This window comes from Mesorhizobium sp. M8A.F.Ca.ET.057.01.1.1 (assembly GCF_003952565.1).
In the GTDB taxonomy this organism is placed as follows: domain Bacteria; phylum Pseudomonadota; class Alphaproteobacteria; order Rhizobiales; family Rhizobiaceae; genus Mesorhizobium.
The window spans coordinates 5,576,391-5,691,733 of record NZ_CP034454.1; the positions used below are offsets into that span (position 1 = coordinate 5,576,391).

The 115,343-nt window shown below is 63.7% G+C and carries 95 protein-coding genes, 1 tRNA gene, 1 other RNA gene and 11 pseudogenes (2 of these 108 cut by a window edge); 63 read left to right on the top strand and 45 right to left on the bottom strand.

Features of this window, described 5'->3' with window-relative positions; all coding sequences use genetic code 11:
* The 7 genes and pseudogenes from EJ077_RS26535 to ffs form a co-directional block, all read right to left on the bottom strand.
* Window positions 1–1,178: the 5' portion of a lytic murein transglycosylase gene (locus EJ077_RS26535; RefSeq protein WP_208697525.1), read on the bottom strand. It extends 112 nt beyond the left edge of the window; only the first 1,178 of its 1,290 coding nucleotides appear in the window; it begins with the start codon at window positions 1,176–1,178; the stop codon falls past the left edge of the window.
* A gap of 25 nt (window positions 1,179–1,203) precedes the next feature.
* The gene (recR, locus tag EJ077_RS26540) at window positions 1,204–1,809 is read right to left on the bottom strand and encodes a recombination mediator RecR (RefSeq protein ID WP_208697527.1); all 606 of its coding nucleotides are present in this window, start codon (window positions 1,807–1,809) and stop codon (window positions 1,204–1,206) included.
* 190 nt (window positions 1,810–1,999) lie between these two features.
* Window positions 2,000–3,019: a cell wall hydrolase gene (locus EJ077_RS26545; protein WP_208697529.1), complete on the bottom strand. Its 1,020-nt coding sequence runs from the start codon at window positions 3,017–3,019 to the stop codon at window positions 2,000–2,002.
* Between the two features lie 226 nt (window positions 3,020–3,245).
* On the bottom strand, window positions 3,246–3,653 hold the full coding sequence (locus EJ077_RS26550; RefSeq protein WP_208697531.1) for a hypothetical protein: 408 nt from the start codon (window positions 3,651–3,653) through the stop codon (window positions 3,246–3,248).
* A 14-nt stretch (window positions 3,654–3,667) separates the two neighbouring features.
* On the bottom strand, window positions 3,668–3,991 hold the full coding sequence (locus tag EJ077_RS26555) for a YbaB/EbfC family nucleoid-associated protein (RefSeq protein ID WP_127280300.1): 324 nt from the start codon (window positions 3,989–3,991) through the stop codon (window positions 3,668–3,670).
* A gap of 31 nt (window positions 3,992–4,022) precedes the next feature.
* Window positions 4,023–5,851 (bottom strand): annotated as a pseudogene (locus EJ077_RS26560) (DNA polymerase III subunit gamma/tau).
* A gap of 104 nt (window positions 5,852–5,955) precedes the next feature.
* An RNA gene (gene ffs / locus EJ077_RS26565) (signal recognition particle sRNA small type) lies at window positions 5,956–6,052 on the bottom strand.
* A 144-nt stretch (window positions 6,053–6,196) separates the two neighbouring features.
* On the opposite strand from ffs, the gene EJ077_RS26570 reads away from it, so the two are divergent.
* Genes EJ077_RS26570 through EJ077_RS26580 form a run of 3 tightly spaced genes read left to right on the top strand, consistent with a single transcriptional unit; the run spans window position 6,197 to window position 7,938 of the window.
* On the top strand, window positions 6,197–6,616 hold the full coding sequence (locus tag EJ077_RS26570) for an HIT family protein (protein WP_127280298.1): 420 nt from the start codon (window positions 6,197–6,199) through the stop codon (window positions 6,614–6,616).
* A gap of 53 nt (window positions 6,617–6,669) precedes the next feature.
* Entirely contained in the window at window positions 6,670–7,611 is a 942-nt protein-coding gene (gene nudC / locus EJ077_RS26575) for an NAD(+) diphosphatase (RefSeq protein ID WP_208697533.1), read from the top strand.
* A 27-nt stretch (window positions 7,612–7,638) separates the two neighbouring features.
* On the top strand, window positions 7,639–7,938 hold the full coding sequence (locus tag EJ077_RS26580; RefSeq protein WP_015314049.1) for a Dabb family protein: 300 nt from the start codon (window positions 7,639–7,641) through the stop codon (window positions 7,936–7,938).
* Between the two features lies 1 nt (window position 7,939).
* On the opposite strand, the gene EJ077_RS26585 is transcribed toward EJ077_RS26580, so the two are convergent.
* A complete protein-coding gene (locus tag EJ077_RS26585; RefSeq protein ID WP_208697535.1) occupies window positions 7,940–8,803 on the bottom strand; it encodes a prephenate dehydratase in 864 nt (287 codons plus the stop codon).
* 9 nt (window positions 8,804–8,812) lie between these two features.
* Complete coding sequence (locus tag EJ077_RS26590; RefSeq protein ID WP_208697537.1) at window positions 8,813–9,541, bottom strand: 3-deoxy-manno-octulosonate cytidylyltransferase; 729 nt, start codon at window positions 9,539–9,541, stop codon at window positions 8,813–8,815.
* Window positions 9,542–9,735: 194 nt separating this feature from the next.
* Between EJ077_RS26590 and EJ077_RS26595 the strand changes: the two genes are divergently transcribed.
* The 7 genes and pseudogenes from EJ077_RS26595 to EJ077_RS26625 all read left to right on the top strand — a co-directional run bounded on the left by EJ077_RS26595 (window position 9,736) and on the right by EJ077_RS26625 (window position 19,172).
* Window positions 9,736–10,374: a c-type cytochrome gene (locus tag EJ077_RS26595; RefSeq protein ID WP_208697539.1), complete on the top strand. Its 639-nt coding sequence runs from the start codon at window positions 9,736–9,738 to the stop codon at window positions 10,372–10,374.
* A 169-nt stretch (window positions 10,375–10,543) separates the two neighbouring features.
* Window positions 10,544–12,420: pseudogene (locus EJ077_RS26600) on the top strand (extracellular solute-binding protein).
* 14 nt (window positions 12,421–12,434) lie between these two features.
* Window positions 12,435–14,303, top strand: a complete 1,869-nt coding sequence (locus EJ077_RS26605) for an extracellular solute-binding protein (RefSeq protein WP_208697541.1) — start codon at window positions 12,435–12,437, stop codon at window positions 14,301–14,303.
* A gap of 30 nt (window positions 14,304–14,333) precedes the next feature.
* Entirely contained in the window at window positions 14,334–15,428 is a 1,095-nt protein-coding gene (locus EJ077_RS26610; protein WP_208697543.1) for a microcin C ABC transporter permease YejB, read from the top strand.
* Window positions 15,428–16,573, top strand: a complete 1,146-nt coding sequence (locus EJ077_RS26615) for an ABC transporter permease (RefSeq protein ID WP_208697545.1) — start codon at window positions 15,428–15,430, stop codon at window positions 16,571–16,573. The genes EJ077_RS26610 and EJ077_RS26615 overlap by 1 nt, the downstream gene beginning before the upstream one ends.
* Window positions 16,570–18,201: an ABC transporter ATP-binding protein gene (locus EJ077_RS26620; RefSeq protein WP_208697547.1), complete on the top strand. Its 1,632-nt coding sequence runs from the start codon at window positions 16,570–16,572 to the stop codon at window positions 18,199–18,201. Before EJ077_RS26615 ends, EJ077_RS26620 begins: the two co-directional genes overlap by 4 nt.
* A 30-nt stretch (window positions 18,202–18,231) precedes the next feature.
* A pseudogene (locus EJ077_RS26625) lies at window positions 18,232–19,172 on the top strand (2-hydroxyacid dehydrogenase).
* Window positions 19,173–19,287: 115 nt separating this feature from the next.
* On the opposite strand, the pseudogene EJ077_RS26630 reads toward EJ077_RS26625, so the two are convergent.
* The 3 genes and pseudogenes from EJ077_RS26630 to EJ077_RS26640 all read right to left on the bottom strand — a co-directional run bounded on the left by EJ077_RS26630 (window position 19,288) and on the right by EJ077_RS26640 (window position 21,348).
* A pseudogene (locus EJ077_RS26630) lies at window positions 19,288–19,814 on the bottom strand (AAA family ATPase).
* A 159-nt stretch (window positions 19,815–19,973) separates the two neighbouring features.
* Window positions 19,974–20,333, bottom strand: coding sequence for a hypothetical protein (locus EJ077_RS26635; RefSeq protein WP_127278432.1), 360 nt, complete (start codon window positions 20,331–20,333; stop codon window positions 19,974–19,976).
* A 100-nt stretch (window positions 20,334–20,433) separates the two neighbouring features.
* Window positions 20,434–21,348, bottom strand: a pseudogene (locus EJ077_RS26640) (methyltransferase domain-containing protein).
* A gap of 151 nt (window positions 21,349–21,499) precedes the next feature.
* Here EJ077_RS26640 and EJ077_RS26645 point away from each other — a divergent pair.
* Both EJ077_RS26645 and EJ077_RS26650 read left to right on the top strand, forming a co-directional pair.
* Window positions 21,500–22,510, top strand: coding sequence for a ligase-associated DNA damage response exonuclease (locus tag EJ077_RS26645; RefSeq protein WP_208703140.1), 1,011 nt, complete (start codon window positions 21,500–21,502; stop codon window positions 22,508–22,510).
* A 240-nt stretch (window positions 22,511–22,750) separates the two neighbouring features.
* Window positions 22,751–24,351, top strand: a pseudogene (locus EJ077_RS26650) (cisplatin damage response ATP-dependent DNA ligase).
* A 96-nt stretch (window positions 24,352–24,447) separates the two neighbouring features.
* On the opposite strand, the gene EJ077_RS26655 reads toward EJ077_RS26650, so the two are convergent.
* Window positions 24,448–25,593, bottom strand: a complete 1,146-nt coding sequence (locus EJ077_RS26655; protein ID WP_208697549.1) for a hypothetical protein — start codon at window positions 25,591–25,593, stop codon at window positions 24,448–24,450.
* 288 nt (window positions 25,594–25,881) lie between these two features.
* Between EJ077_RS26655 and EJ077_RS26660 the strand changes: the two genes are divergently transcribed.
* The 8 genes from EJ077_RS26660 to EJ077_RS26695 all read left to right on the top strand — a co-directional run bounded on the left by EJ077_RS26660 (window position 25,882) and on the right by EJ077_RS26695 (window position 29,785).
* Window positions 25,882–25,957 (top strand) — tRNA-Thr (locus EJ077_RS26660).
* Between the two features lie 541 nt (window positions 25,958–26,498).
* On the top strand, window positions 26,499–26,816 hold the full coding sequence (locus EJ077_RS26665) for a hypothetical protein (RefSeq protein WP_208697551.1): 318 nt from the start codon (window positions 26,499–26,501) through the stop codon (window positions 26,814–26,816).
* A 147-nt stretch (window positions 26,817–26,963) separates the two neighbouring features.
* Window positions 26,964–27,152: a YodC family protein gene (locus EJ077_RS26670; protein ID WP_208697553.1), complete on the top strand. Its 189-nt coding sequence runs from the start codon at window positions 26,964–26,966 to the stop codon at window positions 27,150–27,152.
* 176 nt (window positions 27,153–27,328) lie between these two features.
* The gene (locus EJ077_RS26675; RefSeq protein ID WP_208697555.1) at window positions 27,329–27,796 is read left to right on the top strand and encodes an EF-hand domain-containing protein; all 468 of its coding nucleotides are present in this window, start codon (window positions 27,329–27,331) and stop codon (window positions 27,794–27,796) included.
* Between the two features lie 45 nt (window positions 27,797–27,841).
* Entirely contained in the window at window positions 27,842–28,378 is a 537-nt protein-coding gene (locus EJ077_RS26680) for an RNA polymerase sigma factor (RefSeq protein ID WP_208697557.1), read from the top strand.
* Window positions 28,379–28,491: 113 nt separating this feature from the next.
* Entirely contained in the window at window positions 28,492–28,944 is a 453-nt protein-coding gene (locus EJ077_RS26685) for a hypothetical protein (protein ID WP_208697559.1), read from the top strand.
* Window positions 28,941–29,507: a periplasmic heavy metal sensor gene (locus tag EJ077_RS26690; protein WP_208697561.1), complete on the top strand. Its 567-nt coding sequence runs from the start codon at window positions 28,941–28,943 to the stop codon at window positions 29,505–29,507. Before EJ077_RS26685 ends, EJ077_RS26690 begins: the two co-directional genes overlap by 4 nt.
* The gene (locus EJ077_RS26695) at window positions 29,504–29,785 is read left to right on the top strand and encodes a GCG_CRPN prefix-to-repeats domain-containing protein (RefSeq protein ID WP_208697563.1); all 282 of its coding nucleotides are present in this window, start codon (window positions 29,504–29,506) and stop codon (window positions 29,783–29,785) included. Before EJ077_RS26690 ends, EJ077_RS26695 begins: the two co-directional genes overlap by 4 nt.
* Before the next feature lie 91 nt (window positions 29,786–29,876).
* Here the strand turns inward: EJ077_RS26695 and EJ077_RS26700 are convergent, their stop codons facing one another.
* From EJ077_RS26700 to EJ077_RS26725, 6 genes and pseudogenes are all read right to left on the bottom strand, one after another.
* Window positions 29,877–33,287, bottom strand: coding sequence for an acyl-[ACP]--phospholipid O-acyltransferase (locus EJ077_RS26700; protein ID WP_208697565.1), 3,411 nt, complete (start codon window positions 33,285–33,287; stop codon window positions 29,877–29,879).
* A 382-nt stretch (window positions 33,288–33,669) separates the two neighbouring features.
* On the bottom strand, window positions 33,670–35,241 hold the full coding sequence (locus tag EJ077_RS26705) for an indolepyruvate oxidoreductase subunit beta family protein (RefSeq protein ID WP_208697567.1): 1,572 nt from the start codon (window positions 35,239–35,241) through the stop codon (window positions 33,670–33,672).
* Window positions 35,234–37,387, bottom strand: coding sequence for an indolepyruvate ferredoxin oxidoreductase subunit alpha (locus EJ077_RS26710; protein WP_208697569.1), 2,154 nt, complete (start codon window positions 37,385–37,387; stop codon window positions 35,234–35,236). Before EJ077_RS26710 ends, EJ077_RS26705 begins: the two co-directional genes overlap by 8 nt.
* Window positions 37,388–37,431: 44 nt before the next feature.
* The gene (locus EJ077_RS26715) at window positions 37,432–37,914 is read right to left on the bottom strand and encodes a MarR family winged helix-turn-helix transcriptional regulator (RefSeq protein ID WP_208697571.1); all 483 of its coding nucleotides are present in this window, start codon (window positions 37,912–37,914) and stop codon (window positions 37,432–37,434) included.
* Window positions 37,914–39,484 (bottom strand): annotated as a pseudogene (locus EJ077_RS26720) (phytoene desaturase family protein). The gene EJ077_RS26715 and the pseudogene EJ077_RS26720 overlap by 1 nt, the downstream one beginning before the upstream one ends.
* Window positions 39,485–39,624: 140 nt before the next feature.
* Window positions 39,625–40,416 (bottom strand): cyclase family protein, encoded by a 792-nt coding sequence (locus EJ077_RS26725; protein WP_127275955.1) that lies wholly within the window; start codon window positions 40,414–40,416, stop codon window positions 39,625–39,627.
* Between the two features lie 118 nt (window positions 40,417–40,534).
* On the opposite strand from EJ077_RS26725, the gene EJ077_RS26730 reads away from it, so the two are divergent.
* The 13 genes from EJ077_RS26730 (at window position 40,535) to EJ077_RS26790 (ending at window position 54,395) form a co-directional block, all read left to right on the top strand.
* Entirely contained in the window at window positions 40,535–42,109 is a 1,575-nt protein-coding gene (locus EJ077_RS26730; RefSeq protein ID WP_208697573.1) for a phytoene desaturase family protein, read from the top strand.
* Between the two features lie 112 nt (window positions 42,110–42,221).
* On the top strand, window positions 42,222–43,751 hold the full coding sequence (locus tag EJ077_RS26735) for an ABC transporter substrate-binding protein (protein WP_208697575.1): 1,530 nt from the start codon (window positions 42,222–42,224) through the stop codon (window positions 43,749–43,751).
* A 91-nt stretch (window positions 43,752–43,842) separates the two neighbouring features.
* Complete coding sequence (locus EJ077_RS26740) at window positions 43,843–44,850, top strand: ABC transporter permease (protein WP_208697577.1); 1,008 nt, start codon at window positions 43,843–43,845, stop codon at window positions 44,848–44,850.
* Complete coding sequence (locus EJ077_RS26745; protein ID WP_208697579.1) at window positions 44,843–45,691, top strand: ABC transporter permease; 849 nt, start codon at window positions 44,843–44,845, stop codon at window positions 45,689–45,691. The genes EJ077_RS26740 and EJ077_RS26745 overlap by 8 nt, the downstream gene beginning before the upstream one ends.
* On the top strand, window positions 45,688–46,566 hold the full coding sequence (locus EJ077_RS26750; protein ID WP_208697581.1) for an ABC transporter ATP-binding protein: 879 nt from the start codon (window positions 45,688–45,690) through the stop codon (window positions 46,564–46,566). The genes EJ077_RS26745 and EJ077_RS26750 overlap by 4 nt, the downstream gene beginning before the upstream one ends.
* Entirely contained in the window at window positions 46,559–47,389 is an 831-nt protein-coding gene (locus EJ077_RS26755; RefSeq protein WP_208697583.1) for an ATP-binding cassette domain-containing protein, read from the top strand. Before EJ077_RS26750 ends, EJ077_RS26755 begins: the two co-directional genes overlap by 8 nt.
* Window positions 47,390–47,466: 77 nt before the next feature.
* On the top strand, window positions 47,467–48,066 hold the full coding sequence (locus EJ077_RS26760) for a VOC family protein (protein ID WP_208697585.1): 600 nt from the start codon (window positions 47,467–47,469) through the stop codon (window positions 48,064–48,066).
* Window positions 48,067–48,209: 143 nt separating this feature from the next.
* Complete coding sequence (locus EJ077_RS26765) at window positions 48,210–50,504, top strand: bifunctional salicylyl-CoA 5-hydroxylase/oxidoreductase (RefSeq protein WP_208697587.1); 2,295 nt, start codon at window positions 48,210–48,212, stop codon at window positions 50,502–50,504.
* Window positions 50,501–51,274 (top strand): SDR family NAD(P)-dependent oxidoreductase, encoded by a 774-nt coding sequence (locus tag EJ077_RS26770; RefSeq protein WP_208697589.1) that lies wholly within the window; start codon window positions 50,501–50,503, stop codon window positions 51,272–51,274. Before EJ077_RS26765 ends, EJ077_RS26770 begins: the two co-directional genes overlap by 4 nt.
* The gene (locus tag EJ077_RS26775) at window positions 51,268–51,738 is read left to right on the top strand and encodes a MarR family winged helix-turn-helix transcriptional regulator (RefSeq protein WP_056569752.1); all 471 of its coding nucleotides are present in this window, start codon (window positions 51,268–51,270) and stop codon (window positions 51,736–51,738) included. Before EJ077_RS26770 ends, EJ077_RS26775 begins: the two co-directional genes overlap by 7 nt.
* The gene (locus tag EJ077_RS26780) at window positions 51,735–52,547 is read left to right on the top strand and encodes an enoyl-CoA hydratase family protein (protein ID WP_208697591.1); all 813 of its coding nucleotides are present in this window, start codon (window positions 51,735–51,737) and stop codon (window positions 52,545–52,547) included. The genes EJ077_RS26775 and EJ077_RS26780 overlap by 4 nt, the downstream gene beginning before the upstream one ends.
* Window positions 52,548–52,774: 227 nt before the next feature.
* Complete coding sequence (locus tag EJ077_RS26785) at window positions 52,775–53,923, top strand: acyl-CoA dehydrogenase family protein (protein ID WP_208697593.1); 1,149 nt, start codon at window positions 52,775–52,777, stop codon at window positions 53,921–53,923.
* Window positions 53,924–53,999: 76 nt separating this feature from the next.
* The gene (locus EJ077_RS26790) at window positions 54,000–54,395 is read left to right on the top strand and encodes a RidA family protein (protein ID WP_135916832.1); all 396 of its coding nucleotides are present in this window, start codon (window positions 54,000–54,002) and stop codon (window positions 54,393–54,395) included.
* A 235-nt stretch (window positions 54,396–54,630) separates the two neighbouring features.
* Here EJ077_RS26790 and EJ077_RS26795 read toward each other — a convergent pair whose 3' ends face one another.
* Window positions 54,631–55,722, bottom strand: coding sequence for an LLM class flavin-dependent oxidoreductase (locus EJ077_RS26795; RefSeq protein WP_208697595.1), 1,092 nt, complete (start codon window positions 55,720–55,722; stop codon window positions 54,631–54,633).
* Between the two features lie 125 nt (window positions 55,723–55,847).
* Between EJ077_RS26795 and EJ077_RS26800 the strand changes: the two genes are divergently transcribed.
* The 5 genes from EJ077_RS26800 (at window position 55,848) to EJ077_RS26820 (ending at window position 59,975) form a co-directional block, all read left to right on the top strand.
* Entirely contained in the window at window positions 55,848–56,660 is an 813-nt protein-coding gene (locus EJ077_RS26800) for an HpcH/HpaI aldolase family protein (RefSeq protein WP_208697598.1), read from the top strand.
* A gap of 126 nt (window positions 56,661–56,786) precedes the next feature.
* Window positions 56,787–56,945: a hypothetical protein gene (locus EJ077_RS26805; RefSeq protein WP_208697600.1), complete on the top strand. Its 159-nt coding sequence runs from the start codon at window positions 56,787–56,789 to the stop codon at window positions 56,943–56,945.
* A 93-nt stretch (window positions 56,946–57,038) separates the two neighbouring features.
* Window positions 57,039–57,836 (top strand): ABC transporter substrate-binding protein, encoded by a 798-nt coding sequence (locus EJ077_RS26810; protein WP_127870696.1) that lies wholly within the window; start codon window positions 57,039–57,041, stop codon window positions 57,834–57,836.
* Between the two features lie 164 nt (window positions 57,837–58,000).
* Window positions 58,001–58,675, top strand: coding sequence for an amino acid ABC transporter permease (locus EJ077_RS26815; protein ID WP_127870695.1), 675 nt, complete (start codon window positions 58,001–58,003; stop codon window positions 58,673–58,675).
* A gap of 88 nt (window positions 58,676–58,763) precedes the next feature.
* Window positions 58,764–59,975, top strand: a complete 1,212-nt coding sequence (locus tag EJ077_RS26820) for a cysteine desulfurase-like protein (protein WP_245458807.1) — start codon at window positions 58,764–58,766, stop codon at window positions 59,973–59,975.
* Window positions 59,976–60,001: 26 nt separating this feature from the next.
* Here the strand turns inward: EJ077_RS26820 and EJ077_RS26825 are convergent.
* From EJ077_RS26825 to EJ077_RS26845, 5 genes and pseudogenes are all read right to left on the bottom strand, one after another.
* Window positions 60,002–60,831, bottom strand: a pseudogene (locus tag EJ077_RS26825) (dipeptide ABC transporter ATP-binding protein).
* Window positions 60,828–61,685: an ABC transporter ATP-binding protein gene (locus EJ077_RS26830; protein ID WP_013891360.1), complete on the bottom strand. Its 858-nt coding sequence runs from the start codon at window positions 61,683–61,685 to the stop codon at window positions 60,828–60,830. Before EJ077_RS26830 ends, EJ077_RS26825 begins: the two are co-directional and overlap by 4 nt.
* A 2-nt stretch (window positions 61,686–61,687) precedes the next feature.
* Window positions 61,688–62,542 carry an ABC transporter permease subunit gene (locus EJ077_RS26835; protein ID WP_174361976.1) on the bottom strand — a complete coding sequence of 285 codons (855 nt, stop codon included), beginning with the start codon at window positions 62,540–62,542 and terminating at the stop codon, window positions 61,688–61,690.
* A 70-nt stretch (window positions 62,543–62,612) separates the two neighbouring features.
* A complete protein-coding gene (locus EJ077_RS26840) occupies window positions 62,613–63,620 on the bottom strand; it encodes an ABC transporter permease subunit (RefSeq protein WP_208697603.1) in 1,008 nt (335 codons plus the stop codon).
* A gap of 50 nt (window positions 63,621–63,670) precedes the next feature.
* The gene (locus EJ077_RS26845; protein WP_208697606.1) at window positions 63,671–65,263 is read right to left on the bottom strand and encodes an ABC transporter substrate-binding protein; all 1,593 of its coding nucleotides are present in this window, start codon (window positions 65,261–65,263) and stop codon (window positions 63,671–63,673) included.
* A 466-nt stretch (window positions 65,264–65,729) separates the two neighbouring features.
* On the opposite strand from EJ077_RS26845, the gene EJ077_RS26850 reads away from it, so the two are divergent.
* The gene (locus EJ077_RS26850; RefSeq protein ID WP_208697608.1) at window positions 65,730–67,745 is read left to right on the top strand and encodes a long-chain fatty acid--CoA ligase; all 2,016 of its coding nucleotides are present in this window, start codon (window positions 65,730–65,732) and stop codon (window positions 67,743–67,745) included.
* Window positions 67,745–68,515 carry a class I SAM-dependent methyltransferase gene (locus tag EJ077_RS26855; protein ID WP_208697610.1) on the top strand — a complete coding sequence of 257 codons (771 nt, stop codon included), beginning with the start codon at window positions 67,745–67,747 and terminating at the stop codon, window positions 68,513–68,515. Before EJ077_RS26850 ends, EJ077_RS26855 begins: the two co-directional genes overlap by 1 nt.
* A gap of 136 nt (window positions 68,516–68,651) precedes the next feature.
* Here the strand turns inward: EJ077_RS26855 and EJ077_RS26860 are convergent.
* Window positions 68,652–71,506, bottom strand: a pseudogene (locus EJ077_RS26860) (winged helix-turn-helix domain-containing protein).
* A 175-nt stretch (window positions 71,507–71,681) separates the two neighbouring features.
* Between EJ077_RS26860 and EJ077_RS26865 the strand changes: the two are divergent.
* The 3 genes and pseudogenes from EJ077_RS26865 (at window position 71,682) to EJ077_RS26875 (ending at window position 74,773) form a co-directional block, all read left to right on the top strand.
* Entirely contained in the window at window positions 71,682–73,043 is a 1,362-nt protein-coding gene (locus EJ077_RS26865) for an epoxide hydrolase family protein (protein WP_208697612.1), read from the top strand.
* A gap of 231 nt (window positions 73,044–73,274) precedes the next feature.
* Window positions 73,275–74,296: pseudogene (locus tag EJ077_RS26870) on the top strand (alpha/beta fold hydrolase).
* Between the two features lie 57 nt (window positions 74,297–74,353).
* Window positions 74,354–74,773 carry an Ohr family peroxiredoxin gene (locus tag EJ077_RS26875; RefSeq protein WP_208697614.1) on the top strand — a complete coding sequence of 140 codons (420 nt, stop codon included), beginning with the start codon at window positions 74,354–74,356 and terminating at the stop codon, window positions 74,771–74,773.
* A gap of 133 nt (window positions 74,774–74,906) precedes the next feature.
* Here EJ077_RS26875 and EJ077_RS26880 read toward each other — a convergent pair whose 3' ends face one another.
* Window positions 74,907–75,629, bottom strand: coding sequence for an HAD family hydrolase (locus tag EJ077_RS26880; protein ID WP_208697616.1), 723 nt, complete (start codon window positions 75,627–75,629; stop codon window positions 74,907–74,909).
* A 5-nt stretch (window positions 75,630–75,634) separates the two neighbouring features.
* Entirely contained in the window at window positions 75,635–77,278 is a 1,644-nt protein-coding gene (pgi, locus tag EJ077_RS26885) for a glucose-6-phosphate isomerase (protein ID WP_245458560.1), read from the bottom strand.
* A gap of 302 nt (window positions 77,279–77,580) precedes the next feature.
* Here pgi and EJ077_RS26890 point away from each other — a divergent pair, with 302 nt between their 5' ends.
* Complete coding sequence (locus EJ077_RS26890; RefSeq protein WP_208697620.1) at window positions 77,581–79,074, top strand: PLP-dependent aminotransferase family protein; 1,494 nt, start codon at window positions 77,581–77,583, stop codon at window positions 79,072–79,074.
* Between the two features lie 191 nt (window positions 79,075–79,265).
* Entirely contained in the window at window positions 79,266–80,852 is a 1,587-nt protein-coding gene (locus tag EJ077_RS26895) for a trimethylamine methyltransferase family protein (protein ID WP_208697622.1), read from the top strand.
* Window positions 80,853–80,999: 147 nt separating this feature from the next.
* Here the strand turns inward: EJ077_RS26895 and EJ077_RS26900 are convergent, their stop codons facing one another.
* The 4 genes from EJ077_RS26900 to EJ077_RS26915 form a co-directional block, all read right to left on the bottom strand.
* Entirely contained in the window at window positions 81,000–81,398 is a 399-nt protein-coding gene (locus tag EJ077_RS26900) for a hypothetical protein (protein ID WP_208697624.1), read from the bottom strand.
* Window positions 81,399–81,465: 67 nt separating this feature from the next.
* A complete protein-coding gene (gene chrA, locus EJ077_RS26905; RefSeq protein ID WP_208697625.1) occupies window positions 81,466–82,857 on the bottom strand; it encodes a chromate efflux transporter in 1,392 nt (463 codons plus the stop codon).
* The gene (locus EJ077_RS26910; RefSeq protein WP_208697626.1) at window positions 82,854–83,672 is read right to left on the bottom strand and encodes a chromate resistance protein ChrB domain-containing protein; all 819 of its coding nucleotides are present in this window, start codon (window positions 83,670–83,672) and stop codon (window positions 82,854–82,856) included. Before EJ077_RS26910 ends, chrA begins: the two co-directional genes overlap by 4 nt.
* Window positions 83,673–83,904: 232 nt before the next feature.
* On the bottom strand, window positions 83,905–85,710 hold the full coding sequence (locus EJ077_RS26915) for an IlvD/Edd family dehydratase (protein WP_208697627.1): 1,806 nt from the start codon (window positions 85,708–85,710) through the stop codon (window positions 83,905–83,907).
* Window positions 85,711–85,861: 151 nt separating this feature from the next.
* Here EJ077_RS26915 and EJ077_RS26920 point away from each other — a divergent pair, with 151 nt between their 5' ends.
* Entirely contained in the window at window positions 85,862–86,311 is a 450-nt protein-coding gene (locus EJ077_RS26920; RefSeq protein WP_208697628.1) for an SRPBCC family protein, read from the top strand.
* A gap of 16 nt (window positions 86,312–86,327) precedes the next feature.
* Here EJ077_RS26920 and EJ077_RS26925 read toward each other — a convergent pair whose 3' ends face one another.
* Complete coding sequence (locus tag EJ077_RS26925; protein WP_208697629.1) at window positions 86,328–87,500, bottom strand: Mrp/NBP35 family ATP-binding protein; 1,173 nt, start codon at window positions 87,498–87,500, stop codon at window positions 86,328–86,330.
* Window positions 87,501–87,694: 194 nt separating this feature from the next.
* Between EJ077_RS26925 and EJ077_RS26930 the strand changes: the two genes are divergently transcribed.
* A complete protein-coding gene (locus EJ077_RS26930; RefSeq protein ID WP_208697630.1) occupies window positions 87,695–88,072 on the top strand; it encodes a VOC family protein in 378 nt (125 codons plus the stop codon).
* Between the two features lie 3 nt (window positions 88,073–88,075).
* Here the strand turns inward: EJ077_RS26930 and EJ077_RS26935 are convergent, their stop codons facing one another.
* The 3 genes from EJ077_RS26935 to EJ077_RS26945 form a co-directional block, all read right to left on the bottom strand.
* A complete protein-coding gene (locus tag EJ077_RS26935) occupies window positions 88,076–89,080 on the bottom strand; it encodes an inorganic phosphate transporter (protein ID WP_208697632.1) in 1,005 nt (334 codons plus the stop codon).
* 3 nt (window positions 89,081–89,083) lie between these two features.
* Window positions 89,084–89,725 carry a DUF47 domain-containing protein gene (locus EJ077_RS26940; protein ID WP_208697634.1) on the bottom strand — a complete coding sequence of 214 codons (642 nt, stop codon included), beginning with the start codon at window positions 89,723–89,725 and terminating at the stop codon, window positions 89,084–89,086.
* Window positions 89,726–89,821: 96 nt separating this feature from the next.
* Complete coding sequence (locus EJ077_RS26945; RefSeq protein WP_208697636.1) at window positions 89,822–91,072, bottom strand: sensor domain-containing diguanylate cyclase; 1,251 nt, start codon at window positions 91,070–91,072, stop codon at window positions 89,822–89,824.
* Window positions 91,073–91,243: 171 nt separating this feature from the next.
* Between EJ077_RS26945 and EJ077_RS26950 the strand changes: the two genes are divergently transcribed.
* From EJ077_RS26950 to EJ077_RS27005, 12 genes and pseudogenes are all read left to right on the top strand, one after another.
* Entirely contained in the window at window positions 91,244–92,143 is a 900-nt protein-coding gene (locus EJ077_RS26950) for a LysR family transcriptional regulator (protein WP_127276421.1), read from the top strand.
* Between the two features lie 135 nt (window positions 92,144–92,278).
* Window positions 92,279–92,758 carry a formate dehydrogenase subunit gamma gene (locus EJ077_RS26955; RefSeq protein ID WP_127276423.1) on the top strand — a complete coding sequence of 160 codons (480 nt, stop codon included), beginning with the start codon at window positions 92,279–92,281 and terminating at the stop codon, window positions 92,756–92,758.
* Window positions 92,755–94,311: a formate dehydrogenase beta subunit gene (locus EJ077_RS26960; protein WP_208697638.1), complete on the top strand. Its 1,557-nt coding sequence runs from the start codon at window positions 92,755–92,757 to the stop codon at window positions 94,309–94,311. Before EJ077_RS26955 ends, EJ077_RS26960 begins: the two co-directional genes overlap by 4 nt.
* A 4-nt stretch (window positions 94,312–94,315) precedes the next feature.
* A complete protein-coding gene (locus EJ077_RS26965; RefSeq protein ID WP_208697640.1) occupies window positions 94,316–94,567 on the top strand; it encodes a hypothetical protein in 252 nt (83 codons plus the stop codon).
* A 10-nt stretch (window positions 94,568–94,577) separates the two neighbouring features.
* On the top strand, window positions 94,578–97,490 hold the full coding sequence (fdhF, locus tag EJ077_RS26970; protein WP_208697642.1) for a formate dehydrogenase subunit alpha: 2,913 nt from the start codon (window positions 94,578–94,580) through the stop codon (window positions 97,488–97,490).
* A gap of 83 nt (window positions 97,491–97,573) precedes the next feature.
* Window positions 97,574–97,774: a hypothetical protein gene (locus EJ077_RS26975; protein WP_136092261.1), complete on the top strand. Its 201-nt coding sequence runs from the start codon at window positions 97,574–97,576 to the stop codon at window positions 97,772–97,774.
* Window positions 97,774–98,601: a formate dehydrogenase accessory sulfurtransferase FdhD gene (gene fdhD / locus EJ077_RS26980; protein ID WP_208697646.1), complete on the top strand. Its 828-nt coding sequence runs from the start codon at window positions 97,774–97,776 to the stop codon at window positions 98,599–98,601. The genes EJ077_RS26975 and fdhD overlap by 1 nt, the downstream gene beginning before the upstream one ends.
* Window positions 98,591–98,901: pseudogene (locus EJ077_RS26985) on the top strand (formate dehydrogenase subunit delta). The gene fdhD and the pseudogene EJ077_RS26985 overlap by 11 nt, the downstream one beginning before the upstream one ends.
* 111 nt (window positions 98,902–99,012) lie before the next feature.
* On the top strand, window positions 99,013–100,566 hold the full coding sequence (locus EJ077_RS26990; protein WP_208697648.1) for an alpha/beta fold hydrolase: 1,554 nt from the start codon (window positions 99,013–99,015) through the stop codon (window positions 100,564–100,566).
* A gap of 109 nt (window positions 100,567–100,675) precedes the next feature.
* Window positions 100,676–101,155 (top strand): carboxymuconolactone decarboxylase family protein, encoded by a 480-nt coding sequence (locus tag EJ077_RS26995; RefSeq protein WP_208697649.1) that lies wholly within the window; start codon window positions 100,676–100,678, stop codon window positions 101,153–101,155.
* Window positions 101,156–101,238: 83 nt separating this feature from the next.
* The gene (locus EJ077_RS27000) at window positions 101,239–101,601 is read left to right on the top strand and encodes a nuclear transport factor 2 family protein (RefSeq protein WP_208697650.1); all 363 of its coding nucleotides are present in this window, start codon (window positions 101,239–101,241) and stop codon (window positions 101,599–101,601) included.
* Window positions 101,602–101,642: 41 nt separating this feature from the next.
* Window positions 101,643–101,957: a hypothetical protein gene (locus EJ077_RS27005; protein WP_208697651.1), complete on the top strand. Its 315-nt coding sequence runs from the start codon at window positions 101,643–101,645 to the stop codon at window positions 101,955–101,957.
* Between the two features lie 259 nt (window positions 101,958–102,216).
* On the opposite strand, the gene EJ077_RS27010 is transcribed toward EJ077_RS27005, so the two are convergent.
* The 8 genes from EJ077_RS27010 to EJ077_RS27045 all read right to left on the bottom strand — a co-directional run bounded on the left by EJ077_RS27010 (window position 102,217) and on the right by EJ077_RS27045 (window position 110,568).
* On the bottom strand, window positions 102,217–103,644 hold the full coding sequence (locus tag EJ077_RS27010; protein WP_208697652.1) for a gamma-aminobutyraldehyde dehydrogenase: 1,428 nt from the start codon (window positions 103,642–103,644) through the stop codon (window positions 102,217–102,219).
* Between the two features lie 99 nt (window positions 103,645–103,743).
* Window positions 103,744–104,559, bottom strand: coding sequence for an ABC transporter permease (locus EJ077_RS27015; RefSeq protein ID WP_208697654.1), 816 nt, complete (start codon window positions 104,557–104,559; stop codon window positions 103,744–103,746).
* The gene (locus EJ077_RS27020; protein WP_208697655.1) at window positions 104,549–105,514 is read right to left on the bottom strand and encodes an ABC transporter permease; all 966 of its coding nucleotides are present in this window, start codon (window positions 105,512–105,514) and stop codon (window positions 104,549–104,551) included. Before EJ077_RS27020 ends, EJ077_RS27015 begins: the two co-directional genes overlap by 11 nt.
* 249 nt (window positions 105,515–105,763) lie before the next feature.
* Window positions 105,764–106,762: an ABC transporter ATP-binding protein gene (locus EJ077_RS27025; RefSeq protein WP_208697657.1), complete on the bottom strand. Its 999-nt coding sequence runs from the start codon at window positions 106,760–106,762 to the stop codon at window positions 105,764–105,766.
* A gap of 241 nt (window positions 106,763–107,003) precedes the next feature.
* Window positions 107,004–108,158, bottom strand: coding sequence for an ABC transporter substrate-binding protein (locus EJ077_RS27030; protein ID WP_208697659.1), 1,155 nt, complete (start codon window positions 108,156–108,158; stop codon window positions 107,004–107,006).
* Between the two features lie 210 nt (window positions 108,159–108,368).
* Window positions 108,369–109,280 (bottom strand): LysR substrate-binding domain-containing protein, encoded by a 912-nt coding sequence (locus EJ077_RS27035; protein ID WP_208697661.1) that lies wholly within the window; start codon window positions 109,278–109,280, stop codon window positions 108,369–108,371.
* A gap of 74 nt (window positions 109,281–109,354) precedes the next feature.
* On the bottom strand, window positions 109,355–109,972 hold the full coding sequence (locus EJ077_RS27040) for a DedA family protein (RefSeq protein WP_208697663.1): 618 nt from the start codon (window positions 109,970–109,972) through the stop codon (window positions 109,355–109,357).
* Window positions 109,969–110,568 carry a class I SAM-dependent methyltransferase gene (locus EJ077_RS27045; protein WP_208697665.1) on the bottom strand — a complete coding sequence of 200 codons (600 nt, stop codon included), beginning with the start codon at window positions 110,566–110,568 and terminating at the stop codon, window positions 109,969–109,971. The genes EJ077_RS27040 and EJ077_RS27045 overlap by 4 nt, the downstream gene beginning before the upstream one ends.
* Window positions 110,569–110,887: 319 nt before the next feature.
* On the opposite strand from EJ077_RS27045, the gene EJ077_RS27050 reads away from it, so the two are divergent.
* Together EJ077_RS27050 and EJ077_RS27055 are read left to right on the top strand one after the other, a co-directional pair.
* Entirely contained in the window at window positions 110,888–111,562 is a 675-nt protein-coding gene (locus EJ077_RS27050; RefSeq protein ID WP_208697667.1) for a response regulator transcription factor, read from the top strand.
* Window positions 111,563–111,572: 10 nt separating this feature from the next.
* Complete coding sequence (locus tag EJ077_RS27055; RefSeq protein ID WP_208697669.1) at window positions 111,573–112,928, top strand: sensor histidine kinase; 1,356 nt, start codon at window positions 111,573–111,575, stop codon at window positions 112,926–112,928.
* A 52-nt stretch (window positions 112,929–112,980) separates the two neighbouring features.
* Here EJ077_RS27055 and EJ077_RS27060 read toward each other — a convergent pair whose 3' ends face one another.
* Complete coding sequence (locus EJ077_RS27060) at window positions 112,981–113,757, bottom strand: DeoR/GlpR family DNA-binding transcription regulator (RefSeq protein ID WP_208697671.1); 777 nt, start codon at window positions 113,755–113,757, stop codon at window positions 112,981–112,983.
* Between the two features lie 418 nt (window positions 113,758–114,175).
* Between EJ077_RS27060 and EJ077_RS27065 the strand changes: the two genes are divergently transcribed.
* Together EJ077_RS27065 and EJ077_RS27070 are read left to right on the top strand one after the other, a co-directional pair.
* Complete coding sequence (locus EJ077_RS27065) at window positions 114,176–115,063, top strand: phosphotransferase family protein (RefSeq protein ID WP_127280249.1); 888 nt, start codon at window positions 114,176–114,178, stop codon at window positions 115,061–115,063.
* Window positions 115,060–115,343, top strand: the 5' portion of a protein-coding gene (locus EJ077_RS27070) for a GcvT family protein (protein ID WP_208697673.1). Its footprint extends 2,158 nt past the window's final position; only the first 284 of its 2,442 coding nucleotides appear in the window; it begins with the start codon at window positions 115,060–115,062; the stop codon falls past the right edge of the window. Before EJ077_RS27065 ends, EJ077_RS27070 begins: the two co-directional genes overlap by 4 nt.

The following is a 115,343-nucleotide window of genomic DNA, read 5'->3' on the forward strand; positions in this document are numbered from 1 at the left end:
GCGCTGCCAACATCATAGCCCTTGGCTTCCAGGGCCCGTTGCAAGGCTGCGATGTCGGAGCGGTGGAGATCGCCGACCGGACCCCAGCTCCCGGAAAAATTCTGATCGCCATGGGCGATGCGGTCGGCGCCATGGCCGATGAACAGCGCGTAGAGGTCGCTGGTGTTGTATTGCTTCAGCACGTAGAAATTGGGGGTCGCGATGAAGGCAGGGCCGCTGCGTCCGGCCGGCATCAGCAGGAAACCTTCCGCCTTCAGCTCGCTAGCCGGGAAACCTTTGCCGCCGACACGCTCGATGCCCATGGCGGCCCATTGCGAAATTTTTTTGCCCTGGTCCGGGCCCTCCAGCGAACAGGAGACGCTCTGAGGCACGGTCACCTCGAAACCCCAGCCGCGTCCCCTCACCCAGCCATAATGGACAAGATAATTGGCGATCGAGGCCAGCACGTCGGGCGTCGAATTCCAGATGTCGACGCGGCCGTCGCCGTCGAAATCGACGGCGTGCTTGAGGAAAGAGGTCGGCATGAATTGCGGCTGGCCGAGCGCCCCGGCCCAGGACGATTTCATCGCGCCCACCGGGGCCAACCCGCGCTGGACGATTTCCAGCGCTGCCAGCAGTTCGGTGCGGAAGAAATCCTTTTTCGTCGACATGAACGCCTTGGTGCCCAGCACCTCGAAGGCGTCGTAGGGCATCTTCGCCGCGCCGAAGCCGGTCTCGCGGCCCCAGATCGCCAGAAGGATTTCGCCCGGCACGCCATAGCGCTTTTCGATCGCGGCAAGCGTGCGGGCATTGGCGGCTTCGCGGGTGCGTCCGCCCGATGTCACCGCCCGAACCGTCTTCTCGGCAAAATAGGCGCCGGGCGAACCGAATTCGGCCTGGTGCTGCTTCTGCGGCGTCTTCGGCTTCTCGCCTGGCATGACAAGGTCGGGGAGATTGAGGTTCGGCTTCACCCCGTTGAACGCAGCGTCGAACGTTTGTTTGGAAATGCCTTTCGCATTGACCTCAGGCCAGAGGTCGGTTTGGAGCCAGGCGCTGAACTGGTCGTCGATCTTGGCGGCGGAGGCGGGAGCGGCGATGAGCAGCGCGGACAGAGCCACCAGCAAGAACACAAAACAGAATTTGCGAAAGCCACGCTCCGTGGCGTGCAGCACCAGCTTCGAAAGATGCGTGACAATCATCGTGCGCATCCTCCCCGCAATCGTGTCAAAACGCCGTCCGCGAGCGCAGCGCCGCGGCCAGCGTGCCTTCGTCGAGATAGTCGAGTTCACCGCCGACCGGTACGCCGTGCGCCAGCCGCGTTATCTTGACCTCGAAGCCGGAGAGTTGATCGGTGAGGTAGTGCGCGGTGGTCTGGCCCTCGACCGTCGCGTTGACGGCGAGGATGAGTTCCTTGACCTCGCCGCCGGCTATGCGGTCGATCAGCGAGCGGATGTTGAGCTGATCGGGGCCGATGCCGTCGAGAGGCGACAGCGTGCCGCCAAGCACGTGGTAACGCACATTCATCGCCGCCGCCCGCTCCAGGGCCCAGAGATCCGCGACGTCCTCGACGACGATCAAGGTGGCGGCATCGCGGCGTGGATCGGTGCAGATCATGCAAGGGTCCGAGGTGTCGACATTGCCGCAGGTGGAGCAGATGCGCACCTTGTCGGCGGCCTCGCCCATAGCGGCGGCGAGCGGCGACAGCAACTGTTCCTTCTTCTTGATCAGATGCAGCGCCGCGCGCCTGGCCGAACGGGGGCCAAGCCCCGGCACCTTGGCCAGGAGTTGGATCAGGCGTTCGATCTCGGGACCGGCGATTCGCTTCGACATCGCCCTGATCTAGAGCAATTCCAGGAAAAGTGCGAAGCGGTTTTCCGTCCGGAATTGCGTCCAAGAAAAGTTGGACCGGTTCACCGTTTCCGTGAAATGGCGAACCGGTCCAGGATTTTTCAGAGCGCTTTGAAACATCTCGCGTCCGCGAATAACCCGCCATCCTGCCATTGCGGGTTTGCGACACACATCAGTTGGTTTCGAGCGGGCGGCCCTGGCTGACGATCATCGCGCCGATCGCGTCGGTGTTTTCAGGCGTCGACTGGAAGCCCATCGCCGCTTCCTGTGGCTCGCCCTCAACCGAGGAGATGACCCTCTTGTTCGAGGTTCCGCCGGTCAAGGTTCCGCCGAAACGGGCAACATCCGGCTCCTCCATCGGCTCCTGCATGGCGACCAGTGTCGGCTTCGCGGAGACGCGTGCCGACTTTGCCGTCGGCGCCGCGGATGCCGTGACATAGGTCTCCTGGACCGGAGCGGGGCGCGCGGTTGCCGTCTTGCTGGAGCGTGCCGGCTCCGCCGCGGCGGTCATATAGACCTGCTGGGCCGGAGCGGTGCGAGCGGATGTCTTGGCCGCGGGTACGGGCTCGGCGGAAGCGACGCGCTCCGCAGGCACGCCCGGCAAGGCGGCAGGCGGCTCGGCCGAGGCAACGGCAACCATCGGCTCATCCGGCAGCGGCTGCCAGTTGCGGCCGCGCTTTTCGTAGAAGGCATTGCCGCCGGCAACCATGGTGTAGTGCATGTTCTTGTAGGGGAAGCGCAGCCCGGCGGTGTGGAAATACATCGTGTTCTTGAGCTTGGCCTTGCGCTCGCCCTTGAGCACGGCGTCGGCAGCCTCCTCGACATCGGGCATTGCGCGCGAATTCATCGGCCTGGTCATGACGCCCGGCGCGAACTGCCCGGGTTCACCCACCACTTCGCAGATGGTGCTGCCGTGGTTGCCCGAGCGCAGCCGGTTCATCACCACCGTGCCGACGGCGATCATGCCGTCGCGGCTCGACCGGTTGGATTCGAAGAACATCGCCCGTTCCAGGCATTCCCTGTCCTTCGGCGTGTGGCTGTAGGCGCGCGAACTCAGGAAACTCGGCGTGATGGCGTCGGTCAGGCTGGCAACCGACATGCCGTGCGAGGTGGTCTGGCTGCAAGCGGCCAAGAAAAGGGGAGACGTGACGACGCCGAGCAACAGCGGCGTCTTCCATCGCGTGGCGATCAACAGGTAACCCTCTCACTTCAATGCCCGCCCCCAGGCTGCGGCAAGAATGAGACACTTTCGGGCAAAATGATGGCCAAAACGTTATTAACGCCAGACTGTTGCCGAATTGACACAAATTGAGGCTTTCCAGATAGATCGAGCCGTCGTTTCACACAGACGATGACCGCTCTCTCTTCGTTTCGCCGCAATTCCCTTGGGGAAACAGTATGCGCTTTTCCGGGAAAGCCTATCGCCCGGCAGCGATTGCTGCCGGACGACCGGGTTCGACCTCTTCGACCTTCTCTGAAAACAGACCCCGCCTGAGAAACAGCGCCCGCGCCTCCCTGGCCGCCGGCGCGATCTTGCCCGGCCAGTCGCTGTCGATGAACTCGGCCTTGGTGAAATCAGGATTCGTTTCCGAGGCCGCCTCCAGGAATTCGGCGATTTCCAGCACGATCGCGCGTTCGTCCTTCGAAAGCGCCGACGTGCCGGCCTCGATCGACGGGCGGTGCACGAAATCCTCGAAGAGATTGAAGTAGCCCTTGATGCCGACGAGATCGACGCCCGCATCGCAATCGGCGAGGATTTCCAGAATCTCGTAGATCCTGTTGCGGACACGCTGCTCGATAAGTCTTTCGGACGGCTCGTCGATCATGGGCGCACCGAACGCTAGAAAGGCAGTTTCATTCCTGGCGGGATGGGCAGGCCGGCGGTCAGCGCCTTGGTCTTTTCCTGCATGATCTGCTCGACCTTGGCCTTGGCGTCATTGTGCGCGGCAAGAATCAAATCCTCGAGGATTTCGACCTCGTCTTCCTTGAACAAAGACGGGTCGATCTTCAGCGACTTGATGTCGAACTTTCCGCTCAAAATGATGCTGACCAGGCCGCCGCCAGCCTGGCCGACGGCTTCGACCGTGGCGATTTCGTCCTGCATGGCCTGGAACTTGGCCTGCATTTCCTTCGCCTTGCCCATCAGGCCGAGAAGATCTTTCATGGTCCGATCCTTTGCGGATTAGTGCTGGATATCAGGGTTCGTCGTCATCGGCTGGCGGCTCGACGGGCATTTCGGCCTCGCTCGCTTCGGCATCCGGCGCGTCGGGAATGCGCACATCGATGATCTTGGCGCCGGGAAAGCGGGTCAGGAAGGCGGCGACAGTCGGGTCGTTCCTGGCATCGAGGAAAGCGTTTTCACGCTTCGTCGATTCCATTTCGGCCAGCGTCTGGCCGCCCTCCTCCTTAGAAAGCGACACCAGCCAGCTGCGGCCGGTCCACGCACGCAGTTTCGTCGTCAGCTCGTTGAGCAGCATCTTAGGCGCATCGTCGGTCAGGCCGACGTCGATGCGGCCAGGTTCGATGCGCACCAGACGGATGCAGCGCTTGACCAGCACCTTGAAGGCGACGTCGCGCTGCGCGTCGGCAAGGGCAACGATGTCGGCCAGCGATTTCAGCGGAACCGCGTGCGTCTCCGGCGCCGGCTGGGGGGGGCGACGAAGGCGGCCGGAGCGGGCGTGGCCTCGACCAGCCGCATGGTCTGCGCGCCGCCCGAACCGCCAGGCATGCGCGCCTGCGCCACGGCGCTGGCGCCATTGCCGCCAGCACCGCCATTGCCGGGGTTCCCGGGCGCGCCGTTCGGGCGCGGCGCGGCACCAGTAGCCGAGGCGCCGCTCTCCAGCGATCTCAGCGCCTCGTCCAATGTCGGCAGATCGGCTGCGTGCGCCAGCCGGATCAGCACCATTTCGGCGGCACTCACCGGCCGGTTGGAGGACTGTACCTCGGGAATGCCCTTGAGCAGCATCTGCCAGGTCCGCGACAGCACGCGAACCGACAGCGCCCTGGCGAAATCGGCGCCGCGCTGGCGCTCGTCCTGCGACAGCGAGGCATCGTCCATCGCGGTCGGCACGAAACGCAGCCGTGTGACGAGATGGTTGAACTCGGCCAGATCGGTGAGCACGGCGGCCGGATCGGCGCCGGTGTCGTATTGCGCACGGAATTCGCCGAGTGCCGCCGCCACATCGCCCTTCATCACATGTTCGAACAGATCGACGATGCGGGCGCGGTCGGCCAGGCCCAGCATGGCGCGCACGGCCTCGGCGCTGACCGAGCCGGCGCCATGGGCGATCGCCTGGTCGAGGATGGAGAGCGAATCGCGGGCGGAACCTTCCGCGGCGCGCGCGATCATCGCAAGAGCGTCGTCGTCGACCGAAATGCCTTCCTTGCCGGCGATCGAAGAGAGATGCGCGACCAGCGCGCCGGCGTCGATGCGCCTCAGGTCGAAACGCTGGCAGCGCGACAGGACGGTGATCGGAACCTTGCGGATTTCAGTGGTGGCGAAGATGAATTTGACGTGCGGCGGCGGTTCTTCCAGCGTCTTCAGCAGGCCGTTGAAGGCCTGCGTGGACAGCATGTGCACTTCGTCGATGATGTAGACCTTGTAGCGGGCCGAGACGGGCGCATAGCGCACGCGCTCGATGATGTCCCTGATGTCATCGATGCCGGTGTGCGAGGCGGCGTCCATCTCGATGACGTCGACATGGCGGCCTTCCATGATCGCCTGGCAATGCTCGCCAAGCACGGCGAGGTCGACCGAGGGCTGGTCAACGGTGGCGGTTTTATAGTTCAGGGCACGCGCCAAAATGCGTGCCGTGGTGGTCTTGCCGACGCCGCGCACGCCGGTCAGCATCCAGGCTTGGGCAATGCGGCCGGTGGCAAAGGCGTTGGTGAGGGTGCGCACCATCGGCTCCTGGCCGACCAGCTCGGAGAAATTCGACGGACGGTATTTGCGCGCCAGCACGCGGTAGGCAGCGGCCTTGCCTGTCGCCAGACTATCGGGCCCCGAATTTCCGGCTTCGCTCATTCGCCCGTTAAGCTCCAAAAGGCCACGCCCAAAGGCGCCGATTCCTGCGCATAGTCTCGCCCGCGCTGCAATGCGTCGTCAATGTCGCGAGGAGGGCCGATGAGGTGGGAGGCTGGAACAATGACCCGTTCCGGGCTCGTTAGGGCTGCTTCCTTCCGGACCTGACCCGGTTGGCGAGTGGATCGTCCACCACCAACCTCCCGCTGTCCATATCGGCAATTGCGCGACGAAATGCAAGTGCGCAGGCAAATCGGTACCGCGAACCGCGAGATTCGCTTGCAGCCCCGATGCAGCCGCTTTAGCGTTCAGGGTTTGAGGAAGCCAAGAAAAGCAAGGGAAACGCCGATGCTGCCGGGCCTGAAGGCCGGATTCACGCTGGATGCCCGGCTGGAGGCTGACAGCGAGCAGTTGATGTGGCTTGGGCTGTGCGAATTGCGGGTGATGAACGACCGCCGCTGGCCGTGGCTGCTCCTGGTGCCGCAGCGGCCGGGCGCGGAGGAGATCCACGACATGACGCCGCTCGACCAGGCGATGCTGACCTTCGAGACCAATATGGTGGCGCAGGCGCTGAAGAAGGTGAGCGGCTGCACCAAAATCAACACCGGCGCGCTCGGCAACATCGTGCGCCAACTGCATATCCATATCGTCGCACGGTCCGAGGGCGATCCCGGCTGGCCCGGCCCGGTGTGGGGGCATGGCCTGCGCGAGCCCTATCAGCGCTCCGACCTGCGCCGGTTTGCCGAAACGATAAGGGCAGCGCTATAAGCCTTCCCTGTATTCTATCCCAAGCATGTCCATCCCAAAGCGCCAGAGTCCATATGAGCTTCCGCCTGTTTGACGCGCCCCTGCGCGAGCCGAGCCAGTTCGTCGGCTTTGCCGGCAACACGATCGACCGGCAATCCGAAAACCGCGCCGACGATTCGGTCGACAAGGCGCTGGCCGATCCGACGACACGGCTGCTTTTGATGAATGGCGGCCGGCTCCTCCTGAAACTCGCTGATGGCGGTTTCGACCCTTGGTACCGCATTGCCGAGAGCGATCCCTTCAGCCCTTCCTTCGACCAGGGAGTCCTGCTCGGGTTTTCCGAACAGGGGCCGGTGCTGGCGGTGCTGGCCGGCATCGATGCCGAACAATTGCCCGAAACCGTCAAGGCGATCGATTACCGCTCGGTCTACATGCAGGGACTGATCGACGAGGCCGCCGCCGGCGCGATGGCGCAAGGGGCGGCCCTGCTCGCCTGGCACGCCAGCCACCGCTTCTGCAGCAAATGCGGCACGCAATCGCAGATGCGGGCGGGCGGCTACAAGCGGCATTGCCCGAATTGCGGCACCGAGCATTTTCCGCGTACCGATCCGGTGGCGATCATGCTGACGGCGACGCGGGACAAATGCCTGCTCGGGCGTGGCCGGCACTTCGCCCCGGGCATGTATTCGGCACTTGCCGGCTTCATCGAGCCGGGCGAGACGATCGAGGCGGCGGTGCGCCGCGAGACGCTGGAGGAGGCCGGGATCCGGCTCGGCCGCGTCGTCTACCACGCGAGCCAGCCTTGGCCTTTCCCCTATTCGCTGATGATCGGATGCTTCGGCGAGCCGCTCAACGAGGACATCCAGGCCGACCTCAACGAATTGGAGGATTGCCGCTGGTTTTTGCGCGACGAAGTGCGCCTGATGCTGGACCGTACGCATCCCGACACGCTGGTCACCCCGCCGAAAGGCGCCATCGCGCACCACCTCATCCGCGCCTGGGTCGACAGCGAATAGTCATCGAAGTCATTGCAGGAGAGACAAATGATCCGTCACACCGTCGTCTTCACGCTGAAGCACCCGCCGCACTCGCTGGAGGAAAAGCGGTTTCTCGTCGACGCCAGGAAAATCCTCTCGGCGATCCGGGGCGTCACGCATTTCGAGCAATTGCGGCAGGTCAGCCCCAAGAACGACTATCAGTTCGGCTTCTCGATGGAGTTCGCCGACCAGGCGGCCTACACCAGGTACAACGACCATCCCGACCATGTCGCCTTCGTGCGCGACCGCTGGGTGCCGGAGGTCGAGACCTTCATGGAAATCGACTACGTGCCGCTGGGCTGGTAGCTCAATCCGCCACCTTCCATTGCTCGCGCGACTCGCTGGCCGGATAGACGCCGAGAATCCGCACCTCGCGCGAGAAGAACCGAAGCTCGTCCAGCGCCAGCTTCACCAGCGGATCGTCGGGATGGCCCTCGATGTCGGCGTAGAACAGCGTCGCCGTGAAGGCGCCGAGCTGGTAGCTCTCCAGCTTGGTCATGTTGATGCCGTTGGTGGCGAAGCCGCCCATGGCCTTGTAGAGCGCGGCCGGCACGTTGCGGACGCGGAAGATGAAGGTCGTCATCATCTTGACGTCGGGTGACGGGCGCTCGGCCCATTGCTTGCTCTTGGTCAGGACGACGAAGCGGGTCACGTTGCTGTCGGTGTCCTCGACGTTCTCCTCGATGATGTCGAGCCCATAGAGGGTCGCGGCCAGCGCCGGCGACAGCGCGGCCCTGGTGCGATCCTTGACCTCGGAGACCATTTTGGCGGCGCCCGCCGTGTCCCCGGCGACTACTCCCTTCCAGCCGTTCTTGCGGATGTATTTGCGGCACTGGCCGAGCGCGTGGATGTGGGTGTGTACGGTCTTGATCTCGTCGCGCCTGACGCCGGGCAGCACCATAAGCTGGAAGTGGATCGGCAGGAAATATTCGCCGACGATGTGCAGTTTCGATTCCGGCAGGAGGTGGTGGATGTCGGCGACGCGCCCGGCGATGGTGTTCTCGATCGGGATCATGGCGAGATCGGCCTTACCGGTCTCGACGGCATTGAAGGCGTCCTCGAAGGTCGGGCACGGCAACGGCTCCATCGAGGGATAGACGTTGCGGCTGGCGGTGTCGGAATTGGCGCCGGGCTCGCCCTGGAAGGATATTCTGTTGGTCTTTTCAGGCATGCCGATATCTCAGTTTGAAAGGATTTCCCTGGCGCGGTCCAGGTCTTCAGGCGTGTCGACGCCAAGCGGCACCGACTGCACGATCTCGGCGTCGATGCGCATGCCGGCTTCCAGCGCCCGCAACTGTTCGAGCCGCTCGCGGCGCTCCAGCGGCGACGGCTTCAGGGCGACGAAACGCTCGAGCGCGGCGCGGCGGTAGGCGTAGAGGCCGACATGGTGATAAAGCGGCCCCTCTCCCCACGGCGCCGTGGCGCGGGTGAAGTAAAGCGCCCGTAGCCGCGTGGCCGACAGCGGCGACCCGACGATCTTGACGACGTTGGGATTGGTCTTTTCCTCCTCGCGGACGATCTCGACGCCGAGCGTGGCGATATCCACGGCGGCGTCCTCGAACGGCCTGAGCGAGGCGGCGATAATGCCGGGATCGATGGTCGGCAGGTCGCCCTGCACATTGACGATCGTTTCGACCTCGCCTCGGGGATCGAGCGCCAGCAGAGCTTCGTGGATGCGGTCGGAACCCGATTCATGGTCGATGCGCGTCCTGACCGCCTCGAAACCATGCGCGCGCACCGCTTCGGCCACGCTTTGCGTGTCGGTCGCCACCACCACCCGGCCAAGCCCGGCTTCGGCCGCGCGGCGCGCGACATGGACGATCATCGGAGCGCCGGCAATGTCAGCCAGCGGCTTGCCCGGCAGGCGGGTCGAGGCCATGCGGGCCGGGATCAGGATCAGGGTGGACATCGGTCTGGCGAGGCGTTCGAAAAGAGGACAAGGAAAAGTGGCAAAAGGTCTCACTGGAAGCGCCCTTATAGGTGTTGCAACGCTGGAGCAAAAGACCTAGTTTCCGCCCGATTTGACCGGCCCTGGAGGGCAGGTCTCGATACCGACGGACGGAGTGGACGGTTCGGTCCGCCGGAAAAGGGAGCAAGGGGCGTATGGATTCCAACGAAGTCAACAAACTGCTCGCCGGATTGCTCGGAACCGTTTTCGTGGTCTTCTCGGTCGGCATTGTGTCGGACGCGCTGTTTGCCTCGCCGGCGCCGGAAAAGCCCGGCTTCGCCATCGAGGCCGCGGAGCCCGCCGAAGGCGGCGCTGCCGCGCCGGCCGCCGAAGCCAAGCCGATCGCCGACCTCTTGCAGACCGCCAATGTCGAGGCCGGTGCTGCCGTGTTCAAGAAGTGCCAGGCCTGCCATTCCGGCGAAAAGGGCGGTCCCAACAAGGTCGGCCCGGATCTGTGGGATCTCGTCGATCGCCCCGTCGCCGAACATGAAGGCTTCGCCTATTCGGCCGGCATGAAGGAATTCTCCAAGGGCGGCACAGAGAAGTGGACCTACGACAACATCAACCACTTCATCACTTCGCCGAAGAAATTCGTGAAGGGCACTGCCATGGGCTTTGCCGGCCTGCCCAAGGACGAGGACCGCGCCAACGTCATCGCCTATCTGCGCACGCTGTCGGACAATCCCAAGCCGCTGCCGGCACCGGGCGCCGCTGCTGACGCCTCCGCGCCCGCCAAGCCGGCCGACGGCGCCGCACCGGCCAAGCCCGCGGCGCCCGCCGCTCCGGCAAAATAACCGGATTGTCATCTCGACGTCCTTGAAAAAGCCGGGTTCAGCCCGGCTTTTTTGTTGGGAAAATGCGCGGTGCGGCGACAAAGCCGGCGCATTGCGGTTTTCACGAGCGTCAAATCATCTAGGATCGCCCTTCTGGATGATCTGGCACGTATCGCGAAAGGGAGAGTGCATGACGGTTGGCCGAACGCTTCTCAAGTCGCTGCTGGCGGCGGCCCTGCTGGTGGCAGGGTTGCAAACGAGCCGGGCCGACGAGTGGCGGACAACCTCATCGCTGATCGGCCAATCCAAATATGGCGACAATTTCCAGCACTACGATTACGTCAATCCGAACGCGCCGAAGGGCGGCACGCTGAATTCGGTGGTTCTCGGCACCTTCGACAGCTTCAACCCCTATATCGTCCAGGGATCGCCGGCTGCGGGCCTTGTCGGTTTCGGCGGCGGCATGCTCTACGACACACTGATGGAGCAAGCGACAGACGAAGGCAGTACCAGCCACCCCTTGGTCGCCGAAGCCTATAAATATCCAGCCGACTTTTCCTCGGCGACCTACCGGCTCGATCCTCGCGCCAAATGGCATGATGGCCAACCGATCACCGTCGACGATGTGATCTGGTCGTTCCACGTGCTGAAGGCCAACAGCCCGCAATACAGCCGCTATTTCGAGAACGTCACCGATGCGGTCGCCATCTCCGATCGCGAGGTCGAATTCCATTTCAACCAGAAGGGCAACCGGGAACTGCCCAAGATCATGGGCGACCTTGCCGTGCTGCCGAAACACTGGTGGGAAGGCACTGATGCCAGCGGCAAGAAGCGCGATGTCACAAAGCCGACGCTGGAAATCCCGCTCGGCTCGGCCGCCTACAAGATTGCCAGCTTCAAGCCCGGTTCGGAAATCGTCTGGCAGCGTGTGCCGGACTATTGGGCGGCGAAGCTGCCGGTGAAGATCGGCCGCGAGAATTTCGACACGCGCCGATACACCTATATCCTCGACGACAATGCGGCCTGGCTTGCCTTCACCAAAGGTGGGCTGGAAGACATCAACCGCGAATACAGTTCTCGCAAATGGGCGACGGCCTACAATTTCCCGGCCATTCAGGCAGGCGACGTCATCAAGAAGGACTTCCAGACCCAGTCGCCACAGCCGATGCAGGGCTTTGTTCTCAACCAGAGGCGGCCGCTGTTCCAGGACCGGCTGGTCCGCGAAGCACTGACCATACCTTTCGATTTCGAGAGCATGAATCGCACGCTGTTCTTCGGCTTCAATACCCGCACATCGAGCTATTTCCAGGGTACCGAACTGGCGTCCAGCGGATTGCCGCAGGGCAAGGAACTGGAGATCCTGGAAAAATACCGCGACAAGCTGCCGCCGGAACTCTTCACTCAGGAGTTCAAGCTGCCTGTCTACGATTCGCCGCAAGCGGAGCGGAAGTATCTGAAGCAGGCCGTCGATCTCTTCGCCAAGGCCGGATGGGTCATCAAGGGCGGCAAGATGGTCAACGCCAAGACAGGCGCACCGTTCAAGTTCGAGATCCTCGGCTGGAACGACACCGACCAGGTGATCGCCAGCCCTACATTGCCAACCTGCGCAAGATCGGCGTCGACGCTACCCTGCGCATCATCGATCAGACGCAGTACATCAACCGCGTGAACCATTTCGATTTCGATGTCGTGACGGGTCTGTTCGGCCAATCGGAGTCGCCTGGCAACGAGCAACGCGATTTCTGGAGTTCCAAGGCTGCCGACGCGCCCGGTTCGCGCAACCTGATGGGCATCAAGGATCCTATCGTCGATGCGCTGGTTGATCGCATCATCTTCGCCACCGATCGCGATGATCTCGTCGCCGCCACCCACGCACTCGACCGCATCCTGCTGTGGAACTTCTACGTGGTGCCGCAATATTACCGTTCCGCGGTCTGGCTGGCCTATTGGAACAAGTTCAAGTTTCCCGACAAGCAGCCCGCCTATCTCGGCGCCGACATCGATTCCTGGTGGGTCGATCTCGACAAGGAAAAGGCTCTGGCGGGCAAATACAAGGGCGGTAATTGATGGGGCGGCAATCGATGACGGCCCTGCCCCGTCGCGACTTTCTCGCTCTTGGCGCAGCTGCCACTGCCGCCGCCTTGCTGCCGGGCAGGGCTTTCGCCGCCAACCCGACCGGCACCAAACTGCACGGCCTCTCGGCCTTTGGCGATCTCAAATACAGGCCGGACTTCACTCATTTCGACTATGTCGACGTCAATGCACCGACCGGGGGCATCTTCAACTTCGCTCCGCCGAATTGGGATTACAACCAGAGCACGGAAACCTTCAACACGTTGAATGCCTTCACCTTGAAGGGCGATGCGCCACCTCGCATGGAGATGTGTTTCGATGCGCTGATGGTGGCGGCGCTGGATGAGCCCGACGCCGTCTACGGTCAGCTTGCCGAAAGCGTGACCATTTCGAACGACCGCAACAGTTTCGAGTTTGCACTTCGGCCCGAAGCCCGCTTCCATGATGGCACACCGCTGACGGCCGGGGATGCCGCCTTCACCTTCAAGCTGTTCAAGGACCAGGGCCATCCGAAACTCTCGGTGCCACTGAAGTTCCTTGCCGATGCAGTCGTCGTCGATGCGCACACCTTGCGGCTCATTTTCTCCGGCAAACAATCCGATCGCACGGTGCTGAATGTCGTCCAGTTCCCGATCCTGTCGAAGGCGTTCTACACAGCCAATCCTTTCGACAGTTCGCAATTGAACCCGCCTCTCGGTTCCGGCGCGTACAAGGTTGGGCGCTTCTCGGCAGGGACATCGATCGAGTACGACCGCGTCGCCGATTATTGGGGCCGCGACCTCCCGGTCAATCGCGGCCAGAACAATTTCGACATTATCCGCATCGAGTTCTACCAAAACCGCACGGCCGCCTTCGAGGCTTTCAAGAAAGGCGAGATCACCTACCGCGAGGAATTTACCTCACGAGTCTGGGCGACAGCCTATGACTTTCCGGCCTTGGCCGCCGGCAAGGTGATCAAGCACGAATTCCCGGCCGAGAAGCGACCGTCCATGCAGGCCACGGCCGTCAACCAGCGGCGCGAGCAGTTTCGCGATCCCAGGGTGAGGCAGGCGATTGCGTTGTGCTTCGACTTCGAATGGACGCGGCGCAACTTCTTCTACGGTTCCTACGAGCGCTCGCAATCCTGCTTCGAGAAATCGGATTTTCGCGCCGATGGGCTGCCTTCGCCGCAAGAACTGGCTTTGTTGGAGCCGCTGCGCGCTCAGCTCCCGCCTGAAGTCTTCGGCACGGCCGTGACTCTGCCCGCGTCCGATGGCTCCGGCCGCGACCGCAAGCTGCTTGGCCAGGCGGCAAAGCTTCTGGCCGCAGCGGGCTGGAAACGGTCGGGTGACTTCGTTGTCAATGACAAGGGCGGCAGGCTTTCGGCCGAATTCATGGTCGACGACGATACCTTCGTTCAGGTCTATTCGCCCTGGGTCGCCAACATGAAGGCTATCGGCCTCGACGCCACGATCCGGCTGGTCGATTCGGCGCAATACCAGGCAAGACAGGCGACGTTCGATTTCGATCTGCTGTCGGCCGCTTTCTCGTTCAGCGCGACGCCGACGCGCGACGACCTGGAAGTCTTCTTCCATTCGAGCACCGCCGGCGTCTCCGGTTCCCGTAACTTGCCGGGTATCTCCGATCCCGCGATCGACGCGCTGATCAACGCCGTGGGCGCGGCAAAGGACCGTGAAAACCTGACCGTCGCCATGCGGGCACTCGACCGGGTCTTGCGCGCGCGGTGCGATTGGATTCCAAGTTGGTTCCTGGCGAATCACCGAAGCGCCTATTGGGACATGTTCGGCTTTCCCGAGCAAAAGCCCGATTTCGGCTTTCCGGTCGAGGCGCTGTGGTGGTTCGATAAGGGCAAGGCGGCAAAAATTGGCAGAGGCTGAGATGTTCGCTCGAGCAGGACGCAAGGCCTGATGGGCGTCTATATACTGCGCCGCATCCTTTTGATGATCCCGACCCTGTTCGGCATCATGGCGATATCCTTCGCCGTCATCCAGTTCGCGCCCGGCGGCCCGGTCGAGCAGGTCATCGCCAAGCTGACCAACCAGGGCGGCAGCGACCGCCTCGGCGGTGGCGGCGGCGACGCGGGCGGTTCCAATTTCGACGCCGCCGGCGACGTCGGCTCGAAATATCGCGGCGCCCAGGGTCTCGACCCGGAATTCATCAAGAAGCTGGAGAAGCAGTTCGGCTTCGACAAGCCGCCGCTCGAGCGCTTCGGCATGATGCTGTGGAATTATGCCAGGTTCGATTTCGGCAACAGCTATTTCCGCGATATTTCGGTGCTCGACCTGATCCTGGAGAAGATGCCTGTTTCGATTTCGATCGGGCTCTGGATCACGTTATTGTCCTATCTGATCTCGATCCCGCTCGGCATCCGCAAGGCGGTCAGGGACGGCACCCCGTTCGACGTCTGGACCAGCGGCGTCGTCATTGTCGGCTATGCCATTCCGGGCTTCCTGTTCGGCATTCTTCTGATGGTGCTGTTTGCCGGCGGCTCGTTCTGGGACTGGTTCCCGTTGCGCGGCATTGTCTCCGACAATTGGGATCAGTTGTCGTGGCCAGCCAAGATCGCCGACTATGCCTGGCACATGACCTTGCCGCTGACGGCGCTGGTGCTGTCGGCCTTCGCCACGACGACGCTTTTGACCAAGAACTCGTTCCTGGAGGAAATCCGCAAGCAGTATGTGGTGACGGCGCGCGCCAAGGGCCTGTCGGAAAGGCAGGTGCTTTACGGCCACGTCTTCCGCAATGCCATGCTGATCGTCATCGCCGGCTTCCCTGGTGCCTTCATCTCGGCCTTCTTTACCGGCTCGCTGCTGATCGAGAATATCTTCTCGCTCGACGGGCTCGGCCTGCTCGGCTTCCGGTCCGTCGTCGAGCGCGACTATCCCGTGGTGTTCGCCAATCTCTACATCTTCTCGCTTCTTGGCCTGTTCATCGGGCTCCTGTCCGACCTGATGTACACCTGGGTCGATCCGCGCATCGATTTCGAGCGGAGAGACGTCTGATGTCGGAGGCAAGCGTTACCGCCGGTGTCTTGCCGGAACGGCTTCCACGGCCGTTCCTGTCGCCGCTCAACAAGCGCCGCCTGCAGAATTTCAAGGCCAACCGGCGTGGCTACTGGTCACTGTGGATTTTCCTCATCCTGTTCGTGCTGTCGCTGTTTGCCGAATTCATCGCCAACGACAAGCCGATCGTCGCCTCCTACAAGGGCGAAATCCTTTTTCCGGTGATGGTCGCTTACCCCGAGGAAAAATTCGGCGGCTTCTATGCGGTCACGGATTACCGCGACCCGGTGATCCAGGACGAAATCAATGCCCATGGCTGGATGATCTGGCCGCCGATCCGCTATTCCTTCCAGACCGTCAACAACGCCATCCCCGAAGCGGCACCCGCCAAGCCGTCATGGCAATATGACGCCAAGACGCGCTGCAACCAGTATCCGCAAGGGGCTGATGACCCGGCCTGCAATGTCGGCAACTGGAACTGGCTCGGCACCGACGACCAGGCACGCGACGTGCTGGCGCGTGTCATCTACGGCTTCCGCATTTCGGTGCTGTTCGGCCTGATCCTGACCGCCGGCTCGGCTCTCATCGGCGTTGGGGCTGGTGCCTTGCAAGGCTATTTCGGCGGCTGGACGGATCTGCTGTTCCAGCGCTTCATCGAGATCTGGTCGGCCATTCCGGTGCTCTATCTGCTGCTCATCGTCGCCGCCATCCTGCCGCCGGGCTTCTTCATCCTGCTCGGCCTGATGCTGTTGTTTTCCTGGGTAGCGCTGGTCGGGGTGGTGCGGGCGGAGTTCTTGCGCGCCCGCAACTTCGAATATGTCAACGCGGCCCGCGCGCTCGGCGTGCCCAACCGCACCATCATGTTCCGGCACCTGTTGCCTAACGCCATGGTGGCGACATTGACCTTCCTGCCCTTTTTGCTGAGCGGATCGATCTCGACGCTGACCTCGCTCGATTATCTCGGCTTCGGCCTGCCGCCGGGTTCGGCCTCGCTCGGCGAATTGCTCAAGCAGGCGCAGCGCAACCTCAACGCGCCTTGGCTCGGCATATCGGGCTTCGTCGTCATCTCGCTGATGCTGTCGCTGCTGGTTTTTGTCGGCGAGGCGACGCGCGACGCCTTCGATCCGCGCAAGACGTTCAAATGAGCGGAACGCCTTTGCTCAGCGTGCAGGACCTCAGCGTCGCCTTCAGCCAGGGCGGCGGCCAGTCCGTTGCCGTCGACCACATCTCGTTCGACATCGCCAGGGGCGAGACGGTGGCGCTGGTCGGCGAATCCGGCTCCGGCAAATCGGTCTCGGCGCTGTCGGTGCTGAAGCTGCTGCCCTACCCCAGCGCCAGCCATCCGTCGGGCAAGATCCTGTTCCAGGGCGCTGACCTGCTCGCCATGAGCGAGAAGCAATTGCGCCAGGTGCGCGGCAACAAGATCACCATGATCTTCCAGGAGCCGATGACCTCGCTCAATCCGTTGCACACGATCGAGCACCAGATCGTCGAGATCCTGAAGCTGCATCAAGGCATGGGCGACCGTCCGGCCAAGGCGCGCACGCTGGCCCTGCTCAACGAAGTCGGCATTCGCGATCCGCAAAAGCGGCTCGACGCCTATCCGCATCAGCTTTCGGGCGGTCAGCGTCAGCGCGTCATGATCGCCATGGCGCTCGCCAACGAGCCGGAACTGCTGATCGCCGACGAGCCTACGACGGCGCTCGACGTCACGGTGCAGGCACAGATCCTCGAACTGCTCGCGGGCCTCAAAAGCCGCAAGGGCATGTCGATGCTGTTCATCACCCATGACCTCGGCATCGTGCGCAAGATCGCCGACCGGGTCTGCGTGATGACCAAGGGCAAGATCGTCGAGACCGGGCCGACCAAGGATATCTTCGCCAACCCGCAGCACCCCTATACGCGCCACCTTCTGGCCGCCGAGCCGAAAGGCAAGCCGCCAGCCGCCAATGCCGACGCCCAGCCTGTCATGACCGGCAAGGACATCAAGGTGTGGTTCCCGATCAAGCAGGGCTTCTTCCGCCGCACGGTCGATCATGTGAAAGCGGTCGACGGCATCGATGTCACGGTGCGCGCCGGCCAGACGCTGGGCGTGGTCGGAGAGTCCGGTTCCGGCAAGACGACGCTCGGCCTGGCGCTGGCGCGCATGATCTCGTCGACCGGAACCATCCAGTTCAACGGCCGCGACATCAACCAGCTCACCTTCAACGCCATGCGGCCGCTCAGACGCGAACTGCAGATCGTCTTTCAGGATCCGTTCGGTTCGCTCAGCCCGCGCATGTCGATCGCCGAGATCATCGAGGAAGGCCTGAAGATCCACGAGCCGAAACTGTCGCCCGACGAGCGCGACGACAAGGTCGCCGCCGTGCTGAAGGAAGTCGGCCTCGACCCGGCGACCCGCAACCGCTATCCGCACGAATTTTCCGGCGGCCAGCGCCAGCGTGTCGCCATCGCCCGCGCCATGGTGCTCAACCCGCGCTTCGTCATGCTGGACGAGCCGACATCGGCGCTCGACATGAGCGTGCAGGCGCAGGTCGTCGATCTCCTGCGCAATTTGCAGGCAAAGCACGACCTCGCCTATCTCTTCATCAGCCATGATCTCAAGGTCATCAGGGCGCTGGCCAATGACGTCATCGTCATGCGCAACGGCCAGATCGTCGAAGCCGGCCCTTCCGAACAGATTTTTGGAAATCCGCAAACCGACTATACTCGGGCGCTGATCTCGGCCGCCTTCAAGATCGAGACGGCTCCGACAGGCGTGGTCAGCGAGTGATCCGCACAAGGAAGGATTGAACGAACCGCGATGGAAAAAGGCCGTATCCTGCTTGCCGTCACCGGCTTTCATCCGCAACGCTGGCGCGACCTCTTGTCGGCCGAGCGCGAGGTGGTGCTGGAGCCGGACGGCGCCAAGGATCCTTCGATCACCTATGCGGTGGTGTGGAAGCACAAGCCCAATTTGATGTCGTCGCTGCCCAATCTGCGCGCCATCTTCTCGATAGGCGCCGGCGTCGACCATATCTTCGCCGACCCGGCCTGCCCGACGTTCCGATCGTCAAGGTCGTCGCCGACAACCTCACGCAGTACATGACCGAGTATGTCGTCTGGCGGGTTCTCGACCATCACCGCCAGGGCCTGCTCTACCGGTCGCAGCAGTTGAAGAAGACCTGGCACGAGCCGCTGCAGCGGCCGGCCGGCGACATTTCCGTCGGCATCATGGGTCTCGGCAGCCTCGGCCGGGCCGCGGCCTCCGTGCTTCTGTCGCTCGGTTTCGCGGTCAATGGCTGGTCGCGCAGCGACCGGCCGATGAAGGGCGTGGCGACCTATTCCGGCGAAGCAGGCCTGATCCCATTCCTCAATGCCACCGACATTCTGGTGGTGCTTCTGCCGCTCACTCCAGACACGCAAGGCATCATCAATTACGGCGTGCTGAAGGAGTTGCGCAAGCGCAACGGCCTTGGCGGTTCGGTGCTGATCAATGCCGGGCGTGGGCGCCTGCAGAAGGACGCCGACATCATACGGGCGTTGGACGACGGCACGCTGAAGGAAGCGAGCCTCGACGTGTTCGAGGTCGAACCGCTGCCCAAGACCAGCCCGCTGTGGACCCATCCGAAAGTGTTCGTGACGCCCCATGCTGCGGCGACCTCCGATCCCGTGCACCTGGCACCGACCATGCTGCGCCAGATGGATGCTTTCGAGCGCGGCGAAAAGCTCGATAATCTGGTGGACCGCAAGGCGGGATATTAGAGCGGTTCAGAGTTTGATAGAATCTCTGACCCGCTCTAACTTTTTGTTTTTACGCAATTCCGGACGGAAAACCGCTACGCACTTTTCCTGGAATTGCTCTAGCCGGGCATCACCCTCACCTGGCCAACTCCCACTCCCGGAAGCATTCCTTGATTGCCCGGACCGACGACAGGTGCAGCTTCGGCAGATCGATCTGCTCGAACATTGTCCGGTATCTCCGCCGATTTTTCGGCGTGGTCACGGCGATGTGGTGGATCATGTCCCATTTGATGCTGTCGCGCCCGCCTTCCAAGCCCCCGCGCCTATCCCTCTCGAACAGGGTTCGCCTGAAATAGCGCAGCAGACTTGCGGAGGTGGAGATGTCCAGCAGGATCAATCCCGTCGCCCGCCGGAAGCGTTGCGGCATGCAAACCGAGTAGTTCCATCCATCACCCACCGCTCGCTGGCGATCGCGGCGTCATGCAAGGCAATGAACTCATCCCTCGGACGCTGCACCCAATCCGTGTTGGGCAGGTGAAAGAGCAGATCGAGATGAATGGGTGTCAGGCCACGCTTGCGCGCGATCGCGTCGGCGAGCGTCGACTTGCCGCTGTTGGACGGGCCCAGGATACAGATGCGGTCGCCGAGGTCCGAGAGGTTCACCGGTTGGAGCCTTGCTAGAGCAATTCCAAGAAAATGCGTAGCGGTTTTCCCGGGAGAAGCGCGTAGCGCTTCCCCTTGGGAATTGCGTAAAAACAAGAAGTTAGAGCGGAGCAGAGGTTCTATCAAACTCTGAACCGCTCTAGATGGACGATTGGATCATCAGCCAGGCAGAGCGAACTTCTTCTGCTTGTCCGGCTTGCCGCAGTCGCGGCGATCGATGGACCGGTTCATGGCGTCGATCTCGCCTGACGCCTTGTCGCTGTCGCGCTGGGCCTTGGAGCGCATGTCGGGCGTGAACGGGCCGAAGCCCATGGCGGGATTGGAGAAGGTCGGCTTGGCGGTCGTCGGGAGATTGTATTGCTGCGCCAATCCGTTGCGCTGCGCCAGCAACTGATCGCATGGCACGCTGTCGTATTGCAGGGAGGATTCGATGTTGGCGTCCTGCCGCTCGGACGCTGAATTGCCGACGCAGCCGGTGGTTGCCAGGCAAGACGCCAAGATCATCATGTTCCAGCGCATCGAACTGCTCCTCCTGGTATCCCGCCCTGATGCGACCAGATCGCAAATATCAGTCGCGCACGCAAATCGGACTTTTTCGCAGCAGTGCAACGCGCTGGCCTCACACGGCCTGAGCTTTCCGTGCCACGACCGACAGGCCTTTGACAGGCTCACGGCGATCCCAGCGGATGGTTGTCGGCTCCAGCGCGACGATCGAGAGACCATTGGCCTCGAGGGTCCGTCCGACATAGCCATCCGAATGGGCGTAGCGCCGCGACGGCTGCAGCGCGAAGTCGCCGCCATCCACGAGGCTCTCGACGGAAAAGGCAAACAGGCCGCCCTCGGCGAGCAGACCGGCGACCGCTGCCACCAAACCTTCGAGCCCACCGATGTAAATCAGCACGTCGGCTGACGTCACCAGATCGGCCTTGCCGCCCGAATAGGAAAATCCTGCAAATCCGCCTTTATCAACGCGTCATAGATATTTTTGCCCGCGCCTTCCTCAGCATCCTCGCCGAGATATCGATCCCCTCCAGCCGGTCGACGATCGGCCTCAGCCTCTCGCCCATCAGTCCGGTGCCGCAACCGAGGTCGAGCGCCAGGCGGAAGCGGCCCGGCCTTGCCTTGCGGATGGCAGCGTCGAGCACCTCGGGCAGCCGGTAGTCGAGCTTGCCGACCAGCATCTCCTCGAATATCTCGGCATAGTGGTCGAACAGCGTTTCGACAAAGGCGCTGGGCGGCGCCGTGCAGGCCGGACCCTTGCCGATCAGCTGCAGTTGAGAGCCGCGCCCTGGCGATCGGCCGGATCGAGTTTCAGCGACGTCGTCCAGGCCTGCGCCGCAAGGTCGAGCCTGCCTGATGCCTCCTGCATCTCGCCGAGGCGAAACCAGCCCATTGCCCATTGCGGCGCCAGTTCCAGCGCGCCGAGCAGCAACTCGGCCGCGGCAGTGTGATCGCCCGAGATAAAGAGCATTTCGGCATAGTCTGCACGGCGATCGGCGTTCGGGTCGCCCGACGAGGTCTGAAGCGGTTTCATGTTGATGGTTCCACCGGCAGGGTAGCCGGCCGCCCTCTCTGTAGAGCAAAGCAGGCCGAAGCTGAACCGAATTGAGCAGGCTTTGCCCGGGGAGTCAGCAGTCTCGGGCACCAGGCTTCCCGCGGCGGAATTTTATCCTATCTTGAGGATCATGCGCGCCAGCGACCTGCTTCATCCCCGGCCCGAGGGCCTCTACTGCCCGCCGGGAGATTTCTTCATCGATCCGGTGAGGCCGGTGAACCGGGCGCTGATCACGCACGGCCATTCCGACCATGCGCGTTCCGGCCACGGCTCGGTGCTTGCGACACAGCAGACGCTCGACATCATGGCATTGCGCTACGGCGAGGATTTTGCCGGGACGACGCAGGCAGCGACGCTCGGCGAGACGATTGCCCTCGACGGCGTCAGCGTCAGCTTCCACCCCGCCGGTCATGTGCTGGGGTCGGCGCAGATAGCGGTCGAACACCAGGGCAGGCGTATCGTCGCCTCCGGCGACTACAAGCGTCAGAAGGATGCGACCTGCGCGCCGTTCGAGCCGATCCGCTGCGACGTCTTCATCACCGAGGCGACCTTCGGCCTGCCGGTGTTTCGCCATCCGCCCGATACGGAAGAGATCGCCCGGCTGCTGAAATCGGCAGCGCAATTCCCGGAGCGCTCGCATCTGGTCGGAGCCTATGCGCTCGGCAAGGCACAACGGGTGATGCGGCTGTTGCGCGACGCCGGTTACGACAAGCCGCTCTACATCCATGGCGCGCTGGCCAGGCTCAGCGAATATTACCAGAGCCAGGGCATCGACCTCGGCGAACTCGAGCCGGCGACGGTGGAGAGCGGCGGCAAGCAGGACTTCGCCGGCGCCATCGTGGTCGGCCCGCCATCGGCCTTCGCCGACCGCTGGTCGCGGCGCTTTCCCGATCCGATCTCGTGCTTCGCGTCGGGCTGGATGCGCATCCGCCAGCGCGCCAAGCAAGGCGGCGTCGAACTGCCGCTGATCATCTCGGACCATGCCGACTGGGACGAACTCACCGCCACCATCAAGGAGACCGGCGCCGAGGAAATCTGGGTCACGCACGGCCGCGAGGAAGCCCTGGTGCGCTGGTGCGAACTGGAAGGGATAGCGGCCAGGCCACTGCATCTGGTGGGCTACGAGGACGAGGGCGATTGATGCAATACAGTTCGCCAATTGTCCCTGATGAGCCCTACGGCGCCCCCCTCTGGCCTGCCGGCCATCTCCCCCACTTGTGGGGAGATCAGATGTTACGCCGGCTTTTGCCAATCGCTGATGTTGGGGGAGATGAGCCGTCATCGCAGCTGCCAATCTCCCCCACGTGGGGGAGATGTCCGGCAGGACAGAGGGGGGCGCGACGGGACGCGACGCCTGCCGATTGGCGAGGTTTCCCTCCCCATGAACCGCTTCGCCGAACTTCTCGACCGCCTGGTGCTGACGCCGTCGCGCAACGGCAAGCTGACGCTTTTGACCGACTATTTCCGCAGCGTCGAGGATCCCGACCGTGGCCTGGCGCTGGCCGCGATCACCGGCGATCTCAAAATTGCCGCCGTCAAGCCGGCCATGCTGCGTACGCTGGTCACCGAACGCATGGACCCGGTGCTGTTCGGCTATTCCTACGACTATGTCGGCGACCTCGCCGAGACGGTGTCGCTGGTCTGGCCGCAACCGCCTGGCAGGATCGCCAACCGCGAGCCGACGCTTGGCGAGGTGGTGGCGAAGCTGCAGGCGGCCAGCCGCTCCGACGGGCCGAAGGTGCTGACGGGGCTGCTCGACAGCGCCGGCATCTCGGCGCGCTTCGCCATCATCAAGCTGGTCACCGGCGGCCTGCGCATCGGCGTCTCGGCGCGGCTGGCCAAACAGGCGCTGGCCGATTTCGGCAAGGTCGACGTCGCCGAGATCGAGGAGCTCTGGCATGGGCTGTCGCCGCCCTACACGGCACTGTTCGCCTGGCTGGAGGGCAAGGCCGAAAAACCACGCAACACGGCGCTGGCGCTGTTTCGCCCGGTCATGCTGTCGAACCCGGTCGGCGACGGCGATCTCGAAAAGCTCGATGCCGCCGACTATGCGGCGGAATGGAAATGGGACGGGATCCGTGTCCAGGCGGTGGCCGAAGGCGGCATCCGCCGGCTCTATTCGCGCACCGGCGACGATGTCTCGGGCGCCTTTCCAGACCTCGCCGACGCCATGCACTTTTCCGCCGCACTCGACGGCGAATTGCTTGTCGGCGATCCGCGAGAGGCGACGGGAACCTTCTCGGACCTGCAGCAGCGGCTCAATCGCAAGACGGTGACGCCGAAGATGCAGCAACAATATCCGGCCTTCATGCGCTGTTACGACCTGCTGCAGATCGGTGAAGAGGATCTGCGCGGACTGTCCTTCCGCGAGCGGCGCGGCCGCCTCGAAGCCTTCATCGGGACGCTGGACCCCAGCCGCTTCGATCTCTCCCCTTCGTCGACTTCCCGGACTGGCAGGCGCTCGAGGACCTGCGCCGCGCGCCGCCGCATCCGATCATCGAAGGGGTGATGCTGAAGCGCTGGGATTCGCCCTATGTCGCCGGCCGGCCGAAGGGTCCATGGTTCAAATGGAAGCGCGACCCGCATACGGTGGACGCCGTGCTGATGTATGCCCAGCGTGGCCACGGCAAGCGGTCGAGTTTCTACTCGGACTACACGTTCGGCGTCTGGTCCGGGACCGAGGGCGCGGAGGAGCTGGTGCCGGTCGGCAAGGCCTATTTCGGCTTCACCGACGAAGAGCTGAAGCAGATCGACAAATATGTCCGCGACAACACGGTCGAGCGCTTCGGACCGGTTCGTTCGGTGCGCGCCGACCGTGACAATGGCCTGGTGCTGGAAGTCGCCTTCGAGGGGCTCAACCGCTCGACCCGGCACAAATCGGGTGTGGCGATGCGTTTCCCCAGGATTTCACGGCTGCGCTGGGACAAGCCGGCCAACGAGGCCGACCGCATAGAAACCCTGCAGGCGCTGCTCGACCGCTAACTATTTGTTTTTACGTAATTACGGACGGAAAACCGCCACGCACTTTTCCTGGAATTGCTCTAGGCACCGCCGATATGTCGGTAGCAACGATCCAATTCAAGGCTCGATCGAGACGCGAATCTCGTAGACGTTGACCGCCTTGCCCTGCTTGTCGAAATCGGAATTGACGGCGATGGTTCCGGCCGAGCCCGGATGCTTGTCGGGAAACTTCACGTCGAACAGATATTCGTTTTTCTGCTGGCCGACCGCGTAACGCTTGCGGCCGCAGTCGCCGAGTTCGCCGAAATTGCAGTCGACGGAGATCTGCGTGTCCTTGCCGTCCTCGGCACGGGCGATGATGTCGAACACGGCGTGCTTGCCAGCGAGCTTTTCCAGCACGCCCTGCCCGACATCGAAGGCGATCGCCGAGCCGGAGGCGCCGGACTGGATGCGCAGGAACGGCCCGCTGTCGTCCTTCATCACCTCGGCCTTGGCATCCGACGGCGCGGCGACATGGCTCGGGTCGGTCGGCGAAAACACATTGATCCAGTCGTGCGACTGATCCGCGGCACCGGGCTTTGCCGGGGCGTTGGCGCCGTCGGCCGGGGTGAAATCGTCGTCCTCGACGGTCGGCGGTGCCTCCGGCGGCGCGGTATTGAGCTCGGCCGCCGACTTGAACACACCGGTCTGCATGGCGAAAAACAGGCCGATGCCAACGGCCGCGAGCAACGTCACCGTGAAGAAAATGGCGGTCAGCGGCAGGCGACGTCCGCGAATGCGCCGCTCATCGCGGTCTGGCGCCACTTCCGTCGCGGCTCCCGGCGCGGCGGGAGCCGACATGTCGATGGTCGGCGCACCGGGCAGGGTCGCATCCGGCATGATGTCGGGAACGACCGGCAGCACGCGCGAGCGCGGTACATCGGAGGCGGGCTGCACGGGGGCGTCGACGGAGACAGCGGGCGATGGCACCCTTGGGCCGGCCTCGACCGCAGGCGCTGCGTCGGCCGCGGCCTCGCCCGCCGGCGCGTCGATCTGCGGGGCAACGCCGGGCAACGCCGGCAGGTACTCGGATTCGATTTCGGTGATTTTCGCCTGGATAGCCTTGCGGCGCTTGATGGCGACTTCCACGGTCACGCCGGGATTGGCCTGGAGCGCACGGTCGAGCGCGGCGAAGGCCGAACGATAGACCCTCTCGCGGAACGCGCGGTCCTCGGCATTGCCCTTTTCCAAGGCGTTCCGGATCGCTTTTTCGATCGCGTCCAAGCGAGATCCCTCTGCAAATTGCCACAAGCTTTCATGATGGTTAGCGGCAGGCGACCAATCAATCAACGGGCGGGCAGCCGCATTCTGCCTTGACGGGCCGTCCAAAGTCCATCTTCGCGATGTTCCGGCAAACAAAATCGGAATATGTCGGTAATTCCGGCATGCAAGGACGCTGGAGCCCCGGTTTCGATCGCGGCGGGGCGCTTGCATGATTTGCCAAGTCGCATCTTGAATTCGCGGCCGGTTGAGTCTATCACCCTGCCCATCTTGGAGGCCTTGACCTCCCGGGCCGCTTTAGCTCAGTTGGTAGAGCACATCATTCGTAATGATGGGGTCAGGTGTTCGAGTCACCTAAGCGGCACCAGTTTTTTCAAACCGATGGTCGAAGCGGCTTGGGTGCGCGGAAGATAGCCCGGATTCCGGCCGCTTGCCTTTTGCCAGGCCGAGTAGTCGTGCGACTTGCGGATACCCGCCCGCATCCGAGCCTGCCACCATACGTGGTTCAACGCTGGGTGGCGGGCTTTTTGCAATCGCTTGACAACAACCGGCAGCCGCAGGCAATTTTGCGCCCTGAGTGATCAACGGGGGAATATCCATGAAGAAGACCTACGAGAAGCCTGAATTGAAGAAGCGCGATCGTCTGGCCAGCGTAGCTGCGGCTATCGCCCCAATATCCGGCCCGATAGCCGGGTGACGAGGACGGGGCGTCTTCCCGACGCCCGTGCCTGATCGCCATCGCAAGTGGTCGTATAATCGACCGTTGGCCTCGGCCGGCGGGCTTTTGCGTTTGAGAGGCAATGGGGACGCTGTCTTCACCCTGCCGATCAGTCGCGAGGTCCTTCCGGGCTTGGAACAGTAACGCGCTGACAAGCGAGCGGTCCGGCGTTTTCAAATCTCAACAACAAATGATTGACATCGCATTTCTATTTTTTGAAACAGGCGCCTGTTTTTTGGAACAGACGCTTGGGTCGCACATTTCCTGCCGATGGTTCCACGGACAGGAGGTTTTTAAATTGCCAAGGCGTGTCGACAAGGAAAAGCTGGCAAGAGCGGACCGCGAGGCGAGGCTGGTGCTGGATGCCGAGCGCCACGCCAGGGATGCCAAGACAACCCGCCTGAGGGAGCAGAGACTGCGGCAGGAGGCATTGGCGGACAAGCCTCCGCCTACGCGCCGACGGGAGCCGGTCAGGAAGCCGGTCCGGCGTGTGATCGAGGCGGACTGATCTGCGGAGGCTGCACGCTTCGCCCCTATGGCGCCGTCCGCGATGCCTGCGCGTTGCCCCATGAGACAGTGGCCCAAAAGACCCATATGCCATTGTCGGGACACCACTTTTGGTATGAAATGTCAGGTGTCGGCATGGGAGGTCCAAATGCCCAACACTTTCAAGACTGGAGACGTCGTCAAGCTGAAGTCGGGAGGCCCGAAGATGACGGTCAGCGACGGCGCCGCTTCCGGCATGTATCTGTGCCACTGGTTCAATAAAGAGGGCGATGTGTGGACCCCGCAGCATGCCGGCTTCAAATCGGATCAGCTGGTAGCCGACAACCAATCGGCTTAATCCAGACCGCCGGACAAGGTGTTCTGCCGCTTCTCCTGGCGCTGAAGGCCTGGCATCGCCGGCCGAGCGGCGTGATCGGCATCGGCGACCGACGGATTTCTCCGATCGCTGCGTTTAACGGTTGATGCGTGACCGCGGCATTGGGCCATGGCATGCGCCAACCGGAGACGTGAAGCATGATACGCCGTTCGATCCTTGCTGCTGCCTTGAGCCTGCTGACCACCGCGGCTCTGGCCCAGACAGCGACACAGCCACCGCCCGCCACGCCACCCGCCGCCACATCGTCCGCGGCCACATCCCCTACTGCCCCATCCCGTAGTGCCCCATCCCCTAGTGCCAAGTCCGATATCACGCTGGCCAAGTTCCAGAAGCGGCGGGAGAAGGCGATCATGGCCGCCGACACGGACGGCGACAGCAAGATCAGCCTCTTGGAGTGGGAGGCCTTCCGGGCCAAACGCAACGTCAAGGGCGATCCGGCCAAATCCTTCGCGCGCATCGATTCCAATCATGACGGCTTCATCGACCGGGCCGAGCTCGATGCGTTCTTCGCCAAGCGCTTCGCCAGGCTGGACAAGAATGGCGACGGCATTCTGACGGCCGACGAGAGGCCGGGCCACAAATCCGCTCCCAAGCCGGAGCAATGACCAAGAGGCTATGACGCGTGATGGACATCGGGAGTGCGCCAGTTGATGAGCGCCGACCCGGACGAGGAGTTGGTTCGCCGCGTCGGTGCCGGCGAGCCGGAGGCGGTGCGGATGCTGGTCGCGCGCAAGCTGCCGCGCATCTTTTCGCTGGCCGTGCGCGTGCTGGGCGACGCGGCGGAGGCCGAGGATGTCGCGCAGGAAACCTTCATGCGCATCTGGCGTCATGCATCGGGCTGGCGGCGCGGCAATGCACGCTTCGACAGCTGGATCCACCGCGTCACGCTCAACCTCTGCTACGACCGGCTGCGCCGGCGCCGCGAATGGGTGACCGACGCGGTTCCGGACATTGTCGATCCCGCCCCGCTTCCCGATGCCCGCGAAGAGCCGCATCGGGTCGAGCAGGCCTTGCAGGCAATCGCACCACGCCAGCGCGAGGCGATCATCCTGGTCTACTATCAGGAGATGTCCAACATAGAGGCGGCCGCGACCCTGGAGATCAGTGTCGATGCCTTGGAGAGCCTGCTGTCGCGCGGCCGGCGGGCGCTGCATACGATCCTGGCCAGGGATGGTGCCCATGACTGAGAAAGGCGCGATCATGATGCGAAGCATTCACCGTACCTCGCGAGCGTCCGGTGGCCAGGTCCCGGGAATCCAACCGCCCGGACACGCGGCGCCAATCGGCAAAGGATAGACTGATGTCTGATGGGTCGAGGAACGAACCGGCAATGGATGCCGAGCGCTTTGCGGATCTGGCGGCGGCCTATGGCGGCGATCTGCGGCGGTGGCCGCAGGCCGATCGCAAGGCCGGAGCGATGTTCGCCGCGAGCGAGATGGGCGCGGTCATATTGGGCCACGCCGGGAAACTCGACGCCTTGCTCGACAGCTATGCCGTCAAGGCGCCCGGCGCGGCGCTGCACGGCAGCATCCTGCGGACCGCCGAGCGGCACCTTGTCAAGCGCCGGCGCCAGCTGGTCTGGTGGCTGGGTCTGGGGCTGGCCGGCATTGGCCTGGCGGGCGCGGTGGCCGGGTTGGCCCTGGTGACCATCGTTACTCCAGAGGCTCCGTCCGACCATTATGTGCTCGATGCCAATGCGACCGCGTTCGGCGATGTCGGGCCCGATGGCGAGACGATCGGGGAGGACCTATGAGTACAAGCCGTAACCTCATCGTCGCATCGGTGGTGCTAAATGTCTTCCTGGCCGGGGCGCTTGCCGGCGGGGCCATCTGGATAAGAAGCGGCAAGCAGGGCCAGGGCTACTCGCTGGAGGCGGCCGGCGGCCGTCTTCCCGACCAGCAGCGCATGCTGTTCCGCAAGGCGTTGCGCGAGGTCCGCCGCGAGTCGCGCGACATCATCCTCGACGGCCAGCAGGCCAGGCGCGAGGCGGCGGACATGTTGCGGCAGCCCGTCCTCGACACGGCGGCGCTGTCGGCGGCCCTTGAACGGGCCCGCAATGCTGACGTCACCCTGCGCACGCGGCTGGAGCAGCGCATCATCGAATTCGCGGCGGCAGGATCCGCCGACGGGCGCGCTGTGCTGGCGGACGGGCTGGCCAGGCGCGCCGGACCGCCGCCGAAGGCGGAGCCAGAAAATCACCGTGACGGCCGACGGAAAACGCGCGCAGGGCCGTTTAACCAGAAGAAGGGCAGACCTGCCGGACCCATCGGTACGAACAGGTTTTCATCTCGGACAACATTCGGAGTAACGTCATGAACCGTCTGACACAGTATGCGGCGGCAGCCGTCCTCGCCTTGACTGGAACCGCGGCAACCGTCGCGACCTCCGCCGCCATGCCGATGGTGACGCAACCGGCCGCGCCGGCGCTGATCGAGCATGTGGCCTGGGGTTGCGGACCCGGCTGGCATCCCAATCCCTGGGGGCGCTGCGTTCCCAACCGTGTCGTGATGTATCCGCGCTACCGCTATTGGCAAGGCCCGGCCTATTACGGCTGGCATCCGCACCGCCACTGGCACCGCTGGCATCGCTGGTAAGCGCGTGGGTGGGCCGGGCGGCACCCGCCCGCCCGGCCGCCTATCCCCGGTTAAAGCTGGGCAAACAGCCCAATCGGGCGTCGCGCGGCTATCAGGCGGCCTCGACCTTGGCGGCCTCAAAGGCCTCTCCGCGAACCAGCCTGGTCGCGCCGACAAAGTCGATCTTGCCCGAGCCAAGCACCGGCACGTGTGACACGACGCGCACTTCGGCCGGTACCATCAGGTCCATGGCGCCGTTCGCCTTGGCGAAGGCCAGAAACTCGGCGCGCGTCGCCTTTTCGGCTTCGGTGATGAGCACCAGCTTTTCGCCCTTGCGCGGATCCGGCACGGTCGCGACCGCCGAGAGCGAACCTTTCCACAGCTCGCCCGCCAATGCTTCCACGGCAGCCAGTGAAATCATCTCGCCGCCAATCTTGGCGAAGCGCTTGGCGCGACCGCGAATGCTGACGAAGCCGGCATCGTCGATGCTGACGATGTCGCCGGTGTCGTGCCAGCCGTCCTGCAGCGGTTCGAGCACACCAGGTTTTTCCGCCTTGAGATAGCCCGCCATGACGTTGGGGCCACGCACGAACAGCCGCCCGCCGCCCTCGACGCCGATCACCGGTTCCAGGCGGTATTCCATGCCGGGCATGACTTTTCCGACCGTGCCCGACTTGTTGTACATCGGTGTGTTGATGGAGATCACCGGCGCCGTCTCGGTCACGCCGTAGCCTTCGAGAATGCGCAGACCGAACTTCTCCATATAGGTTTCGCGGGTCGAGGCCTTGACGGGCTCGGCGCCGGAAAAGCAGTAGCGTACCGAGCGGAAATCGTAGGGATGTGCGGTGCGGGCATAGCCGCTGAGGAAGGTGTCGGTTCCGAAGATGATCGTCGCGTTCGAGGCATAGACCAGTTCGGGAACGATGCGGTAGTGCAGCGGCGAAGGGTAGAAATAGACCGGAACGCCCGACACCAGCGGCAGCACCGTGCCCGCCGTCAAGCCAAAGGAATGGAAGATCGGCAGCACGTTGAACACCTTGTCGCCCGAATGGAAATCGATGCGCGAGGCGGCCTGCGCGGCATTGGCCAGGATGTTGCGATGGGTAAGCACCACGCCCTTGGGCGTGCCTTCGGAGCCAGAGGTGAACAGGATCACCGCCGGGTCGGTGGCCTTGCGGGCAACCCTGGGCGTGGCCTTGCGCAGCAGGCCAAGCAGCTTCTCCTTGAGGCCGATGGTTGCGCGCAGATCATCGAGCCAGACGATGTTCACCGACCGGCCGACCTCCTCGACCGTCGCGCCGAGCTTGGCCTGCTCGACAAAGGCCCGAGAGGTCAGAATGGTGGTGACCCGCGCCGCCTTGCAGGCGGACAGGATGTTGGCGGCACCGGCGGTGAAGTTGATCATCGCGGGGACCTTGCCGGCGGACATGACGCCAAGCAGCGCGGCACAAGCGCCATTGGCATTGGGCAGCATGATGCCGAGCGTGTCCTGTCCGGCATAGAGCGTCTCGAACTTCTCGCCGAGCACCGCGACACCCGTGAGCAGCTTGCCATAGCTCAGTGAGCCGGCGACCGGATCCTGCACCGCAAGTTGCTTCATGCCGCGCTCGGTCGCCGTCTCGATGATCCTTTCAAGCACGGTCTTGTCGATATGCTGGGTGCGGAAGACGAGGTCGGACATCACCTGGTAGAGCGCGGCACCGGCGGCGGCCCGGCGCTTGCGGCCCTTCAGCTCGTCGGCGACCTTGAGCCTGACCGGCGGCAGTATGGTCACCTTGACCTTCGGGAACAGCCGGCGGCGCACATGCTGCGCCGTCAGCCGCGAGAAGGGGCTTTTTTCCAGCCCCTCGATACGGATCGGCACCACCATCGAGCCGGTCTTGTCCGCCACCATAGCGGCGCCGTCATAGACCTTCATCAGCCCGCCGGTGACGGTGATACGGCCCTCGGGAAAGATGACCAGCGGATCGCCGTTCTGCACGATCTTGATCAGCGTGCGCGTCGACATCGGCTTGGCCGGATTGAGCGGCAGGGCGCGGGTCAGTTTGAGGAACGGCTTCATCCACCACGCCTGCGCGATCGTGTAGTCGATGGCGAAGACCGGCTCTTCATCGGTCAGCGTCAGCGCCAGCGGACCGTCGAGAAAGCTGACATGGTTGAGTGCCAGGATGGGCGCAGGCCCCGCGGCCTTGAGGTTTTCCAGGCCCTCCACTTCCTGCCGATGGAAGGCGCGGAAGAGGATTGAGACGAAGTCGCGGAAGGCGTTGGTCGGCAGATATTTCAGCATCAGCCAGGCGGCCACGGCATTGAAGGCGGCAAGCCCGAACAGCACGCTGGCGATAGAGACGCCCGCGGCCTGGATGGCGGCGACGAGGATGCCGCCCAGCGTCATGAAGCCGGCGTTGACGATGCTGACGGCGGCGACGACGCGGGCGCGGCGCGCCTCGGGCGACCAGGCCTGCACGGCAGCGAAGGTCGGCACGACCAGGAAGGCGCTGGAAACGGCCATGCCGGCAAGGTCGATGGCAACGCGGATGGTGTTGGGCCCGGCGAAGAAAAGGCCAAGGGTTTCGGCCTTGGGCGAAGGCTGCATGCTCCAGATCGTCCAGGCAAGGTCCAAGCCGAACAGCGCCAGCAGCGCCGTGCCGACCGGCGCGGGAAGGAGCACCATGCGCCCTTGCGACATCCAGGCGGCGATCGCCGAGCCGATGGCGATGGAGACGGCGAACACGGCGAGATAGGCGGTGACCGCGATCTCGTTGCCGCCGAGTTGATCCTTGACCAGCGTGGGCAGGATCGAAAGCACGATGGCGCCGATCAGCCAGAACCACGAGGTCATCAATCCGGCGCGCCAGATGCGCGTGTCGGTGCGCAATTCGCTGACCTGGCGCCATGTCGAGCGGAAGATGTTCCAGTCGATGACAAGGTTCGGCGCGGCGGAGCCGGTCGAGGGGATGGAGCGGCTGACGAACCAGCAGCCGACCGCCAGGGTCATCATCATCGGGCCGAAAACGGCGACACCGATGCCGTCAGCCGAGACGACACCGCCCACGATCGTGCCGCCAAGGATGGCGGCGAAGGTCGCCGACTCGATCCAGGCGTTGGCGCGGGGCAATTCCTTGCGCTCGAGATGATCGGGCAGGATGCCGTATTTGATCGGCCCAAACAGTGCCGAGATGACGCCGAACATCAACAGCGCCGTCATCAGCACGGGAATGGAGGACACCGCGATACCGACGACCGCGACGGCAGCGGCGCCGATCTCGGCGAATTTCAGCCGGCGGGCGATGAATGCCTTGTCGAAGCGGTCGGCGATCTCGCCGCCCAGCGCCGACAGGAACAGGAAAGGAGCCATGAACACGGCGCCGGCCAGCGTGACCAGCGAGGCGGCCTGATCGGCAGCCAGTGTGAAGAGGATCAGGAATACCAGTGTGTTCTTGAGGAAATTGTCGTTGAAAGCTGACAGGAACTGCGTCCAGAAGAGCGGCGCGAAGCGCCGCGAAAGCATGAGATGCGTGTTCATGGCGATTTCCCATTTGGCGGAATCACGCGGCGATGCGCCGGTGATCCCCGCAGGTTCATGCGCTGTTCGATCGTTGTGATAGCCGTGAGCTGGTTAAACTTCTTTACTAGGTTGGAAGTCGCCAGTGGTCGCTGGTTCGTTCCACCGCTGGTGAAGCTGGCCTGCGCGCCTTGTGCCAAGCGGTTTAGAATTTACTCCTCCCGATGAACAATGTTCATAGCGCCAATATAGCACACCTTGAACGATGTTCAAGGCTAAAAATGAACGACGTTCACAAAAGTGAGGAAAGGTTAACGGGCCTATCGCGTCGGTGCAGCTTTCCAAATTCCCATTGGACGGGGCTGGCCGCGAAAGATGCAGGTCTCTGGCGCTTGATCACCGGCTAGCGAGAAGTGCCTTCGTTCAGTGTCGCGACGGTCTTCAGCGCGCCATCCAGCATGTCGCCCTTCTCGTCCTTAAGCGCCGCTTCGCGCAGGCGGCGGATCCAGTCGGCGGCGTCGTCGCGGCCCTCGAGCATATCGAGCGCCGAGAGCACGCGGTCGAATTTCGACTGGGCGCGCACATGCGTGTCGCTGTAGCCCTTGATCAGCCGGCGACAGTTGAGGATTTCGATGGCAAGCGCGTAATCTGCCGGCGCGTAGGCAAGCGCCAGAGCGTACCAGCGGTCGAGATGCGCGGCCTCGACCTTGTGCCGCAACAGGCTGCGGCGCCAGCGGCGCAGGCCGCCGATGAACCAGAGGGCTGCAAAACCGGCAAAGCTATCGGTGCGGATGCGGCGGCCACGATTGATGCGGCGGTCGAGAAAGGCGGCGAGCTTGGGCCGGTTCTCGATGTAGCTGCCCAGCCCCGCCGGCAGCGTACCGCAGAACTCCTCGATGCGCGGATGGAAATATTCGGTCACCTGCAGGACCGAACCGTCCTCGACGCCAACCTCCTTGCGCACCCGCCTGTCGCGGGTCGAGCGCGTTTTCAGATCGGCGACGCGGATCATGTCGTCATAGCACATGGCATTGGCCAGATGCTTGGCGGCGGCGATGGACAGCGCATAAGCGTGGCCGGCGCTGTCTAGCGCAATTGCCTTATCCACTCGGTCGAGATAGTCGCGTCCATAGGCGATATCCTGATAGTCGACGACCTTTCTCAGGCCGCGCAGCGCCATGTCGCGCACCGCCAGGGGCATCAGCTCAATGCGGGCGGCAAGCGCCTGCCAGCCCTGGAGCAGGTTTTGCGGACCGCTCACGCGCCCCTGGGCGGATTCGACAATGGCCGGCTCTGCCGGTTTCGGCGCTGGTGCCGCCGTGCCGCGTGCGCGGTCGAAGGCTGCGCCGAAGGCGGCAAGGCTTGCCTTCACACCCCGCCCGCCGGCACCAATCGCCTGTTCGTAGCTCTCACGCGTGAACGGCAGTGCGTCGGAGCCGGCTAGCGCGCCAAGCAGGCTGGCCGAGATCATCGAGCCTTTGTCGGCGGCGATCTTTTCCATGTCGAAAGCGATGAAGCGCTTCGACGCGGCCTCCGCCGTCGCATGGACCTTGGACGACGAAGCGCGGCCGTCGCCCGGTTCGATCTTTTCCGAGACAGCGGCGATGCGATGCGAGGAGGCGATCAGCGTCGTGCGGTTGGGGGTGACGAAGCCCCTGATGATGGCACGGCCGGCCTCCATCAATTCGGCGGCAATCAGAATGTCGACATCGCCTTGCGACGGTGACAGGGCGAAGACCGGCAGGCGGCCGGTGTCGCGGGCCATCTCGATATAATAGATGGTCGCGCCGGTGCGCTGGGCGACGCCGGCGACCGAGGTCGATTGCGCGACATAGCCGTTGCGTTCGGCGACGTCGGTGATCCAGTCGGCCAGCACGCCGCCGCCCTGGCCGCCGACGGCCAGCACGGCGAGTTTGATCACCGGCTCATCAGCAGCACCGGACCTCGGACGCAGGGAAGGAATAGGCTCAAGCATCGGCGAATATCAGGCGGCGGCTTTCGCGACGCCTCTGCAGGAAGCCGATCGTCGCGCGACGCGCCGTTTCCAGGAACCGGTCCCAGCGGCTTGGGTTGTGCAGGACATCGGCGCGGTAGAAGGAAGGACACAGTACCGCGGCGTCCGCCACCTCGCCGCAATTGCCGCAGCCGACGCAGTTCTGGTCGATCGACGCCACCGGATCGTCGCGCAGCGGGTCGTCAAGCGATTTCACCGACAGCGACGGACAGCCGGAAAGCCGCATGCAGGCATGGTCCCCGGTGCAGATATCCTCGTCGACGCCGAACTTCGGTTTGACCACACGCTCGCCGCCCTTGATCGCCTTGTCGACCAGCGGCTTTTCGCGGCGCTGGCGATTGAGCATGCATTCGGACGAAGCGACGATGACTTTCGGGCCCTTCTCGTCCGTTGTCAGCGCCTCGCGCAAGGTATCCTGCATCTTGCCGACATCGTAGGTGCGGTCGACATGGCGCAACCATTTGACGCCCATGCCTTTCACCGCCTCGGTGATCGGATGCTTGGTCGACTTGGTCTTGTTGCCGGCGCGCGACGACAGGATGTCCTGCCCGCCAGTCGCGGCCGAGTAGAAATTATCGACGATGACGATGACGCCGTCATTCTTGTTGAACACCGCGTTGCCGATCGAGGAGGTCAGGCCGTTGTGCCAGAAGCCGCCGTCACCGACGAAGGAGATCGAGCGGCGCTTGGCGTCGGGCGAATTGAACGCCGACGCCGAGGCCGGCCCCAGCCCATAGCCCATCGTGGTGGCGCCGAGTTCGAAAGGCGGCATGATCGAGAACAGATGGCAGCCGATGTCGGAAGCGATGTGGTGCTTGCCGAGTTCCTGTTCGACCAGCTTGGTCGCGGCAAAGATCGGCCGTTCCGGGCAGCCGATGCAGAAGCCGGGCGGCCGACCCGGCACGACGTTGATCAGGTCAGCCGTGTCGACGCCGTCGCCGACCTTGTTGGGCGCGCGCACCTCGCCCGGCAAAAGATGCGGCGCCTCGGCGCGCAGGAAGGCGCCAATACCATCGAGCATGACCTGGCCGGTATATTCGCCGGCCATCGGCAGATGTTCCTTGCCGACCAAGCGCGTGCCGCGCCCGGCCTTGTGCAGCATGGCGGCAAAGGCCTGTTCGATATAGTTGGGCTGGCCTTCCTCGACCACCAGCACCGCCTGCTTGCCCTCGCAGAAGGCGAGGAACTCGTCGTCGATCAGCGGGTAGACGGCGTTGAGCACGTAGAGCGGGACATCCGTGTCGCCATAGGTGTCGGCAAGGCCAAGCCGCTGCAGCGCACGGATGACCGAATTGTACATGCCGCCCTGCATGACGATGCCGACCGAGCCGTGGTCCGAGCCGAAGAACTCGTTGATCCTGTTCTTGGCGATGAAATCCACCGCCGCCGGCCAGCGCTTCGCCACCTTCTCCTTCTCGTGGAGGAACGAGGCGGGCGGCAACACGATGCGGCCGGTGTCGCGGCGCGGTGCTTCGAGCGCATCGGCGACCGTCATCGGCGGACGCTTGTTGTCCTTGGCGATGAAATGGCCATGCACGTGGCAGCAGCGGATGCGCACCTGCAGCATGACCGGCGTGTTGGAAATCTCGGACAGCTCGAAACCATCCTCCACCGCCTTGACGATCGAGGGCAGGTTTGGACGCGGGTCGAGCAGCCAAACCTGGCTCTTCATGGCGAAGGCGTGGCTGCGCTCCTGCATGATCGAAGAGCCCTCGCCATAATCCTCGCCGACGATGATCAACGCGCCCCCGGTGACGCCGCCGGAAGCGAGGTTGGCCAGCGCGTCTGAAGCTACGTTGGTGCCGACGGTCGACTTGAAGGTCGCGGCGCCACGGATCGGGTAATGCACCGAGGCGGCGAGCATGGCGGTGGCGGTGGCTTCCGAGGCGCTGGCCTCGAAATGCACGCCGAGTTCGCCCAGAATATCCTGCGCGTCGGCCAGCACATCCATCAGATGGCTGATCGGCGCGCCCTGGTAACCGCCGACATAGCCGACGCCGCATTGCAGCAGCGCCTTGGTGATGGCGAGAATGCCCTCGCCGGCGAATTCCTCGCCGGCGCCGAGCCTGAGCTTCTCGACTTCCTTGGCAAAAGACCGTTCGGCCATTTTGGCCTCCTTCCGTTGCCGCCCGGCATCGGCGGCGCGTACATCTAGATGTCGTGCTTGCGAATGTTCTTCAGCATCTTCTGCAGTGTCGCGATGAGGGCGGCATATTCGGCATCGTCGACGTCGTCGAACATCGCCTCGAAAGCGTCGTGCATGGCCGGCCAGGCCCGGGTGAACTCGGCGCGGCCTTCGTCGGTCAGGAACACGTGGCGGATCCGGCTGTCGCTCACGCCCTGCTCGCGCCGCACGAACCCTTGCCCCTCCAGCGTGTCCAGCGTGCGGCTCAAGGTCGACTGTTCGATGACGGTATAGACCGAGAGGTCGTTGACGGTGACGCCGTCGGCGACCGACAGCACGGCCAGCGTGCGCACCTGCGGAATGGTCAGGCCCTGCTTGCGGAAATCGTCACGCAAGGTGGCGTTGTAGCGGCCCATGATGCGGTTCATCAGATAGGGCGCGAATTGCTGCAGGCCGATCTGACCGAGGGTCGAAATGCGCTGGCGTTTTTCGGCGACCTTCTGTTCCATCACAGCTTCCCCGCCAACAGGAAACCGGAGCCGCCGCCGAGGCCAGCACCGGGATGGGTCGAGGCGCCGATATGATAGAGGCCCTTTATGCCGGTCTGGTGGTTGCGGCTGGTCTTGAACGGCCGCCACAGGAAGGCCTGGTCTATGGTCGAGGAACCGCCATAAGGGTCGCCGCCGACCAGGTTGATGTTCATCGCTTCGAGATCGGCCGGCGAATAGGCGCGGCGCGCGATCACGCTGTCCCTGAAGCCATCGATATGGCTGGCGAGAACCGCTTCGGCGCGGTCGGCATAGGCCTCGCGCAGCGCTTCGTTCCATTGCCCGTCGGCCGGCGCCTGCAATTTGCCGACGGCGTCTCCCCTGATATGGCGGGGCGCCTCGGGCAGTTGCAGCCACAGGATCGCCTTGCCTTCCGGGCAGCGTGACGGGTCGAGCGCATGCGGCTGGCCGACACAGATGGTCGGCACCTCGGGCAGCATGCCGCGCGCCGCCTCGTTGCAGGCTTTCGAGACACCGTCCAGTCCGGGCGTCAGATGCAGCAGTGCCACCTTGTCGAGGCCTTCGCCGCGCCAGGACGGCGGCTTGTCGAGGGCGTAGTGGATCTGGAAATTGCCTTTGCCGTACCGGTATTTCTTCGTCGCCTCGGCATCGGCTTGGGGGCATCCGTGCCTAGCAGGCGGCCATAGAGCTGTGTCGGCGTAACCGAGCAGATAACGCTCTTCTTCGCATGGACGGTCTCGCCCGAAGCCAGTCGCACGCCGGTGGCGCGGCCGCCGGCCAGGAGGATGGAGGCAACGTCCGCTTCGGTGGAAATGACGCCGCCGCGCTCCTTGATGAGCGCCTCGAAAGCCGACAGCAGGTTCTGCGCCCCGCCCTTGACGATCGGCGCGCCGGCCGCCTCCAGCGCGAAGGCGATCACCTTGGCGATCTGGCCGGAAAAGGCGTCTTCCGGGCCAAGTCCGGCATGCAGCACCCACGGCGCCCAGAGCGCGCGGACGGTCTCGGACTGGTAGCTGCTTTCCAGCCAGCCGCGCGCCGGCACCAGGGCTTCGCCGAGAAAGGCTCCAAGGCCGCGCGGACCACGCCGCCAGGCGTCGCCTGCCAGCAGCTTGGCGGTCGGGTATGACCACAGACTGCCGCCGAGCAGGCCGAACAACAGGCCGGCATTGCGTTCGATGCCGCCGACATCCTCCGCATGCCGGTCGCCATCGCCCGCGGCGATTGCGTTGATTGCCGCGACATTGGCGGCGCGGTCGGTGCTGAGCACCACATGACTGCCGTCCGGGCGAAGCACGCCGGTCGGCGTGCCGGTATGGCAGAATTCCAGCCCGTGCCGAGCGAGGTCGGCGCCAAGTGCCGCGAAGGCCGGCGAGGTGATGAACAGCACGAAGGTCGTCGCCATCACATCGTGGATGAAGCCAGGCGCGGTGATCTCCTCGGTGCGCATGCAGCCGCCAATGCGGTCGTTGCGCTCCAGAACGAGGACCTTGGCGCCCTTGCCGCCGAGCATCGCCGCGCAAACCAGCGCGTTGATGCCGCTGCCGACGATGATGTGGTCGGGCGCTTTCATTGGGCGTTGCTCGCCGTCTCTGGGAGATGGCGTTCGATTGCGTGGGCCGGCGACCTACGCCGTAGAGCGCTAACGCCGCCATCCTGCCTCCCTATCGCCTCACCAACCTGCATGATCTTCTCCCGAAGACCCACCTCGCTCTATTTTCCAACCACCAGCGCCAGTGCGCGGATCGGGCTGCCGGTGCCGTGCTCGATCTTGAGCGGTGCCGCGATCAAGATGGCGCCTTTCGGCGGCAGCTGGTCGAGGTTGCAGAGGCTGGCGAGGCCATAGCGGTTGGCCTTGTGCATCAGCGTGTGCGCCGGGAATGGCGGCTCCATGCCGCCCGCCTTGCCGGCATCGGTGCCGATCGTCTCCGAGCCCCAGCCCTTGATGTCCTTGCTGATCAGGAACTGAATGGCTTCGGCCGTCGGGCCGGGCGTGTGCGGGCCGGTCTCGTTGGCGTTGAGGAACTCGGCTTCCGAGCCGTTGCGCTTATACCAGTCGGTGCGCATCACCACCCACTCGCCGGCGTTGATCGCGCCATGCTTGGCTTCCCATGCCTTGATGTGGTCGACGGTGAGCAGGAAATCATGGTCGGCGGCGGCCTCCTTCGAACAGTCGATGACATTGACCGGGCCGATGAAGTTCTGCGCCGGAATGGTGTCGGTGGCGCCGTCCGGATAATCCTTGCCGCTGATCCAATGCTGCGGGGCGTCGAAATGCGTGCCGGAATGCTCGCCGAGCTTCAGCCAGTTCCACGCCCACCACGGACCGTTCTTGTCATAGCGGGAGATCGAGTGGATCTCGACCTTCGGCGTATCGACGGCAAGTTCCGGCGGCAGCTTGATCAGTGGTGTATCCGGCCCAAGCGGCGCCGTCAGGTCGACCACCTTGATGGCGCCGGAAAGGAGCTGACCGGCGACTTCGCCGAGAAGTTTTTGGGTGTCCATGGTCTCTGTTCCCTCTTGTCTGACATGATCAAGGCTCGTCTCGGCCCTTAATATCCTACTAGACGAAAACATATGCATCTGCAATTATCTTTAAGCATAAAGGAAATGGGAACGGGGCGTGAGCGAATTCGACGCCATCTTTGTCGGGGCGGGCCACAACAGTCTGGCATGCGCCGCGCATCTGGCGCTCAAGGGCTGGAAAACCGGGGTTTTCGAGCGCAACGCAACCATCGGCGGCGCGGTGCAAACCCGCGAATTCACGCTTCCGGGCTTTCGCCACGATTTCGGCGCGATGAATCTCAGCCTGTTCGCCGGCTCCGCCTTCCACCGGAAATATGCAAATGAATTGAAAGCGCAGGGGCTGGAATTCGCGCCGGTCGCCGATTGTTTCGCCAGCGCCTTTCCGGATGGGCGCTGGTTTGGCGTCAGCAACGATCGGGAAAAGACCGCCAGCCGAATGGCCGCCTTTTCAGCCCCCGATGCCGCGACATGGCGCAGGCTGGTTGCCGCTTTCCCGGCCGAAGCCGAGCATTTGTTCAAGCTGCTGGGCTCGCCGATGAGCGCCCGGGCGCTTGCGGGCACCGCATGGAACCTGTGGCGCAAGAAAGGTGTTTCCGGCGCGCTCGATACCGGCCGGCTGCTGTTGTCCTCGCCGCGCGCCTGGCTGGAGGAGACTTTCGAGTCTCCACACATCAGGGCGACGCTCGCCACCTGGGGCATGCATCTCGACTTCGCGCCCGACATCGCCGGCGGCGCCGTGTTTCCCTATCTGGAATCGATGGCCAACCAGAGTTTCGGCATGGTGCTGGGCAAGGGCGGCGCCGACACGATCATCCGGGCCCTGGCCGGCATGGTCACATCGGCCGGCGGCAGGATCACTACCAGTGCCGACGTTGCCGAGATCACCGTCTCTGGCGGCAAGGCGACCGGTGTGCGGCTTGCTTCCGGCGAAACGCATACCGCCACCAAGGCGGTCATTGCAGGCGTCGCACCCAAGACGCTGACCGGCAAGCTGCTGCCCAATGGGTCCGGCAACGCCGGCTTCGACACGGCAATGCAGAAATTCCGCCATGCGCCGGGCACGATGATGATCCATCTGGCGCTGGACGATCTGCCGGATTGGCGCGCCGGGGCAGAGTTGCGCCAGTTCGCCTATGTGCATCTGTCCCCCTCGCTCGACCAGATGTCGCGCACTTATCAGCAGGCGATGGCAGGCATGCTGCCGGACGAACCGGTGCTGGTCGTCGGCCAGCCGACCGCCATCGACCCATCGCGCGCGCCGCAGGGCAAGCATGTTCTGTGGGTGCAGGTGCGCATGCTGCCCGCCGAAATCGCGGGCGACGCCTCGGCCAAGATCCCGCCAGCACATTGGGACCAGGTCAAGGAGGGTTATGCCGACCGGATACTCGACATCATCGAAACCTACGCACCGGGCCTGCGTACGAAAATCCTTGGCCGGGCGGTGTTTTCACCCATCGATCTCGAGCGCGAGAACCCGAACCTCGTCGGCGGCGACCAGGTCTGCGGCAGCCACCATCTGGCGCAGAATTTCCTGTTCCGGCCGGCGCGCGGCTATGCCGGCTGGAAGACGCCGGTCGCCAACCTGCATCTCACCGGCGCCGCGACATGGCCAGGCGCTGGCACGGGTGCCGCATCGGGCTTCATGCTCGCGCAACAGCTTGGCGGGAGGTAGGCCAGACGAATTTATGGAGGCGACGAGAGGCAAGGCGCTGCTGCCGACGAAGCCCGAGCCAATGAATTGAAGACGCTGCGCAAAGACAAACAAACCAACAAGGGGAACGACCATGACAATCAACAGACGCGAATTGCTGGGATACAGTGCCGCGGCACTTGGCGTGGCCGCCGTCGGCCTGCCAAAGATCGCCCAGGCTGCCGCCGGCGAACTGACCATTGCCTACAACGTCAACCTGCCGTCCTGGGATCCGACCACCGGACCGTCGGCCGTCAACCCGACCATCCAGGGCCTCTACCAATCGGTGTTCGACCAATTCATCCCGCAGAAGCCGGACCTGTCCTTCGCGCCTGGCCTGCTGACCGAATGGGGCTGGAACGACGACCGCACCAAGATCATGATGACGGTGCGCGAAGGCGTGAAATGGCATGACGGCTCGCCCTTCACACCGGAAGACGTCGTCTGGTCGCTGCAGCGGGCGGGCGACGAGAAGACCGGCAATCCGATCCAGTTCGTCTGGAAGAACGTCAACAATTTCAAGATCGACGGCAACAAGATCACTGGCGACGTCGTGCAATTCGATCCGGTCTATTTCAAGTGGATGTCGTTCCTGACCGGCTACATCATGCCCAAGGCCTATTACGAGAAGGTCGGCGCCGAAGGCTTCGAGAAGGCGCCGATCGGCACCGGCCCCTACATGGTGGAAAAATTCGAGCGCAACGCTTTCCTGCGGCTGAAGGCCAATCCCAACTATTGGGGCGGCAAGCCGGCCTTCGAGAATGTGACGATCAAGTTCGTAACCGATGCGGCGAGCCGCGTGGCCGAGATCGAATCCGGCTCCTCGCAGGTGACGCTCGAAATCCCCTATGAGGAGTATGACCGGCTGATCGCCAAGGACGGGCTTGCCGGCTCGATCAAGAATGTTTCCGACATCGGCATGATCTTCTTCAACGACATCGAAGCGATGCTGGACAAGAACGTGCGCCAGGCAGCCGTCATGGCGGTGGACAAGGAGCTTCTGGTCAAGCGGCTGCTGCGCGGCTACGGCCAGCCCATCGCCACGCTCGAAACGCCGGAATACACGGCCTTCGATGCCTCGATCAAGGTGGAGCACAATCCGGAGAAGGCCAAGGAACTGCTGGCCGCCTCAGGCTATTCACCGGAAAAGCCGGTCAAGTTCACCATCCAGACGACCAAGGGCTTCAAGCCCAAGGACTATGAGATGATCCAGGCGATCGTCGGCATGTGGCGCAAGGTCGGCATCGAGGCGACGATCGAGGTCTATGAGATCGCCAAGCACTACGAACTGCGCGCCGCCGACAAGCTCGCGCCCGCGGCCTTCTACAACTGGGGCAACGCCATTGGCGATCCGACCACCTCGACCGGCTTTGCCATGTATGGGCCTAGCCCGCATTCGGTCTGGGACAGCCAGGACCTGATCGACATGATCAACCCGCTGTGGGGAGAGAAAGACGAGGCCAAGCGCATCGCCGGCTGGAAGGCGGTCGACAAGTACATCGCCGAGCAGGCCTATGTGCTGCCTCTGATGCAGTACGCGCAGCCGATCGTGCACGCCAAGGGCGTCAAAGTCGTCCAGCACATCTCAGGCGCGCTGCTGCCGGCCTTGATGACCCCGGCCTGACAATCGGCCTGAAATTGCGCGCGCCGTCGCCAAATGACGGCGCGCATTTTCCATCGGGCATACGAGCCCACGGGCTCCTGCAAAGATTTACATGCTCCTGCAACGATTCCTTGTTCGTCTGCTGACGATGTTGATCACGCTGTTCGGCGTGGCCGTCGTCGTCTTTGTCGTCATCCGCGTCGCGCCCGGCGATCCGATCGCCATGATGCTGCCGCCCGGCGCCACCAATGACGACATCGCCCGGCTGCGCGCGCTGTACGGGCTCGACAAGACGATCGTACAGCAGTTCTTCATCTGGCTGTCCGGTGTCGCCAGGGGCGATTTCGGAACCTCGATCTCGCTGCGGCAAGACGTGCTCGGCCTCGTCTTCAACCGGCTGCCGGCCACGCTGGAACTTGCCATCGTCGCTCTCGTCATGGCGGTGGCGATCGGCGGCACGACGGCGATACTCGGCGCGCGCGAACGCGGCACGGCGGTCGAGGCCGGCATCGATATCGCCAGCGGCGCCGCCCTTTCCATCCCCGACTTTCTCTGGGGCCTGGTGCTGATCCTGCTGTTCGGTGTGCTGGTGCCGATCTTCGACATTTCGGGCCGCGTGTCGCCGCAACTCGACCTGCCCTTCGTGACCCAGTTCTATTTCTTCGAGAGCCTGCTCCGGCTGCGCTTCGACCTGACCTGGGATCTCTTGAAGCACTTGCTGATGCCGGCCGTGGCTTTGGCGCTGCCGCTGGCGGCGATCATCTCGCAGCTTCTCAAACAGTCGCTGAAGGAAATGCTCGACCTCGACTATGTCGTGCTGGCACGGGTCAAGGGCTTTTCGGAAACGCAGGTCATCCTGCGCGAGGCGCTGAAGAACGCCGCGCTGCCGACGCTGACCCTGATCGGCGTGCAATTCACCTTCCTCATCGGCGGCACGGTTATCGTCGAACGGCTGTTCTCCTATGAGGGGCTCGGCAACATGGCGATCGATGCCGTCATCAATCGCGACCTGCCGCTGATCCAGGGCATCGTGCTGGTGTTCGCGCTGCTGTTCGTGCTGATCAACCTCACCGTCGACATGATGTATGCGCTGCTCAATCCGAGGCTGCGCCATGGATGAGGCACGCATCTCGCGACGCGGACTGAGCCCGAGGCTGCGGCTGGCCGGCGGCTGGCTGCTGCTGGCGCTTCTGGCCGCGATCTTCGCACCGCTGATCGCGCCGCAGGATCCGCTGGCGCAGGACTTGATGCTGGAGCGTCTGCCGCCGTTCTGGCTCGATGGCGCCGAGCCGGGCTATTGGCTTGGCACCGACAGCCTCGGTCGCGACCTGCTCTCGCGCCTGATTTTTGGTGGCCGCATCGCCTTCATCGTTGCTTTCGCGGCGGCCATCGCCGCCTGCGTCGTTGGTTCGACGCTGGGACTGATCGCGGGCTATTTCGGCGGCTGGGCCGATCGCATCATCTCGCGCATCGTCGATATCTGGATGGCGTTCCCGCCGGTGCTGTTCGCCATTCTGCTGGTGGCCGTGCTCGGCACCGGCTTGAGCTCCGTCATTCTCGCCATCGCCATCATCGACTGGACGCGCTTCTGCCGGGTCATCCGCGCCGAAGCCATGGGGCAATCGCGCATGGACTATGTCGAGAATGCCCGCATCGCGGGCTACGGCCGCATCGGCATCATGCTGCGCGAGGTGCTGCCCAACGTGGTGCCGTCGATCGTGGCGCTGCTGTCGCTGGAAATGGGCATCGCCGTCATCGTCGAGGCGATCCTGTCCTTCGTCAATCTGTCGATCTCGACCGACGATCCGACCTGGGGCGGCATCATCGCCGAGGGCCGGCTGTCGATCCATCAAGCCTGGTGGGTGCTGGTGTTTCCGCTGATCACGCTGATCCTCACCGTGCTGTCGTTCAGCCAGTTCGGCGAAGCGCTGAAGACGCGTTTCGATCCGGTGCTGCGATGAGCGCCTGTCTCGAGATCAACGATCTGAGCGCCGTCTTGGCAAACGGCCAGCGCGTGCTGCGCTCTGTTTCGCTCAGCGTGCAACCCGGCGAGGTGCGCGCGCTGGTCGGCGAGAGCGGAGCCGGCAAGACGATGATCGGCAAGGCGGTGCTCGGCGTCCTGCCGTCGAGCGTGCGCATTGTCGAGGGTGATATGCGGCTCGAGGGCGAAGACCTCGGCAAACTCCAGCCCAAGGCGCGGCGCACGCTGATCGGTGCACGCACGGCGCTGATCCCGCAGGACCCGCTGACCGCGCTAAACCCCTCGCGCCGCATCGGGCCGCAGATGACCGACCGGCTGGTGCGCATCCTGGGTTGGAGCGGCGACAAGGCGGACAAGCGTGTCAGGCAATTGCTGGACGAAGTGCAGATCCGCGACCCCGACCGCGTGCTGAAGAGCTATCCGCACGAACTGTCCGGCGGCATGCGTCAGCGCGTGCTGATTGCCGCCGCCTTTGCCGCCGAGCCACGGCTGATCGTCGCCGACGAGCCGACCACGGCACTCGACGTCACGGTGCAGAAGCAGATTCTTCGGCTGATCGCCGCGTTGCAGCGCGAGCACGGCACCGCGATCCTGTTCGTCACCCATGACCTTGGCGTCGTCGCCAAGATCAGCCAGAAAGTGTCGGTGCTCTATGCCGGCAAGGTGGTGGAAGAGGCCGAGACCGCTGATCTCTTCGCCGCGCCTCGGCATCCGTACACCCGGGCGCTGATGGCTGCGACGCCACGCTACACCGACCCCTTCGCCTCGCTGAAGCCGGTGGACGAGACGGTGTTGGCCGGACTTGCGGCCGAGATCGCCGCCGCCGACCAGGCCTGGAGGCGCCCGCATGGCTGAGCCGCTGTTTTCCGTGCGCGGGCTGAAAGTGGCGCTGCCCGACATGACGCGCAAGCCGCTGATCGGCCGCGCGCCGCTGGCCGAGATATTGATAGGCCTCGACTTCGACCTGCCGAAGGGCTCAGTGACCGGCATTGTCGGCGAATCCGGGTCAGGCAAATCGACGCTTGGCCGAGCGCTGGTGAGGCTGCTGGAGCCGAGCGCCGGCGAGATCCGTTTCGAAGGCCGCGACATCACCCATCTGCCGGAGGCCGAGTTGCGGCCGCTGCGCCGCGACCTGCAGATGATCTTCCAGGATCCGATGTCATCGCTCAACCCGCGCCGCACCATTGCCAGCATCATCGCCGCACCGCTCAAGCAGAACGGGCTTGGCGACAATCTGAAATCCCGCGTCGCCGAGGCACTGCAACGCGTCGGCCTGCCGCAAAGCTTCGCCAGCCGCTACCGCCACCAACTGTCGGGCGGCCAGCGCCAGCGCGTCGGCATTGCGCGCGCGCTGGCGCTGTCGCCGAAATTCGTGCTGGCCGACGAGATCGTCTCCGGGCTCGACGTCTCGACACAGGCGCAGATCCTGACCTTGCTGGAGAAGCTCGCGGCGGAGATGGGCCTGACGGTCGCCTTCATCAGCCACGATCTGTCGGTCATCCGGCGCCTCTGCCAACAGGTGATCGTCATGCGCGAGGGCAGCATCGTCGAGGCGAGCGCCACGGACGCGCTGTTCGACAATCCCAGGGAGACTTACACGCGAGACCTGCTTGCCGCCATTCCGCTTCCCGAGATCGACGCGGACTGGCTGCGGCCGCCCGCGAAGGCGCCGGCATAAGACTGTTCATCCCGCACGCCGAAAAGCGGGCCTCGGACGTGCATGGGGGCGAAATCAGCCCGCGAACGGAGGGTAATATGAACTACGCAACCCGCGGCACGATGCTCGCCGCGATCCTGCTCGGCTCGATGGGAGCGGCGGCGGCGGATTCGATCCCCGGCATGCGCGGCCACGACCACACCGGCATCACGGTTCCCGACATGAAGCAGGCGGTCGATTTCTTCACCGAAGTCGTGGGCTGCAAGAAGGCGATGTCGTTCGGACCGTTCGCCGACGACAAGGGCACCTTCATGCAGGACCTCCTCGGCGTCGATCCGAAGGCTGTCATCGAGCAGGTCACCATGATCCGCTGCGGCTATGGGTCGAACATCGAGCTGTTCAAATACACCGCGCCCGACCAGAAGGATCTGACGCCGAAGAACAGCGATATAGGCGGCTTCCACATCGCCTTCTATGTCGATGACGTCGCCGCCGCGAAAACCTATCTCGACGGCAAGGGCGTCAAGACCAGGATGGGGCCGCTACCGGTCAAGGAAGGGCCCGCCGCCGGCCAGACCATCCTCTATTTCCAGGCGCCCTGGGGCTTGCAACTGGAAGCAATCAGCTATCCCTCTGGCATGGCTTATGAGAAGGGTGCAGAGACAGTGCTGTGGAGCCCGAAGAACCCGGAGAAATAATCTCCCGCGGCGCGCCTGCAGGGACGTCACGCAAGCGCGCCACGCAGTCCCCGCCTAATCATTTCGACATAAAACTTTAAGCTTGAAATATCTTACCTCCGGCGCGATACTGAGGCATAGCAAGCGAAGAGGAGATCGCACAGATGAAGGTTGCGGTTCTCGGCGGCGGACCAGCCGGCCTCTACTTTGCCATTTCGATGAAACTGAGGGACGCCACGCACGACGTGACGGTGTTCGAGCGCAATCGCGCCGACGACACGTTCGGCTGGGGCGTCGTGCTATCAGCCGAGACGCTCGACAATCTTGCTGAGAATGATCCCGTCAGCGCCGTCTGGATCAAGAAGCATTTCGCCTATTGGGACGACATCGCCGTTATCCATGACGGCGTGCGCACGGTCTCGTCGGGCCACGGCTTCTGCGGCATCGGCCGCAAGCGCCTGCTCGTGCTCTTGCAGCGGCGCGCGCGCGAACTCGGCGTCAAGCTGATGTTCGAAACCGACATTGCCGACCCCCGCCCCTATATGGAGACGCATGATCTGGTCGTCGCCGCCGACGGGCTGAACTCCCGGGCGCGCAACACCTTCGTCGACATCTTCAAGCCCGACATCGACACGCGCAAATGCAAGTTCGTCTGGCTCGGCACCAACCAGAAATTCGACGACGCCTTCACCTTCATCTTCGAAAAGACCGAGCATGGCTGGGTGTGGGCGCACGCCTACCAGTTCGACAGCGAGACCGCGACCTTCATCGTCGAGTGCAGCGAACAGACCTGGGCCGCCTTCGGCTTCGGCGCGATGTCGCAGCAGGAGTCCATCGCGGTCTGCGAGCGCATCTTCGCCAAACATCTTGGCGGCCATGCGCTGATGACCAACGCCAACCACATCAGGGGCTCGGCCTGGATCAATTTCCCGCGCGTGCTGTGCGAGCGCTGGTCCTACAAGAATCTGGCGCTGATGGGCGACGCCGCGGCCTCGGCGCATTTCTCGATCGGCTCCGGCACCAAACTCGCCCTGGAAAGCGCGGTGGCGCTGGCCGACTATGTCGAGACCGAACCGGACCTCGAGGCCGCGTTCCGCAAATATGAGGACGCTCGCCGCACCGAGGTGCTGAAGCTGCAGTCGGCGGCGCGCAATTCTCTGGAGTGGTTCGAGGAGGTCGAGCGCTATCTCGGCCTCGATCCGGTACAGTTCAACTATTCGCTCTTGACCCGTTCGCAACGCATCAGCCACGAGAATTTGCGGCTGCGCGATGCCGAATGGCTGGGCGGCGCGGAAGAGTGGTTCCAGCGCCAGGCCGGTGCCGGCGGCAACAGGCTGCGCCGGGCGCCGATGTTCGCGCCCTTCAAGCTGCGCGACATGGCCCTCAACAACCGCGTCGTCGTTTCGCCGATGGCGCAGTACAAGGCCGTCGACGGCTGCCCGACCGACTGGCATTTCACCCATTACGCCGAGCGCGCCAAGGGCGGCGCCGGGCTCGTCTATATCGAGATGACCTGCGTCAGCCCGGAAGGGCGCATCACGCCTGGATGCCCTGGTTTCTACGCGCCCGAACATGAGATGGCCTGGAAACGGCTGGTCGATTTCGTCCATACCGAAACCAAAGCGAAGATCTGCGCCCAGATCGGCCATTCCGGCGCCAAGGGTTCGACCCGTGTCGGTTGGGAAGGCACCGACGTGCCGCTCGCCTCCGGCAACTGGCCTGTCATGGCGGCATCGGCCGTCGCGTGGTCGCCGCAGAATCAGGTGCCGAAGGCGATGAACCGGGCCGATATGGATTTGGTGCGCGACCAGTTCGTGGCCTCCGCCGAAATGGCCGATCGCTGCGGCTTCGACATGCTCGAAATCCACGCCGCGCACGGCTACCTCCTGTCGTCGTTCATCACGCCGGTCACCAACCGGCGCACGGACGCCTATGGCGGTTCGCTGGAAAACCGCATGCGCTATCCCCTGGAAATCTTCCATGCGGTGCGCGCCGCCTGGCCGGCGGGAAAACCGATATCGGTGCGCATTTCGGCCAATGACTGGGTCGGCATCGAAGGCGTGACGCCGGCCGACGCGGTCGAGATCGCGCGGCGGCTGCACGAGGCCGGCGTCGACATTTGCGATGTGTCGGCCGGGCAGACGTCGATCGCCGCCAAGCCGGTCTACGGACGCATGTTCCAGACGCCGTTTTCGGACCGCATCCGCAACGAAGTCGGTATGGCGACGATGGCTGTCGGCAACATCTACGAGCCCGACCATGTCAATTCGATCCTGATGGCCGGCCGCGCCGATCTGGTCGCGCTGGCACGGCCGCATCTCGCCGATCCCTACTGGACGCTGCATGCAGCGGTGACGCTCGGCGACCGTGGCGTCAAATGGCCGGATCCCTATCTGCCCGGACGCGACCAAATCTACCGGCTGGCCGAGCGCGATGCGGCGGCGGGGCTGAAAGTATGACGGCCGCGACGACGATTCCCGGCAAGCACGCGCTGGTCACCGGCGGCGGATCCGGCGTCGGGCGGGCCATTGCGCGGGCGCTGGCCGAGGCTGGTGTCGACGTGACCATATGTGGGCGTCGCGAAGCTGAACTCGCGAAGGTTGCCAGCGAAAACGACCGCATCCGCGGCATCGCCGCCGATGTCACCGATGAGGCTGCGATGGCATCGCTGTACAAAGCGGCGGAAGCCTCGCGTGGGGCCTTCGACATCGTCGTCGCCAATGCCGGCATGGCCGGCAGCACGCCGGCGCACAAGACGTCGCTTGCCGATTGGCAACGGACGCTCGACGTCAATCTCACCGGCGCGTTCCTGACGGTGAAGCCGGCGCTGGCCGGCATGACCGCGCGGAAATCGGGGCGCATCGTGTTCATCGCCTCCACCGCCGGATTGAAAGGCTACGCCTATGTCGCGCCTTACGTGGCGGCCAAGCATGGCGTCGTCGGGCTGATGCGGGCGCTTGCCGCCGAGACGGCGAAATCCGGCGTCACCGTCAACGCCGTGTGCCCGGGCTTCGTCGAGACCGATATGCTGGAGGAGTCCATCCAGCGCATCATCGAAAAGACCGGCCGCTCGGCCGGTGAGGCGCGGGCAAGCCTCGCCTCGACCAACCCGCAAGGCCGCTTCATCCAGCCGCAAGAAATTGCCGAGGCGGTGCTGTGGTTGTGTGGCGACGCGGCGCAGTCGGTCACCGGACAGGCGATTTCGATCTCGGGAGGTGAGACATGGTAGCCGGCCCTCTGCCCGCGCCATCGGGACCCGGCAAGGACCGGCTGCGTCTTTGGATAAGGCTGCTGCGGGCTTCACGCACGATCGAGGCCGAACTGCGCGAGCGCCTGAAGAAAGAATTCGATACGACGCTGCCGCGCTTCGACGTCATGGCAGCACTCTACCGGGCGCCGGAAGGCATGCTGATGAGCGACCTCTCGCGCTTCCTGCTGGTCTCCAACGGCAATGTCACCGGCATCGTCGACCGTCTGGTTTCCGAAGGGCTGGTGGCCCGTGCGCGCCGCAATGGCGACCGCCGCACATCGATGGTGCGGTTGACCGAGGAGGGTACGAAGTCCTTCGCGACAATCGCCGCCGCGCATGAGGGCTGGATCGGTGAATTGCTGGGCAAGGTCAGCGAGGAGGATGCCCGCCGGCTGACCGGCATGCTGACCTCGTTCCGCAGCAACTGGGAGGGACGCGAATGACTGCAATGGCCGGCCTCAAGCCGAAGCATTTCCTGTGGGAGGTCGAGGGCCGGATCGCCAAGGTCCGGCTCGACCGGCCTGAGCGCAAGAACCCGCTGACCTTCGACAGCTATGCGGAACTGCGCGACACGTTCCGCGACCTCGTCTATGCCGACGACGTCGACGCCGTCGTGTTCCTGTCCAATGGCGGCAATTTCTGCTCCGGCGGTGATGTCCACGATATTATCGGCCCGCTGGTCAAGATGGACATGAAGCAGCTCCTCGCCTTCACCCGCATGACCGGCGATTTCGTCAAGGCGATGCTGAATTGCGGCAAGCCGATCATCGCGGCGGTCGACGGTGTCGCGGTCGGCGCCGGCGCAATCATCGCCATGAGCTCCGACATCCGCATCGCCACGCCGGAGGCCAAGACCGCCTTCCTGTTCACACGCGTGGGCCTTGCCGGCTGCGACATGGGCGCCTGCGCGATCCTGCCGCGCATCATCGGCCAGGGCCGCGCCGCCGAACTGCTCTACACCGGCCGCACCATGACGGCGGCGGAAGGCGAGCGCTGGGGCTTCTACAACAGGCTGGTCGATGCGGCGGCTCTCGAGGCCGATGCGCTGGAGATGGCGGCCCGCATCGTATCGGGCCCGACCTTCGCCCACGGCATCACCAAGACGCAGCTCAACCAGGAATGGTCGATGGGCCTCGACCAGGCGATCGAGGCGGAAGCCCAGGCGCAGGCGATCTGCATGCAGACCCGCGATTTCGAACGGGCGTATCGGGCTTTCGTGGCCAAGGAAAAGCCGGTGTTCGAGGGGAATTGAGATGAGCGCTTCTTTGGAGACGCTGGCGGGACAGCGCCCCCCTCTGTCCTGCCGGACATCTCCCCTCTAGGGGGGAGATCGGCTGTCACGCACGCTTTCGCAAATCGCCAACGTCGCAGAAAGGGCGCCGCCGCCAAAACTGCCAATCTCCCCCTAGAGGGGAGATGTCCGGCAGGACAGAGGGGGGCGCCGTAGAGCTCGACGCTCGAAGCGCTGCGGAGGCAACCATGCCTGACCGCTCCTTCCTCGCCTGGCCGTTCTTCGAAGACCGCCATCGCGTACTCGCCGAGCACCTCGACGCCTGGTGCGCCAAGAACCTCCCCGTCGATCATCACGACATCGATGCCGCCTGCCGCGAGCTGGTGGCCATGCTTGGCCGCGACGGCTGGCTGAAGCCGACCGCTGTCGACACGGACAATCCCGGCCCGCTCGACGTCCGCACGCTGTGCATCACGCGCGAGACGCTGGCGCGCCACGATGGCCTCGCCGATTTCGCCTTCGCCATGCAGGGGCTCGGCACCGGCGCGCTCAGCCTGTTCGGAACGACTGACCAGCGGCAAAGTCTGGCTAAGACGCGCGCCGGCAAGGCGATCTCCGCCTTCGCCCTGTCGGAGCCGCGCTCCGGATCCGACGTCGCCAACACGGAAATGACGGCGACCCGCGATGGCGACAGCTATGTTCTCACCGGCGAAAAAACCTGGATTTCGAATGGCGGCATCGCCGATCTCTATGTCGTCTTTGCCCGCACCGGCGAAGCGCCGGGCGCCAAGGGCCTTTCGGCCTTTATCGTGCCGGGCGATGCCAAGGGCCTCGGTATCGCCGAACGGCTGGAAGTGATCGCGCCGCATCCGCTGGCGCGTTTGTCGTTCGACGAGGTTCGTGTTCCCACCTCGGCGCTGATCGGCAGGCCGGGCGACGGCTTCCGCATCGCCATGTCAGTGCTCGACGTGTTCCGCTCGACTGTCGGTGCGGCGGCACTCGGTTTTGCCCGCCGCGCGCTCGATGAAAGCATCAACAGAGTGGCCGAGCGCAAACTGTTCGGCGCGCCGATGGCCGAATTGCAGATGGTGCAGGGCCATATCGCCGACATGGCGCTCGACGTCGATGCGGCGGCGCTGCTGGTCTACCGCGCCGCCTGGACCAAGGACATGGGCGCCGCGCGGGTGACGCGCGAGGCGGCGATGGCCAAATTGTTCGCCACCGACAAGGCGCAGGAGGTGATCGACAGAGCGGTGCAGCTGCATGGCGGCGATGGTGTCCGCAAAGGCCACATCGTCGAGAGCCTGTATCGCGAAATCCGCGCACTGCGCATCTACGAGGGCGCTTCGGACGTGCAGAAGGTGGTGATCGCGCGGCAGGTGATGGGCGCGACCTGAACAGGTCGTGACCACGGACTGAATTGTTTTCGACACGGATATTGCGGACCCGATATTGGATAGGCGGAGAGACGACATGCACGAGATCCTGCAGCCGGAAGGCTGGGCAAAACCCGTCGGCTACGCCAATGGCGTGGCGGCGCGCGGCAGGCTCGTCTTCGTCGGCGGCCAGGTCGGCTGGAACGGGCAATGCCAGTTCGAGACCGACGATTTCGCCGGCCAGGTGCGGCAGACGCTCCAGAACATCGTCGCCGTGCTGGCCGAGGCCGGCGCGGAGCCACGGCACATCACCTCGATGACCTGGTATTTTACCGACAAGGCCGAATATCTCGGCAACCTCAAGGGGATCGGCGAGGCTTATCGCGAGGTGATCGGCCGGCATTTTCCAGCAATGGCCGCCATGCAGGTGGTGGCGCTGGTCGAGGATCGCGCCAAGGTGGAGATCCAGGCGACAGCAGTCATACCGGAGTAACCGCCATCGCTTCGTCATCCTGGGGCGAAGCAAGGAGCGCAGCGACGCGGCGCAGACCCCAGGATCCATGCCGGGACTCCAAAGCGTCGCCGCAGTCCAGAATTTTGATCCGCTGCATTCCACGATTGAAGTCGCGGCATGGATCCCAGGGTCTCCGCGACGGAGCTTCGCTCCTGCTTCGCCCAGGGATGACGACGTTGGGAAAGCTTGGGCTAATTCCGAATGCTCACCACCGCTATTCGCGAAGCCCGGCCTGCCTGAGCAGCGGCAGCACGTGGTCGCAGAAGTAAGGTAGCTCCTGAGTGTAGTTGACGAAGGACAGGGCGATGCCCTGATAGCCGTGCGCGGCAATGGCCGCCATGTCGGCGGCAATCGTTTGCGGCGTTCCAACCAGCGGATAGGTGCCGGCGCCGCCGGCAAAACGCTGCCGGTAGGCGTCATAGGCATGCGGATCATGGGATTGCGAGAATTCCTTCTTGCCGGCCATATGCGCATCGACCGCCTCGTGATCTGCCAGATCGACGGCATAGCGCCTGTAATAGGCCTGCGCCTCTTCCATGGTCGGGCGGCAGACGACATGCGCCACGGTGTAGACGCCGACCTCCCGGCCAACCTTGTCGGCCCGCTCGGCGATGTCGGCGACATGCTTGCCGGCGTCGGCCATTTCGGAGAAGGTCGTGAACAGATAATCGCATCTGGCGGCGGCGAAATCGCGGCCCGGGCCGCCGAAAGCGGCGTTCATGGTCACCGGGCGTGGAAGCTGCAGGCTGCCCGGCCGGCTGACCGCCTCCTTGAGCTGATAATAGGTGCCTTGATAGTCGAGCGGCTCCGCCGACGCGTAGAGCTTCTCCAGAATTTCGATCCATTCGGCCGCCTGGTCGTAGCCCTTCTCGACCAGCGGCGTGCCGAACATGCCGAATTCCTTCGGGTTCCAGCCGCAGACCATGTTCAAACCGGCACGGCCCTGGCTGATGTGGTCGACGGTCGCCAGCGCCTTGGCGGCATAGAGCGGATGCACAAGCGGCACGTGCACGGTCATGAACAGGCCGATGCGGTCGGTGGCCACGCTGAGCGCCGCCGCCCAGGTGAAGGTCTCGAACGACGATTCGCGCACCTTGTTGCGGCCGCCAAAGCCACGCCAGCGTGCGATCGGCAACATGAACTCCAGCCCGGCGCGGTCGGCGATCTGGGCCGCCGTCAGATTGTCCTGCCAGCTCGCCGTCCAGCGCTCCGGCACATCCGATATGGCAAGACCGCCATCGGCGTTGGTCGAGAAGACGCCAAGCTTCAGTTTGTTGGGGCCGTGCAACGGATGTGCTTTGATCATCTCGGGAACTCGCGGGCGGGAGGCCGTAGGCTAGGCCCGCGCGAAAATATTTCAAGCATGAAATAGCTTCGCCTCGTTCTGGTTTGCCGATATGAACAAGGTGGGATGAGAGAGAAGGGATCGGCATGAGCGAGTTCCGCCAGAAATGCATCGGCAAGACCAGCCTCGTCGGGTCCTTCTGCGCCATTCCGCATCCCGTCGCGGTCGAGGTGATGGCGCTGTCCGGCCTCGACTTCCTCTGCATCGACTGGGAGCATGCCCAGATCTCGCGCGACGTCATTGAAACCATGGTGCGCGCGGCCGACGTTCATGGCGTGCCGGCGATGGTGCGCGTTCCCGGCCATGCGCCCGAAGCCATCCAGGCGGCCTTGGACAGCGGCGCGCAAGGCGTGCTGGTGCCGCGCGTCTCGACACCGGCCCAAGCTGCGATGGCGGTGACGGCATCGCGTTATCCGCCGCTGGGCGAGCGCGGCGTCGGACCTGGCCGCGCGGCCGGTTATGGCTATCGCATTCCCGAATATCTGGCCGGCGCCAACGCAAGGGTCGTCGTCGCGGTCCAGGTCGAGACCGCCGAGGGGTTGGCCAACATCGAGGCGATCGCCGATGTCGACGGCGTCGACGTGATCTTCGTCGGCCCCGGCGATCTCTCCGTGTCGATCGATGCGATCGGACCGAAGGGCGCCGACAAGCTCACGGATGCGATCCGCAGGATCATTGGCGTGACGATCGCGCGCGGCAAGACCTCCGGCATATTTTGCGCCAGCCCGCAGACCGTCGGCCAATGGGCAGCCGTCGGCGCCAGCTTTTTCGTCCTGGCCAGCGACACGATGTTTCTCGGTGCGGGCGGCGCGGCCAATTATGCCGCCGCCCGGGCGGAACTGGCGCAGGAAGACCCGCGCTGGCGCCCAGTCGAGCAGCAAGCCGGGAAACTTTTTTAAGCTTAAAACTTTTGTCTTGAAAAGCGCCGCACTTTGGATAAGCATTCAAGATCGATGGCGACTGTCGGGCTGGAGAGTTTCCGGGCAGTTCATCGCGGTGCTCCGGGTGGGAGGGGTTTCAGTCCTTTGTCGTTTGTGCTGCCCCAGTCCTCGTCCAGCGCGCGCTGTGCCTTCGATCGCGTGCGCGCCCGGATTCGCGACCTGCATACCGAGACCAACCTTGCCGCGCGCGAATGCGACCGCGACCAGATCGCGGCCACGGCCGAGCGCATGGTAGCCACATGAATTGACGCCCCGCTGGGAGGCGGGACGGCAAGAAACCGTGCGGGGCAGCCCGCTCGATCAACAACCAGAGGGAACACCCCAGAGGGACCACCAATGAAGCTCAACCGTCGCAATCTCATCCTTTTCGCCGCGGCAATCGGCATCGCCGCCGGCCCGGCAACCGCCTTCGCCGCCGATGTGCTCAATGTCGGCGCCTACCCGACCAACCCGCCCTTCGAATACAAGAATGAGAGCGGCACCTTCGAAGGTTTTGAGGTCGACATCGTCAACGAGGCGGCCAAGCGCGTCGGCATGACCACCGACATCGCCGACCTCGGCTTCCAGGCACTGTTCGCCGCGACCACCTCGAAGCGCATCGACGTCGCCATCTCGTCGATCACGATCACGCCGGAGCGGCTGAAGTCGCAGTCCTTCACCCAGCCCTATTATGATTCCGACATGGGCATCGCGACCAAGACCGACAGCGCGGTCAACGCCGAGGCAGACCTCAAGGGCAAGATCGTTGGCGTGCTCTCGGGCTCGACCGGCGAGACCTGGGTCAAGGCGCACCAGGAAGCCGACGGCTTCAGCGACGTGAAGGGCTATGACACGCAGCAGAACCTGCTGCTCGACCTCAGCGCCGGCCGCATCGACGCCGCCGTCAGCGACATTCCCGGCATGGAATATTCCTTCACCAAGATGAAGGACCTGAAGGTCAAGCAGCGCATCAAGACCGGCGAGCAGTACGGCCTGATGATGACCAAGGATCATCCGCTGCTCGGCAAGCTCAACGATGCGCTGACGGCCATGAAGAAGGACGGCACGCTGGCCGCGATCCACAAGAAGTGGTTCGGCAGCGACGCCCCGGCCGATTCCTCGACCGTCAAGGAAATGCCGCTGCCCAAGGCCTGAGCTGCGGCCAACAAGACGGAAGGCGTGCCGGCTCCAAAAAGGGTCGGCACGTCCCTTTTTCCGCATAACCCTCCCGGGACCAGCATCCGTTCGGCAAAGCCGATCTTGATATTCCGGGTCGGGCTCCGGCGTCAGATGACGCAACACCGTTCGGGAATGCTCTGATGTCGCTGATCGACACTTTCTTCAACGCCGACGTCATCGCGTCGAGCCTGCCGGCGCTGCTGCGCGGCTTCCTGAACACGCTGCTGCTTGGCCTGCTCAGCATCGGTATCGGCATTCCCATCGGCCTGGTGATCAGCCTGTTGCGGCTCTACGCGCCGAAGCCGCTGCGCTGGCTGGCGGTCGGCTACACCGACATCTTCCGCGCCTTGCCGGTCCTCGTCGTGCTGATCCTGATCTACTACGCGCTGCCGTTCCTCGGCATACGGCTGTCGTCCTGGGCGTCGGCGGTGACCGCGTTCGCCATCATCATGTCGGCCTATTCGGCCGAAGTGTTTCGCTCCGGCATAGAGAGCATTCCGCGCGGCCAGTTCGAGGCCTCGCAGGCGCTTGGCCTGCCGTTCCTTTTGACCTTGCGCAAGGTGGTGCTGCCGCAGGCGGTGCGCGTCGTCATCCCGCCGATGACCAGCAACTGCGTCTCGATGTTCAAGGACACGTCGCTGGCCTCCACCGTGGCCCTGCCGGAATTGCTCAAGGAAGCGACCAATGCACAGTCGCTTTACGCCAACCCCTCGCCGCTGATCGGCGCCGCACTGGTCTATCTCATCTTCCTTTGGCCGATGGTTCGCCTCGTCAGCCTGCTTGAAGCCCGCTTCAAGGACGAGAAGGCCCGCTAGCCACCCACCACCCCGCAAGCACTCGCAGGAGATACAATTGAGCAATCCCCAGGCCACTGGCGGCTTTCCCGTCGACACCATCCGCGCCATGTTCCCTGCCCTGCAGCGGGCCGGCGATTTCATCTTCATGGACAATGCCGCCGGGGCGCAGATTCCGCAGAGCGTGCTCGACGCGGTGACCAACCACCTGGTCTCGCACAATGTGCAGCGCGGCGGCCGCTATGGCCGCAGCGTCACCGTCGACCAGTCGGTCGCCGATGCTCGGACAAGCGTCGCCTTGCTGATCAATGCCTACAGCCCGGCGGAAATCTGCTTCGGCATGAACGCCACCTCCTTCATCCGCCTGGTCAGCCTCGGCATCGGCCAGATGCTTTCCGAGCGTGATGAGATCGTCGTCACCGACATGGACCATGATGCTAACATCGCCACCTGGCTGGCATTGGAATCCGCCGGCGCCAAATTCAAATGGTGGCGCATGCGTGAGGATGGCAATCTGCATGTCGACGATCTCAAGCCGCTGGTTTCGGACCGCACTCGCCTCGTCGCCTGCACGGTCACCGCGCACTCGATCGGCTCGATCGTCGATGTCGCCTCGGTCGCTGACATCGCGCATTCGGTTGGCGCCGAAGTGTTCCTCGATTGCGTGCATTACGGACCGCACGGGCTGATCGACGTGCAGGCCTGGGATTGCGATTATCTCGTCTGTTCCGGCTACAAGAACTTCTCGCCGCATATGGGTTTCCTCTGGGGCCGCTTCGACACGCTGAAACGCCTGCCGACCTTCCGCGAGGATTTCATCCCGGACGAGCCGCCCTACAAGGTCGAGGCCGGCACATTCATCTACGAGAACGTGTCGGGCATGGATGCCGCCGTGCAGTATCTTGAACTGATCGGCCGCAATCTCGCCCCCTCCAACAATCGCTCGCGGCGCGACAACATCGTCGCCGGCATGGGCGCCATCCGCGACTATGAGTTGCTGCTGGCGCGCGAGATGATGGGCGTGCTGAAGGGTTGCGGCGCGACCATCTACGGCGTCGCCGACGAGGCCCGCATCAACGAGCGCGTGCCGACCTTCTGCTACAACATCGGCAAGCTGTCGCCGCAGCGGATCGTCGAGGAAATGGCCGAGATGCAGATCGGCATCCGCGACGGCCATATGTATGCGCCCCGCCTGATGAAACGCCTCAACCTGTCGATGGACAGCGGCGCCATTCGCGCCTCGCTGGTGCATTACAACACGGTCGAGGAGATCCAGAAATTCGGCGAGGCGCTGCGCGCTATCATCGCCAAGCTGTCGTAGCCGGGTGGGCCGTGCCTGACCTCCGGTCAGGCCGCCTTCTTCTTTGCCAGCCTCGCTTTAATGCTGGCCACATCGGCGCGCGGCGTGGCGGCAAACAGCGTCCTGGTGTAGCTGTGCTTGGGGTCCGAAAAGACCTCGTCGCGCGAACCGTATTCGACGGCCTCGCCGAAATACATCACCATCACATCGTCGGCGATGTAGCGCACCACCGACAGGTCGTGGCTGATGAAGACATAGGTCAGCTGGAACTCGTCCTGCAGATCGGCGAGCAGGTTGAGCACCTGCGCCTGAACCGAGAGGTCAAGCGCCGAAACCGGCTCGTCCAGCACCAGCAGGCTGGGGTTCAGCATCAGCGCGCGGGCGATGGCGATGCGTTGGCGCTGACCGCCCGAGAACATGTGCGGATAGCGGTTGTAGTGTTCGTGGCCGAGGCCGACCTTCTTCAGCATCTTCATGGCGAGGTCGCGCCGTTCGGCCGCCGGCTTGTCGGTGTTGATGAGCAGCGGCTCGCCCAGCACGTCGCCGATCTTCTGGCGCGGATTGAGCGATCCGTAGGGGTTCTGGAAGACGATCTGCACCTTGCGGCGCATTTCCTTGGTCAATCCGCCTTTGGCGATATCGACCTTGTTGCCGTCGATGAACAGCTCGCCCGATGTCGCGGGATCGATCAAGGTGATGATGCGGGCGAGCGTGGACTTGCCGCAGCCGCTTTCACCGACGATGGCCAGCGTCTTGCCCTTGTCCACGGTGAAGGAGACGCCCTTGACCGCATGCACGGTGCGCGGCCCGGTGAACAGGCCACCCCCACATGATAGTCGCGAACGATGTTCTTGCCTTCGAGGACCGTAGTGCTCATGCCGACGCTCCCGCTGCCGAGGGGGCCGGCTCGAACAGCATGTCGGAAACGGTCGGCAGCCGGTCGCCGACGGCGTTTTCCGGCAACGCCGAGAGCAGCGCGCGCGTGTAATTGCTCTTGGGCGATTCAAACAGCGACAGCACGTCGGCCTCTTCCATCTTGCGGCCCTTGTACTGGACGATGACGCGGTCGGCGGTCTCGGCCACCACGCCCATATTGTGAGTGATCATGATCAGGCCCATGCCGTATTTGGCCTGCAGCGAAACCAAGAGATCGAGGATCTGCTTCTGGATGGTGACGTCGAGCGCGGTTGTCGGTTCGTCTGCGATCAAAAGCTTCGGATTGCAGGCAATCGCGATCGCGATCATGACGCGCTGGCACTGGCCGCCGGACATCTGGTGCGGAAACGAGCTCAGCCGTTCTTCCGGATCGGCAATGCCGACCAGCTTCATCAGTTCGATGGCGCGCGCCCGGCGCTGGGCGCGGTCCATGCCCATGTGGAAGCGCAGCACCTCCTCGATCTGGAAGCCGACGGTGAAGCAGGGGTTTAGGCTGGCGATCGGCTCCTGGAAGATCATCGATATGTCCTTGCCGACGATCTTGCGGCGTTCGGACGGGCTGAGCTTCAACAGGTCGACGCCATCGAAGGCCATGCGGTCAGCCTTGACCGTCGCGGTGTTAGGCAACAGCCCCATGACCGCCAGCATCGACACCGACTTGCCGGAGCCGGACTCGCCAACGATCGCCAGCACCTCGCGCGGCTCGATCGAAAGGTCGATGCCTTGCACGGCCATGAACGGCCCGGCGGCGGTGTCGAAGGAAACGGTGAGGTTCTTGATCTCGAGCAGGGACATGCTCACGACCTCTTCAGCTTGGGGTCGAGGGCGTCGCGCAGGCCGTCGCCGATCAGGTTGATGGCAAAGACGGTGATCAGGATGGCGAGGCCTGGGAAGGTCACCACCCACCAGGCGCGCAGGATGAATTCGCGCGCTTCGGCAAGCATCGTGCCCCATTCGGGTGTCGGCGGCTGCGCGCCCATGCCGAGGAAGCCAAGGGCGGCTGCCTCGAGGATCGCGTTTGAGAAGGACAGCGTCGCCTGCACGATCAGCGGGGCGATGCAGTTGGGCAGGATAGTGACCAGCATCAGCCTGAGATGGCTGGCGCCGGCGACCTTGGCCGAGACCACATATTCGCGGGTCTTTTCCGCCATCACCGCGGCGCGGGTGAGCCGGGCGAAGTGCGGCTGCAGCACGAAGGCGATGGCGATCATGGCGTTGACGAGGCCAGGACCGAGCACCGCGACCAGCACCAGCGCCAACAGCAGCGATGGGAAGGCCAGGATGATATCCATGATGCGCATGATCAGCGTGTCGACCCAACCACGGCAGTAGCCGGCGAGCAGGCCGAGGATGACGCCGGAGATCAGCGCCGTGGTGACGACGACGAAACCGATGGCGAGCGAAAAGCGCGAGCCATAGATCAGGCGCGAAAGCATATCGCGGCCGACGGCGTCGGTGCCGAGCAGGAACTGCGCGTTGCCGCCCGCCTGCCAGGCCGGCGGCGTCAGGAAGAAGTCGCGGAACTGGTCATCAGGCGAATGCGGCGCGAGCAGCGGCGCGAAGATGGCGATCAGGATCAGCAGGGCGAAGACGAAGAGGCCGATCACCGCGCCCTTGTTGATCGAGAAATAGTGCCAGAACTCGGCGAACATCTGCAGCCGCGCGTCCTGCGGCTTGACGACGGTCGCGGCTTCGATGGTGGCTGGGCCTTCATTGGTCATGTCAATTCGCCCGGATACGCGGGTTGATGACGGCATAGAGCACGTCGACGATAAGGTTCACCGACATGACGATCAGGGCGATCAAAAGCAACCCGCCCTGCACGGTGAAATAGTCGCGCTTGGAGATGGCGTCGATCATCCACTTGCCGATGCCCGGCCACGAAAAGATGCTCTCGGTCAGGATGGCGCCGGTCAAGAGCGTGCCGACCTGCAGGCCGATGGTGGTGACGACCGGGATCAGCGCATTGCGGAAGGCATGCAGGCCGATGACGCGGCGTGGCGCCAGGCCCTTGGCGCGCGCGGTGCGCACATAGTCCTCACCCAGCACTTCCAGCATGGCCGATCGCGTCTGCCTGGCGATGACCGCCAGCGGTATGGTGCCGAGCACGATGGTGGGCAAGATGAGGTGCGACACCGCCGAGCGGAAGGCGCCCTTCTGGCCCGAGATCAGGGAATCGATGGTCATGAAGCCGGTCACCGGCTTGAAGAAGTAGAGAAGGTCGATGCGGCCGGAGACCGGCGTCCAGTGCAGCGTGCCGGAAAACACGATGATCAGCAGCAGCCCCCACCAGAAGATGGGCATGGAATAGCCGGCGAGCGCGGTGCCCATGGTCAGCTGGTCGAACCACGAACCGCGGCGGATGGCGGCGAAAATGCCGAAGGCGACGCCGAAGATGACGGCGAAGATCATGGCGAAGATGGCGAGTTCGACCGTGGCCGGGAACCGCACCAGGAAATCCTTCAGCACCGGTGTCTTGGTGGAAAACGAGGTGCCGAAATCGCCGCTGAGGATGTTGGTCAGATAGGCCAGATACTGTTGCCAGATCGGCAGGTCGAAACCGAACTGATGCATCAGCGCCGTGTGGCGTTCGGGCGACAGGCCACGTTCGCCCGCAAGCACCAGCACCGGATCACCGGGCAGGATGCGCACGAAGCCGAAAGCGAGGATGGTTATCCCGATAAAGGTCGGGATGATGAGGGCGAGCTTGCCGAGGATGTAACGCAGCATGGCGGGCGAGGTGGGGCGGCGCCCTGTGGCGCCGCCCCGTTTCGCGAACCTTATTCAGCGATATCGACGCCGTCAAAGCGATGGATGCCGAGCGGATCCATCGCAAAGCCGGAGACGGTCTTCTGCATCGGCATGAACACCTTGGAGTGGGCGAGCGTCGCCCACGGTGCCTGCTCCTTGAAGATGACCTGTGCCTGTTCGTAAAGCTTGGTGCGCTCGGCCTGGTCGGAAACCGTCTTGGCCTTGTTGATGAGCGCATCGAAGTCCTTGTTGCACCATTCCGCGCGGTTGTTCGAACCGACGGAAGCGCAGCTCAGGAGCACGCCGAGGAAGTTGTCCGGATCGCCATTGTCGCCGGTCCAGCCGACGATGACGGCGCCGTCGTGATCGACCGCCGAAGCGCGCTTGAGGTATTCACCCCAATCGTAGCTGACGATGTTGACGGTGACGCCGACCTTGGCGAAGTCGGCCTGGATCAGCTCGGCGGTGCGGCGCGCGTTCGGCATGTACGGGCGCGACACGGGCATGGCCCAGACGTTCATCTTGAGGTCCTTGACGCCGGCCTCTTCAAGCAGCTTCTTGGCCGCGTCCGGATCGTACGGATCGTCCTTCACGTTCTTGTTGTAGGACCACATGGTCGGCGGGATCGGGTTGATCGCCACCTGGCCGGCGCCCTGGAACACGGCGTCGATAATGGCCTTCTTGTTGATGGCCATGTTGAGCGCCTTGCGGACGCGCACGTCGTCGAACGGCTTCTGCTGGGTGTTGTACATCAGCGCGCCGACGTTCAGGCCTTCCTGCTCCGCGACCGTCAGGTTCGCATCAGCCTGCAGGCCCGCGATGTCGGCCGGTGCCGGATACGACATGATGTTGCATTCGCCGGCCTTCAGCTTCTGGGCGCGAACCGCCGGATCGGTGGTGATGGCGAAGACCAGATCGTCGATCTTCTGCTTGCCGCCCCAATAGTCCGGGTTGGCCTTGTAGCGGATGGCGGCGTCGGTCTGGTAGTCGACGAAGATGAACGGGCCGGTGCCGACCGGCTTCTGGTTGAACAGTTCAGGCGTCTTGTCGGCCTGCAGCTTGTCGGCATATTCCTTCGAGACGATCGAGGCGAAATCCATGCCCAGCGTCGGGATGAATGTGATCGCCGGTTCCTTGAGGGTGAACTTCACCGTCAGGTCGTCGACCTTCTCGACCTTGGTGATGTTGTCGCCGAACTGATCATTGTAATACTGATAGGCGATGCCCGGTATGTACTGGAACCAGGGGCCGTTCTTGTCGACCTGGCGCTGGAACGAGAACACCACATCGTCGGCGTTCAGGTCGCGGGTCGGGGTGAAGTAGTCGGTGGGCGCGAACTTGACGCCCTTGCGCAGCTTGAAAGTATATTCCTTGCCGTCGTCGGAAATGGTCCAGCTATCCGCCAGGCCGGGCGAGACCGAGGTCTTGCCGTGATCGAACTCGACGAGGCGGTTGAAGACGGTACGCGAGGAAGCATCGAACGTCTGTCCCGCGGTGTACGGCGCCGGATCGAAACCTTCTGGCGACGCCTCCGCGCAATAGACCAGAGTTTTCGCGTTGGCCACGCCTCCCAGGACGCTTGCAGCCAGCAACGCGGCTGCAAAAGTCAATTTCTTCTTCATTGAGCACTCCCTGATGTTCTTCCAAGCCCCTCTATCAGGCTCGCGAAGCGCGCATATAAGCACCGTTTTTCCGGGTTTGGAACACCCCGTTTGCTTACCCCGCGGGAAGCAGGAAAAAATCCGCCATTTTGCTAAACGGCAGAAAAAATTAGCAGTTTTTTCTATTCACGATATTATTAACGACCGCATTTTTTTATTGATCCGACGTCCGGCGAAAAGGGTGCCGCGCCCCGTCTTCATCGGCCGCGGATGCGCAGAGATGCCGGTTCCAGCTGTGGCCGGCGGGAAAGATTTACGGCGGCAAATCTTTCGGCGTCCTGCCGCTGGGGCAAGACTTGCACCGCCGCCGATAGAGGCAATACATAGATAGACAACTGGCGGCAACGGAGGACGTCTCCATCAATCCGGAGGCGATGCGGCACAGGCCAACGAGAAACAGGCGACCAGGGTTGTCGAGGAGGAACGGGTGGCAAAAGCGTCGAAGACCCCAATGAAAGCGCCGGCCAAGGCGGCCTCGAAACCAGCTGCCGGTGGCGACGGGCAAGGCAAGGCCGCGGGCAAGGCAACGACCGCGAAGGCGGCGGCCAAGCCCGCCAGGAATGCCCCACCGGCAAAAGCCGCGGCCACAGCCAGGACCGCCACGAAGCCGGCTACGAAGGCCGCGCCGGCAAAGGCGCCCGCGGCGAGGGCCGAAGCGGGCAAGACCGCGACGAAGAAGAACTCGCCACCAGCGAAGACCGCACCGACCTCGAAGCCGGCGACGGCGGCCAGCCAGCGGCTGCCGAAGGCGCTGACCGAACTCGCCGCCGGCCTGCCGCAAAAGCCATGGCTCAACAGCTATCCCAAGAACATGCCTGCCGAGATCGGCGCCCTGCCCTACGGTTCCATCGGCGACTTCCTGGTGGGCGCCTGCAAGCAATTCGCCGGCCAGCCGGCTTTCACCTGCATGGGTAAGTCCATCACCTATGCTGAACTCGAGCAGCTTTCGGCGGCCTTCGGTGGCTATTTGCAGTCCACCGGATTGCAGAAGGGCGCGCGCGTCGCCCTGATGATGCCGAACGTGCTGCAGTATCCCGTGGCGATGATGGCGGTCGCCCGCGCCGGCTTCACGGTGGTGAACGTCAATCCGCTCTACACGCCGCGCGAACTGGAGCATCAGCTCAAGGATTCCGGGGCACAGGCCATCGTCATTCTCGAAAACTTCGCCAACACCTTGCAGGCGGTCGTCGCCAGGACCTCGGTCAAGCACATCGTCGTCGCGGCCATGGGCGACCTGCTCGGCGGCCTGAAGGGTTCGATCGTCAATCTGGTGGTGCGCCGCGTCAAGAAAATGGTGCCGGCCTGGTCATTGCCCGGCCATGTCAGGTTCAATGCGGCGCTGAAGGCCGGCCGCGGCATGGCTTTCAAACCGGCCACGGTAGCCGCCAACGATGTCGCCTTCCTGCAATATACCGGCGGCACCACCGGAATCTCGAAAGGCGCGACCCTCTCGCACAGCAATGTGCTGGCCAATGTCGCGCAGAATGCGCTGTGGCTGCAGGACGCCTACACGGTCAAGCCAAAGCCGGCGCATCTCAACCTCGTCTGCGCACTGCCGCTCTACCATATCTTCGCGCTGACGGTGAATGCGCTGATGGGCATGCAGATGGGCGGCCAGAACATACTGATCCCCAATCCGCGCGACATTCCCGGCTTCGTCAAGGAAATGGGCAAATATCCGATCCATATCTTTCCCGGCCTCAACACGCTGTTCAATGCGCTGCTCAACAATGAGGATTTCCGCAAGCTCGACTTCAAGCCGCTGCTACTGACGCTGGGCGGCGGCATGGCGGTGCAGAAGGGCGTCGCCGAGCGCTGGAAGGCGCTGACCGGCTGCCCCGTTAGCGAAGGCTACGGCCTTTCGGAGACTTCGCCGGTGGCGACGGCGAACAAGTTCAGTTCCGGCGAGTTCACCGGCACCATCGGCCTGCCGCTGCCCTCGACCGAAATCGCCATCCGCGACGACGACGGCAACAACGTGCCGCTGGGCGAGGTCGGCGAGATCTGCATCAGGGGACCGCAGGTGATGGCCGGCTACTGGAACCGGCCGGACGAGACCGCCAAGGTGATGACCGCGGACGGCTTCTTCAAATCGGGCGACATGGGTTTCATGGACGAACGCGGCTACACCAAGATCGTCGACCGCAAGAAGGACATGATCCTCGTTTCCGGCTTCAACGTCTATCCGACCGAACTCGAGGAGGTCGTGGCGGCGCATCCCGGCGTGCTCGAAGTGGCGGCGATCGGCGTTCCGGACGAGCATTCGGGCGAAGTGCCGAAACTGTTCATCGTCAAGAAGGACCCGGCCCTGACCGCCGAGGCCATCACCGCCTTTTGCCGCGAGAACCTGACCGGCTACAAGCGACCGAAATTCATCGAGTTCAGGACCGAATTGCCGAAGACGCCGGTCGGCAAGATCCTGCGGCGGGCGTTGCGCGAATAGTGGCGGACGATCCCGCCGGTTTCGCTGCACCGGGCCGACGCCTTGATCCGGCAGAATTCATCAGGGCGAATTTGCGCCTTGCCCCAGTGCGGGCGCTTCCTGAAATCCAGCTCTACACACCCCATCCCGGCAGCGGTCTGAGACGGCTCGTCGGACCGCACGACGATCTCGACGAGGCCGAGCCGCAGCCGCCCTATTGGGCCTATGCCTGGGCGGGAGGCGCCGTATTGGCGCGCCATATACTCAACCATCCGCAGAGCGTTGCCGGACGCCGCGTGCTCGACCTCGGCGCCGGCTCCGGCCTTGTCGGCATCGCCGCCGCCAAGGCCGGAGCCGCAGAAGTGATCGCCGCCGAGATCGACCGCAACGGCGTCGCCGCCATCGGCCTCAATGCCGCCGCCAACGGCGTCGAGATCGCCATCGTCGACAGGGATCTCACCACCGGCCCGCCACCGGCCGTCGAACTCGTGCTCGCCGGCGACGTGTTCTACTCCAGCGAGGTTGCCCGGCGGGTCATCCCGTTCCTCGACCGCTGCCTGGCATCAGGCCTCGAAGTGCTGGTCGGCGATCCCCGCCGCAACGATCTGCCGCTGTCGCGGCTGCGATTGATCGCTGAATATGAGGTTCCGGATTTTGGGGATGGGATGCGAGGTGCGAGAAGGGCGAGCGGGGTGTTTGGGTTTGAGGTGGAACAGCGACAGGGCGACAGGCAAGGCCCAATCGCTGGAACGGCCGAGGTTCGACCTGAGACTCGCTTAGGTCGAAGATGAACGACGGCTTTGCGCCTTATGTCGGTCATTCAGCCAGCCACGCCTCCCCTCTCGAAGCCGACATTGATAGTGCGCATACCACAGTCAAAATGCGCCGACAGCGGACGAGACCGGTGGGGGCGGTGGCTTGAAGCTTCTACCTGAGCGTCGCCAGCAGGTGTTCGGCAGCCTTAACGTCCGCCGTATTCAGGCCCTCCACAAAATGCCCCGCAACCGGCTGCAAGAGCTCGCGAGCGCTATTGATCTCCCCGCGCCCGGCCATCAGCCTCGCCATGTCGATTGCGGTTCGCAACTCCCATGCCCGCGCGTGCTGACTGCGGCTTAACTCCAGTGCCTGCATGAGGTACGCGGCAGCTTCGTCGCGGTTGCGTTGCGACTGGAGAAGGAGGCTTCCCTTCATCCGCAGCAACTCCGGGAGGTACAATTGGTCACCGTTCTTTTCGACGAGGCCAAGCGACTCGTCGATCAGCGCTGTCGCTTCGTCGACCTGACCGATTGCGGATAATCCCCTAACCAGCGAGAGGTTGAGCGGAGTCGTGAGCAGTTCGTAAGGTGCCGCGTGCAGCTTCTGAATAGAAGTCTGCAGGCCCTGGACACCGCCTTTTGCATCGCCCTGACGGATGGCGACTTCGCTTTTGAATCCCCGACCGGCAAGCAGGTAAGGAGTCATGGAATGGGATTCCCCGCGGGCGATGAGCATGTCGATGTAGGCCTCGGCGCTCTTCAGGTCGCCCGTCCACAGGAAGACAGATATCGCCCAGATCAACGCGATGGCCAGCGTTAGAGAATGATCCATGGCGGCAGCCTCGTCGACAGCCTGCCGAGCATGTGCCATGGCTTGATCGGGATGGCCTTGCAGCCAGAGATTCCTCGCCAAAATTGCCCTGGCCAGGATTTTGCCTTCGAAGCCGAGATAGATCGTCGTGGTCCGCTGAGAGCGCGGCCCACGGTCGAGCGCCGCCTCCAGCTCTGCGCGCGCCTCCGCGAGGTCACCTCGCAAGTGGAGCGAGATACCCAGGATCGAGTGTGCAAGCGCGATCGCGACCGAATCCTCCAGACCGGCGGCTGTGGCTGAACAACGTCGTGCAAATTCGAGGGCGGTTACGAAATTGCCCGTCCGAAGATGGAACATGTTGAGCGGGCCCAATAGACGCACCTGATCCAGCGGATCGCCGCGCTCCTCGGCGATCGCTAGGCTTCTCTGCAGGGCTACGCGCGCCCTGTCGCGTCCTCCCCGCATGAACATGAAGGATACGCCGAGAGCCGCCTGAAGATGCATCTCGTCAAGTCCGCCAAGGGCGGCACCGTCGAAAGCCAATATTGCTGTTTCAGACCAGCGATGACACTCCGGCAACAACGACATCGCCAAAAAACCGGCGCGGCAGCGATGGCGAGTCCCATGCCGATGTCGGCGTTTCCGTTGTTGCCGAAGCACCATTCCAGGGCAGCTCGGACATTGTTGATGGCGGCGAAGTGAGGAGCCCGTTCCTCACCGGTCGCCAGTTTTGGCCATCCGCTCCCTGTCTGCTCCAGCCATCGCCGATAGTAGGCGGCGTGGCGCACTGCCAGATCAGCAGTCTCGGCGTCATCGATCCGGATATCGAGAACGTAGGCGCGCGTGGTATCGAGGAGCCGGTAGCGTATCATCGCTCCGACCGGACGCGTCGCTACAATCGATTTGGCGACGAGACTGTCCATGGCGCCTAGGACGGTCGATCGATCGAGGGTCACGCTCGTCACCACCTCCAGTGCGGCATCGAGCGTGAAATGACCGACGAATACAGCTAGCCTGCGCAACACCACGCGCTCGAGGTCGGTCAGGAGCCCCAAGCTCCAGTCCAGCGTCGCCTGCAGGGTTTGCTGACGCGGCGGCGCGGTCCGCGAACCCAGCCACAGCAGCGTCAGGCGTTGATCAAGAAGTGCGGCGGTTTGTTGCAGCCCATAGGATTCGACGCGCCTGGCCGCCAGTTCGATGGCGAGCGCCACTCCGTCGAGCTTTCGACAGATGCTTGCGATGAGCAGGGCCTCCGCATCGCTGACGTCCAAACGAGCGCCGCCTGCCACCGCTCGTTCGACGAACAGTTGGGTGGCTGGGAATTTCTGGACAATGGCCGCCGTTAGTCCAGGCCCGTCGGGCGGAGAGGCAAGCGCATCCAACCGATAGATATGCTCACCCTCGACCCGAAGCGCCTCGCGGCTCGTCGCCAGAATGTGGACCTGTGACGCCGCATCGACGATGCTTGCTGCCAAAGGCGCCACCGCATCCAAGAGATGCTCACAGGTATCGAGGATCAGGAGAATCCGCTTGTTGCGCAAGTAAGCGATCAGGTTGGGCGTGGCATCTTCTGTTTGAACGGATAGCCCAAGCATCGAGGCGACGGCTGTCGTCACCAGACCGGGATCACCGATCATTCCCAGATCGACGAACAGAACTGCCCCATAAAATGCGTCGATCAGATGATGCCCGACTGCGATCGCGACGGTGGTTTTACCGACACCGCCGGCGCCAACGATGGTGACGAACCGCGAAGCATTCAGCTGCGCCGACAGCTTGAGAACGTCCTCATCCCGCCCGACCATTCTGCTCAAGCGGTTTGGAAGATTCGCATGCGGAAATCCGGCGGCGATGAATGGGGCTTCGTCGTATGGGCCGCTTGATCGCGAGACCGGTGCAACGAAGCAATAGCCGCGCCCGGGAAGAGTCGCGATGTAACGCGCGCCTTCCTTTCCATCGCCCAACGCCTTGCGCAGTCCGGTCATGTGGAACCGCAGGCTGCCTTCCTCGACAACCACATCGGGCCAGACCCGCGACATCAGATCCTTCTTGCTGACGACTTCATTTGGCGCGGAAGTCAGTACGATGAGAATTTCAAGGGCGCGCGAGCCAAGCTCTACGGGAGCGCCCTCTCTTGTCAGGAGCCTTTCACCCGCAGCCAAACAGAAAGGGCCGAATGACAATCCGTCTTTGGCCTGACTTGCCGTTATCGTCATGGCGTCTCTTCTTTTGGGAGCCGCCTGCACCCAGCGCCTCAGTTTAGGTCAAGGAGCGCTCCCGCACCATAGGGCAGCGACTAACAAGGGCTCACGACGCATAACGGGCTAATCCCATCTCCCGGGGGTATGTCAAGCAGGGCAAGATCGCATCCATCAACCCCAGGAGAGTCCCATGAACACGACCAGAACCTCCGAAGCAATCGACCAGGATCGCCGGCGACTTTTGGGCACTGCCGCGGTCGGCATCGCCGCCGCAAGCGCCGCGAGCCTGCTCCCGTCCCAAAAGGCCGCCGCATCAACCAGCGATGGCATTCGCCCGTTCACCGTCAGCTTCCCGCAGGAAGAGCTCACCGAGCTTCGTCGGCGCATCATCGCTACGCGGTGGCCCGAGCGCGAGCTCGTATCCGACGAGGCCTCCCGACGGATCTGGTCGACCCCGGCGACGGCAGGGCCAACGCAGGGCGTGCAACTCGCCACGATGCAGAAGCTCATGCAGTACTGGGGAACAGAATATAATTGGAGCAAATGCGAGGCGCGGTTGAAAGCGCTGCCGAATTTCATCACCGAGATCGACGGCCTCGACATCCACTTCATCCACGTGCAATCCAAGCATGAGGGCGCCCTGCCTGTGATCATCACGCATGGCTGGCCCGGTTCGGTCGTCGAACTCCTGAAGATCATCGATCCGTTGACTAATCCCACTGCGCACGGCGGTACCGAGGGCGACGCGTTCGACGTGGTGATCCCGTCGATGCCGGGCTACGGCTTTTCCGGCAAACCCACCGAAACCGGTTGGGATCCAGCACGCATCGCGCGGGCGTGGATCGTGCTGATGAAGCGCCTCGGCTACGACCGGTACGTCGCGCAGGGCGGCGATTGGGGAGCACTTATCACCGAACAGATGGCTCTGATCGCACCTCCCGAGCTGGTCGCCATCCACACGAACATGCCGGGGACCATTCCGCCCGAGATTGTGAAGGCGCTTGCCTCTGGCGGCCCGCCCCCTGCCGATCTCGGCCCCGACGAGAAGCGCGCCTACGAGCAGGTCGCGTTTTTCTACAAGAACGGCCTGGGCTACGCCAACGAAATGGCGCTTCGTCCGCAAACGCTCTACGGGATCGTCGATTCACCGGCCGGCCTGGCGGCGTGGATCCTCGATCACGATGCGGATAGCTATGCGCTGATCGCCCGCTCCTTCGACGGAGAGCCGGAGGGCCTTACCCGGGACGACATCCTCGACAACATCACGTTCTACTGGCTGACCAACACGGCAATTTCGTCGGCCCGTCTCTATTGGGAACACACGCAAACGGCGAAGGCCGGCTTCTTCGACGCCAAGGGCATCACAATTCCCGTCGGCGCCACTGCGAATCCCAGCGAAATCTACACAGCTCCGAAGAGCTGGACTGAACGCGCGTTCCAGAAGCTTCTGCATTACGGCCGCACAGACAAGGGCTGCCATTTCGCGGCCTGGGAGCAGCCGAAGATCTTCACCGATGAGGTGCGCCTAACATTCAAGACGTTGCAGACCTGACGTGTTGGCGAGGGATGGCGCCTTGGACGCGCGTCATCTCCCGCCTTGCCATCGCTGCGTAGCGAGGCTGGCTTTGGTGGGTTCGACCGTGAGCCTGTATCGGTAGATGCCCGCGGCATCGAAGCGGCGGCTTCGAGATCGAGTTTCTCGACTCGGGCGTGGAGGCCTTTGCCTTCACGTTTGGCTGATCGTGCGGACAATGACGGAGATTCGCAAATGCATTCGCTCAATATCCCGGATGAGATCGACCAGGAACGCCGACGCTTCTTTGGTGCCACCGCGATGGCTTTCGCCGCCACCCAGCTCGGCCTGATGGGCCCAGCACAAGCGCAACAGGCGACGGGAGAGCCCGTGGCGGCGTCCTTCGGCCCTTTGAAGCAGATCGACGCCGGCGTGCTGAGCGTCGGCTATGCCGAGCTTGGACCCGCCGACGGCCCCCCCGTCATCCTGCTGCATGGCTGGCCCTATGACATCCACACCTATGCCAATGTGGCGCCTCCCCTGGCGGCGCAAGGCCACCGCGTGATCGTGCCGTACCTGCGCGGATACGGGCCAACGCGTTTCCTGTCGCCCGATTCGATGCGCAACGGCCAGCAGTCGGCGATCGCCGCCGACATCGTCGCCCTGATGGACGCGCTGGGCATCGAAAAGGCAACGATTGGCGGCTGCGACTGGGGCGCCCGCACCGCGAACATCATTGCGGCGCTCTGGCCTGAGCGCTGCAAGGCGATGGTCTCGGTGAGCGGCTACCTCATCGGCAACCAGCAAGCTGGCAAGCTGCCACTGCCACCCAAGGACGAGTTGCAATGGTGGTATCAATATTATCTCGCCACGGATCGCGGCCGCGCTGGCTACGAGAAATACACACGAGATTTCGGCAGGCTGATCTGGCAACTCGCGTCCCCCAGTGGAACTTCGATGATGCCACGTTCGAGCGCAGCGCCACGGCCTTTGACAATCCCGATCACGTGGCCATTGTGGTCCATAACTATCGCTGGCGGCTCGACCTGGCCGCCGGCGAGCAACAATACGATGCGTTTGAGCGGAAGCTCGCGCAGGCACCGTCTATCGGCGTGCCGACAGTCACGCTCGAGGGCGACGCCAATGGGGCGCCGCATCCGAACGCCAGCGCATACGCTAAGATGTTCTCAGGCAAATACGCGCATCGGGTTGTCACCGGAGGCATCGGGCACAACCTGCCGCAGGAAGCGCCGCAGGCCTTCGTTGATGCCGTTGTCGAGGTCGACGCCTGATCGAGTTCGCGGGTAACCGCCCCCAGGGCGGTTACCGCTGCCAGCAAAAGAATGCCCATGAGCCGCATCTCGAGCGTTGTCTACACGGCCAGGACCTCAACCATAGGCGGCCGCGAAAACGGCGCCTCGCGCAGCTCCGACGGCCTCCTGGACATCTGGCTTTCGGCGCCCGGGTCGGCGCGCATAGGCACCAATCCGGAGCAGTTGCTCGCGGCCGGCTGGTCGGCGAGCTTCGCAAGCGCAATCGCATCTGCCGCCCACGAGCGAAAAATCGCGCTGCCTGCCGGGGTGAGCATCGAGGCCGAGGTGAATCTGAACTACGGAGAAAGCGGCCACTTTCTCAGCGTCCGACTGGGCATTGCCGTGCCGGGTCTGCAACGTGACGTCGTACAAATTCTGGTGGATGAAGCGGGCGAGATATGTCCCTACGCCAAAGCGACACGGGGCAACATCGACGTCATGACGAGGATCGTCTGATCTGACCCAGTCGCTCTTCGACGTTGAAGCTCTTGGTCCCTCGCTCCCGGTCTGTTCCTGGCCAGACCGTGATCATGCCCACGTCGACGCGAATGTCGGCTTCGATATTCGCGGGGCTTCGTTGCCCCCCCGATCAAACCGTCTCCTTGACCCGCGCCGACAGGAAATCCGGCAGATCAGCCACCGACTCCAGGATGACATCCGCGATTTCGGCCAGCGATTCACGGGTTCCCGTACCCGACAGCACGCCCACCGCAAGGCCGCAGCCACCGGCGCGGGCCATTTCGAGGTCGTGTCTGTTATCACCGACCATGGCGATCTCGCTTGGCTTCAGGCCGGTGAGGTCGCAAAAGGCCTGGATCGTATCCGGGGCCGGCTTGGGATTGGCGACGGCGTCATATCCGTAGGCGGCGACGAACAGTTGCGCCACGCCGAGCGTGACCAAGGTCTTCTCCGCACCGCTGGTCGAATCGTTGGTGGCGACGCCAAGCCGGTAGGATCGCTTGTGCAGTAGCGCCAGCGTGTCGACGATATCAGGCAGCGCCACCGCCATCGCCGAGCCCTGAACCGAAGTGATCTCGTTGAAGCGAGCGACGGCCAGCATCTGATCCTCGTTGGACAGGCGCGGAAACCACAGTTCGACGACGTCGAGATTGGTGCCGGAGGCAAAGATGGAGTCGGGCTTGAAACGCCGGTTGGCGAAATCGAAACCTGCGGCCGCGAGCAGCCTGTCGGCCTTCCAGCGGTCGCCGTCGGCTGCGTCCATGGCCATGAAATCGGCGACGCCGAGCCAGGTCGCGTTGAAATCGACAAGTGTCCCGTCCTTGTCGAACAATATCCCCTTGATCTCTGCCAAACTTTTCACTCCGAACCACGCAATTGGTGGACGTATCCCACAAGGCCAGCGGTTGACGCATCGCGCTTGGCGGCACTTTCCTTGCCTTCCACGACAGGCAGGAGGCCGGTCGCCAGTTCCTTGCCGAGTTCGACGCCCCATTGGTCGAAGGAGTTGATGTTGAACAGCGTGCCCTCGACGAAGACGCGGTGCTCGTAGAGCGCGATCAGCCGGCCGAAGGTGCGCGGGTCGAGCTTGCGGTAGAGGATGGTCACCGAGGGCCGGTTGCCCGAGAAGACACGATGCGGCGCAATCTTGTCGACATCGGCCGGCTTCATGCCCTTGGCCAGCATCTGCGCGCGCGCCTCCTCCAGCGTGCGGCCCTTCATCAAGGCTTCCGACTGCGCCAGGCAGTTGGCGAGCAGCAGGTCATGCTGGTGCTTGAGATCAGGCTCGTGGCCGACGGCGGCGGCGAGGAACTCGACCGGGATCAGATCGGTGCCCTGATGCAGCAGCTGGAAGAAGGCGTGCTGGCCGTTGGTGCCTGGCTCGCCCCAGACCAGCGGCCCGGTCGGCGTCGCCACCGGCGTACCGTCAAGGGTGACGCTCTTGCCGTTCGATTCCATGTCGAGTTGCTGCAGATAGGCCGGCAGCCTGGACAGGCGCTGATCATAAGGGATGACCGCGCGGGCCGGATAGCCGCAGATCACGCGGTGCCACCAGCCGACCAGCCCCAGGAGCGCCGGCAGGTTCTTCTGGAGCGGCGCGGTGCGGAAATGCTCGTCCATCTCGTGCGCACCGTCGAGGAAGGCGCGGAAATTCCGCGGGCCGATGGCGATCATGACCGGCAGGCCGATCGCGCCCCACAGCGAATAGCGGCCGCCAACCCAGTCCCAGAAGCCGAAGACGCGATCCGGCTGGATGCCGAACTTGGCCACCAGGTCGAGCGCGGTCGAGACGGCGGCGAAATGCTTGCCGACGGCTTCCTTGCCGAGCGCTTTCTGCACCCAGTCGCGCGCCGTCTGCGCATTGGTCATTGTCTCGACCGTTGTGAAAGTCTTGGAGGCAATGATGAACAGCGTGGTTTCGGCGGACAGCCCCTTCAACGTGTCGTGAATATGGGCGCCGTCAATGTTGGAGACATAGTGCGCGCGCGGACCGTCATGATAGGGGGCGAGCGCCAGCGTCGCCATGGCCGGACCAAGGTCCGAGCCGCCGATGCCGATGTTGACGATGTCGGTAATCTTCTTGCCGGTGGCACCTGTTGCCTTGCCCGAGCGGATCGCATCGGCAAAAGCGCCCATGGCGTCGAGCACGGCAACGACATCCGCCTTGACGTCCTGGCCGTCGACCGTGACCCCCTTGCCGCTGAGGTTGCGCAGCGCCGTGTGCAGCACGGCGCGGTCTTCGGTGACGTTGATCTTCTTGCCGGCGAACATGGCGGCGCGGCGGCCTTCGAGATCGGCCGCGGCGGCCAGTTTTTCCAGCAAATCCATGGTCGCCGCGTCGACGGCGCATTTCGACCAGTCGAGCAGGAGGTCGCCATCGGTGGCGGAAAATGTCTTGAAGCGCTGCGGATCGGCGGCGAAGACCTGGCGCATGTCGCGAGGCGCCGCGGCGCGATGATCGCGCAGGGCGGCAAGCTGTTTCTGGAAGGCTGACTGATCCACTGGCGGGGACTCCTGGCGTTTTGGACGCACCATATCAGACCGGATGTTTCCGGCGCGTGTCGTCGCGCCACAACTATTGAGCCGAATTCCATCCGGTCAATACGCGGCGATGACGCAGCGCATCACGATGCAATGACACAATGTATCGGGTGGCGAGGTGGTCGCAGCTTATTTCGAGCTTGAAGGATCACTGGCATAAATCCCAAAGATCAGAAAAATTGATTGGCGCAACCCCTTGTGCCACGGTTACGTTCGGCTGGTCCAGCCAAGCAAAAAAAGCTGGCCATCGAGGAACATCTCCCATGCCACAGAGAAACGACACGGCGATATGGTCCGGCCTGTTCCGGATTTCGGCTGAATCCGGCCAAACCCTGCAGGCGCAGATCCGCCAAGCCATCGTGGCCGCCATTCTCGACCGCCAAATCGCCGCTTCGATGCCGCTCCCCTCCTGCCGGATCCTGGCCGAGAAACTCGGCGTGGCGCGCGGAACGGTGGTCCTGGCCTTCCAGCAACTCGTCGACCAGGGTTTCCTGGTGGCGCGCGAGCGGCGCGGCCATTTCGTCAATCCCGACGTGCTGGCGACACCCGCCAAGCCGCACCAGAAGGCGCCCGACCAGGCCAACGAGATCGACTGGAAGGCGCGCCGGCAGATCGCGGCAAGCGACATGCCGCCGCCGGCCAAGCACGAGAACTGGATCAAGTCGTCCTACCCGTTCGTCTACGGCCAGTTCGACCCGGCGCTGTTCCCGACCGCCGAGTGGCGCGAGTGCAACCGCATGGCGCTGGCCGTGCTGGAGATCCGCAACTGGGCGTCCGACATGGTCGACCGCGACGATCCGCTGCTGATCGAGCAAATCCAGGCACGGCTCTTGCCCAGGCGCGGCATCTTCGCCAATCCCGACGAGATCATCGTCACGCTGGGCGCCCAGAACGCACTCTACATGCTGGCCTCCCTGTTGATGACCAAGGGCTCCAAGGTGGCGATGGAGGATCCGGGCTACCCCGACGCACGCTCGATCTTCCGCCTCGCCGGCGCCGACATCCAGCCGGTGCCGGTCGACCAGTCCGGCATCGTAACCTCCTCTATTCCCAACGATTCCGGCTTCGTATTCGTCACGCCCAGCCATCATTGCCCGACCATGGTGCCGCTGTCGGCCGAGCGGCGGCAGGACCTCCTGGCGCGCGCCAACCGGCACAACCAGATCATCATCGAGGACGGCTATGACAGCCAGCTTCTCGACGAGGCACCGCAGCAGGCGCTGAAGAGCCTCGACCGCTCCGGCCGTGTCGTCTATGTCGGCTCGATGTCGAAGACGCTGGCGCCGGGCCTGCGGCTTGGCTACATCGTGGCCTCGGCTGGACTAATCGCCGAACTCAGGGCGCTGCGCCGTTTCATGCTGCGCCATCCGCCGGCCAACAACCAGCGCGCCGTGGCGCTCTTCCTGTCGCTCGGCCATCACGAGGCATTGGTGCGGCGGCTGTCGAGCGCCTTCGACGAGCGGCGCAAGCGCCTGGTCCATGCGATTTCGGCTTTCCTGCCGGAATGGCGCTCGACCGATTCGGCCGGCGGCACCTCGCTTTGGCTGGAAGGGCCACGGGGCACCGATTCCCGCGGTTTGGCTGAGGCCGCCGCCTCGCGCGGCGTCATCATCGAGCCCGGTGACCGCTTCTTCGACCGCACCGAAAAGCCTTCGCGTTTCATGCGGTTGGGCATTTCCTCGATCGCGCTGCAGCACATCGAGCCCGGCATCCGGGAATTGGCCACCGCCGCTGGCCGCAGGCCCGCCGCCGCCTGATCCATTCTTCGATCCTTTGACGGGAGCCGCCTTCAAGCGGCTCCCGTTCGCTTTCCTCTGGCATACTCGACTGGAACCGCTGGCTCATAGGCTGTGCCAATGCCGGCGGCATAGTCGTGGCACAAAGGGGAAGAAGCAGCCGATGGTGGACCAACCGCCGCGCTGTTTCTCAGGAAGGTGGAGTGTTTTCCATGTCAGTGGTTCTTGAAAAGCAGGACGCGGCGGATCAACGTTCCCGCCGTTCCGGCGGGCGCGAAGCTCGCCGCGCGATGCGGGCAGCGCCGCTCGCCGACGACATCAAACCGGTGCGTGCCGGCCTTGAGGGCGGCAGCTACGGACCGCTCAAGGGCAATGATTGCGAGCGCATCCACGAAGCGGTGCTGACGCTTCTGGAGACCGTCGGCTTCGCCAACGCCATCCCCTCCTGCATCGAGGCGCTGACCCAGGCCGGCGCCACCTATGGCGATGACGGCCGCATCCGGTTCCCGCGCGCGCTGGTGCTCGAGACGATCAAGAAGGCGGCACGGAATTTCACCTTGCACGGCCAGGATCCCAAACACGACATGGTGATTCAGGGCAAGCGCGTGCATTACGGCACGGCGGGTGCCGCCGTGCATCTGGTCGATGTCGAAAAGCGCGAATACCGCGAATCGCTGCTGCAGGACATCTATGACGCGGCCCGCATCGTCGAAGGGCTCGACAACATCCATTTCTTCCAGCGGCCGATGGTGCCGCGCGACATTCCCGATCCGCTCGAAATGGACTTCAACACGCTCTACGCCTGCGTGATGGGCACGTCCAAGCATGTCGGCACCTCGTTCACGGTGCGCGAGAATGTGCAGCCGGCGCTCGAAATGCTCTACGCGATTGCCGGCGGCGAGGAGAATTTCCGCGCCAGGCCGTTCGTGTCGAACTCGAACTGCTTCGTCGTGCCGCCGATGAAATTCGCCGAGGACGCCTGCGGCGTGCTCGAAGCCTGCGTCGAGGGCGGCATTCCGATCCTGCTCTTGTCGGCGGGACAGGCCGGAGCCACGGCGCCGGCGGCGATTGCCGGCGCCGTCGTGCAAGCGGTGGCCGAAGTGCTGGCCGGTCTGGTCTATGTCAACGCCATCAAGCCGGGGCATCCGGCGATCTTCGGCACCTGGCCGTTCGTATCGGACCTGCGCACAGGCGCCATGTCGGGCGGCTCGGCCGAACAGGCGGTGCTGACGGCGGCCTGCGCGCAGATGGCGCAGTATTACGACCTGCCGGGCGGTTCGGCCGCTGGCATGACGGATTCGAAGCTGCCCGACATCCAGTCCGGCTATGAGAAGGGCATCACCGACGTGATGGCCGGCCTTGCCGGCCTCAACCTGGTCTATGAATCGGCCGGCATGCATGCCTCGCTGCTCGGCTTCTGCCTGGAAAGCCTGATCATCGACAACGACATGCTCGGCCATTGCCTGCGCTGCGTGCGCGGCATCGAGGTGACCGATGAAGCGCTGTCGATCGCTACCATCGCCGATGTCTGCCTGAAAGGCCCGGGGCACTATCTCGGCAACGAGCAGACGCTGCGGCTGATGCAGACGGAATATTTCTATCCCGCCGTTGGCGACCGGTTTTCGCCGAAGGAATGGAATGAGAAGGGCCGGCCCGACATATTGCAGCGGGCGATCATCGAGAAGAAACGCATCCTTGCCGAGCGCTTTCCGCGCCACGTGCCGAAGCTGCTCGACGACAAATTACGCGCCCGCTTCGGCGACATGATCAAGCTGCCGCGCGGCGGCATGGGCGGGTAGGACACGTTGATATTTCGGTGAGGCCGGCCTGTAAATGGCGGCTTCCTGCGCTTCCGGTGCTCACGTACTTTAAGTACGCTCCGCTCCGGTTCTCGCAAACCACCATTTTCGACTCGGCCTGACCGAATCTCAACGTGTCCTACCAAGTCACTCCGCAGCCAGCCCGTAGCGTTCGACGACTTCGGCGTTGATCAGCTTGGCGTGCAGCGCCATCAGCACGATCTGGGCATCGAGGCCGACGCCGGCTTCGAGAGCCGCCTCGATCCGGCGCTCCGCGTCGAGCCGCAGTTGCGGACCTTGCGCACGCTCGAATGTTTCCGGTCCGGCAATGCAGTAGCTGAACAAGGTCGCCACCCGCGGATAGGCCCGCGGCGGCGGTTCCTCGGGCCAGTGGTCCTTCATCAGATTGACGATGGTGAGTTTTACGCCTTCCGGGACCAGGGCCGGATGCAGGTCGGCGCCGCGCAAGGCCGCATCGAGCTGCCGCAAATCACCCGAGCGGCTGAACATGCCGAGAAAGCCAAGGGAAGAGCGTCGTTGCGCCATGAGTGTCCAATCCGTTTCCAACCAGTTAGGTGGTTGGCCGGCGGAATACAAAGGCAGTGGCCCGCGTCTATCCGCTCACCGCCAGCAGCAAGACACCGGCCAGGGCCGACCCGGCAAGTGTCGGCAGCATGCCGACCTTCAGCCTGAGGATGGCGATCATGGCGGCGCAGGACAGCAGTGCGGCGCGCCAGTCGATCGATGACGGCACCGGCACGTTCATGCCGAGGCCCAGTTTGCGCACGTCGTGGAAGATGACGTGCAAGGCAAACCATAGAGCCAGGTTCAGGATGACGCCGACCACGGCGGCGGTGATGGCGCCGAGCGCGGCCGACAGAGCCTTGTTGCCGCGCAGGGCCTCGATATAGGGCGCGCCGAGGAATATCCAGAAGAAGCAGGGCGTGAACGTAACCCATAACGTCAGCAGCGCTCCAAGCGATCCGCCAAGCAACGGGCCCAGCGAGCCGGAGTGGCGAAACGCGGCGATGAAGCCGACAAACTGCAACACCAGAATGAGCGGCCCCGGCGTGGTTTCGGCAAGCCCGAGGCCATCCACCATCTCGCCGGGCGCCAGCCAGGCGAACGATTCGACGGCCGCCTGTGCGACATAGGCAAGAACCGCGTAGGCGCCGCCGAAGGTGACGACCGCCATCAGGCTGAAGAAGCCGCCGATCTGCGTCCATACGCTGCCTGCACCGGTGAGCGCCCAGAGCAACAGAACTGGCCCGAGCCAGATCGGCAGCCAGATCGCGATAATGCGCGGCGCATGCCATCTTGTCGGCCTGGCATGGGCCAGTTCGCCGCGCTCGAACATCAGGTCGACCGCGCCCTTGATATCGGGAGCATCGTTCTTGCCGTGCGCCGCACCGGAAAACAGGCCTGGCGCGACGCGGTTTCCGGCCCATCCCACCGATCCCGCAATCAGGACGATGAGCGGGAACGGAATGCTGAGCACATAGATGCCGAGAAAAGCGCAAAGCGCGATCGCCACCATCACCCGGTTCTTCAAGGCGCGGCGGCCGATGCGAATCACCGCCTCGACCACGACCGCGAGCACGGCGGCCTTCACCCCGAAGAACAGCGACTCGACCAGCGGGACATCGCCGTAAAGCGCATAGAGAATGCTCAAGGTGAGCATGACCAGCGCGCCCGGCACCACGAACAGGATGCCGGCGACAAGGCCACCGACCGTCCTGTGCAGCAGCCAGCCGATATAGATGGCGAGTTGCTGGGCCTCGGGACCGGGCAGCAGCATGCAGTAGTTCAAGGCATGCAGGAAACGCTGCTCGCCGATCCAGCGCCGGTCCTCGACCAATTCCTTGTGCATGAGCGCGATCTGCCCCGCTGGCCCGCCGAAGCTCAGCAATCCGATCTTCGCCCAGAGTTTCGTGGCTTCGCGGAAGCTCGGGACCGCCGGCACCTCGACGATGTCGGCATTTTTCCCCGAAACGAGGCTGCTCATGATGGCTTCGCCCCGCTCGGCCAGTTGTGCGTCTCATCGGTGGCGTCGCGGCACCAGCGGAAGAACGCGTCATAGAGAAGCATGCCGGCATCCAGTTGCTGCAGATCGTCGCGGAACATGCGTGACAGGCCAAGCGAGGCGGCAAGGAATCCGGCGGCTTGGGGAACGAGATCGAGCCTGGCGGTGTCGGCCGCGCGCACGATCGTGGCAAGCCGATCGAGTGCCTGGGATTCCAGCCCGAACTCCTCGATCATCGTGTCGAAGGTGCAGCGTTCGCCGCGATGGCTCCAGAACACATTGTCGATGTCGAATGGCACGGCCTGAAAGCGGTCCGCGACAGCAGGCACTTCGGCCGCCTCGACAAAGAGGAAGACCGCATGCGAATCGACGAAGCGCCGGATCAGCCAGGGGCAGGCGATGCGATCGACCTTGGGGCGAGCCCGAGTCACCCAGACGGTGCGGCCTTTTTCATCGCGCAACGGTATCTTGCCGGCGCGGACCAGAAGGCCGCCGGCATCGCGCCAGGCCTCGAAACCGCCTTCGAGGGATTCGGCGGCAACGCCCTGGTGCCGCAGCCAGGCGGCCACGCCTTGCGAGAGCTTTTGCCCCTTCTGGCAGACGACGGCCACCTGGCTGCCGGCAAAGTCGTTTGCCCAGGCCGAGACGGTCTTGAAGTTGCGCCGGTGCGAGGCCGGCAGCAGGCGCGGATCGGCGTCGTAGTCGTTATCGATGCGGACATCGACGATTACAGGCGCGCCCGGCAGACCGACCAGACGGGATAGTTGCTGTACGGTAATTTCGGTTGTTGACGGCATGGCGTCCACCTCCTGAAAAGAGAAGCTTGGACGCGAACATTGGGCTGACGCCTCACGGGGCGGTCGCGGTGCACCCCTTGCGATGATGTTGGAATTGTTGGGCGGTCTTGTCAAGGACGGAGCATCCGCGGCTACGCCGTCAGGGCGGCGGCCTGATCGATCAGGCCGCCGGTCCTCGTCCATCCTCATCCGAGACCAGCCTGGAATAATCGATGACTATTCCGGGGAACGATCAGTGATTGTCGCGAGGCACGCCCATGGTGTGGGCGACATCCTGGTACTTCACCGCCGGCTTCAGTACCATGCCAGCCGAGAACTGGTCGACCATGTCGCGCTGGATTTCCTGCCAGGGCGTCTGGTGCTTGGGATAGTGATAGCCGCCATCGTTCTGCAGCTCGGCGCGGCGCCGGTCGATCTCGTCGTCGCTGACGAGGATGTTGGCCGTGCCTTTCCTCAGGTCGATGCGGACGCGGTCACCGGTCTTGAGCAGGGCCAGGCCGCCGCCGACCGCGGCTTCGGGCGAGGCGTTCAGGATCGATGGCGAGCCCGACGTGCCGGACTGGCGGCCATCGCCGATGCAGGCCAGCGAATGGATGCCCTTCTTGATGAGATAGGCCGGCGGCTGCATGTTGACGACTTCCGCACCACCGGGATAGCCGACCGGCCCGGCGCCGCGCATGAACAGGATGGTGTGCTCGTCGATGCCTTGTGCCGGATCGTCGATGCGGGCGTGGTAATCCTCCGGCCCGTCGAAGACCATGGCATTGCCTTCGAAAGCCTCCGGGTCGTTGGGGTTCGACAGATAGCGCTCGCGGAATTCGGGCGAGATGCCGCTCATCTTCATGATCGCCGAATCGAACAGATTGCCCTTGAAGTTGATGAAGCCGGCATTGGCCTTCAGCGGCTCGGCCACGGTGCGGATGACGTCGGTATTCTCGTTGGCGACCCCCTTGCAATTGTCGCCGATCGACTTGCCGTTGACGGTCAGGGCATCGGGATGCGGCAGCATTCCGGCCTTCATCAGTTCGGCCACCACGGCAGGTACACCACCGGCATGGTGATAGTCTTCGCCGAGATATTCCCCCGACGGCTGCAGGTTGACGATGAGCGGCACCTTGAGGCCGACCTTCTGCCAGTCGTCATTGTCGAGCGGCACGCCGAGATGGCGGGCGATGGCGTTGAGATGAATCGGCGCGTTGGTGGAACCGCCGATCGCCGAATTGACGACGATGGCGTTTTCGAAGGCCTTGCGCGTCATGATGTCGGACGGTTTCAGATCCTCGTGCACCATGTCGACGATGCGCTTTCCAGTCTCATAGGCGATCTGGCCGCGCTCGCGGTACGGCGCGGGGATGGCGGCAGAACCCGGCAGTTGCATGCCGAGCGCCTCGGCCAGCGAATTCATCGTGGTGGCGGTGCCCATCGTGTTGCAGTAGCCCGTGGACGGCGCCGAGGAGGCAACGATGTCCATGAACTCGTCATAGTCGATCTCGCCGGCCGACAGGCGCTGGCGCGATTCCCAGACGATGGTGCCCGAGCCGGTGCGCTTGCCCTTGTGCCAGCCATTAAGCATCGGGCCGACCGACAGCGCGATGGCCGGGATGTTGACGGTGGCCGCCGCCATCAGCAAGGCAGGCGTGGTCTTGTCGCAGCCGATGGTCAGCACGACGCCGTCCAGCGGGTAGCCATAGAGCACTTCGACAAGGCTGAGATAGGCGAGGTTGCGGTCAAGGGCGGCGGTCGGCCGCTTGCCGGTCTCCTGGATCGGGTGACAGGGGAATTCGAAAGGAATGCCGCCCATCGAGACGATGCCTTCGCGCACGCGCTTGGCGAGTTCAATGTGGTGCCGGTTGCAAGGCGACAGATCAGAGCCCGTCTGGGCAATGCCGATCAGCGGCTTGCCCGACATCAGCTCCGCGCGTGTCAGCCCGTAATTCAGGTAGCGCTCCAGATAAAGCGCGGTCATTCCCGGATTGTCGGGATTGTCGAACCACTCCTGCGAGCGGAATTTTTTCTTTTTTGTGGGGGCGCCAGCCATCATGGTCTCCGTATTTGTATGACAAATCGATATGACAACGCGCGGATGCAGGCAAGGGGCACGCGTGATCTGAATCCCGACTTTGGTGCGATAGACAGCTATCGAGCCGCGCGCTACGACCAATCCGACATCGGCGATCCGGGAGGTTTAGATGGCTTTGGTGATCGAAGGCGAGGAGCGCATCGCCGCACCCGTCCAGAAAGTATGGGAAGCGCTGAACGATCCAGCGGTGCTCAAGGAGAGCATTCCCGGCTGCCAGAGCCTGGAAATGAAATCGGCGACCGAGATGGCGGCGACGGTGGTGCTGAAGATCGGGCCGATCAAGGCGACCTTCAACGGCGAAGTGACGCTGAAGAATCTCAAGCCGCCGCATGCCTATACCATCCAGGGCGAAGGCAAGGGCGGCATTGCCGGCTTCGCCAAGGGCGGTGCCGACGTCACCCTGACCGCCGACGGGCCGGACGCGACGGTCCTCAAATATGCGGCCAAGGCAGACGTCGGCGGCAAGATCGCGCAGCTCGGCAGCCGGCTGATCGAATCGACCTCGAAGAAACTGGCCGGACAGTTCTTTTCGGCATTCGGCGAGAAAGTCGGCGGCTGATCCCTCCCCTTGAGGGTCACTCAAACACGATGCTCGGCACAGCCGCTTCCGCCGCGCCGCGTTCCTCACTGACCCTGTCCCAGACCTTGGAAGCGATATCGCGATAGATTTTCGCCTCGGCGCCGTCGGGCTTGGAGACGACCACCGGCGTGCCGGCGTCCGAGCTCTCGCGAATGCCCATTTCCAGCGGCACCTCGCCGAGGAAGGTGACGGCCAGCCTCTCGGCTTCGCGGCGCGCGCCGCCATGGCCGAAAATATCGTAGCGCTTGCCGGTATCAGGGGCGAGGAAGTAGCTCATGTTCTCGACGATGCCGAGCAGCGGCACATCGACTTTTTTGAACATATTGAGGCCTTTGCGGGCATCGATCAGCGCCAGGTCCTGCGGCGTCGAGACGATGACGGCGCCGGCCAGCGGCACCTGCTGGGCCATGGTCAGCTGAGCATCGCCGGTGCCGGGCGGCATGTCGACGACGAGCACGTCGAGCCGCCCCCATTCGACCTCGCGCAGCATCTGCGTCAGCGCCGACATCACCATCGGCCCGCGCCAGATCATCGGCGTCTCCTCATCGACGAGGAAACCCATCGACATCACCTTGAGGCCATAATTCTCCATGGGTTTCAGGATCTTGCCGTCGACCGTCTGCGGCCGGCCATGGATGTTGAGCAGCCTGGGCATGGATGGGCCATAGATGTCGGCATCGAGCACGCCGACCCGCAAGCCATTGGCGGCAAGACCGAGCGCCAGATTGACGGCCGTCGTCGACTTGCCGACGCCGCCCTTGCCGGACGCAACCGCGATGATCGCCTCGATGCCGGGCACGCCGCGCTTGCCGGAACTGTGCGAGGCCGGCGCCTGCGGCGCAGGACGTGGCTGTGCGGCGGGAGGCGGAGCGGGCCTGGGCGCGGCGCGCGCCGGCACCGGCGCCTCCATGCCGCCGCCCTTCTTTTCCGCAGTCAGCGCGACAACGGCGCCGGCGACACCCGGGATCGCCTTGACGACGCGCTCGGCGGCGGCGCGCAACGGCTCCATCTCCTGTGCCCGGGCAGCCGGAACGGTGATCGAGAAGAAAACCTTGCCGTCGGCAATGAAAATCTCCGAAACCATGCCGAGGTCGACGATGTTGCCGGTGAAGTCAGGTCCGTTGACCGTCTTCAGACGCTCGGTGACGATTTCTTTGGTGACGGACATCAGATTTTCCTTATGCAAGCTTGCGGCTGAGATAGTGCAGTTTTCGGACAGAACCAAGCCGTGGAGCAACAGCCGGCCTTGTGTGTCACGGAAAACGACCGACGCTGCCGGATTTGCCCGATCGCGGGTCGCCAATCATCCGGTGTGACCTATCTGAGCAGCATGAGCACGACATCAAGGGAAGGAGACGGATCATGCTCGCAAACAGCAACGCGACGGCAAACCTGGCGGTAAAGAACCTGGCGAAGGCAAAGGCCTTCTATGAAGGCACGCTGGGCCTCAAGCCGGTAGCCGATATGGGCGGTGAACTGGTCGTCTACAAAAGCGGCGACACGGTCATCAATGTCTATCATTCCGAATTCGCCGGGACCAACAAGGCGACCGCGGTTACCTGGACGGTCGGGGATGACATCGGCCGCGTCGTCAAATCGCTGAAATCGAAAGGCGTAGCCTTCGAGCACTACCAGATGCCCGGCCTGACGCTCGAGGGTGATATCCATGTCGGCGATGGCATGAAGGTCGCCTGGTTCAAGGACCCGGACGGCAACATCCTGAACCTGGTGGACAAATAGACGTCAGCCCGCCAGGTTGACGGCCAGGTAGACGAGCGCCGAAATCGCCGCCGTCGCCGGCAAGGTGACGATCCACGCGATGACGATGTTGCCGGCGATGCCCCAGCGCACGGCCGAGACGCGGCGAGCCGCACCAACGCCGATGATGGCGCCGGTTATCGTGTGCGTGGTCGATACGGGTATGCCGAGCCATGTGGCGGCGAACAGCGTGATGGCGCCACCGGTTTCGGCGCAGAAGCCCTGCATCGGGTTGAGCCGGGTGATTTTCGAGCCCATCGTGTGGACGATGCGCCAGCCGCCCAACAGCGTGCCCAGCGCCAGTGCGGTCTGGCAGGTGAGGACGACCCAGAGCGGCACGTAAAACTTCTCGCCGAGCATGCCTTGCGAATAGAGCAGCACCGCGATGATGCCCATGGTCTTCTGGGCGTCGTTGCCGCCATGCCCGAGCGAATAGAGCGAGGCGGAAAAGAACTGCAGGACGCGAAAGGTGCTGTCGACGGCAAACGGCGTCTTACGCACGAACAGCCACGAGACCAACAGGATCAGGACAAGTGCCAGGACAAAACCAGTCGCCGGCGACAGGACGATCGCGGCGACCGTCTTGCCGAGCCCCGACCAGACGATGGCGCCGACGCCCCCCTTCGCGACGCCGGCGCCGACCAGCCCGCCGATCAGCGCGTGCGAACTGCTCGACGGAATGCCGGCGATCCAGGTGACGATGTTCCAGACGATGGCGCCGACCAGTGCCGCGAAGATCACCGCCGGCGTGACGATGCTGACGTCGACGATGCCCTTTCCTACGGTCTCGGCGACATGCAGGCCGAAGAACATGAAGGCGATGAAGTTGAAGAAAGCCGCCCAGAACACCGCATAATGCGGGCGCAGCACGCGCGTGGAGACGATGGTGGCGATGGAATTCGCCGCGTCGTGCAGGCCGTTGAGAAAATCGAAGAACAGGGCGACGGCGACAAGGCCGGCCAACAGTGGAAAGGCGATGGTGGCTTCCATCGCCTATACGTTCTCGATGACGATGCCGCTGATCTCGTTGGCGACGTCCTCGAAACGATCGACCACCTTCTCCAGCTGGCCGTAGATTTCACTGCCGATCAGGTAAGCCATCGCGTCACCGCGGCCATGCCGCTTGAACAGATCCTTCAGACCTTGCTCGTGCAGATCGTCGGCCCGGCCCTCGGCGCGCATGACTTCCTCGGCAAGGGCATTGAGGCGCGCGCTGTTGGCGCCGACCTTGGCGAGCAGCGGAATCGCCTCGGCAACCAGCTTGGCGGCGTCGACAATGACGCTGCCCATTTCCTGCATCAGCGGATCGAATTCCCGCTTTTCGAACAGCCGCACCGTTTTGACAGTCTTGTGCATCATGTCGATGGCATCGTCCATCGACTGGATCAGGTCCTTGATATCGCCGCGGTCGAACGGCGTGATGAAGGAGCGCCGCACGGCAAGCAGGACTTCCGCGGTGATATGATCGGCTTCGTCCTCGAGATCGACGATCTTCTGGCACCAGCGATCGATATCCCTGCCCTGGAGGAGTTGCTCCAGCGCCTCGGCGCCACCGACCACCGTGCGGGAATGCCGCTCGAACAGATCGAAGAAACGATCTTCGCGCGGCAAAAGCTTGCGGAACCAGCCCAGCATGATCGACCTCCCGATCCCATCCACATAACGCCGCATGGCGCGACAGGAAACAGTAAGCCGGCTCAAATGTGTGGATGACCCCTCGACCGGGCCAAATCAGTCGAAGGCGAGTTCCAAACGCCGCTCGGCCTGGGAGACGACCCGGCATTTCGTTTCGAACCGATCCGCCTTGATGGCCAGCACAAACTGGCCGGGAATGCCGGCAATGTTCGAAACGTCGATGGTGGCGCCATCCTCGCCGAGGCTGCGAACCGTGCAGTCGATGGTCGACATGCGGGCGTTGAAGACGATCAGGCCGGCCTTCAGCACCCTGCGCCGCGGCAGCGGCCGGTCGTTTCGGGGGACGTTCCAGACCGTGGTCCGGTTGCGGCCCGCGCGCTTGGAGCCATACATGGCCTCGTCGGCGTGTTCCATCAGCTCCTGTAGGCTGCTCGCCGTTGGATCGAGCGAGGCGACGCCGAAACTGGCGCTGACCTGTATTTCATGTGTGCCATGTGCAAACCGCATCGACGCGATGGCGCCGCGCAGCCGCTCGGCGGTCTCAAGCACGCCGTTGCGGCCAGCGTAGAGAAGCACCGCGAATTCCTCGCCGCCAATGCGTCCGAAGATGTCGACATCGCGCAAGGTGGCGCCGCATTGCCCGGCGATGCCGGCCAGAACCTTGTCGCCGGCGGCATGCCCGAACGTATCGTTGACTGATTTGAAATGATCGATATCAAAGACGATGCAAGAGAAGTCGAAGCGCTGTCGCCGCGCAAGCGCGAATGCCCGGCCCGCCTGATCGGCGAACGCCCGCCGCGACAGAACGCCGGTCAGCGCGTCGCTGGACGCGTGCCGGCGTAGTTCCAGCTCGTCCATGGCGAGATCGGCAAAATCCTGAAGGATCGCGATCTCGCGGGGGCCAAATTCCTTCGGCGTGTAGCCGATGGCGCAGACGCTGCCGATGTTATGGCCGTCACTGGTGCGCAAGGCGACGCCCGCGTAGAAGCGGATGTGAGGATCGCTCCTGACCAAGGGATTGTCGGCGAAACGTGGGCCCTTCGTTGCGTCGGTGACGATCAGGGGCTCTTCCTGCAGGATCGTGTACTGGCAGAACGTGTCGTTGCGCGCGACTTCAGTCGCGGTCAGGCCTTCGCACGCCTTGTACCATTGGCGGTGCCCGTCGATGACTGAGACGATGGCGATCGGGACATCGAAGACGGTCTTGATCAATCGGGTGATGCGGTCGAACGATGCCTCGCGCGGCGTGTCGAGAATATCGAAACGCTCAAGGGCCTCAAGTCGCCCGGCCTCGCGCAGGTCGGCCGCGGAAGCCACTTGCATTTCCGGCTGATGCTTCAGCAGCATGCGAACCACTCTATATCAGGCACCCCGCCTCGATACCCGCACCGGCCATCATGCCAAGCCAAATATTATCAATTGGTTATCGCTTGCTGTCGCTATTGATCGCCGCATGCGCGATGATCCGTCAGCGGCTCTCAAGCGCGATTTTGCGAAGCGTCGCAAAGAGGCTCCGGCATGATCGACAAACTCGAATTCTTCATCGCGCTGGCCAGGGAAGAGCATTTCGGCCGGGCCGCGGAAGTGTGCGGCGTCACCCAGCCGACGCTGTCGGCCGGCATCAAGCAACTGGAAGGCCAGCTCGGCGTCATGCTCGTCCTGCGCGGCTCGCGCTTTCAGGGCCTGACGCCGGAGGGCAAGCAGGTGCTGGTGTGGGCGCGCCGCATCGTCGGCGACTCCAGGACCATGCGCGAGGAAATGCGGGCGGCGCGCCACGGTCTCTCCGGCCGCATTCGTATTGCCGCCATCCCGACAGCATTGGCCATGGTGGCCAGATTGACGACGCCCTTTCGAGACAAGCACCCGGGTGTCACCTTTTCGGTGCTGTCGCGAACCTCGATCGAAGTGCTTTCGCTGCTCGGCAATTTCGATGTCGATGCCGGCATCACCTATCTCGACAACGAACCGCTGGGACGGGTTACCAGCGTGCCGCTCTATGACGAGCGCTACCAATTGATCACCGCAATCGGCAATCCCTACTCCGACCGCGACAAAGTGACATGGGCCGAGATCAGCCAGCTGCCGCTTTGCCTGTTGACGCCGGACATGCAGAACCGCCGCATCATCGACCAGCACCTGGCCGAAGCCGGCGTGCAGGTGCGGCCGACGCTGGAATCGAATTCGATGATCGTGCTGTTCTCGCACATCCGGACCGGCAAATGGTCATCGATCATGCCGCTCAACCTTGCGGAAACATTCGGTTTTTCCGAACCGATCCGGGCCATTCCGATCGTCGAGCCCGATGCCAGCCACACGGTGGGGCTGGTCGCCGCGCCGCGCGAGCCGCATACGCCGTTGGTGCAGGCGCTGCTGGACGAGGCGATGGCGCTGGCAGACGATTTCCGCGCGCACCGCTAGGATAGACAATGCTGACTGAAGCCCCATCGATAGAAATTTTCTATCGAGCAACGAAACGGCTTTATTGATTTCGCGGGTTTCCTCTGATTTTGTAAAGACTTAGCGCTAAAAGCTATCGACCAGGGAGGGCGCTGCATGACGATGCAGCCTGCAAGTACCGAGATCGCGTCACGCACTGCGGCGATTATCCAGGAGTTGAAGGACCTTGAAGGTCCGCTGCTGCCGATCCTCCACGGCATCCAGGAAGAGTTCGGCCACGTACCGCACGACGCCGTGCCCGTGATCGCCGATGGGCTGAACCTATCCAGGGCCGAGGTGCATGGTGTCGTCACCTTCTATCACGACTTCCGCGCCCGCCCGGCCGGCCGGCACGTGCTCAAGCTCTGCCAGGCGGAAGCCTGCCAGTCGATGGGCTCGGACGCCGTCGCCGCCAGGATCAAGCAGTTGCTCGGTATCGATTTCCACGAGACCACGCGTGACGGATCGGTTACGCTCGAGCCGGTCTATTGTCTCGGGCTGTGCGCCTGTTCGCCGTCGGCGATGCTGGACGGCGAGGTGATCGGACGGCTCGATGACGAAAAGATCGACGAGATCGTAGCCGAGGTGCGCTCATGACTCCCCGCATCTACATTCCCGGCGATTCCGGCGCGCTGGCGCTGGGCGCGGAAAAGGTCGCCAAGGCGATCGCAAACGAGCTTGCCGAACGCGGCATCGAGGCCAAGATCGTGCGCAACGGCTCGCGTGGCGCCTATTTCCTCGAACCGATGGTCGAAGTGGCGACAGCCAATGGCCGTGTCGCCTACGGGCCGGTGAAGCCGTCGGACGTGAAAAGCCTGTTCGACAGCGGCTTCCTCAAGGGCGGGCACCACAAGCGCTGGCTCGGCGCGCCCGACAAAATCCCGTTCCTCGCCAAGCAGACCAGGCTGACCTTCGCGCGCTGCGGCATCAACGACCCGCTGTCGCTCGATGCCTACAAATCGCTCGGCGGATTGAAAGGCCTGCAGAATGCAGTGGCCGTGGCGCCCGCCGACATCGTCAGCCAAGTGACCGACTCCGGACTGCGCGGCCGTGGCGGCGCCGGCTTCCCGACCGGTATCAAGTGGAAGACGGTGCTCGATACGACATCGGAACGCAAATACATCGTCTGTAACGCCGATGAGGGCGACAGCGCCACCTTCGCCGACCGCATGATCATGGAGGGCGACCCCTTCGTGCTCATCGAAGGCATGACCATCGCCGGCATTGCCACCGGCGCGACCAAGGGTTTTGTCTACATCCGCTCGGAATATCCGCATGCGGTGGCAACAATGAACAAGGCCGTCGAGATTGCCCGCAAGCACGGCGTGCTCGGCGTCAATGTGCTGGGTTCGCCCAATGCCTTCGACATGGAAATCCGCGTCGGGGCCGGCGCCTATGTCTGCGGCGAGGAAACCTCGCTCCTGAACAGCCTGGAAGGCAAGCGCGGCGTGGTGCGCGCCAAGCCGCCGCTGCCCGCGATCCAAGGCTTGTTCGGCAAGCCGACGGTGATCAACAACGTCATCTCGCTGGCTTCCGTACCTATCATCATGGACAAGGGCGCCGCTTTCTACAAGGATTTCGGCATGGGCCGCTCGCGCGGCACGATCCCGATCCAGATCGCCGGCAACGTCAAGCAAGGCGGCCTGTTCGAAACCGCTTTCGGCCTGACGCTGGGCGAGATCGTCGACGATATCGGCGGCGGCACGTCCACCGGACGTCCCGTGAAGGCGGTGCAGGTCGGCGGCCCGCTCGGTGCCTACTTCCCGCGCGCATTGTTCGACACGCCGTTCGACTACGAAGAATTCGCCAAGCGCGATGGACTGATCGGCCACGCCGGTATCACGATTTTCGACGATACCGCCGACATGCTGAAGCAGGCACGCTTCGCCATGGAATTCTGCGCCATCGAAAGCTGCGGCAAGTGCACGCCTTGCCGCATCGGCTCGACGCGAGGCGTGGAGACCATCGACAGGCTCGCCGCCGGCATCGAGCCGGAGAAGAACCTCGCTCTGGTCACCGACCTCTGCAACACGATGAAGTTCGGTTCGCTCTGCGCGCTGGGCGGCTTCACGCCCTACCCGGTGATGAGCTCGATCACGCATTTCCCCGAGGATTTCAAGCCCGCGCCAGTTGCCGAGGCAGCGGAGTAGGCCGATGGCCCTTGAATATCAGACACGTCAATTTGAGGTCATGCTGTGTAGCGATAACGAGCCAGACAGCATGTATCTGGAGGTGACGGAAATCGTCGAAGAAAAGTCAAGGATCGTTCTCGAAATCCGGTATTTTGAAAGTGACGGGTCAATCACTTTTACGGCTTTCGAAAAAGATTTACCTTTTGAACTAATCGAGCATTTTGGCCTGTCAGCGAGAGAGTCGCTGACGCCCGTCGCCGAGACAGTAGAATAGGAACTGGCAGATGAACATCAAGGCCGACTTCCCGACGCTCATCGAAGAACTCGATTACGGAACGCCGCAATCGAAGGCTGAGAAGCAGGTCACGCTGACCGTCGATGGCCGCAGCATCAGCGTGCCGGAAGGCACGTCGATCATGCGCGCGGCGATGGAAGGCGGGGTCGAAATCCCGAAACTCTGCGCCACCGACATGCTGGACTCCTTCGGTTCCTGCCGCGTCTGCCTCGTCGAGATCGAAGGGCGCGGCGGCACGCCGGCCTCCTGCACGACGCCGGTCGGCGAAGGCATGGTGGTGCGCACGCAGTCGGACAGGCTCGACGCCATCCGCCGCGGCGTCATGGAACTCTACGTCTCCGACCATCCTACGGGCTGGAACGAGAAGGCCGGAACCGGCGCCAGCGAGTTCGATGTGGTGGCGAAGTCCGTCGGCCTGACCGAAAACCGCTACGGCGTCGAGGGCCGCAATCACGTCAAGGAAGAAAATGGCGTCGCGCCGGGCCATGGCTCGCTCGCGGTCGACTATATCGCCCGCGACGAATCCAACCCTTATTTCACCTATGATCCGGCGCAATGCATCGTCTGCTCGCGCTGTGTGCGCGCCTGCGAAGAGGTGCAAGGCACTTTCGCGCTGACCATCGAGGGCCGCGGCTTCGAATCGCGCATGGTCGCCGGCATGCACGAGGACTTCATCGCCTCCGAATGCGTATCCTGCGGCGCCTGCGTGCAGGCCTGCCCGACCGATGCGCTGCGCGAGAAGACCGTGCTCGAAAAGGGCCTGCCGGAGCGCTCCGCCGTCACCACCTGCGCCTATTGCGGCGTCGGCTGCTCGTTCAAGGCCGAAGTGAAGGGCGACGAAGTCATCCGCATGATGCCCTACAAGGAGGGCATGGCCAATCACGGCCATTCCTGCGTCAAGGGCCGCTTCGCCTATGGCTACGCCACCCACAAGGACCGCATTCTGTCGCCTATGATCCGCGAAAGGGTCAGCGATCCCTGGCGCGAAGTGAGCTGGGAAGAGGCGATCGCCCATACGGCCAAGGAATTCCGCCGCATCCAGTACCAGTACGGCCGCACCGCGATCGGCGGCATCACCTCTTCGCGCTGCACCAATGAAGAGACCTATCTCGTCCAGAAACTGGTACGGCAAGGCTTCCGCAACAACAATGTCGACACCTGCGCGCGCGTCTGCCATTCGCCGACCGGCTACGGCCTTGGCCAGACCTACGGCACCTCGGCCGGCACGCAGGATTTCGATTCCGTCGAATTCACCGACGTCGCCGTCATCATCGGCGCCAATCCGGCGTCCGCGCATCCGGTGTTCGCCTCGCGGCTGAAGAAGCGGCTGCGCCAAGGCGCCAAGCTCATCGTGCTCGATCCGCGCCGCACCGAGATGGTCAAGTCGGCGCATGTCGAAGCCGACTACCATTTGCCGCTGAAGCCCGGCACCAATGTCGCCGTGCTGACGTCGCTGGCGCATGTCATCGTCACCGAGGGCCTTTTCGACGAAGCCTTCATCCGCGAGCGCTGCGACTGGGCCGAATTCCAGGACTGGGCATCCTTCGTCGCCCTGCCGGAAAACAGCCCCGAAACCGTCGGCAAGCTGTCCGGCGTCGATCCCGAGCTGATCCGCGGGGCCGCGCGCCTCTACGCCAAGGGCGGCAATGGCGCGATCTATTACGGCCTCGGCGTCACCGAGCACAGCCAGGGCTCGACCACGGTGATGGCCATCGCCAACCTTGCAATGGCCACCGGCAATATCGGCCGCCCAGGCGTCGGCGTGAACCCGCTGCGCGGCCAGAACAACGTGCAGGGCTCGTGCGACATGGGCTCGTTCCCACATGAGCTGCCGGGCTACCGGCACATTTCGGGCGACGCGGTGCGCGACATCTATGAGAGCCTGTGGGGCGTGAAGCTGGACGACGAACCCGGCCTGCGCATCCCCAACATGCTGGATGCCGCCGTCGACGGCTCCTTCAAGGGCATCTACATCCAGGGCGAGGACATCCTGCAGTCCGATCCCGACACCAAGCATGTCGCCGCCGGCCTTGCCGCCATGGAATGCGTGGTCGTGCACGACCTCTTCCTCAACGAGACGGCGAACTACGCGCACGTCTTCCTGCCCGGCTCGACCTTCCTCGAGAAAGACGGCACCTTCACCAATGCCGAGCGCCGCATCAACATGGTGCGCAAAGTGCTGGAGCCGAAGGCGCGCTTTGCCGACTGGGAGGCGACACAGGAGCTTGCCCGCGCCATCGGTCTCGACTGGAACTATACGCATCCGGCCGAAATCATGGACGAGATCGCCAAGACGACGCCAAGCTTCGCCAATGTCTCCTTCGATCTGCTCGACCGCGTCGGCTCCGTGCAATGGCCCTGCAATGACAAGGCGCCGCTCGGCACGCCGATCATGCATGTCGACGGCTTCGTGCGCGGCAAGGGCAAGTTCATCCGCACCGAGTATGTGGCGACGGACGAAAGGACCGGACCGCGCTTCCCGCTGCTGCTGACCACCGGCCGTATCCTCAGCCAGTACAATGTCGGCGCGCAGACGCGGCGCACCGACAACGTCATGTGGCACTCGGAAGACCGGCTGGAGATCCATCCGCACGATGCCGAGAACCGCGGCCTGCGCGATGGCGACTGGGTTCGGCTGACCAGCCGCTCGGGCGAGACGACGCTGCGCGCGCTGATCACCGACCGGGTGTCGCCGGGCGTGGTCTACACCACCTTCCACCATCCCGACACGCAGGCCAACGTCATCACCACCGACTTCTCCGACTGGGCGACCAACTGCCCGGAGTACAAGGTGACGGCGGTGCAGGTCGGCGCCTCCAACGGCCCGTCGGAATGGCAGCGCGACTATAACGAGCAAGCCGAGAACAGCCGCCGCATCGCGCCGCTGCAGGCGGCGGAGTAGTCTTGGCTCAGTCGCCCACGTGGAACTGAAGGTGACCCCGATCATTGGAGAGGCGAAGGGTGACTAGGAAGGAAGCCTACGAAATGCTCCTTCGCCTTTGTGAGAAGCAAGGCGCTGATCTGGATCGCTTTCTTAGCGATATTCAGGGACATGCTGCGAAAGAGGATTTCGAAAAGCTTCGTGGCATTGTCGGCAAGATAATGGGCAATGGGCACTATGAGGCATTTGAAGCCATTGCGCATGATGTTCCCGAACTGACACCCGTTTGGATGAAGCGAACCTGATGCGTCCCCGCCCGCCTCTCAGCCAAGTTTCCCGCTTGGCGCACCGCGCCAGCGGTACGACGGCGGCCAACCGCATGGTGCCGGAGGAGACGCCGGTGGCGTTCTCCTTCGCCGGCACCACGCATGCGGTGATGATGGCAAGCCCGGCAGACTTCGAGGATTTCGCACTCGGTTTCTCGCTGACCGAAGGCATCATTGCTTCCCCTGAAGAGATCGAAGCGATCGAAATCGAGGATCATGGCGCCGGCATCGACATCCAGATCCGGCTGAAGGACCTCGCCAATACGCGCTTCGAGGCCCGCCGCCGCAGGCTTGCCGGGCCGGTCGGCTGCGGGCTCTGCGGCATTGAATCCATTGAGGAAGCAATGCGCTCAGTCGATGCGGTCGGTGCGTCGAAACTTACGCTTGAGGCCGAAGACATCACCCGTTCGGTCAAGCTGTTGTCGAAGGTGCAGCCCCTGCATACCGAGACGGGGGCTGTGCACGCCGCCGGTTTCTACGTGCCCGGCAAGGGCGTCGTCATGGCGCGCGAGGATGTCGGTCGCCACAATGCGCTGGACAAGCTGGCGGGCGCGCTGGCCAAGGCCAATATCGACGGCGCGTCGGGCGCTGTCGTGGTGACCAGCCGTGTTTCGGTCGAGATGGTGCAGAAGACGGCGGCGATCGGTTCCGCCTTCATCATCGCCGTTTCCGCTCCCACCGCACTTGCCATCCGCACGGCCCAGGAAGCCGGCATGACGCTGGTGGCATTGGTGCGCGGCGACGATTTCGATGTTTTTACCCACCCTGACAGGGTGATCTCCGGAGTTGCCCAGCATGTCGCATGACGAAGACCACATCATGAGCACCAAAGAAAACTGGTGCGCATGGCCAACCAGATCGCCGCCTTTTTCCACTCCAGGCCACGCGAGGAAGGCATTGCCGGCGTCGCCGAGCACATCAACAAGTTCTGGGAGCCGAGGATGCGGCGCCAGTTCTTCGAGATGCTGGACAGCGGCGGCGAGGGTTTCGACGAACTGGTTGTGGTCGCTTCGGCCAGGATCAAGCGGCCGATCACCCCGGCAGAGGCCGATCTCAAGCTCGGCCTCAAGGCTTTCCCGGCCGACGTAGCAGCCTCGCAAAAATAGCCGCCGGGCCGCGCCGCTTATATTCCGCGTCGCTAAAGTTTAGACTGCCGCACCCGGCGCGGCTCTGCTATGGTTGGCGATCAGAAATCGTCAGGCCGGGCGGACAACCTCGTGAGGCCGATCGAGACCCGATACGCCCTTAGCGGCGAGGTGCGGATCGCCTACCAGGTGGTCGGCCAGGGCTCGCTTGATCTCGTCTTTGTCCCGGGCTTCATTTCCAATCTCGACCTGCATTGGGAAGACGAGGGTTATACCAGACTCTTGCGGCGGCTTTCGGCCTTCTCACGGCTCATCCTGTTCGACAAGCGCGGTACGGGTCTCTCGGACCGCGTGGATGTCCATCACCTGCCCAGCCTCGAGACCCGCATGGATGATGTGCGCGCGGTGATGGACGCGGTCGGCAGCGGCCGTGCCGCACTGCTCGGCGCTTCCGAGGGAGCGCCGCTGGCGATGCTGTTCGCCGCCACCTATCCGGAGCGGACGCGGGCACTGACGCTCTATGGCGGCTATGCGCATTTCCACAAATGGGTGATGCCGCCGGAACGCCTCAACGCCTTCATCGTTACGACCGAGACTGCCTGGGGCACCGGTGCCACCTTGCCGAATTTCGCACCGGGCCGGGTCGACGACGCGCATTTTACCCAGTGGTGGGCCCGTTTCGAGCGGCTGTCGGCGAGCCCGACGGCAGCGGCGGCACTGGCGCGAATGAACGCGGAAATCGACGTACGTGGCGTGCTGGCGGCGATCAGCGCGCCGACGCTGCTGATCCATCGCCGCAACGATGCGCGGGTCGATCCAGACGCCAGCCGCTTCCTGGCCAGGAAAATCCCGAATGCGCGGCTGGTTGAGATTCCAGGGCGCGACCATCCGATCTGGACCGGCGATGTCGACCGGGTGGCCGACCTGATCGAAGAATTCCTGACCGGCGAGCGCGCCGTGGCGGAAGCCGAACGCGTCCTGGCGGCGCTTCTGGTGACACGCATCTACGACACGGCACGGCTTGGCGACAGGATGTGGAGCGAACGCAGCGAGCATTTCCACGAAACATGGCGGACACTTGTGGCGCGCCATGGCGGGCGCTGCGCGGACATGCACGGCGAAATGATGATTTCGCGCTTCGACGGCCCGGGGCGTGCCTTACGCTGCGCGGCGGCGTTACGCGACGCGGCGCAGCAAATCGGGGTGGCGAGCGCGCAAGGGGCGCATGTCGGCGAGATCGAGTTGCGCGGGCCCCCGGCAGGATTGACGGGTCGCGTGACGATACAACTCGCCGCTCACGCAGGGCGCGGCGAGATATTGGCGTCGAAGCTGGTCGCCGATCTGGCAGTCGGCTCGGGACTTCATTTCGTCGACCGCGGGCGTGTCGACATCGACGAGTTGGAGGAGCCGCTGGCGCTCGTGCTTGCGATGTCCGAACAGCACCTGGAGCCGGCCTGCCGGCCCAAGACCAGGGCGACCGAGCCGGCTTGCCTGACCACACGCGAGAGCGAAGTCGTGAATTTGATCGCCGATGGCAAGAGCAATGCGGCGATCGCCGCTGAACTCAGGCTGAGCGAGCACACGGTCAAGCGCCACGTCGCCAACATACTGCTCAAGCTCGACCTGCCATCGCGGGCGGCGGCGGCGGCATTTTCCGTCAGGACCGCTGGCCCGGACGGGCCATGAGTGCCATGGCGCTTTCGGGCGAAGCGGCCAGGCGGATGTAAGCGCTATCAATCTCCCCCATGCAGGCCACGCGGATATCACCCGGAAGGCGCTGCGAACGGAGGATGAAATGCCCAAGTCAAGATTGAATGCCAGGTCACTTGTGATCGCGGCAGGCATTGGCGCGCTGTTCACGATCACTCCGGCGAGAGCCGAGGATGCATCGGCGACCGCCGCCTACAAGGACATCCAGGCGACGCTCGGCTCGGTGCCGGATATGTTCAAGACACTGCCCGACGTCGCCATCGCCGGCGCCTGGGCCGAGATCAAGGGCGTCCAGCTCAACCCCAAGACCGCGCTCGACGGCAAGACCAAGGAGCTGATGGGGCTCGCGGTCGCGTCGCAGATCCCGTGCCAGTATTGCATCTATTTCCACACCGAAGCCGCCAAGCTCAACGGCGCCAGCGACGAGGAGATCAAGGAGACGATCGCGATGGCGGCAATCGTTCGCCATTGGTCGACGATCCTCAACGGCAACCAGGTCGATCTCACGACCTTCAAAAAGCAGACCGACGACGTGTTCGCGGCCGTAAAGGCCAAGTCGCAGTGAAGACCCCGGCCCGGCGATGTGCGCCGGGCCGCACCTCAAAGCATCGACCGCCCGATTGTGAAGATGGGCATATGGAGGATAAAATGCTGACCAAGACCCAAACAGTGGATGGCCCGGCGATCAAAAAGGCGATCGAAGGCCGTGATGGAAAGACGCTGTCGAGCTTCTATGCCGACGATGCGCTGGTGCGGGTGATCGACCGCAACAACCCGCCGAGCAAGCCACGCGAAATCCGCGGGCGAGCGGCGATCACGACGTTCTGGGACGATATCTGCAGCCGGGCGATGACCCACAAGGTCGACACCACCATCGCCAACGGCGACAGCCTCGCCTTCACCCAGGCCTGCGCCTATCCGGACGGCACGAAAGTGTTCGCCGCGGCGATGCTGGAGCTGAAGAACGGGCAGATCGCACGGCAGACCGTCGTGCAGGCCTGGGACGAGTAGATCAACCGCGGGCTCAACCGCAATCTCGGAGGAGAACCAACATGTTCAGCGCCAGATGGCAGATCGACGCCAAGTTCGGACACAAGCAGACCGTGCTCGAACTGCTCAGGAAATGGGAACGCGAGATCGGTTCGCAGGTCGGCCTCGCCGACCTCAAATTCCAGATCATGACCGGATCGATCGGCGCCCGTGAAGCGACGGTCGAGTCGCATCACCAAGTCGAAAGCCTGGCACAGTTGGAGGCGATGTTTGCCAAGATCGGCAAGATCGACGCGCACGCCAAATGGGGTAAGGAGATGGAGCCCTATGTCGTGTCAGGCACCAGCCTGTGGAACATCTATCGCATCGTGGAGTAGCAAACGCGGCCGCACCTCCCCCTGTGGGAGAGGTCGGATTGCCCCGATGTGTCCTTCACAAATCGGTTGGCAATCCGGGTGAGGGGTAGGTAGGCGCCAAGCTGGAACACCCCTCATCCGTCTTGTCATCCGTCTTGCCGCTTCGCGACAAGCCACCTTCTCCCACAAGGGGAAGTGACCACCTCCCGGCCCTTCGCTCCGGGCGTTCATCGCTCGAAAACCCATTTAGGGGCTTTTCGTCCGCTGCGCGGACCGCTCCTCACCCATGCGCCACCATCACATGGCGCACGGCGGTGTAGTCCTCCAGCGCGTAGAGTGACATGTCCTTGCCGTAGCCGGACTGTTTCAGGCCACCATGCGGCATCTCGTTGGTCAGCATGAAGTGGGTGTTGATCCAGGTGCAGCCATATTGCAGGCGTGCCGCTGTCGCCATGGCGCGTGAAACGTCCTTCGTCCATACCGATGACGCAAGGCCGTAGTCGCTGTCATTGGCCCAGTTCACCGCCTCGTCGACATCCGTGAAACGAGTGACCGAGACGACCGGGCCGAACACTTCTCGGCGCACGATCTCGTCTTCCTGTAGTGCCCCGGCAACGACCGTCGGCTGGTAGTAGAAGCCGGTGCCCTCGCCCGGCTTGCCGCCGGTGGTGATCTCGATGTGTTTCAGTTCCGAAGCGCGCTCGACGAAACTCGATACGCGGTCGCGCTGGCGGCGCGAGATCAGCGGCCCGATCTCGTTCTCGGTGTCGTCTGATAGATTGTACTTGATGGTCGAGACGGCGGAAGAAAGATCGGCGACAAGCTTGTCGTAGATTTTTTTGCCGGCATAGATGCGGCAGGCCGCTGTGCAGTCCTGGCCGGCATTGTAGTAGCCGAAGGCGCGCAGGCCGTTGACGACGGCGCCAAGGTCGGCGTCGTCGAAGACGATGACCGGTGCCTTGCCGCCAAGTTCCAGATGCGTGCGCTTGACCGATTTGGCCGCGGCCTGCAGCACCTTCTTGCCGGTGGCGACGTCGCCGGTGATCGAGATCATATTGACCTTGGGATGGTTGATCAGCGTGTTGCCGACGCTGTCGCCCCGGCCAAGCACGACGTTGACGACGCCCTCGGGAAGCACGTCGGCCAGAATCCTGGCCAGCTTCAACGTCGTCAGCGGTGTCTGTTCCGACGGCTTGAAGACGACGGTGTTGCCGCCGGCAATCGCCGGCGCCAGCTTCCAGGCCATCATCATCAGCGGATAGTTCCAAGGCGCGATCGAAGCGACGATGCCGATCGCGTCGCGCCGCACCATCGAGGTGTGGCCGGGCAGATATTCGCCCGCGACCACGCCCGGCATGGAGCGCACCGCGCCGGCGAAGAAGCGGTAGCAGTCGACGATGGCCGGGATTTCGTCATTGAGCACGGCATTGATCGGCTTGCCGCAGTTCAGCGCCTCGAGCGTGGCGAACTCCCTGGCCTCGGCTTCGATGCGGTCGGCGATTTTGAGCAGGTAGCCGGAGCGTTGCGCCGGCGTGGTGCGCGACCACGAGACGAACGCTTGTTCGGCGGCCGCCACGGCGGCCTCGATCTGTGCCTGGCTGGCTTCCGGCAGGTTGAGAATGGTCGCCCCGGTCTTCGGATTGAGGATCGGCTCCTCGGTCTCGGTGCCCTTTTCGAATTTTGAGCCGATCAGCATCTGGGTGTCCATCAGATTTCTCCCTTGGAAGGAGCGAATGGGGGGTAGCGAATAGCAAGTAGGGTTTGGCTGTCGATTTTTTGCTACTCGCTACTCCCTATTCGCTGTTTTTCATTTCCCGCTTCCGGCGATCTGGTCGCCGTCGCGGGTCATGTAATAGGCAAAAAGGATCGGCAGCAGCGTCACCAGCACGACGACCATGGCCACGACATTGGTGACCGGTCGCTGGCGCGGACGGATCAGTTCCTCCAGCATCCAGATCGGCACGGTCTGCTGCTGGCCGGCGGTGAATGTGGTGACGATGACCTCATCGAACGAAAGCGCGAAGGCCAGCATGCCGCCGGCAAGCAGTGCCGTGGCTATGTTGGGCAGCACGACATGCCTGAAGGTCTGGAAGCCGTCGGCGCCGAGATCCATCGAAGCTTCGATCATCGAACCCGAGGTGCGGCGGAACCGGGCGACCGCATTGTTGTAGACCACCACCACGCAGAAGGTGGCGTGGCCGAGCACGATCGTCCAGAACGAGAACGGGATATCGGCCAGCGCAAAGGCCGAGCGCAGCGCGATGCCAGTGATGATGCCGGGCAGCGCGATCGGCAGGATGACCAGTAGCGAGATGGTTTCGCGGCCGAAGAATTTCGTTCGCGACACGGCGGCGGCGCACAGCGTGCCGAGCACCAGCGCAATCGTGGTCGAGATGGCGGCGACGCGGACCGACAGCGACAGCGCTTCCCAGACATCGGGGCGGTTCCAGGTGACGGCGAACCATTGCGTGGTCAAGCCCGGCGGCGGCCAGACGAAGCTCTTCTCCTCGGTGGTGAAGGCATAGACGAAGATCAGCAGGATCGGCAGATGCAGGAAGAGCAGGCCGCAGGCGGCCGCGATCTTCAGGCCAAGGGGAGCCGACTGGCCGCGGTCAGAGCGCATCGAAAGCCCCCATGCGCTTGGCGCCCCAGAGGTAGAAACCCATGATGACGATTGGCACCACGGTGAAGGCGGCGGCGAGCGGGATGTTGCCGGCGGTGCCTTGCTGCGAATAGACGGCCTGGCCGATGAACAGGCGCGAGGTGCCGATGATCTGCGGGATGATGTAGTCGCCCAGTGTCAGCGAGAAGGTGAAGATCGATCCGGCGACGATGCCGGGCAGCGCCAGCGGAAACAGCACGTTGCGGAAGGTCTGGCCGGGCGAGGCGCCGAGGTCGGAAGAGGCCTCGACCAGATTGCCGGGCACGCGCTCGAGGGCCGCCTGCACCGGCAGGATCATGAACGGCAGCCAGACATAGACGAAGACGACGAAGGTGCCGGTAAAGGACACCGACAGCGAATTGCCGCCGACCACGGGCAGCGACAGCCAGCCATCGAGCAGCCACAGCAGATGCAGCTTGGCGAGCAGCCAGGTCAAAATGCCTTCCTTGGCCAGGATCAGCTTCCAGGCATAGATCTTGACCAGATAGCTCGACCACAGCGGCAGCATGACGCCGAGATAGAACAGCGCCTTCCAGCGGCCGCGCGCGTAGCGCGCGGCGTAGTAGGCTATGGGGAAGGCGACGATGGCCGAGGCCAGCGTGACCAGTGCCGCCATCGTCACAGTGCGCAGGATGATGTCGAGATTGGCGGCCTGCAACAGGTCGCCATAGGTCTTCAGCGTGAACTGCCGGTTGATGAGGCCGGAGAACTCGTCGATGGAGAAGAAGCTCTGCGCCAACAGCGCGAACAGCGAGCCGATATAGACGATGCCGAGCCACAGAACCGGCGGCAGCAGCATGAGCAGGAGAAGCAGTTTTGGCCGGCGCCAGAACAGGTCGGAGAGCGCACCGCGCATGCCGCCGCTGCCTGGCAGGATGGCGGGCGCGGGATTGGCGTTGAGGGCAGCGATGGTCATGGGACCATCCTGTGGCAGTGGGGCTTATAGGAGAGGCAGCGATCCTTCACGCCCCCTCTGTCCTGCCGGACATCTCCCCCACGAGGGGGGAGATTGGCAGCTTCAGCGCCTCGCTCATTCCCGCAACGTTGCTGATTGGCGAAAGCAGTCGCGACATCCAATCTCCCCCCTCGTGGGGGAGATGGCCGGCAGGCCAGAGGGGGGCGCCGTAGAGCGCCACGCTGGAGACTCTAATCGCGCAAACCGTCATCATGCCGGTTCGTCCATCAGATGCAGGTGTTCGCGATTGAAGGTGAGCACCACAGCCTCGCCTTCCCTAGGCAGTGCCGTCCCCGCCGGCACCACGGCGTGCAGCTTCAACCCGTCGGCATCGAGAGCCAGCCTTGTGGTGGCGCCGAGATAGTTGGTCGAGACGAGACGCGCGGCCACGCCCTCGCCGCTTGCGGCACGGCCGACGCGAATGGATTCAGGCCGCAGGCTGCCCCAGCGGCGCTGGCCGGAATAACGCTGGACGAAGTCTGGCGGCAGCACGTTGGACGAGCCAACGAAATCGGCGACGAAGCGCGTGCTCGGTCGCTGATAAATATCCTCCGGCGTGCCTATCTGCATGATCCTGCCGTCATTGAAAACCGCGACGCGATCGGCCATCGACAGCGCCTCGCCCTGGTCATGAGTAACGAAGACGAAGGTGATGCCGAGCGCCTTTTGCAGTGATTTCAGCTCCTCCTGCATGTTTTCGCGCAGTTTGAGGTCGAGCGCCCCGAGCGGTTCGTCGAGCAGCAGCACCTTGGGCTGGTTGACCAGCGCACGCGCCAGCGCGACACGCTGGCGCTGGCCGCCGGAGAGTTGGCCGGGCCGGCGCGCGCCGTAGCCGGGCAGCCGCACCAGTGACAAGGCTTCTTCCGCAGCCTTGTGCCGCTCGGCCTTGCCGACGCGCTTGACCATCAGTCCGTAGGCGACGTTGTCGAGCACATTGAGGTGTGGGAACAGCGCGTAGTCCTGGAACACTGTGTTGACGTTGCGGCGATAGGGCGGCACGCCCTCGGCGCGTTCGCCGAAGATCGAGATGGAGCCCGCCGTCGGCTGCTCGAAGCCGGCGATGAGACGCAGGCACGTCGTCTTGCCGGAACCCGACGGCCCGAGCATGGCGAAGAATTCGCCTGGCGCAATGTCGAGGTCGACCGCGTCGACAGCGCGAACACTGCCGAAATGGCGCGAGACTTTTTGAAAGGAAACGGCTGGGGTCATGGGCGCTTTTTCAGACACAGGTTTTATCGCAATTACCTCTCATCCGACCTCGCTTCGCGAGGCCACCTTCTCCCACAAGGGGAGAAGAAAAGTCCCGTGCAAAGGTCGCCGCAAGGTGGAGATTATGAGAGGCGGCAGTGCCGCGGCCTTCCTTCTCCCCTTGCGGGAGAAGGTGGCCGAGCGGAGCTCGGTCGGATGAGGGGTAGGCGCGAGGCAGGCCTGCCTGTCGCGCGCCTATCAATCAACGTCCGCCGATGACGCCGATATAATCGGACACCCAGCGATAGTAAGGCACGCACTGATCGTTCTGGGTGACGCATTTGGAGACAGGCGTCTTCCAGAACTTGATCTTGTCGAAATTGTCATAGCCGTTGGTCTTGCAGCCTTCCTCGCCTAGCAACTCGTTGCCCTTGCAGGCGGCGGGCACGACCGGCAGCGAACCGAACCAGGCTGAGACATCGCCCTGCACCTTCGGCGCCAGCGAATGCTCGAGCCACATATAGGCGCAGTTCGGGTGCGCCGCGTCGGCTTCCATCATGGTGGTGTCGGCCCAGCCGGTGACGCCTTCTTCCGGCACGGTCGAAGCGACCGGCTTCTTGGCGGCGACAAGTGTGTTGACCTGATAGGGCCACGAGCCCGAAGCAACCACGCCTTCGTTCTGGAAATCGTCGACCTGGATGGCGGCGTCGTGCCAGTAGCGGCCGACCAGCGTGCGCTGGACGCGCAGCAATTCAAGCGCCGCCTTGTACTGGTCCTCGTTCAATTCGTAGGGATCCTTGATGCCGAGTTCGGGCTTGTGGAACATCAGGTAGTTGGCGGCGTCGGCGATGTGGATCGGTCCGTCATAGGCCTGGACACGGCCCTTGTTGGACTTGCCGTCCGGCAGCTTCATCTCCTCGAAGACGACGTTCCAGCTCTTCGGTGCTTCCTTGAACACCTCGGTATTGTACATCAGGATGTTCGGACCCCACTGATAGGGAACGCCGTAGTGCACTTTGTCGACGGTGAACCAGGGCGCGTCCTTCAGCCGGTCGTCGACCGTCTTCCAGCTCGCGATGAGATCGGTGTTGATCGGCTGCACGCGCTTGCCGGCGACGAGGCGCAGCGAGGCATCGCCCGAAGCGGTGACGAGGTCGAAGCCGCCCTCGTTCATCAGCGACACCATCTCATCGGATGTGTTGGCGGTCTTGACGTTGACCTTGCAGCCACTCTCCTTCTCGAAGCCGGTGACCCAGTCATAGCCCTTGTCGGTCTCGCCGCGCTCGATATAGCCCGGCCAGGCAACGATGTTGACCTGACCTTCGCCCTTGCCCAGTTCCTTGACCTGTGCAACGGCCTGCCCGGAGAAGGTCAGCGCAACCGTCAGCGCAGTGCAAGACTTCAGGAATGAATTCATCATCGATCTCCCATTTTGGCGCGTGACCCTGAAACCGCTCCGGTTTTCGCCAGATCACGCGCGGACTGAAAAACTGTCAGCTCGTCCAATGGACTGATGCCGCTCTGATGGCGGCTTTGGTCCCTGAACGGAAGGTGCTTGGAAAATTCCGGTTTCGCAAATTCATTTATCAGAAGGGCGATATCGGTTTTTCCGATAGATCGCCACGGATCAGGGCCGCTGGCGGACCGTCCGTTGCGACTGGGCAAGCCCGATGAAGTCGCGCGCCGCTGGCGGCAGGCCGGAGCCTCGCCGCCAGACCATGCCGACCTGCACCACCGGCAAGGCGCCCGAAATGTCGCGCGATTCGATGCGGTCGCCTTCCAGCGACCAGGGCCGGTAGACGAGATCTGGCAGCAGCGCCACGCCGGCGCCGGTAGCGACGAGGCTGCGCACGGCTTCCACGGAGCGGGTGCGGAAGGCGACGTGCGGCCTGGCGCCGATCGCCGTCAGCAGCTTGCCGGTGTTCTCCTCGATCTCGTCGACGGTGAGCATGATCAGCGGTTCGGAGGCGATATCGCCAATGCCGATGATGTCGGCGCCAGCCAAGGGATGGCCGAGCGGCAGCCACAGCCGATAGGCCGAGACTTCGAGAATTTCCGATTGCAGGGCAGTGCGGTCGCGCAAATTGGAGGTGACCATGACGGCAATGTCGAGCTTGCCGCCGATCAGCAAATGTTCGAGGTAGTCGCCATTGTCCTCAATGGCCGAGACCTCGACGCCGGGATAGGCGCGGCGGTAGCGGGAAAGCAGATCCGACAGCACATAGCCGGCGACCAGCGAGGTGACGCCGAGTTGCAGCCGGCCTCCCGCCACGGCCTGTTCGCCGGAAAAAGAGCGGCGGGCGTCGGACACGTCGGCGAGAATCTTTGTGGCATGACGCAGGAACTGGTGGCCCTTGTGGGTGATGTTGAGGCCGCGCGGATGGCGCTCGAACAATTCGACGCCGAGATCGCTTTCAAGCTCCTTGATCGCTTCGGTGACCGACGATTGCGAGATGGAGAGGTTTTGCGCCGCACGCGACACCGTACCTTGCTCGGCGACGGCGACGAAGAACTGCAACTGGCGGATGGTGAAGGCCATGGCCGGACTAAACACCGGCAGGCAAGCGAAGGAAAGCCGACCGCGGAGCTTATCCCATGACCTGGTGTGCGCGTTCAGCCGAGCATCAGCCTGATCCGGCGCCGCCATGTCGGGCCATAGCGCAGCGCAAGCATGAAGGCCGTCTCCAGCGCCACGACGATAACGATGATGCGCAAGCCCACCGTGAAAGAATCCTGGCCGCTGCCGTGCATGAGATAGCCGGTCAGGAGAAAGCCCGCATTCCATATGGTGGCGCCAAGCAGTGTCGCGGCCGCGAAAGGCAACGCAGGCAGACACAGCGCGCCAGCAGCGATCGGCAGATAATTGCGTACAGTCGGGATGAACTGCGCCAGCAAGGATACCCTTACATGATTGCGGCGATAGGCCTGGCCAAGCTTGCGATAGGTTTCGGGGCGCAGGAAGACATATCTGCCGGCTCGTCCGATCAGCCTGTCGGCACGGTCGAACCCGATCCGGCCGCCGACCCCATACCAGAAAAGGCAGCCGGCGAAGGAGGCGGAAGTCGTCACCGCCAACAGGATCGCCAGCGTCGCAGCGTCAGGCGCCGCCGTCATGCCGAGAAACAGCAGCAACACATGCGAGGGCGGAACCGGCAGGATCTTCTCGGTGAAGGCGAGGCAGAAGACGCCGAACAGGCCGAAGCCGAGAATGGCCGACAATGGTCCCGTCATGCGAAGCGCCAGTCATAGGTTCCGGCTGCCTTGATTGTGGCGATGCGATAGACCGTCGCCGGCGGGAAATTGCGGAAGGTATGACCAACCCGCGTGACCTTGAGATCGAGCCGGTCGAGCAGAGACTGGTCGAACGGGCAGCGCCGTCCGAGCGTAAACTGATAGAGCGCTCCGCCGGGGCGAAGGTTCGCGAAAACACCTTCGAGAATGGCGAGCGTCTTGCGCGGCGAAATCAGCCGGAAGGGCAGCCCGCTGACGGCGGCGCCAGCCATCGGCCCGTGGAAGAGCGACAAATGGCGCAGACCGACAGCATCCATCTCGAAGATCCGTGCCGCGGGAAAGCGACGCTTGAGCAGTGCCGCGAAATCCGGATCGGACTCGATCAGCGTTAGATCCTCTTCCCTTACCCCGCGCGACAGCAGTGCCCGCGTGAACGGACCGGTCCCGGGACCGAGCTCCAGCACGGGGCCAGTCCCGGGGCCGATATCCCTGGTCATCAACGCCGCCAGGCTGGAACTGGATGGGGTGACGGAGCCGATCTTGAAAGGCGCGACGGTCCACGCCATGAGAAAAGACAGAGCATCATTTGCGGGCATTGTAACCTCAATTCGGGACAACAGCACGCCAACCAGTTTGGTGTGCCACTTGTTTTCGTTTCAGCGCCATTTGGTTTCAGCGTCATTTCGCTTCAACGTCGGGCCCGACCTGTTGCATATTCGGGCCCGACGCCTTCACGCCGGCATGGGCGATTCGTGCCGACCGGCGCTGTTTGCCGCGACTGGGTTGCATAGACATTGCGCAATCTCGGAGAGCCAAAGAAAGCGCCTGTCGACCCCGGGCCGTTCGGCTTTGCCATGTTTGCGCAATGTTGGCGCAGTAGCGCCCGAAGCTGTTGCCGTTGCTGGAGAACTGTCGATGCGAATCTTGCTGGTCGAGGACGAGCCCGAAATGGTCTCTGCCTTGCGTGCCGCGCTGAAGCGCCACGACATGGTGGTCGATCATGCCGGCTCGCTCATCGAAGCCGAAGGCTTCGTCGCCGCCGACAGCTACGACGCGATCCTGCTCGACCGTCAGTTGCCGGATGGCGACGGGCTGTCGCTGGTGCCCAGATTGCGTTCGGCCAAGAACACCACTCCCGTGCTGATGCTGACGGCGAGAGGCGACACAGCGGACAAGGTCGATGGGCTGGACATGGGCGCGGACGACTATCTGGCAAAACCATTCGCCTTCGAGGAATTGCTTGCCCGGTTGCGCGCGCTGCTCAGGCGCCCGGCACCGATGCAGTCGCAATTCATCCGCGCCGGCCATCTGGTGCTCGACGTCGGGCATCGCGAAGCGTCGATCCGTGCCAAACCGCTCAGCCTGCCGCGGCGCGAACTCCTGGTGCTGGAGGCGCTGATGCGCCGGACCGGCCGCATGGTGCAGCGCGAGGCGCTGATGGAGGCGGTGTTCGGCCTCGACGACGAGATCCAGTCCAACGCGCTCGACACCCACGTCTCGCGCCTGCGCCGCAAACTCGCCGATGCCGATGCCGGCGTGACGATCAATGGCATTCGCGGCGTCGGCTATCTCCTGCGCGAAACGACATGAGCGCCAACCTATGAGCCTCAAGCGCCCGCGTTCGCTCAAATGGAGCCTGGTGCTTCGCATCGCCTTGCTGCAATGCGCGATGCTGACGCTGATCATCGTCGGCATTCTCGGCGCCATGCTGGCCACCGGCCTTATACCGCACGACTACGAGGACGGCACGATGGACGTGCTGGCGGATGCGGTGACACGCGATGCCGGCGACAAGCTTGTCATCACCGAGACGCCGGATATGGCAAAGCTGCGCTCGAACGTTCCGGACCTCTGGTTCATCATCCGCGACAAGCAAGGGCAGCGGCTGGAAGAAGGCACGGTGCCAGCCATTTTCCAGCCCTTTGTCGGACTGCTGGACACTATCAGCGACGCCCGTATCGACCACGCAATCGGACAAGCCGCGCCGCCGGAGGGAAAGATCCGCTGGACCGATACGGCGGCCGGCAATGTCCAGATCTTCAGCGGCACCAAGGGCGGGCTTTCGCTGCTGCGCCTGCTCGGCCAGGCGCCGCAATTCTTCCTGCAAGGCATATTGCCGCTCGCCGGGCTGATGGCGCTGGCCACGCTGGTCGCGACACCATGGGTGGTGCGCGGCGCGCTGTCAGGCCTTGGCCATGCGGCCGCAGAGGCCGAACGCATCGACATCGACCAGCGTGGCGTGCAGCTGCCGCTGAAGGATGTGCCAAAGGAAGTGACGCCGCTGGTCAAGGCGGTGAATGCAGCCCTTGCGCGGCTCGACAAGGGCTATGAGCGCCACAAGCGCTTCCTGACCGATGCAGCCCATGAACTCAGGACACCGGTCGCCATCCTCAACACGCGCCTTGCCTCGCTGCCGGCGACGCCGGAGCGGGCAAGGCTGCTGCAGGATGCGGCACGGCTCTCGACGCTGACCGACCAGCTGCTCGACCTGCAGCGCCTCGACCGGCAGACAACGGCCTTCGAAAAGGTCGACCTCGTGGCGATCGCGCGCGGCGTCATCGTCGACCTCGCGCCGATGGCGTTCTCGGCCGGCTACGAAATGTCGTTCGAGCCGGAACGGGACACGCTTTTTGCCACCGGCGACCGCACCGCGATCGAACGCGCGGTGACCAACATCGTGCAGAACGCCATCGAACATGGCGGCCGGGCCGGCAAGATCACCGTCAGCGTCACAATGCCCGCCATCATCGAGGTCCGGGACGAAGGCGACGGCGTGCCGCCGGGCGAGCGGGAACGCATTTTCGAGCCCTTCTACCGGCTGCGCCCGCAGGATCACGGCGCCGGCCTCGGCCTCAACCTCGTGCAGGAAATCATGCAGTTGCATGGCGGGCGCATCGAGATCCTCGACGGCAAGCCTGGCGGCGCCTGCTTCAGGATGAGTTTTCGACCATCCTGACGCCTGGGCCGTGGCCGGTCCTGGCATTTGCAGGCGCCGCCAGCCGCCAGAGTTAAATTCCGGCCTCGCTGCGGGCGATGCTGAGCCGCGCGCCGGCCTGTGCGAGGGCGGCGGCAATGTCGTGCGGCGGCCCGCGGTCCGTGGCGAGTTCGGAAAAGCCGTCGAAGCCGCAGACCTGAACCAGGCCCTGGCGGCCGAACTTCGTGTGGTCGGTGATGACGAGCGAGCGCTGGCCGCGCGACAGCACCATGCGGGCGAATTCCGCCTCTTCCAGATCGTAGTCCATGACGCCCGTCAGCGCATCCACGGCGCCGGTGGAGATAATGGCGTGGCTGACCGAGAAGCGGCTGACGAACTCGATGGCCGACGTCCCGAAAGCGGCGCCTGAATCGCTGCGCAACTCGCCGCCGGCCATATACACCTTGTTGCCGTTGATGGTGGCCAGCGTCCGGGCGATATCGGACGAGTTGGTGACGACCGTCAGGCGCCGGTGGCCGAGCAGTTCGCGCGCCAGGAACGACGTCGTGGTGCCGGTGTCGAGCATGATCGATTCGCCGTCGCGGATGGTGGCCGCGACCGCGCGGGCAATGCTGCGCTTGGCGTCGGCATGCTCGCGCATGCGCCGTTCGAACGGCGCCTCGCCGATCAACGACGGCAGGCCGATGGCGCCATGCATCTTCAGAACCGAGCCGTCGCTGGTGAGCGGCTTGACGTCACGGCGCACGGTTTCGAGCGACACGCCCAGCCGGTCGGCCAGGCTGGCGATGGTGACGGTTCCCTCTTCCTGCAGCAGCCGCAGGATTTCGCCATGCCGTTTCGAGTGAATCATTTGAAGCCCTGGAAAGTTGACCGATTCTAGGGCATTCCTAACGCTTTTAAAGGAACTGCCCAATGCTTTCGGGCAAAACACCCAAAAAAAGTCACATCTTTTTATTGACAGAAGGGCAACCCTGGCGTGAAATCGAACCTCAACATGGGTTCGGAGCTGCGCGGGAGGGGAATTGGCAGGGCCGCAAACTCAGGGACCAGGTAGCCTGTAACGTGCCTGGTGCAAGGAATTTTCAGATCCGCGGGGGCGGATGCCGGGTTCAAAAACCTGGCCAAGGGGCTCGTCGGTGCGGTGCGGGATACCAATCCTGGCGTCCCGCACCGACGGGATTGTATGCACTTCCCTCCGCCGCCGTTGCGCTGCCGATGGCGCCTTGTCGAAGCCCAGCCAACCAGGTCAGCAAACCAGGGATGATTCCGTGATTGCCGAAGACCGCATCCGCGCCCTGCCCTGCTGGACGGGGGCCATCGAGATCGCGCCGCTGCCCGGCGGCTTGAGCAATGCCAACTATGTGGTCACCGACACGGCCGGCAAACATGTCGTGCGCTTCGGCCAGGACTATCCGTTCCACCATGTCTTCCGCGAACGCGAGGTGATGACCGCGCGGGCGGCTCACGCCGCCGGCTTCGCGCCGGCGGTCCATTATGCCGAACCCGGAATCCTGGTGACGGCGTTTCTTGGCGCCAAAACTTATCTGGCCGAGGACGTGCGCGCCAATCTCGGCCGCGTCGCGGCGCTGATGCGCGGCTTTCACCGGGAGATGCCCAACCATATCTCCGGCGCCGGCTTCATGTTCTGGGTGTTCCACGTCATCCGCGACTATGCGCGCACGCTTGACGAGGGCGGCAGTCGCAAGCGCGGTGACCTGCCGCGCTTCCTGGCGCTGGCCGACGAGCTGGAGCGTGCCCAGAAACTGCTGCCGATCGTCTTTGGCCACAATGATCTTCTGCCTGCCAACATTCTCGATGACGGCAGCAGGCTGTGGTTGATCGATTTCGAATATGCCGGCTTCAACACGGCGATGTTTGACCTTGCCGGCGTCGCTTCGAACGCCGGCATGAGCGACGCGGAATCCTTCGCCTTCCTGACCGCCTATTTCATGAAGGAGCCTGACGAGGCGATCCGCCGCTCGCACGCCGCCATGCAATGCGCCTCGCTGCTGCGCGAAGCAATGTGGAGCATGGTGTCGGAGCTCTATCTCGACGCGCCGGGCATCGACTACGTCGCCTACACCGAGGAAAACCTGGTGCGGCTCGACGCGGCGCTGGAAAACTACCGGACAAAATACGGGATCCTGAAATCATGACCTTGCCTAGCCAGGCCGCGGTCGTCGTCATTGGCGGCGGCATCATCGGCTGTTCGACGGCCTATCATCTTGCGCGTGACCACAAGGCCGACGTGGTGCTGCTCGAACAGGGCAAGCTGACCTCGGGCTCGACCTGGCATGCCGCCGGACTGGTCGGGCAATTGCGCTCTTCGGCCTCGATCACGCGCGTGCTGAAATACTCCGTCGACCTCTACAAGGGACTGGAGGCCGAAACCGGGCTCGCCACCGGCTGGAAGATGACCGGCTGCCTGCGGCTCGC

Bases quoted from the DNA above. Each gene is read 5' to 3' on its own strand.
- recR (WP_208697527.1), bottom strand. From the start codon at position 1,809: ATGTCGAAGCGAATCGCCGGTCCCGAGATCGAACGCCTGATCCAACTC.
- EJ077_RS26550 (WP_208697531.1), bottom strand. From the start codon at position 3,653: ATGATCGACGAGCCGTCCGAAAGACTTATCGAGCAGCGTGTCCGCAAC.
- EJ077_RS26555 (WP_127280300.1), bottom strand. From the start codon at position 3,991: ATGAAAGATCTTCTCGGCCTGATGGGCAAGGCGAAGGAAATGCAGGCC.
- EJ077_RS26570 (WP_127280298.1), top strand. From the start codon at position 6,197: ATGCTGCCGGGCCTGAAGGCCGGATTCACGCTGGATGCCCGGCTGGAG.
- nudC (WP_208697533.1), top strand. From the start codon at position 6,670: ATGAGCTTCCGCCTGTTTGACGCGCCCCTGCGCGAGCCGAGCCAGTTC.
- EJ077_RS26580 (WP_015314049.1), top strand. From the start codon at position 7,639: ATGATCCGTCACACCGTCGTCTTCACGCTGAAGCACCCGCCGCACTCG.
- EJ077_RS26585 (WP_208697535.1), bottom strand. From the start codon at position 8,803: ATGCCTGAAAAGACCAACAGAATATCCTTCCAGGGCGAGCCCGGCGCC.
- EJ077_RS26590 (WP_208697537.1), bottom strand. From the start codon at position 9,541: ATGTCCACCCTGATCCTGATCCCGGCCCGCATGGCCTCGACCCGCCTG.
- EJ077_RS26595 (WP_208697539.1), top strand. From the start codon at position 9,736: ATGGATTCCAACGAAGTCAACAAACTGCTCGCCGGATTGCTCGGAACC.
- EJ077_RS26605 (WP_208697541.1), top strand. From the start codon at position 12,435: ATGACGGCCCTGCCCCGTCGCGACTTTCTCGCTCTTGGCGCAGCTGCC.
- EJ077_RS26610 (WP_208697543.1), top strand. From the start codon at position 14,334: ATGGGCGTCTATATACTGCGCCGCATCCTTTTGATGATCCCGACCCTG.
- EJ077_RS26615 (WP_208697545.1), top strand. From the start codon at position 15,428: ATGTCGGAGGCAAGCGTTACCGCCGGTGTCTTGCCGGAACGGCTTCCA.
- EJ077_RS26620 (WP_208697547.1), top strand. From the start codon at position 16,570: ATGAGCGGAACGCCTTTGCTCAGCGTGCAGGACCTCAGCGTCGCCTTC.
- EJ077_RS26635 (WP_127278432.1), bottom strand. From the start codon at position 20,333: ATGCGCTGGAACATGATGATCTTGGCGTCTTGCCTGGCAACCACCGGC.
- EJ077_RS26645 (WP_208703140.1), top strand. From the start codon at position 21,500: ATGCGCGCCAGCGACCTGCTTCATCCCCGGCCCGAGGGCCTCTACTGC.
- EJ077_RS26665 (WP_208697551.1), top strand. From the start codon at position 26,499: ATGATTGACATCGCATTTCTATTTTTTGAAACAGGCGCCTGTTTTTTG.
- EJ077_RS26670 (WP_208697553.1), top strand. From the start codon at position 26,964: ATGCCCAACACTTTCAAGACTGGAGACGTCGTCAAGCTGAAGTCGGGA.
- EJ077_RS26675 (WP_208697555.1), top strand. From the start codon at position 27,329: ATGATACGCCGTTCGATCCTTGCTGCTGCCTTGAGCCTGCTGACCACC.
- EJ077_RS26680 (WP_208697557.1), top strand. From the start codon at position 27,842: ATGAGCGCCGACCCGGACGAGGAGTTGGTTCGCCGCGTCGGTGCCGGC.
- EJ077_RS26685 (WP_208697559.1), top strand. From the start codon at position 28,492: ATGTCTGATGGGTCGAGGAACGAACCGGCAATGGATGCCGAGCGCTTT.
- EJ077_RS26690 (WP_208697561.1), top strand. From the start codon at position 28,941: ATGAGTACAAGCCGTAACCTCATCGTCGCATCGGTGGTGCTAAATGTC.
- EJ077_RS26695 (WP_208697563.1), top strand. From the start codon at position 29,504: ATGAACCGTCTGACACAGTATGCGGCGGCAGCCGTCCTCGCCTTGACT.
- EJ077_RS26700 (WP_208697565.1), bottom strand. From the start codon at position 33,287: ATGAACACGCATCTCATGCTTTCGCGGCGCTTCGCGCCGCTCTTCTGG.
- EJ077_RS26705 (WP_208697567.1), bottom strand. From the start codon at position 35,241: ATGCTTGAGCCTATTCCTTCCCTGCGTCCGAGGTCCGGTGCTGCTGAT.
- EJ077_RS26710 (WP_208697569.1), bottom strand. From the start codon at position 37,387: ATGGCCGAACGGTCTTTTGCCAAGGAAGTCGAGAAGCTCAGGCTCGGC.
- EJ077_RS26715 (WP_208697571.1), bottom strand. From the start codon at position 37,914: ATGGAACAGAAGGTCGCCGAAAAACGCCAGCGCATTTCGACCCTCGGT.
- EJ077_RS26725 (WP_127275955.1), bottom strand. From the start codon at position 40,416: ATGGACACCCAAAAACTTCTCGGCGAAGTCGCCGGTCAGCTCCTTTCC.
- EJ077_RS26735 (WP_208697575.1), top strand. From the start codon at position 42,222: ATGACAATCAACAGACGCGAATTGCTGGGATACAGTGCCGCGGCACTT.
- EJ077_RS26740 (WP_208697577.1), top strand. From the start codon at position 43,843: ATGCTCCTGCAACGATTCCTTGTTCGTCTGCTGACGATGTTGATCACG.
- EJ077_RS26745 (WP_208697579.1), top strand. From the start codon at position 44,843: ATGGATGAGGCACGCATCTCGCGACGCGGACTGAGCCCGAGGCTGCGG.
- EJ077_RS26750 (WP_208697581.1), top strand. From the start codon at position 45,688: ATGAGCGCCTGTCTCGAGATCAACGATCTGAGCGCCGTCTTGGCAAAC.
- EJ077_RS26755 (WP_208697583.1), top strand. From the start codon at position 46,559: ATGGCTGAGCCGCTGTTTTCCGTGCGCGGGCTGAAAGTGGCGCTGCCC.
- EJ077_RS26760 (WP_208697585.1), top strand. From the start codon at position 47,467: ATGAACTACGCAACCCGCGGCACGATGCTCGCCGCGATCCTGCTCGGC.
- EJ077_RS26765 (WP_208697587.1), top strand. From the start codon at position 48,210: ATGAAGGTTGCGGTTCTCGGCGGCGGACCAGCCGGCCTCTACTTTGCC.
- EJ077_RS26770 (WP_208697589.1), top strand. From the start codon at position 50,501: ATGACGGCCGCGACGACGATTCCCGGCAAGCACGCGCTGGTCACCGGC.
- EJ077_RS26775 (WP_056569752.1), top strand. From the start codon at position 51,268: ATGGTAGCCGGCCCTCTGCCCGCGCCATCGGGACCCGGCAAGGACCGG.
- EJ077_RS26780 (WP_208697591.1), top strand. From the start codon at position 51,735: ATGACTGCAATGGCCGGCCTCAAGCCGAAGCATTTCCTGTGGGAGGTC.
- EJ077_RS26785 (WP_208697593.1), top strand. From the start codon at position 52,775: ATGCCTGACCGCTCCTTCCTCGCCTGGCCGTTCTTCGAAGACCGCCAT.
- EJ077_RS26790 (WP_135916832.1), top strand. From the start codon at position 54,000: ATGCACGAGATCCTGCAGCCGGAAGGCTGGGCAAAACCCGTCGGCTAC.
- EJ077_RS26795 (WP_208697595.1), bottom strand. From the start codon at position 55,722: ATGATCAAAGCACATCCGTTGCACGGCCCCAACAAACTGAAGCTTGGC.
- EJ077_RS26800 (WP_208697598.1), top strand. From the start codon at position 55,848: ATGAGCGAGTTCCGCCAGAAATGCATCGGCAAGACCAGCCTCGTCGGG.
- EJ077_RS26810 (WP_127870696.1), top strand. From the start codon at position 57,039: ATGAAGCTCAACCGTCGCAATCTCATCCTTTTCGCCGCGGCAATCGGC.
- EJ077_RS26815 (WP_127870695.1), top strand. From the start codon at position 58,001: ATGTCGCTGATCGACACTTTCTTCAACGCCGACGTCATCGCGTCGAGC.
- EJ077_RS26820 (WP_245458807.1), top strand. From the start codon at position 58,764: ATGTTCCCTGCCCTGCAGCGGGCCGGCGATTTCATCTTCATGGACAAT.
- EJ077_RS26830 (WP_013891360.1), bottom strand. From the start codon at position 61,685: ATGTCCCTGCTCGAGATCAAGAACCTCACCGTTTCCTTCGACACCGCC.
- EJ077_RS26835 (WP_174361976.1), bottom strand. From the start codon at position 62,542: ATGTTCGCCGAGTTCTGGCACTATTTCTCGATCAACAAGGGCGCGGTG.
- EJ077_RS26840 (WP_208697603.1), bottom strand. From the start codon at position 63,620: ATGCTGCGTTACATCCTCGGCAAGCTCGCCCTCATCATCCCGACCTTT.
- EJ077_RS26845 (WP_208697606.1), bottom strand. From the start codon at position 65,263: ATGAAGAAGAAATTGACTTTTGCAGCCGCGTTGCTGGCTGCAAGCGTC.
- EJ077_RS26865 (WP_208697612.1), top strand. From the start codon at position 71,682: ATGAACACGACCAGAACCTCCGAAGCAATCGACCAGGATCGCCGGCGA.
- EJ077_RS26875 (WP_208697614.1), top strand. From the start codon at position 74,354: ATGAGCCGCATCTCGAGCGTTGTCTACACGGCCAGGACCTCAACCATA.
- EJ077_RS26890 (WP_208697620.1), top strand. From the start codon at position 77,581: ATGCCACAGAGAAACGACACGGCGATATGGTCCGGCCTGTTCCGGATT.
- EJ077_RS26895 (WP_208697622.1), top strand. From the start codon at position 79,266: ATGTCAGTGGTTCTTGAAAAGCAGGACGCGGCGGATCAACGTTCCCGC.
- EJ077_RS26900 (WP_208697624.1), bottom strand. From the start codon at position 81,398: ATGGCGCAACGACGCTCTTCCCTTGGCTTTCTCGGCATGTTCAGCCGC.
- chrA (WP_208697625.1), bottom strand. From the start codon at position 82,857: ATGAGCAGCCTCGTTTCGGGGAAAAATGCCGACATCGTCGAGGTGCCG.
- EJ077_RS26910 (WP_208697626.1), bottom strand. From the start codon at position 83,672: ATGCCGTCAACAACCGAAATTACCGTACAGCAACTATCCCGTCTGGTC.
- EJ077_RS26915 (WP_208697627.1), bottom strand. From the start codon at position 85,710: ATGGCTGGCGCCCCCACAAAAAAGAAAAAATTCCGCTCGCAGGAGTGG.
- EJ077_RS26920 (WP_208697628.1), top strand. From the start codon at position 85,862: ATGGCTTTGGTGATCGAAGGCGAGGAGCGCATCGCCGCACCCGTCCAG.
- EJ077_RS26925 (WP_208697629.1), bottom strand. From the start codon at position 87,500: ATGTCCGTCACCAAAGAAATCGTCACCGAGCGTCTGAAGACGGTCAAC.
- EJ077_RS26930 (WP_208697630.1), top strand. From the start codon at position 87,695: ATGCTCGCAAACAGCAACGCGACGGCAAACCTGGCGGTAAAGAACCTG.
- EJ077_RS26935 (WP_208697632.1), bottom strand. From the start codon at position 89,080: ATGGAAGCCACCATCGCCTTTCCACTGTTGGCCGGCCTTGTCGCCGTC.
- EJ077_RS26940 (WP_208697634.1), bottom strand. From the start codon at position 89,725: ATGCTGGGCTGGTTCCGCAAGCTTTTGCCGCGCGAAGATCGTTTCTTC.
- EJ077_RS26945 (WP_208697636.1), bottom strand. From the start codon at position 91,072: ATGCTGCTGAAGCATCAGCCGGAAATGCAAGTGGCTTCCGCGGCCGAC.
- EJ077_RS26950 (WP_127276421.1), top strand. From the start codon at position 91,244: ATGATCGACAAACTCGAATTCTTCATCGCGCTGGCCAGGGAAGAGCAT.
- EJ077_RS26955 (WP_127276423.1), top strand. From the start codon at position 92,279: ATGACGATGCAGCCTGCAAGTACCGAGATCGCGTCACGCACTGCGGCG.
- EJ077_RS26960 (WP_208697638.1), top strand. From the start codon at position 92,755: ATGACTCCCCGCATCTACATTCCCGGCGATTCCGGCGCGCTGGCGCTG.
- EJ077_RS26965 (WP_208697640.1), top strand. From the start codon at position 94,316: ATGGCCCTTGAATATCAGACACGTCAATTTGAGGTCATGCTGTGTAGC.
- fdhF (WP_208697642.1), top strand. From the start codon at position 94,578: ATGAACATCAAGGCCGACTTCCCGACGCTCATCGAAGAACTCGATTAC.
- EJ077_RS26975 (WP_136092261.1), top strand. From the start codon at position 97,574: ATGCTCCTTCGCCTTTGTGAGAAGCAAGGCGCTGATCTGGATCGCTTT.
- fdhD (WP_208697646.1), top strand. From the start codon at position 97,774: ATGCGTCCCCGCCCGCCTCTCAGCCAAGTTTCCCGCTTGGCGCACCGC.
- EJ077_RS26995 (WP_208697649.1), top strand. From the start codon at position 100,676: ATGCCCAAGTCAAGATTGAATGCCAGGTCACTTGTGATCGCGGCAGGC.
- EJ077_RS27000 (WP_208697650.1), top strand. From the start codon at position 101,239: ATGCTGACCAAGACCCAAACAGTGGATGGCCCGGCGATCAAAAAGGCG.
- EJ077_RS27005 (WP_208697651.1), top strand. From the start codon at position 101,643: ATGTTCAGCGCCAGATGGCAGATCGACGCCAAGTTCGGACACAAGCAG.
- EJ077_RS27010 (WP_208697652.1), bottom strand. From the start codon at position 103,644: ATGGACACCCAGATGCTGATCGGCTCAAAATTCGAAAAGGGCACCGAG.
- EJ077_RS27015 (WP_208697654.1), bottom strand. From the start codon at position 104,559: ATGCGCTCTGACCGCGGCCAGTCGGCTCCCCTTGGCCTGAAGATCGCG.
- EJ077_RS27020 (WP_208697655.1), bottom strand. From the start codon at position 105,514: ATGACCATCGCTGCCCTCAACGCCAATCCCGCGCCCGCCATCCTGCCA.
- EJ077_RS27025 (WP_208697657.1), bottom strand. From the start codon at position 106,762: ATGACCCCAGCCGTTTCCTTTCAAAAAGTCTCGCGCCATTTCGGCAGT.
- EJ077_RS27030 (WP_208697659.1), bottom strand. From the start codon at position 108,158: ATGAATTCATTCCTGAAGTCTTGCACTGCGCTGACGGTTGCGCTGACC.
- EJ077_RS27035 (WP_208697661.1), bottom strand. From the start codon at position 109,280: ATGGCCTTCACCATCCGCCAGTTGCAGTTCTTCGTCGCCGTCGCCGAG.
- EJ077_RS27040 (WP_208697663.1), bottom strand. From the start codon at position 109,972: ATGACGGGACCATTGTCGGCCATTCTCGGCTTCGGCCTGTTCGGCGTC.
- EJ077_RS27045 (WP_208697665.1), bottom strand. From the start codon at position 110,568: ATGCCCGCAAATGATGCTCTGTCTTTTCTCATGGCGTGGACCGTCGCG.
- EJ077_RS27050 (WP_208697667.1), top strand. From the start codon at position 110,888: ATGCGAATCTTGCTGGTCGAGGACGAGCCCGAAATGGTCTCTGCCTTG.
- EJ077_RS27055 (WP_208697669.1), top strand. From the start codon at position 111,573: ATGAGCCTCAAGCGCCCGCGTTCGCTCAAATGGAGCCTGGTGCTTCGC.
- EJ077_RS27060 (WP_208697671.1), bottom strand. From the start codon at position 113,757: ATGATTCACTCGAAACGGCATGGCGAAATCCTGCGGCTGCTGCAGGAA.